Origin of the sequence: Nonomuraea jiangxiensis, assembly GCF_900099965.1 — a bacterium.
In the GTDB taxonomy this organism is placed as follows: Bacteria; Actinomycetota; Actinomycetes; order Streptosporangiales; family Streptosporangiaceae; genus Nonomuraea; species Nonomuraea jiangxiensis.
Genome location: NZ_FNDJ01000031.1, coordinates 1 through 114,538 on the forward strand (window position 1 = coordinate 1; position 114,538 = coordinate 114,538).

Here is a 114,538-nt window from a genome sequence, read left to right on the forward strand (position 1 = left end):
ACCTAAGAGCTGTTTCTTGGATCAGGTTCGGAGCCAGATGACCAACGCGGCCAGGGTGACGGTGCCAAGGAAGATGTAGGCGCGCTTGTCGTAACGCGTGGCCACGGCCCGGAAGTTCTTCAGCCGATTGATCGCCCGTTCGACGACGTTGCGCGCCTTGTAGCGTTCGGCGTCAAAGCCGGTGGGCCGACCCCCTGCCGAGCCGCGTCGGCGGCGGTGGGCGCGTTGATCGCGTGGTTCGGGGATGGTGTGGCGGATCTTGCGGCGGCGCAGGTGGACGCGGTTGGCGCGGGAGGAGTAGGCCTTGTCCGCGGCCAGGCTGTCGGGCCGGGTACGCGGACGTCCCGGCCCCAGCCGAGGCACCCGGATGGCGCCCAGCACTCGCCGGAACTGCGGGCTGTCGCCATACTGGCCCGGCGTCAGCACCAGCGACAACACCCGGCAGCGGCCATCCGCGGACAGATGGATCTTGGTGGTGAACCCGCCACGGGAACGGCCTAAGCACTCCCCAGTCTGACCACCTCCGCCAGCCGGGCGGCCAGCCTGGCCAGCACCGGATCGCCCCGCTTTGTCCCGGCGGCATCCCCCCTTTTGCCGCCCCCGGATGCAGGAGGTGCAGGGGGCGGTGTGCGAGGCGCGCCGGCGGCATGCTGATGCGCCCTCACCGTGGTGGAGTCCACGGAGATATTCCAGTCCACCCGCCCCTCGGCGTCCTGCTCGACCTGGATCGCGGTCAGCAGCATCTGCCAGGTGCCATCGGCCGACCAGCGGCGATGCCGCTTGTAGACCGTGATCCACGGACCGAACCGTTCGGGCAGGTCCCGCCACGGCAGTCCGGTGCGGGCCCGGTACAACACGCCGTCGATCGTTCTGCGGTGGTCATTCCATCGCCCGCCCCGCTGACCGCCCTCGGGTAGCAACGGTTCGAGCCGCTCCCACTCTGCGTTGGTTAAGTCTCCTCGCCCCATACGCCCATCGTGACGATTCAACCACGATCAGTCAGCAGATCTAAGAAACAGCTCTTAGTCCCGCCGTTGATCGCGCATGATGGAGACGGAGTGGTGCTCAGCCACCTCCCTCTCGTTGCCGCCCAACTCTGCTGAAGGGGATTTGCCATGATTGCGAACGAGCACCCGGACCCCATCGTCGTGCGCCAGCTCCGCCTGGTCGTCGAGGCGGAGGACTACGAGGCCGCGCTTGCGTTCTACCGGGACGCCCTGGGGTTGCCCGAGCAAGCCGCCTTCTCCAGTGGAGACGGTGCCAGGGTGGTGATCCTCGAAGCCGGCCGGGCGACCTTGGAAATCGCCAACCCGGCACAGAAGCGGATGATCGACGAGGTGGAGGTCGGCCGCCCGGTGGCGCCCAAGATCCGGGTGGCGTTCGAGGTGGACGACGCCCGCGCCGCCAGCGAACGGCTGGTCTCCGCAGGCGCCGAACAGGTGGCGCCGCCCACCACCACGCCCTGGCAGTCGCTCAACGCCCGCCTGAACGCGCCCGCCGGCCTGCACATCACCGTCTTCCAGGAACTGCTCAGCAAGGAAGACCGCATCGAACTCGACGGTTTCTCGACCGAGCAGCATTCAGAAAACCCATCCTAGGAGCGATCGTCAGGGCTGGGAGAGCGTCTGTAGGCGGTGGCGAGGTGATCGTGAAGCTCGGCGTGCCGGAACTGGTAGATCGGCCCCACGGCGCGGAGCAGTCCCAGCCGATGTGCCTCGTCCAGAAAGCTCATGAGCCGCCACGGCAGCCGTCCTCGGATCGCCAATGCGCCTGTCACGACGCGGCAGGCGAGCCAGGCATGGTGACGCCCGAGCACCAGACCGAGCGCGAGCCCGGCCGTGAGTCCCAGTCCTGACACCAGCACGCCTTCGTCCACCTGGCCCTGCCCGGTCACGAGCACCGCCGCGAGCCAGGTCGCGAAGCCGACCACCAGGCCGAGCACGAGGCCGGCGATGCTCCGGAGCAGGGTGAGCGTCCTGTCGGCCCGCCAACTGGAACGCGGGGTGCTGACCGCGGTCAGGGTGGGCTGCTCCGCCCACTGGATGAGCGCTTGTACGGCTCCCACCCCCAGCCAGTACGTGAGCGCGGCCGTAAGCCCGGCCGCCAGTCGTTCGTTCACCGGCCCACCGGCCAGCCAGATCTGCACCCAGGCGGCGATGCCGATCAGCGCGCCCAGTGCCGGCCTCGTCATGAGCCCCGTACCGACGCTTGCCCTGATGGCACGCCGGAGGACGCCGATCCGGCCGCGCAGACGGAGGTCGGCATGGCCGGGAGTTTCCTGGAACCAGGAGCCCGCCGTGCGCCCGATCGCCAACCCGGCCACCGACCAGAGGAAGAGCGAGGCGGCGATCCAGGGCACCGTCTTGAAATCCAGCTCCAGGCCGAGCAGGCCCACCAGCCCGACCGGCAGCCCCACCACCACGCCGCTCGCGACCCTGGCCAGCAGCCGCAGCCGCGGGCTGGTCGTGCCTGCGATGCGCCACCAGGCCAGGTCACGGGTGGTGGCCGGATGGAAGTGGTAGGCCAGGTAGGCGAGGTAGCGGCGGGTGGTGTGGGTGTCGAGCCGGTGGCGAGGCCGGAAATGCTCGGCCGGGTCGTCGCTGGGGGGACGGGTGGCGATGAGGGCGGGGATGAGGTGGTCGAGGAGATGGGCACGCAGCGCCGGCGCGTCACCACCCAGCTCTCCCGCCAGCGGCGCCGGATCCGCGCCAGGGATGATGTAGACGCTGCGTATCAGCCACAAGCCCAGTGGCGTGGAGGCGACCTCGGCCAGGCCGGGTGCGGTGCTCCGACGCAGGGCCTTCAAGGCCGGGCTCCAGTCGTGACGGGGCCGGGGAGGCAGGCAGGTCTGTAGATACTCGGTCGCGATCTGCGGCTTCAGCGCCTGCGGGGCGATGACGGCGGTGGCGGTCAGCACATCCCCGGCTTCCTTGAGCGCCACGCCCAGTTCCTCTGTGCGAGAGGTGACGATCATCTGGTCACGATCGGCCAATGACCGGTTCAGCGCTGTCACAACGTTGGCGCGGGCCGCGTCCGGTAGCTCGTCCAGGCCGTCCAGCACCGGAAGGACACGACCGCGTCTGACCAGCGCGGCTGCGACTTCGGGCCCCAGTTCGGCGGCGTTGAGGGCTGGGTAGTCCTGTTCGAGCCGCGCCGCCAGCCAGTCATGGAGCCGAGGGTAGGTCCCGGCATCCCAGGCGGCGAGGGGGAACAGCACCGGCACCGGCTCGTCGGAGGCGCGGGTATCGGCGAGCTCCAGCAGCAGTTGTACTGCCAGCGTGGTCTTTCCCGCTCCTGGCCCGCCGGTGATGACCAGACGCCGGCGCCGTAACCGGCGGAACGCCTTGGCCAGATCGGCGGGCTGGTCGCTGCGGCCGGTGAACGACAGTTTCCCTGAGGCGACGAGCTTGGGGTGATCCATCAGCTCCGCTCTGTCGGTCAGGCGCCAGCGGACCGGGATCGGCGCCGGATCCCCCAGGGACCGCAGCACCACCTCAGTTCGCCACTGCTCGGCCACCAGCCCGGTCAGCACGTCCTCAGCCCTGGCGAGGTCGGCGCTCGCGGGGGGTCGCGGTGGATGGCCGGTCCGGCGCCACCAGGCGATGAGCGGGAGGGTGAGAGCGGGAATCGCCAGCAGGACCGATACGAGCTGGGCGACGTTCGCCGCCTCCTGCAGCCCTCTGGCCTGGAAGACGATCGCGACAATCCCCACGCAGACGGCCAGCAGCACAAGTCCGCCGGCCGCCGCCACACCCCGCCACGCTCGCCCCCGCCGCCTCATCACACCGTCATCATCCGATCACGGTGCATCACTGCGAAGCCCTTACACCGAACCGTGATGACAAGGCCGCGGGCGCACCTCCAGCCCTCATGGCGCGAAGCCGATACAACCGCGAACCGGCGGCGTTCCCGGCTGCTTCAGGCTCTTGAAGCGTTATATGTGACGTTGTACTGTCAGGGCACTCATCAGCCGCCATGCCCAGACGAGAAACCTCTTCGGGGGAACGCATGCGATGCCCGGAAACGAGAGGGTGAGTGGTGCACATGTGGCGACCCAGTCGTAGGAGATCGAAGAGCTTAACCGCGTCGGCGGCGGCGTTGGCCGTGGTCATGGCATGTACGACGGCCACGGGCGCCACCGCCGAGCCCGCCGGCCGCGCGTCCGGTACGGCCCTCGCCGACCCCCTGTTCCAGCCCATCGATCCGCAGGTCTGGCAGGACCAGCAGGACATGACGTGGGCCGACTACCGAGCCGTGCCGGGCGCCGACTGGGCCAACCCGGCGCGGCAGCCGACCGTCCAGAAGCTGCGGATCGCCGTGCTCGCGGTCGACTTCCCCGACCAGCCGTTCGTCATCACCCGGCCCAAGGGCAGCGACCCGTTCGGCAACCCGCAGGTCGATCCCGTCAGGCGCCAGGACGTGGCCAGGTTCTATGCCGACTTCTGGGGCAAGCCCAGCGCGCTGAACCACGGGCACACCGTCAACGAGTACTGGATGGAGCAGACCTCCGGCCGGATCGGCGTCGAGTTCGTCCCCTTCGGCCCCTACCAGGCGCCGCGCCCGCTCTACGAGTACGGGATCAACGACATCGGCCAGGAGGGCGCCGGCTGCCCGAGCGGGCACACCTGCAACGGCCGCCTCGAAGCGGACGTCGACGGGCAGTGGCTGCGGCAGGTCGGGCAGGCGGAGACCCAGAAGTACGACATGGTGCTGCGCGTTTACGCGGGCTACGACGAGACGTCCGTGTGGCAGGAGTTCGGCGAGATGAAGTTCCAGAACAAGGAGGACATCCCCGATGAATGGGGTCCGCCGGACCCCGCCCTGCCGAACTGGGTGCGCGGACGCTACACCGAATGGACCTCCTGGAAGGCCGGCGCCATGCTGTGGGGCAACGCCGGCATCCGGCAGGGCGAGAGCTCCGGCACCATCACCCACGAGATCTCGCACAGGTTCGACATCGGCGACAACAACAACAATCCCTACCGCCAGCCCTACCGCCGGGTCGGCACCGGGCCGTTCGACCTGATGGACCGGGGCTCCTTCAACGGCCCCGGCGGGCCGCACAACCGGTGGCAGGTCCCGGCGACCCAGGGCGCCTCCATGCCGGCCGGCCAGACCCTGCGGGCGAAGCTCAAGCTGAACTTCATCGGCGCCAACCAGGTGCTCAACCTGTCCGGCACAGCGCTCCGGTCCGGCGGCGTCGCCGTGTTCGAGGTCAAGGCCCGCAGCGCCTTGCCCACCACGGGCGAGCTGCAGGGCGTCCTGCTCGACCTGGGCCAGGACCGCACCCCGGCGTGCAACATCAACACCAACCCGCTGTGCTCCGGCCCCGGCTTCACGAACTACTCGCTGGAAGTGGTCCAGCGCATCGGCACCGACTCGTTCACCCCTGACAACGGCGTAATGCTGACGAAGAACAAGCCGTTCAGCAACGAGAACGACAGCTGCGGCTACCTCTGCTTCAGCTGGATGATCGACGCCAACCCGCAGGACATCAACATGGTCGACTACAGGAAGCCGAACGGCACCGCCGTCATGCGCTCCATCGGCGACTACCGGCAGCTCAACGACGGCCTCTTCCACGCCGGCACCGACTCGGGCAGCAAGTACGAGTACGTCGACCAGGCCAACCGGCTGCACTTCTACGTCATCGGCAAGCGCACCAACCAGCGCGGCGACCTGTACTACCTGATGGCCGCCCGTTCCCTGGACGGCGCGGGCCCGAGCACCCGCGGTGTCACGCTGTCGGCCGGCACGCTTTCGGGCACGACCTGCCGGTTCGATCTGTCCAACACCGGCCAGTATCGCGCCTCCGGCCAGCCGGCGGCGGTGGCCGCCTACCAGCGCTCGGACGTCTACCGGCTCTCGGCCGTGGTCAGCGGCACCGGCTGGCGCGCCGGGCTGCCGAACGCGCTGGCGACCGCCGCGTTCGGCCAGTCCGTCGCCGTGAACGTGGCCACGGCCGCGGACGCCGGCGCCGCGACGACCGGCACGGTGACGCTGACGGCGAAGTCGGAGAGCGACCCCACCAAGGTGACGACCGCGAGCTGCGCGCTCCGCCGCTGAGCAGTAAGGCGATATCCGCAGGCGCCGCCCGGGATTCCGGGCGGCGCCCGACCGAAAGCCCACGAGGAACCGTTGACAGCCCTGGACCGGCCGGAGGCTCAGGTGGGCGGCACCACCTGGTAGTTCGGAATGCTCGCCGCCTGCTTTTCGCTGAGCCGCTCCCCGTCGTCGGGAATGTCGGTCCGGCAGTGGAAGATCCCCCGGTCGAGAAGCAGGGGCGCCCCTTATCCGGAGAGCCGGCGTCCACCACGAACGCCGGCTGAAGCGAGCGATGACCGCAGCACGCGCATGCCTGCGTGTGGACGGCCGTAGGGTTCTCGGCCTCGGACGTTCCTGTCAAAGGCGATCTTGATCGCTCGCTATGGCTCCTGGGTGCCGGTGACGGTGAAGGTGGGGAACGTCCCGGCGGGCGGGGGCAGCCGGTCGGTCGTGTTGTTCCTGATGAAGCCGAGCCTGAGGCGCGCGCCGGGGGTGAGTCCGAGGCTCGCGAGGGGGATGGCCGCCTCGACGACGGTGTCGTTGCGGGCGAAGGCCGCCTGGCCGAGCGGGGTCCACGACCAGCCCGAGCCGCCGTGGCGGTAGAGGTTGGCGTTCTCCAGCAGGTACTCGGCGCCGGACGGGTTGGTCCAGCCCGTGGCGGCATAACCGGTGGCGGGGTTGGCGTCGGTGTCGAGGAAGAACTGTTCGAGGACGTTGAGGCCGGTGCCGCGGGCGAGGAGGTACAGCTTGACGCCGTCACTGGCGGCAGAGATCGACTGGACGCCGGCGGTTCCGGTCATCAGCGGCGTGATCCCCGCCCAGTCGGCCGCGGAGCCGTCGATGGTGAATCCCGGTACGGGGGTGGGAGTGGGGGTCGGCGTCGGCGTGGGAGTCGGCGTGGGGGTGGGAGTCGGGGGCGGGGTCGGGTTGGCGCCCGGGACGGTGAACTTGACCGACGATCCGCCGAAGTTGGCCACCCTGAACCAGGTCCAGATCTCCCGGCCCGCCGTCGACGCCGGGAACACGTGATCCCTGGCGAACTCCAGCTCCGCCCGTGTCCCCGACTGCACCACCCGTACCGGCCACCCGCGGTTCGCCGGCGAGCCTGGGCTGGAGAATTTGAACGCGTCCCCCTGACCGGCTCCGGCGTGCGGCAGCAGGTACGCCTGGTTGAGCGATTCCAGGTAGACCCGAGCGTCCGGCGAGGTCGGCCACCACGGCTGCCACCCGGAGGGTCCGTCCTGGTCGTAGTCGAAGTAGATCATCTCCTGGGCCAGGCTGAGCGCCTGCTTGGCCTCGACCATCATGAAGAACCGGTCGCCGACGAACCTGGCGAAGACCTTGGTGATGCCCTTGCCGTTGTTCCCGGCCGGGTCGTTGAAGATCGGGGTCTCCGCCGACCACTCGCCGAATGAGCCGTCGGCGACGAAGCCCCCGTACAGGTCGGTCGGGTGCGCCCCCGCCTGGCTCGGCGCGGCGCGGCCCTGGGCGTCCAGCCAGTTCTTGGCGTCGTCGTAGATCGCGGAGTTGAAGTGGTTGGCGCCGCTGACGTCGTATCCGAGGTAGCCGCTGTTCGCCACCACCTCGTTCATCCACTTCTGCGTCCCTGAGGCCGGCACCCGGAAGTCGATGATGACCACGTTGAAGCCGTCGGACGCGTTCGCCTGGGCGTTGACGTAGTCCTTCCAGAAGCCGCCGAAATTGTCCCGGTTGCGGTACGTCGGCGAGCTCCGATTGGTGTTCCAGTTGTCGGCGTATCCGGGGCTGGTGTCGTAGAAGCCCGGGATGTAGGTGTTGTAGTACCAGGACTCGGTGACGAAGACGTTGATCGCGTGCCGGTAGCGGGCGGCGAACTGGGAGGTGCCCTCGTCCGGGTTGAAGTACCAGTAGCCGCGGTTGGCCGCCACCACCTTCGACGGGTCCACCGCCTTGATCTTCTCGACGAGCTCCACCATGCCCTCGGCGGTGAACCCGAAGTTGCCCCGCGGCCCCCACGACACCGACGGCCCCGCGCCGCCGACCGGGTCCGGCGTGTCCACGGTGTCCAGGAACACCCCGTCGTACTCGCCGTCGTGCACGATCTTGTCGACCTGGTACGTGACGAACCGCTGCCACGCCGGGTCGCCGCCGTTGATGTAGCCGCCGCCGTAGGTGCGGTTGACGTCCACGACGCCGTCGCCGTCCTTCCAGTAGCCGCCGTACAGGTAGCGCGTGTCGTTCACCCAGGTGCCCTGCTGGTCGAGGTACCAGGGCATGACGCCCCTGTTCGCCCAGCGCAGCCGCTCACCCCAGGAGGAGTGGTCGGGGGCGATGTCGACGCCCGCGTATCCGGCGTAGTCGTCGCGGTAGCTGCCGTCGGGGGTGGCGCCGCCCTCGACGTTCACGTAGCGTCCGGCGGAGTCGTAGTTCCACGGGTTCGGCCCGTGCAGCGGCCCGGACGGCCCCTGGTATCCGGCGGGCAGCAGGCCGAGCTCGATGCCCTTGGCCACGGTCATGTGCCCGGAGGAGCCGGGGATGATCGTGGGCAGCATCTCGCCCACCGAGAGGTAGCCGAGCACGATCACGTCGTCGGCGCTGCCCAGGACGCCGTCGAGACCGCGCTTGATCTCCTGTACCTGGGAGCTGGTGACGGACTCGAAGAAGAAGTGGTCGGCGGCCACATTGAGCACGCGCAGCGTGGGTTCCAGCACGACCAGGTCGTAGCCCTTGAGCTGGTTGGTCCTGGCCTGGTCGAGCTGGCCGTACCAGAACGCGGTGCGGCTGTTCTGGTTGAGCGTGGGGACCTTGCCGTAGAACGGCGTGCGTCCCAGCTCGAACGGCGCCGCCGCGGTGGCGGCGCCCGCGGGGAGCATGATCATGGCGGCGAGGAGCGCGAGGGTGAGGAGGAGTCTGGACGGGGGCGTGGCATTCATGGCAGCTCGCTTTCGCGGAGCCCGGGTCCGGGTGACTGGGGGGACACGATTAATAATGGAGTCCACGGAAATTAAGTCAAGCCCCCGCCCTGGACCTCCTCCGGCGGCCACTTCCTCCCCTCGCCGATATCAGGGGCTCCGGTGTAAGGCGGGGGGACCCGTTCGCCTCGGCGCGGGCCCGTTGGTTTCACGCCATCCCTATCCCGCGTGACGGCGTGCCGGTGGCCCGTGGGATGGCGACCCGGTTCGCGCTGCCCGACGGCAGCCGCTCACCCGCACCTCACCGAGGCCATCATGCAGCAGCCGCCGTTGCCCGTCAGCTACGGCAGCGCCGCCTACTGGGCGATCCACGCGTTCATCTGGGTCAACGCGGTGCTCACCTTCCGCGCCGACGCCTACGCCGAGTCCTTCCGAAGGCGCAGCGAACACCGTTGACGCCGGCTTCCGTTCTGCGGTCGGCGAGGTCGGCCACCGCACGATCCGCTCACGGCCCGTCGCCGACGCCTGCGGAGAACTCGGCAGCGAACTTCTGTTCACCCAGTGCCGCGAGGACCCTGGCGGTGATGCGATCCACGTCGCCGCGTTCGGCCTCCGGCAGCGGGGCGCCGCAGGCCGAGCGCCCCCGCGCGGCGGCGCCCAGGAGCCGGGCGGCCCGCACCGGTTGCCCCGCGAGGGCGTAAGCGCCGGCGAGGCCCTCCTGAGCGAGGGCGACAGCGCGAGGGTCGCCGCCGTCTCCGGCGACGGCAAGGCCCTGGCGGTGCAGGGCCAGGGCCGCGGAGGCGTCGCCGCGCTGTTCTGCGAGGAAGCCGAGCTCGGTGAGGAGAAGGGCGGGACCGGGGCTGAAGTCGACCTCCCGGTGCCAGGCGAGAGTCCTGCGAAGGTGCTGCTCGGCGAGGTCGAAATCGCCCTCGCGCCGAGCCCCGAGGGCAAGGCCTATCTCGGCATGGATCTCCCCCGCCGCGTAGCCGTGTTCGGAGGCCAGGGCCATCGCCTTCCTGTGGAGATCGGCGGCCCGCGGGAAGTCACCGGCGAGGAGGGCGACCCTGCCCAGCCCGCTGATCCGGTCGGCGGCCTCCGCCCAGAAGCCCAGGTCTTCGGCCAGGTGAAGGCCGTCCTCGTGCAGTTGGGCGGCCCGCGCGTAGTCGCCGGTGATCTCGGCCAGCGCCGCCAGTGGATAGGTGGTCTGCAGTTGTCCCCAGCGGTCCCCGAGCTCCTCCAGAAGCGCGTGTCCTTCCTCGGCGCGCCACTTCAGCGCGGCGAGGTCGCCCCGTAGCAGAGCCTGTACGGCGCGCGTGCTCTGTGCCACCGCGATTCCCCAGCGGTCTCCGGCCGCGCGGAACCCGGTCAGGGCACGGTCCACCAGAGTCTCGCTGCGGACCAGGTCCTCCCCCGCCTTGAGCGAGGCGTAGCCGAGAAACCATTCGGCACGTGCGCGACCTGCCGCGCCGGCCTCCGTCACCTCAGGCGCATGGACCTGACCATCGCCTCCCTTCCCCGCCAGCAGGGCGAATCCCGCCTGCCAGAGCACGGCTTGGGAACGGAGGGCGTGGTGGGTGTCGTCGCTGACGCGCAGGGCTTCCTCCAGCGACCGCAGCGCCTCGGTCAGACGGCCGCGCAGGAACCAGTACCAGGTCGAAGCGAGCACCAGACGCAAGGCCCCCGCCCCGTCCTTCCGTCGTACGGCGCCTTCCAGGGCCGTCCTCAGGTTGGCGCTCTCGTGGTCGAGGCGTGTCAGCCAGTGCCGCTGGTCAGGGCCGTGGAGCCGGGCCGCGGCCCGTTCGGCCAGCTCGGTGTGGTAGTCGTAGTGGCGCTGTTGGAGGACCTCCGCCTCGCCCGCCTCCGCCAGACGTTCCAGCGCGTACGCCGAGATCGACTCAGGCAGCCGATATCGCAGGCCGTCGGCCACGGTGACGACCGAGCGGTCCACCAGCCGGACCAGCGGGTCGAGGACGTCCTGGTCGCCGCCGCACACCGCCTCGGCCGCTTCGAGGGTGCAACCGTCGGTGAAGATCGCCAGCCGGCGCAGGAGCGTCCGCTCGTCATCGCCGAGCAGGTCCCAGCTCCAGTCGATCACGGCCCGGAGCGTTCGGTGGCGCGGTGGCACGCCGCGGTGGCCGCCTGCCAGCAGCCGGAACCTGTCATCCAGCCGGGCGGCCAACTCGTGCACACCCAGCGCGCGGACCCGGGTGGCGGCCAGTTCCAGCGCCAGCGGAATGCGGTCAAGGCGGCGGCAGATCGTCGCGACGGCCTCCGCGTTGTGCCCGGTGACGACGAATCCGGGTGCGGCGGCCGCGGCCCGTACGGCGAACAGGCGCTCGGCGTCGGGTTGCGCCAGCGGTGGCACGGACCACACCGCCTCTCCGGCCAGCCCGAGGGGCTCCCTGCTGGTGGCCAGGACGCTCAGCCCCGGTGCTGCGGCCAGGATCCGGCGTACGACCTCGGCCGCCGCGTCGATGACGTGCTCGCAGTTGTCCAGCAGCAGCAGGAGCCGCCGCGAACGCAACGCGTCCGCCAACCCCGCCGGCGACTCCTCACGGATGCCCAGGGCCGCGCTCAGTTGCTCCCCCACCTCCGTGGATCCGGCGAGCCCGACCATCCGGACACCATCGGCGTACCTGCCGGCCGCCTGACGAGCCGCCTCCTCCGCCAGCCGGGTCTTGCCCACCCCGCCCAGGCCGGTCAGGGTGACCAGCCGGTGGGTGGTGAGCAGGTCGCCTATCTCGGGCACCGCCTCCTTCCTGCCGATCAGCGCGGTGAGCGGAGTCGCGAGGTCACCGCGCCTTCCCTTCCGGGGGCCGGACTCCAGCGCGGCATCGTGGGTGAGGATCGCCTGGTGCAGCGCCGCCAGTTCCGGCCCGGGACTGACGCCGAGCTCCTCGGCCAGCCGGCTCCGTAACTCGGTGTAGGCGGCCAGGGCGTCCGACTGCCGGCCGGCCCGGTAGAGCGCCCGAAGCTGCACGGCGCGCAGTCGCTCTCTCAGCGGATGGCGGGCCACCAGCTCACTCAGCTCCCCGAGCAGTGTGCGGTGCTCACCCAGCTCCAGCCGGGTCTCGGCGAGGGCTTCCAGGGCGGTGAGCCGCTGTTCCGCCAACCGCCCGGCCGCGGTACGCAGCACCTCCATGTCGCCCAGGTCGGCGAAGGCCTCTCCCTTCCACAGGGCCAACGCCTCCGTCAGCAGGTCCGACCTGACGCGCGGGTCCGCGGCTCGGTAGGCGGTGGCGGTCAGGTCGGTGAACCGGCCGGAGTCCACGTCGCCAGGGTCGATCCGCAGCAGATATCCCGGGGGCCTCCACTCCACCAACGTCCCGGCCCCGGGCTCGGCCCGTGCCAGCGCACTACGTAGCCGCGAGACCTTCGTCTGCAGTGCGCCGGCCGGGTTTCCCGGCAGCCTGTCGCCCCACAGCTCGTCCACCAGCCGGTCCGCCGCGACCGTGCGTCCCGCGTGGACGAGCAGGGCGGCCAGCAGATCGCGCACCTTCGCCTCGGGGATCTCGACCTCGTGTCCGGCGGCCGTCCGGGCGGCGAGCGGGCCCAGCACGGAGAAGTACATGACTGGCACGATAACCGGCCGGCCGGCAGCGGCCGTGCGTGACCGACAGCGGGCCGCCGGCGTTCCGACAGCCCCGGACGGCACAGTGCCGATCGCGCCGGAAAATCCGTCCGGCGCGATCGTCCGAAGGAGCAGGAGTCGGCACATGCCGGAGAACGAGAGCCACGAGCGGACCACGGTGTCGGTGATCGGATTGGGACAGCTGGGGACGCGGCTCGCCCAGGCGTTCCTCGCCGCCGGCTACGCCACGACCGTCTGGAACCGCACCGCCGCGAAGACCGACGCGCTCGTCGCCCAGGGCGCCGTCCGTGCGGCGACGGCGGAAGCGGCGCTCTCCGCGAGTCCGCTGATCGTGGTCTGCCTGCCGGACTACACGACCGTGCGGGACCTGCTGGAGCCGATGGCGGAGAGCCTGCGCGGCCAGGTCCTGGCGAACCTCACCTCCGGCACGCCGGAGGAGGCCGTTCAAGCCGCCGGCTGGGTGGCCGGGCACGGCGGGGACTATCTCGACGGCGCCGCCATGAGCGGCACCCGGCTGGTCGGGCGTCCCGAGGCGCTGTTCGTCTTCAGCGGCTCGCAGGAGGCTTTCGCCCTGCACCGGGCGGTGTTGGCCGGCCTGGGCAACTGCGTACATCTCGGCGCTGATCCCGCGCTGGCCCCGATCTATGACACCGCGCTGTTCGGCCTGGCCTGGGGCGCCCTGGCGGGTTTCTACCACGCTGTCGCCCTGGTGGGGGCGGCAGGCGTCGATCCGGGCTCGTTCGCGGCGGTGGCCACGGAGCACATGCCGTTCGTCGCCTCGCTCATGGCCGACCATGCCCGTCAGGTAAAGGACGGCCGCTTCCCTGATGACGACGGCACCGTGGAGGTGCATCGGGCGGCGATGGAGCACCTCGTACGCACCAGCAGGACGCAGGGCATCGGCACCGACGTGCCCGAACTGTTCAAGGCCCTGCTGGAGCGGGCCATGGCCGAGGGCCACGGCCTGAGCGGAATCGCGAGCGTCATCGAGACGATCACGAAGGGCGGCCGGAATGCCTGAGCGGACGAAGCCGGCTGTGGCGGTCCTCGGCCTCGGCCGCATGGGCACGCCGATCGCCTCCGCGTTTCTCGACGCCGGTTACCGGGTGACCGTATGGAACCGCAGCGCCGCGAAGGCCGACCCGCTCGTCGAGCGGGGCGCCGTGCGCGCGGCCGGCGCCGCCGAGGCGGTCGCCGTGGCACCACTGGTGATCACCCCGCTCCTCGACCACGACGCGGTACGGCGAACCCTCGGCCCGGCCGCCACCGCGCTCCCCCGCCGTACGGTCGTCAACCTCGCCAACAGCACCCCCGACCAAGCTCGTGAGCTGGCCGCCTGGGTCACCGGACACGGCGCCGACTATCTCGACGGGGCCATGATGGCCCTCCCCGAGACCGTCGCCACCAAGGCGGCGTTCTTTCTCTACAGTGGCTCCGAACAGGCCTTCACCACCTACCAGGACGAGCTGGACGTGATGGCGTCGGCCCACTACTTCGGCGCCGACCCGGGTTCGGCGGAGATCCACGACCTGGCCCTGCTCGGCACCGGATACGCGGCCCTCACCGGATTCCTGCATGCCGCGGCACTGCTCGCCTCGCTGGGCACCGCCCCCGACGTGTTCGCCCCTCTGGCGGCCCGATGGCTGCACGGGATGGCCGATTTCCTGCCGGAGCTGGCGCGTGAGGCCGGATCGGCGGCGTACGCGGACGGGGTCTCCACGGTCGACCTGAACCGGACCGCCGTCGACAACCTCATCCTCGTCAGCAGGGCCAACGGCGTGGCCGCCGACGTCCATCAACCGCTGAAAGACCTGCTCGACCGGCGGTCGGCCGACGGCCATGGACAGGACAGCTTCTCCAGCGTGTTCGAGCTGCTGATACCACGGGACACCTCCGGAGCCCACTGATCATTCCCTTGGGCACCGGGGATCCGTCACGTGGCGTTCACAAGCTGGAGTGGGAGTAGTGGTTGGTTACGGGCGTTATGTACCGACTTTTCCTTCCTGGGTGCCCCACCGGCGTACCCGGGCGGAGAGGAACCCCACGTGTCCCCCCTCCCGAGCGCCGCTACCGCGGGCAGCGCCATCACCCTCGCCTCACCGACAGCGCCCCATGAGGGCGACCGGCTGACCTTCCACTGGACCACCGACGCCCCCGACCCCACCAACTGGATCGGCATCTACGACGGCGACCGGCAGCCGGGCAACGGCGCCTCGCTGGTGTGGGTCTACACCCCGGGCACCGGCGGCGACACCACCCTCGACACCTCCGGCTTCACCGGCGGCCCCTACACCGCCTACCTGCTGGCGAAGGACGCCTACGGCATCCTCGCCAGGACCGAACCGTTCAGCTTCGTGCCCAGGCCCGTGATCCCGCGCCCGTACGCGGTGGTGGACGCCGTGACCACGGCCGCGCAGACCACCGGCACGGGCTTCACCGTCCGCCTGGGCGGGCTGTGGATCAGGCCGGAGGGCAACCCCGCGGGCAGTGCCACGTTCCGCGCCCTGTCCGGCCCGTCGTGGCTGAAGGTCTCCCCCGACGGCACCGTCACCGGCACCGCCCCGGAGATCCAGCCCCGCGACCCCGGCGTGCTGGTGGTCGACGTGCAGGACAGCGCGGCCGGCCACGACACCATCACCGTTCAGGTGCCGGTACGCAGGACGAAGGACCAGATCCGCTTCAAGGTCGCCACGCTGAACCTGTGGGACGCCGGATCACACGTCGACGACCCCCTGGACAAGCTGCTCCGGCTCGTGCTCACCCAGGGCCTCGACCTGGTCGCGCTCCAGGAGACCGGCGGCACCGCCGCCCGCGCGCTGGCCGAGGCGCTGGGCTGGGAGGTCTACCAGAGCGGCGGCAGCCTGGGCATCGTCAGCCGCTACCGGCTCACCGACCTCGTGGAGCCCACCGCCGACCTGCCCGCCGCGGCCGCCACCGTGCACCTGCCAGGCAACCGGACGGTCCGGGTGTGGACGACCCAGCTCGACGAGGCCGGCTACGGCCCGTACGCGGTGCTGGCCGGCCGTACCCCGGCGCAGGTCGAGGCGGCCGAGCGGCAGACGACACGCTACCGCCAGGCCCAGGCGCTGCTGTCCGCGATGCGCCGCGACCTGGACGGCGAGGTGATCCTGGCGGGCGGCCTCGCCTCCCCCTCTCACCTGGACTGGACGAACCGGACCGCGTCCGCGCACGGCACCACCGGCAGGCTCCGCTGGCCGGTGACCGACGCGCTGGCGGAGGCCGGCCTCACCGACGCCTTCCGCGACGAGCGCCCGAAGCCGGATCGCGACCCTGGCGCCACCTGGTCACCGGTACGGCCCGCGAACGCAGCCGGCGGCCGGGAACCCCAGGACCGCATCGACCAGGTCCAGTACGCCGGCCGGCTGAAGGTCGTGGAGGCCCACAACCTCGCCACCGGCTGGCCGCGTCCCGTGCCGGACACCGCCACGAACGGCTGGCCCTCCGACCACGCCGCGGCCGTCGTCACCTTCTCCCTGTCCGCCCGTAGCTGACCGTCGAAGGAAAAACCCATGACCGAGTTCAGCCGCCGTACCTTCATCGGCGCCACCGCGGCGGCGGGAGCGGCCGCCGCGGTCGTCGGCCTGCCCGACACCGCGCAGGCCGCGAAACGCGGCTCCATCGACGAGGTCAAGCACGTCGTCATCCTCATGCAGGAGAACCGCAGCTTCGACCACTACTTCGGGAACCTGAACGGCGTCCGGGGCTTCGGCGACCGCCAGGCGCTCGTCCTGCCCAACGGCGAGCCGGTGTTCCACCAGCCCGACCGCGGACGCGCCGAGGGCCACCTGCTGCCCTTCCGGATGGACACCACCAAGTACAACGCGCAGAACGCGGGCGGCCTGCCGCACGACTGGAGCTCCGGCCATGTGGCCGTGAACAACGGCGCCATGGACAAGTGGGTCAACGCCAAGGGCGAGCGCACGATGGGGTACTTCACCCGCGAGGACATCCCCTACCAGTACGCGCTGGCCGACGCGTTCACCCTCTGCGACGGCTACTTCTGCTCCTTGAACGGCCCCACCGACCCCAACCGGCTCTACCTGTGGTCGGGCACCGCCGGTCCCGGCCGCGACGGCACGACCGGCCCGTGGACCGACAACACGCCGGTCACCGACAACCCGGTGGCCGACTGGACCACGTACGCCGAGCGCCTGGAGACGGCCGGGGTGAGCTGGCGTGTCTACCACAACCCCAGCAAGGACGAGCGGGAGGGCGACTACGACGACAACGGCCTGTCGTACTTCCGCCAGTTCCACGCCTTCCCCAAGGACGACCCGCGCTACGTCAACGCGATGACGAAGTTCGACCTGACCGCGTTCGACCAGCACTGCAAGGACGGCACCCTGCCCACGGTCTCCTGGCTGGTCGCGCCGTACCTGTTCTGCGAGCACCCCGACGCCAGCCCGGACTACGGCGCGCACTGGGTGAACACGGCCCTGCAGTCGCTGTTCGCCAACCCGGACGTGTGGCGGCACACGGTCTTCCTGGTGATGTACGACGAGAACGACGGCTACTTCGACCACGTGATCCCGCCGATGCCCGAGCCGGGCACGCCGGAGGAGTTCGTCGGGGACAAGCCCATCGGGCTGGGCAGCCGGGTGCCGCTGTTCGTCATCTCGCCCTTCTCCCGCGGCGGCTGGGTCAACTCCCAGGTCTTCGACCACACCTCGGTGCTGCGGTTCCTGGAGCAGGTGACCGGCGTCCAGGAGCCCAACATCTCGGCCTGGCGGCGGGCCGTCTGCGGCGACCTCACGAGCTGCTTCGACTTCGGCAAGCCCGACTACAGCATTCCCGGGCTGCCGGACACGGTGGAGCTGATGGCCAGGGCGGACGCGAACCACTCGCTGCCGCCGGTGCAGGTGCCGAGGTCCGGGGAGCAGCAGATGCCCGTCCCGGAGCAGGGTGACCGGCCGCACCGGCCGCTGCCATACCGGCCGTGGGCCGACGTGACGGTGGACCGCGCCACCGGCGAGGTGACCTGCACCTTCACCAACGACGGCCCGGTCGCCTTCCACTTCACGATGCTGCCCAACATCGTGCTGCCCGCCACCGGTACGCCCTTCACCGTCGCCCCGCGCTCCTCGCGCACATACGTGTGGGACGCCGCGGCCACCGACGGGCGGTACGACTTCAGCGTGTACGGCGCCGACGGGTTCGTACGCCGTTTCGCCGGCACCGTCGTCCGCGATGGCCAGGACGACGTGGCCGTCCCGTCGGTACGGGCGAAGCTGCGCGGCGGCCGTCCGGACAGCGCCTCGATCGAGGTGACCCTGGTCAACGACGGTGAGACGGAGGTCTCCTTCCGGCTCACGCCGAACGACTTCGGCGGCCGGCCGAAGACCGTCTGGGTGAAGCCCGGCGCCCGCGCCGAGGCCACGTGGCCGGTCGAGAACGGCCGCTACGACTTCACCGTCACGGCCGGCACGGGCACCCGCTTCGCCCAGCGCTACGCGGGCACCGTGCACCAGGTCTGAGAGACTGACGGCAAGATTCGGTGTCGGGGTTCGCGTCAGGAGACCGCCGCAGTGCGGTCATCGTTGGGCCGTCCACCCGTGGCCAGGAGCGGGCCCCTGGTCGCTGAGGTGCTGTCTGAGCAGCTCAGCGGCCAGGAGCCCGCACGCCCCCCGCCGAGGATGGCTCCTCGCCTGTCGGGGCTCCCCCGCCCGTCTGCGGCGACCAGGGTGCAGCGCCGCCGCGAGTGACGCGGCGCGGCATCTGGCGCGACTCGGCGGTGCGCAACCTGAGCGCGGTCGCGTGCTCGATCATCTGGTCGCCGTTGAGGCGGCGCTTTTCTCGCGACCGTCCTCACAGGGCCCTCCGACCCTGCAAGACACGTCCTATGCGTTGGCGTAACCCGGAGTCCGGTCTCGGATCTTCTGCATCTCAGCTTCGTCCGAGATGCCCTGGAAGTCGTAGCGGGGCGTGTACGGCCGTTCAAGAGCAGCAAGTTCCTCATCGGTGAGTTCGATTTGCAGCGAGGCGACCGCGTCGTCGATCTGGGCGGTGGTGTTGGCGCCGACGAGTGGCGCGGTGACGACCGGCTTGCCGTGCAGCCACGCCAGGGCGACCTGAGCCCTGGTGATGCCACGTGCGGCTGCGACCTTGCCGACGGCATCGATGATCGCGCGGTTCGAAGTCTCCTCCGCGGGCGTGTAGAGCTGGTCGGCATAGGCGCCATCGGTCGCCGAACGTGCGGTCGACTTCGCCTCATCCCAGGCGCGAGCCAGCCGGCCGCGGGCGAGCGGGCTCCAGACGATCGTGCCGACTCCCTCGTCCAGGCAGAGCGGGATCATCTCGCGCTCCTCTTCACGGGCCAGCAGGTTGTAGTGGTCCTGCATCGACGCGAACCGCGCCCACCCGTGCCGCTTCTGCAGGTGCAGGGCCTTGGCGAACTCCCAGGCGTGCATCGAGGACGCTCCGAGGTAGCGGACCTTACCCGCCTTGACCAGATCGTGCAGGGCTTCGAGAGTCTCCTCCAGCGGGGTCGTCCGGTCGTTGCGGTGAATCTGGTAGAGGTCGATGTAGTCGGTGCCGAGCCGCCGCAGGCTGTGATCGACCTCGGCCATGATCGCCTTGCGCGAGAGGCCCTTGCCGTTGGGGCCCGGACGCATCGGGTGGCGCAGTTTGGTGGCGATGACGACGTCGTCGCGGTTCGCGAAGTCCTTGACCGCACGGCCCAGGATCTCCTCGCTGGAGCCGTAGGAGTACATGTTGGCGGTGTCGAAGAAGTTGATGCCGGACTCAAGGGCGTGCCTGATGAGCGGGCGGCTGGTTTCTTCGTCCAGCGACCAGACCGGGTGGCCGCGGTCGGGGTCGCCATAGGTCATGGCGCCGATGGCGATCGGAGATACCTCGAGGCCGGTGGTGCCGAGTTTGATGTAGCGCATATTGTTCCTCTATCGTTCTGGAGAGGCCTCCACTTACGGTAGTGGAGACCTCTCCGGATAGCAAGGAGGGTGACGGCATGGTTCGTTCAGACGCCCGCGAGAACCGAGCCCGCATCCTGGAGGCGGCTCGCCAAGCCTTCGCCGAGAGCGGCGACACCTCGATGAACCAGATCGCTCAACGCGCCGGCGTGGGTCCCGGCACCTTGTACCGCAACTTCCCCACCCGCGAGGCGCTCGTCCTCGCCATCTACCAACACGAGGTCGACCAGCTCATCGGCTCGGTGCCAGAACTACTCGCCACGCTGCCGCCGCTGAAGGCACTACAACGCTGGACCACCGACCTGGTCAGCGCCATGCGTAAGAAACACGGCCTCGGCGACGCGCTCAGCTCTGGAGCACACCAGGCGATCACCGAACAAACCTACGGGCCAGTGATCGCGGCCATCACCCAGCTACTCGACGCGGGCAAACGCGATGGCACCATCCGCACCGACGCGGACCCCGGTGACTTCCTCCAGCTCACCGGTGCCCTCTGGCGGGCCGCATCCGGGGCGAAAGACCGATCCCAGCCCATGCTCGGGCTGATCCTCGACGGCCTCAAGGCACACCCCCAGCGCTAACCTCCTGTCAGGAAACCTCCTGCCGGCACGTCTGCATGCCTGCCCCGCGAGAGTCGGCAGCCAGTTCCGCGGTGACCAGCTTGCCGCAGTACAGGTAGCCAACGGTCGGCAGGAAGACGTCCCCGCCGAACCGGATCAGGTCGCCGACCTCCGCCTCCACCAGTTCGAGCCCGGCGGCGAGCGTGGTGCGCTTCCCCGGTCCCGTCACCGTCCGCTCGGTCAGCCTGCACATGCGGCGCACCAGCGGCTGCGGGGCCAGACGCAAACACGTCCACGGATTCAGCACTGGCAGGCGGATCGGCCTGCCGCCCGCCACCCGCAACCGGAACGGCCGCGGGCCGCCGTAGGCGCGCTCGGCGTCCCGCATGATCTGCTCGGCCGTCGCGGCGCTGCCCGTCAGCCGCTCGGCCATCCGCCGGGCGTGCGCGGTCACGATCTCTGTATGCCGCCGGTCGTCACCGGTCGCCGACAACCCGACCGGTTCGGCCGGGGCATCCCACCGCAGGCGCTTGAGCACCGACGCCTGATCCTCGTCCAGGACGCAGACGGCCTCCACGCAGTCGGCGAGGCTGTCCGCGTTACAGTCCAGGCCCGCCCTCACCGTGCGGCACGCTGACTAGCCGTGCGTGTCGGCCAGCGGAGGAAATCCATAGGCGCGACCGGGGGTGCGGAACCAGTCGTCGTCGAGGAAGCGGCCTGTCATCCGTCCCACGATGGTCAGAAAGGCGTGCGCCAGCCGTTCTTCGCCGTCGATCGGATATCCGTCCCGGGGAAGCCCTTCGGCATAGGGCTCAAGCAGCTGCGGCGGCAGCAGTTCGCCCGACGGCAACCCCGGAATTTCCGCGACCACGTTTCCATCTCGGTAATAGTCGAGGTCGGAGAGGCCATCGATCTCCCGGTGCCAACTGACCAGCAGCATTCCCCGATTTCCGGAGCTGAGCCACCACCCTCCCGTTTCCGGGCCGCTGGTGCCGATCACAACAGACCAGTCAGGACTGTGGGGTCCGATCCAGAGACTGTCGTTCTCATGGACCGTCATCGTGGCCGCTTCCTCGACCAGGCACACGTCACGCCCGGATCGCGGATCCAGGCGCAACAATCCGGCGAGCTCGTCGAGGTCCCGTTCCACCCAGAGCCCGAAGAAGGCTTCATCGAACCCGTGAGCCGCCAGCAGTTCATACTGGTCATGTTCTGGCGATGCGGTCCGGAGGTCGGCCATGTCATCGTCTCCAGTCGCTCGGGTCACGGCTACGCCCGGCCGGGCCGGTAAGCGGCGATCAGCCGATCCATGACGGCGTCGAGGCGGGGGTCCACCTGCCGCCGCGCGGGATCCTCGTCGTGCCAGGCTACGATCTGCCGGGCGCCCACGTGGAACGGAATGGTCGCGGTGAAGTCGGGCACCAGGCCGCGGAGCTTCGCGTTGTCGAAGATCCTGGAGTGCGCCTTGTCGCCGAGCAGCCCGGCGCCCCACGCCGGATCCACCGCCGCGATGGCCTCCGAGGGCACGTGGACGATCCTCGCCTCCGCACCGGCCGCCGCCGCAAGCGTCTGCGCGATCTGGTTCCAGGTGAGCATCTCGTCGGAGGTGATGTGGAAGCTGTCGCCGACGGCCTGGGGATGCCCGAGCAGGGGCACCAGGCCGCGGGCGAAGTCCTCGTGGTGGGTGAGCGTCCACAGTGACGTTCCGTCACCGTGCACGACGACCTCTCTCCCCTGCCGCATCCGGGTGATGGCCGTCCAGCCGCCGTCGAACGGGACCCTGGTCCGGTCGTACGTGTGCGACGGCCGTACGATCGTGGCCGGGAAGCCGTCGTCGCGGTAGGCCGCCACGAGCAGGTCCTCGCACGCGATCTTGTTGCGCGAATACTCCAGGACGGGGTTGCGCAGGGGCGTCGACTCCACGATGGGCACCCGGCCGGGCGGCGTCTGGTACGCCGACGCGGAGCTGATGAACACGTACTGGCCGGTCCGACCGCTGAACAGGTCGAGGTCGGCCTGAACGTGCTGAGGTGTGTACGCCACCCAGTTCACCACGGCGTCGAACTCCCGATCGCCGAGCGCGGCCAGGACGGAACCGGAGTCCCGGATGTCGGCGCGCAGGATGGTGACCTCCGGCGGCAGGGGGCGGTGCGTGGTGTGGCCACGGTTGAGCACCGACAGGTCGATGCCGCGGGACACGGCCAGCCAGGAGCAGGCGGAGCTGATGATGCCGCTGCCGCCGATGAACAGAACCTTGAGTGAGGTCACGATCTGGCCCTTCGGTCTTCGGGCGCCGGCTCCACCCGGAGCCGATCGCCGTCATGGTGGGGGGTGAACGGCCTGCTCCGGCCGGTCAGGACGGGGACGTGGGGGGCACCGGGACCCGCAGCTCGGCGCCGTCGCCCCCGGGGATCGAGCCCCGGGCGTCGGGCCGGTGCCGTGCCAGCAGATCCAGGCCCAGGCGGGCGCGGCGTACCCGCTCCCGGCTGAGCGCCACCGTGGTGGCCTCCAGGTGGGTCCCGGCCGGGTAGACGTCCGGGGCGTTCCGCAGGCCGAACTTGATGTGCACCGGCGCGGCAACCTGGACCAGGGTGGGCAGCTCGTAGTGACGGACGAATCCGCCGATGTTGTCGGGGGCCTCCACGTACACGTCGAGCGGGATGCCGACGGCGGCGCGGATCGCGGCGACCTGCGCGAGGGTCAGATCGGTCGGGAGGTTGAGGCTGTCGGCGCCCAGGTCCTCCAGGACCCGGGCCGCCTCGGGATTGGCGGCGGGCAGCATCACCGAGACCTTGGCCTGCATGTCCGGTGGCAGGTGCCCGGCCGCCCTGAGCCGGCCGAAGACGGACAGCACGCCGAGGTCGGCGATGAGCACGCTGCGGAACCCGTACTCGGCCGCCCGCAGGATCTCGTCCAGCACCGCCGCGACCTGGTCCTGCCCGCGTGCCGCCGGTGCCAGGATCATGCCCGCGGGGCTGCGGGCCATCGCGGAGGCGTCCCAGCCCGCGCAGGGACGGGCGAACAGGCTGACCTCGACCCCGGCGTCCGCGGCCAGGGCCGCCATCTCGCCCAGCTCGGGGCCCGTGAGCAGGCCGACGCCCGTGCCCTGGGACACGCGGGTGACCGGCACGCCGAGCGTCCGCGCCGCGGCCAGCACCGCCGCCAGGCACGCCGGACCCTCGACGCTGGGGATCTCCACCCGGTATTGAGCGCCGTCGGGGAACCGCCCCGGCGAGTCCGGCAGCTCGCGCAGGTCGCCCGGCGGCAGTCCGAGCGTGGCCAGCAGTTCCGCAGGACGCGGCATACCGGCCGAGCCGGCGGTCATGCCGGCGGCCGTGTCGGCGGCCGTGTCGGCGGCCGAGCCGGCGGTCATGCCGGCGGCCGTGTCGGCGGCCGTGTCGGCGGCCGAGCCGGCGGTCATGCCGGCGGCCGTGTCGGCGGCCGTGTCGGCGGCCGTGCCGGCGGCCGTGCCTCTCGTGCCGGTCACGACTGGCTCGCCGAGGACGCGGCGGCCGCGGCCACCACCGGGTCGCCGTCACGGCGTTCCCAGCCGTCGCGGACGAGGTTGAAGCGCGCGTTGGTGCGAGGATGGCGGGCACACGCCTCGTGGTCGAGCCGCACGCCGAGCTCCGGCGCGGTGGGCAACGCGAAGCAGCCGTCGGCCGGATCGACGGCCGGCGCGCCCTGGACGAGCTCGGTGACCCACGGGTCGGCGAAGTCGTTGAAGTGTTCGAGGATCTTGTGATTCGGGGTCGCGACGGCGAGGTGCACGTTGGCCGCCGTTCCCACCGGACCGCAGACGTTGTGCGGCGCCATGAGCACGTTGTACGACTCCGCCCACCCGGCGAGCTTCCGCGGCCCCGTGAAGCCGCCGATGTGCGTGAGGTCGGCCTGCACGATGTCCACGAGGCCCTGCTCCAGCAGCTCGCGGTACTCGGGTACGGCGTGCACGCGCTCACCGGTCGCGATGGGGATCGACGTCGCCGCGCGTACCTGGCGCAGGCCCGGCGCGTCGTGCGGCGGGACCGGCTCCTCGATCCACGCTGGCTCGAACCGCTCGATGGCCCGGGCGACCCGGGCCGCGGTCGCCGCGGTGAACCGCCCGTGCATCTCCACCATGAGCTCGACGTCGGGGCCGACCGCCTCGCGGACGGCGCCGAGGATGTCGCACGCCGTCCGGAGGCTCGCGCTTGACAACTCGGCGGTGGCCGCGCCGAACGGGTCGATCTTCAGCCCGCGGTAGCCCCGGGACACCACCTCGGCGGCCGGCCGGGCGATCGCGGCGGGCTCCCGGTCCCCCTGGTACCAGCCGTTCGCGTAGGCGGGAGTGCGTTCCCGGAACCGGCCGCCGAGCAGCTGGTGGACCGGCACGCCCAGGTGCTGCCCCATCAGGTCGTGGCACGCCATGTCGATGGTGGCCAGGGCGGTCTGCGTGACCTCACCGGCCCGGCCGTACTCCTCCCAGGTGAACCGCCACGCCAACCGCTGCAGATCGAACGGGTCGCTGCCGATCACGTAGCGCCGCGACATCTCCTCGATGCACGCCGGCAGGGTGTCGGTCTTGTTCAGCATCCTCGCTTCGCCGAGGCCGCGGAGCCCGTCATCGGTGATGAGTTCGACGAACGTCAACTCCCGCCAGGGGGTGCCGACGACAGTAGTGGCGACTTCGGTGATCTTCACAGTGCCTCCATAGGTCCGGGCAGGGGGCCGCGCGGCCCGTCCGCCCGGAGGTAAGCGGTGCAATCGGTACGGCATCGGGGCCGACGCCTGTCTCAGTCGTCGGCGTCGCTCGTGGGCAGGGCCAGGAACGCCCGCAGGTCCATGCGGGTCTGGACGAGATGCTCACGCATGGCCTCGGCGGCGCCCCGGGCGTCCCGGTCGCGGACCGCGGCCAGGATCCGGGCGTGCTCGTCCATGATGTCGTCCATCGTGCGCCCTCGGGCGAGATGCCCGCGGAGGCTGCGCAACCGGCTCTGACGCATGGGCTCATCCATGGCCTCGATCAGGAAGCTGATCATCTGGTTGCCGCCGGCCGCGGCGAGCACGGCATGGAAACCCACGTCCGCCTGGTTGAACGCCTCCTCGTCCTTCGCCTGGCTCATCGTGTCGAAGGCCAGGTCGAGCGAGGTCAGCGCGGTGCGCGTGGCGTGCTGCGCCGCGAGCGTCGCGGCGTGCACCTCCAGGGCGAGCCGCACCTCGACGAGTTCGAGCAGGTTACGCGGGTCCCGGCGCAGGGAGGCGGCGAAGAACTCGCTCAGCGGAGCCGCGTTGGGGTGGGCGACGGCGGGACGACGACCGTGCCGTACTTCGAGCAGGCCACGGGCCTGCAGCGTGCGTACGCCCTCCCGCACGGTCAGCCGGCTGACCCCCATCGTCGTCGCCAGCTCGCCCTCCGACGGCAGGAACTGACCCGGCTCCAGCTCGCCACCGAAGATGAGCTCCTCCAGGTGCCGCACCACGCCCGCGGTCCGCGACTCGGTCCGTGGCGCTTTCCCGTCGTCCATCGCGTCCCCTGCCGGTTCGGCATTACGGAGCCGGTGTCTCCGGTGCCCTGCCATGGGTTGGGCCGTTCCACCCCTAGGACGATCACACATATCAGACAACTTCTCAACTGACCGCTGACAAGATGTGCCTGCCGACCAATGGTTCGGCACAATCACCGCAGCTTACTGGCATGATCCTCCTCGTCAAGGTTGCCGGAGTTCGCCGAACCCTTGTCAAGTTATCCGATGAGTTCCATCGTGGCGAGAGATCAAGCCCTCCCTCTGCCGTCCGCGCCGATGCGCGAGTGTCCGACCCCGTCCGGGACGCGCCCGTGCTCGTCGGCCACGCCGTCCGCGCGCTCCATCTCACCGCGTGGGCGCGATCGACGTCGCGGCGGAGACCGGGGACCAGGCGCTGCTGGAGCACCTGGCGGCCCAGTTCGACCGGACCGTCGAGCGGCGCGACCGGCGAACCGCGCTACGCCGACCTCATCGAGCGCACCCTCTACAACGTCGTCGCGAAGCTGACCTTCGTCCCTTACCACCTCTGGGGCAACAGGGGGCCGTCCACCAGGCGCGTGTGGACGCCCGCGTCGGGCAGGGTCTTGGCGACCTCCGCGAGTGCCACGACGAGCCGGCGCCGCGCCCGACTCCTGGGTGGAGATCAACCCGCTCGACGCCCGCGCGCTGGGACCTCGCCGAGGGCGCTCCCCCACGCCGCGAACGAGGTCACGGCCACCGGCTGGGACCCGGTGTCCGAACAACCCCGCTACAAGGTCACCGCGGTCCGGCTGACCAGGATGGAAGGATGAGCCGTGTTCCTCGCCCACTACCTCGGGCTGCTGCACCGCTCGGAACGCGAACTCGCCGGCGCCCTGCGCGACGTCGCGGCCGACCACCGGGACGAAGCGGACGTGTTCCACATCTGCCGTCGCCTGGCCGAACGGTGCGACGATCACGTGGGCCGGCTGGCGCCGTTCGTCGAACGCTACGCCGAGGACGCCCCCGACGAGCCGCGGAGACTGCACTCGGCCCTCTTCGACGGCACCCGTGCGGGCGGGCTCGGCCTGCTGCGGGACCTGCACGACCTGTATCTCATGGCGGCCGAGTGCGACGTCACGTGGACCCTGATCGGGCAGGCCGCCCAGGGTGCCCGCGACGAGAAGCCGGCCGGGGTGGTCGCCCGTTGTGAGACGGAGACCGCCATCCAGCTCCTGTGGCTGCGCACCCGGATGAAGCAGGCCGCACCACGGGCACTCGTCGTGGCGACCTGACCCGGCTCCGCGGCCGCACCCCGTTCGCCTCCGCCGGCGGGCCGCCGGCCCGGATGGCGGGTCAGGCGTTCCGGGCCTGCCGGCAGAGGTCGCGCAGGGCGGCCGCGAGCCGATCGATGTCCTGCGTCGAGGTGTAGAGGGCCGGTGTGACGCGGACGGCGTCGCCGCCGGTCATGCCCGTGCGGGCGACGGTGAAGATCCGGTGCTCGTTCATGAGGCGGTCGGCGATGGCGGTGTTGTCGGCCTCCGTGGTCCGCCCGCGGATCCGGAAGGCGGTGATGGCGCCGTACATGCCGGGCTCGTCCGGCGTGAGGACCTCCAGGTTCGGTACGTCGCGCAACTGGTGGACCCAGCGGTCGCGCAGGTGTCGCAGGCGGGCCTGCTTTGCACCGGCGGTGAGCGCCTCGTGGAAGTCCAGGGCGGCCTCCACGGTGAGGAAGGGGGCGACGTTCGTGGTGCCGGAGTGGACGCGGGAGCGGATGTCGGTGGCGGGATAGGTCTCGTCGGCGTAGCGGAGGTCGACGTCGGCCAGGCGGTGTCTGCGGACGTAGAGGAACCCGGCTCCCAGCGGCACGCCCATCCATTTGTGCAGGGAGAAGACGGCGAAGTCGGCGTCGAGGTCGGGGAGGGTGAAGTCGAGCTGCCCCCAGGAGTGGGCGGCGTCCACGATCACGTCGACGCCCCGCGCGCGGGCCATGGACACGATCGGGCGCACGGGGACGACCAGGCCGGTGCGGTTGTTCATGTGGCTGAGCAGGAGCAGCTTCACCTTGGGGTGCTCGCGCAGCGCGCGCTCGTAGGTGTCCAGCACCGCCTGGCGGGTGGCGGGCTCGGGGATGACGATGCGCACGACCTGTACGCCGCGCCGGGATTTCAGCCAGTTCATGGCGTACTGGCCGCTGTGATAGTCGAGATCGGCGTACATGACGTGGTCGCCGGGACGCAGGCGGGCGTATCCGGTGACGAGGTTCTGCAGGGCCTCCGTGCCGCCGCGCGTGAGGGCGATCTCGTCCCTGGCGACGCCGAGCACGCCGGCGATGCGGTCACGGACCTGGTCGGCCTCGGCCTTGTACGTGGTGCGCAGCAGGTGGGAGCTGTACTCGTTGAGGCGGTCGACATTGCGGTGGTAGGCCCGCCGCACCGGCTCCGGCATGACCCCGTAGTAGCCGTTCTCCAGGTTGACGAAGTCCGGGCTCACCCGGAACTGCCGGGCGACGGCGGCCCAGTGACTCTCGTCCCGCGCCAACCCCTCGGCGGTGACCCCGCCGGGCACAGCCGGTACGGCCTCGGCCACCGCGGGACCGGCGGCCAGCGCGCCGAAGCCGGCGACGACCTGGCGTCGGGAAAGGGTCATAAAAGGACACCGCCTGAAATCATTCGGAACGCGCGAATGCCAGTGTGGCCCACATCGGCATTCCGCGCGGCGTTCATTTCCCGTGTGTCGGACGGCCCGGCCCGCAGGATATGCGCGGGCCCCCAGGTCCCCATGGGAAACGGCGACACGAGCTTTGCCGGAACCTTGGATTTCGCCGGGCGCGTCCGGCGGCGTTGCGGGCATTATCGCCAGTGATGCTCACGACGCGAACCATCCGGTCACGCCGTCCGGCCGCCTCCGTTGCCGGCCGGCTGCTGGCGCACGTGGCGCTGGCGCTGTTCGCGGTGGTCGGGGTGGTGTTCGCGCACGGCGGCGCATGCGCGGCCGTGGAGTTGTCGGAGTCGGCGGCGCACGGCGTCCACCTGGAGCACGGCGGTCTCGAACCGGCCGTTCACGGCGCGTACTGCCCGCATCGCAACCTGCCCGAACGGCACCATCACGGGACCGAGCAGGACTGCGGGGCGATCACTCCGACCGGTACGTCGTCGGCCGTGGCCATGCCGGCGCCGGTGCTCGGCTCCGCACCGGCGATGGCCGCCGGGACCCCGTCCGAGCTGACGGGCAGCGCCCGGCTTGACGCGCCCTGCCCGAAAAATCTCTGTGTGATGCGCATATAGGACGCGCGACGTCTATTCGTCGTCCCATGTCCGCTCAGTTTCGCGGCTGTTCCGTCATGCCGGAAATTGCGTCCTTCACTTCGGGGATTCATCAAATGTCATCACCAGTAACTTTCGCGCGCCCGAACGAGGCGCCATCCATCGGATATTCCGCGCTTTCCCTCACGGTCGGCAACACGCCGCTGGCCTTCGTTTCCGAACCGCTCGTACCGGGAGGAGGAGGGTTCTGGGCCAAGCTCGAAGGCTTCAACCCCGGCGGCATCAAGGACCGGCCCGCCCTGCACATGGTGCGCCAGGCCCGCGCCCGGGGCGAGCTGGCGCCGGGCGCGACCATCGTCGAGTCCACCAGCGGCACTCTCGGGCTCGGCCTGGCCCTGGCCGGCATCGTGTTCGGCCACCCGGTCGTGCTGGTGGGCGACCCGGGGATGGAGCCGCTCATGCGCCGGCTGCTCGCCGCCTACGGCGTCCGCCTGGAGATCGTCGCCGAGCCGCATCCGGTCGGCGGCTGGCAGCAGGCCCGCCGTGAACGTGTGCGGCGGCTGCTGGCCGAGATCCCCGGCTCGTACTGCCCCGACCAGTACAACAACCCCGACAACGTCGACGCCTACGCCGGGCTGGCCCACGAACTGCTGAGCCGGCTCCCCCACATCGACACCCTCGTGTGCTCGGTCGGCACCGGCGGGCACAGCGCGGGCATCCACGGCGTGCTGCGCCGCCACTTCCCCGATCTGCAACTGGTCGGCGTGGACACCGTGGGCTCGACCATCTTCGGCCAGCCGGCCCGGACCCGGCTGATGCGCGGCCTCGGCTCCAGCATCCATCCGCGCAACGTCGCCTACGACGCCTTCAGCGAGGTGCACTGGGTCGGCGCCGCCGAAGCGGTCTGGGCCTGCCGCGCACTCGCCACCCGCCACTACGTCTCGGGGGGCTGGAGCACCGGCGCCGTCGCCCTGGTGGCCCGCTGGCTGGCCCGTACCGACCCGGGCCGGACCATCGTCGCGATCTTTCCCGACGGGCCGTGGCGCTACTGGAACACCATCTTCGACGACGACTACTGCCACGCCAACGGCCTGCTCGGCACGGTCCCGGCCGACGAACCGGACCGGCTGTACGTACCGGCGGAGCGCGAGGTGCACCGCTGGACGCGCTGTACCGACGTGATGGACCCGCTGGCAGGTGCGCGGTGAGGGGTACGCTGCGGCAGTTCCGCTCCTTCGACCGGCCGATCCGGCTCCTGCAGGTCAACCAGGCGGGCATCAACCTCGGCTTCTACATGCTCATGCCCTACCTCGCCCAGCAGTTGTCGGCCGGCGCGGGCCTGGCCGCCTGGACCATCGGACTGGTCCTGGGCCTGCGGAACATGAGCCAGCAGGGCATGTTCCTGATCGGCGGCACCCTGGCGGACCGGCTCGGCTACAAGCCGATGATCATGCTCGGGTGCGCGCTGCGGACGGCCGGGTTCGCCCTGTTCGGCCTGACCTCCTCGCTGCCGCTGCTGGTCGTGGCCGCGGTCGTGACAGGGTTCGCGGGGGCGCTGTTCAATCCGGCGGCGCGCGCCTATCTGGCCGTCGCGGCGGGCGAGCGCAAGGTGGCGGCGTTCGCCGTGTTCAACGTGTTCTACCAGGGCGGCATCCTGCTCGGCCCGCTGCTCGGCATCGTCCTGCTGAAGGCCGGGTTCACCGCCGTGTGCCTGTCCGCCGCGGCGATCTTCGCGGTGCTCACCGTCCTACAGGGCCTGTGCCTGCCGGCGCGGCGCGGTCCCGTGCCGGCCGATCGGCCGGTGCTGCGCGATTGGCGGCAGGCGTTCGGCGACCGGGCGTTCGTCTCCTTCGCCGCGGCGATGATCGCCTCCTACGCGCTGTCCTTCCAGATGTACCTGGCCCTGCCGCTCGACGTGCAACGCCTCGGCGGCGGCGAGGCGGAGGTGGCGGCCCTGTACGCGATCTCGGCGCTGCTCGGCATCGCCGGCCAGGTGAGGCTGACCGCCTGGTGCTCCTCCCGGTGGAGCCGGGGTCAGGCGATCAGCCGCGGCCTCGCCCTGATGGGGGTGGCCTTCCTGCCACCGGCCGTGGTCGCCCACCTGCCCGTGGCCGCGCCGTGGGGAATCCTGTCCGTGGCCGCCTGCGTCTTCCTGCTCACCGTGGGGACGCTGGTCGCGTTCCCGTTCGAGATGGCGACCATCGCCGACATGGCGGGAGACCGGCTGATCGGCACCTACTACGGGTTGTACAACCTGCTGTCGGGCCTGGGCATCCTGGCCGCGAACCTGCTGTCGGGCGCCCTGGTCGACGTGGCCCGCTCCGCCGGCGCCGCCGGTCTGCCGTGGGTGCTGCTGGCCGTGGCGGGGCTGGCCTCCGCGGCGGCCGTCAGGCGGCTGGACCGGCGTGGCCGGCTGCCCGCCGGCGGTCAGGTGGCCGCGGCCACCTGACGGGAGGGCTTCCCCTGGTACGGCTCGCGCCGGCCGCACCAGGGGGAGCGGTCGCCACCCGCGGACTGGATGCCGCGGCTACGCGCCGCCGGGGTCGCGGCTCCTGCGCCGGCCGCCGACGAAGATGGCCACGCCCCCGAGCACGAGCGCTCCGACGGCGATCCAGATCCAGCCGGGCACGCTGGCCCCTTCCTCGCTCGCAACCGGCGCCGCCGCGGCCGGGGAGGGAGGTGTCTCGGCGGAGGCCGGGGCGGTCGGTGATGGGGAGGCCGGTGTCTCGGAGGTCGTGGGGGCGGCCTCAGCCGTACTGGGGGATGACGTCACCTTGGGTTCGGTGACGGTGAAACGCAGCTCGCCCTGGATGGGATGGCCGTCGGAGGACACCACCCGCCAGGCGATCCGGTAGCGGCCCGGCTCCAGCTCCTCCTCCGGATCGGCGAACACCTTGACGCCCTTCAGGCGCGGCTCGCCGACCGGAACGGGCTCGCCGTCCGAATCCTCCAGCAGGACGGTGGGCCTGGTCATGCGGGCGGTGAACTCGAGCTCGATGGTCTCCAATCGCTCGATCTTGGCTTTGTCGGCGGGTGAGCTCGACTTGAGCCGGTCATGCGCCAGTGCCGCCGGAGCGGTCAGGAGCAGGACCAGCGCGGTGACGGCCGTCGTCGCCGCGGCGCGGCGTATGAGAGTGGGCACGTGAGTCAATGCGGGACTCCGAAGAATGTCGGACCCGGTGGCGTACCGGGTGAAAGGTGCGGCACCCGCTGGGTCGCCAGCACGGCGATGAGCACGTCCGGCGTGGAGAACGCGGGCAGGTGCGACGGGGAAGAGGTTCTGTCCGTGGCGCGATCAGCCGCGGAACCGCCGCCGCGCGGGCGGGCCGCGGCGCGGCGCCGTCCGGGTCAGCAGGGCCGGGACACGCCGCGCCGTCTCCGGCGGGCCCGGCGCCGGGCCGGGGTGCGCGGTGACCGGTACGCAGGCCACCAGTACGGACAGCGCGGTCGCCAGCAGGCGCCACCAGCGGCCCATGCGTACGGCGCCCAGGTGGAGCAGCGCGGCCAGTGCCAGCTCGCCCCGCGCCAACCACCAGCTCGAACCCAGCGCCACCATGACATGGATGAGCAGCATGCCCGGCCCGGTGCCGTGTCCGTGGCCCACCGGCACGAAGGGTGGTTCGTCGGCGGCGAACAGCTGGTGCAGGCCGTACTGGGAGACTCCGCACAGGGCCAGCAGCTCGGGCCAGCCGCACTGGCGGTAGCCGAGCGCGTAGGCGCCCGCCCAGGTCGTCGCCGCTGCCAGGACGAGCGACCCCGGCCCGATCGCGGCACCGCCGACGAACAGGTGGAGGGCAGCCGAGGCCAGGAGGCAGACGGCCGTGAAGACCGCGGCGCGCAGTGCGCGGACCACCGGACGGCCGACATGCATGCCGTCATCCTGCCAGAGCACGGAACCGGCCGGGCGCCGCCCGGGTCAACGCCGCCACGCGGCGGCTCTCATCCCCGCGGGGTGAACTGGGCCAGGTCGTAGATGCCCAGGGCCTTCTCGATGTCGGCGACCTGGTTGACCACGCCGGTGAAGCCTGCCTGGCCGAAGCGGCGGTGCTCCTCGTCCTCGAAGATCTCGGCCATCTCCAGGAACCGCCTGGGCGGCACGACGTCGCGCAGGGCCGGGAAGACGACGGTGTCCTCGCGGGCCTCGTGCGGCTCGTACATGCGGATGAACGCCGTCATGTCGGCGACCAGGCGCTGCCGCCCCGGGGCGGGCGACCCGGTGCCGGTGGGGCCGGCCGCCGGGGTGCCGGTGGCGTCGATGATGCGGCCGGTCACGACGCGACCGCGCTGGTGCTGCCGCACCAGTACGGGCACCACGTCGGTCAGCTTGCCGGCCTGGACGAGGGGCGGGAAGACGTACCGCTCCTCCAGCCGCTCGTGGTACTCCTCGATGAAGCTGCGGATGAGGCGCGCCCCGGCGTTCAGCTCCCGGGCCGGCACCGGCTCCCCTGCCTCGATCCGCCGGATGCCCTCGCGGTAGATGAGCAGGATCCGCTTGAGCACCCCGTGCTCCCGCATCAGGTCCTCCGGCGGAGTGACGGGAACCTCCTCCTCCGTCCTGCCCTCAGTAGGTGAACCCGTCGGCGTTCCCGTCGGCGTTCCCGTCGGTGACATGGGCCCGGTCATCGCTCCTATGCCGCCGGCGCAGCCGGCCACCGCCAGCCCGCCCGCCAACGCCGCGGGCAGCGCCAGCACGTCACGCCGCCGCACCCGCGGCACCCGGCAGGCATCCAGCTCGCGATCCTTCACCGTCCACCGCCCCGCAGTCCCCAGAGCCGACCATGCCTTCGGAGTCCTTCCCCCGGATGGCGGCCCGCAGGTCATGTCCCGGGCAAGGCTTGTCCCGCACCCGCAGAACTTCCCCTGCCGACGCCCGCCGGGCCGGCGCCGTCAGCGTGAGCGCCATGCCCTGCGGGTCCTCGTACAGGCCATCGGCCCGCGCGCCCGGCCGGCCCTCGCCTCGAAGCGGCGGCGGAGCAGGGGGTCAGCTCTGCCGAGCGGCTCGGCGTCGGCGGATGATCAGGGTCAGTCCGGCGATCAGGATCAACGCGACGAGTGCCGCGCCCGTGGCGGTCCAGCGCCAGTCGAGGCTCGTCGCGGTCGCCCGCGCGGGTTGGGCCTGGACGCCTTGTGGTGACATCGCGCTCACCCTCGTGGGGCTGCCCAGGGCGGCGACGAGTGCGGCGTCGACCGGGCCCGCCGGACCGGCCTGGCCGGGTGGCCCCTCCTCGGTGGGCCGCAGCGGGCCGGTGCCCGGCGCGACCGGCCGGTTGCCGGCGCAGGAGCCCGAGGACAGGCCGGCTTCCGGGACGATCCCGGTGCCGGAGGTGGCGAACACGAGGTAGCGCGTGCCCTTGGTAAAGGAATATCCGCAGGCAGCGCTATCGACGTTGGTGGTGACGGTGTACCGGGCGGCCGGGGTGCCCTTGTAGACGTTGTCCGCGCGGAAGGTGTAGACGGCCCGCGCGCCGACCGGGCCGGACTCGGTCACCCGGGCTGCCGTGGCGGTGCCCGTGAAGACCGCCTTGGCGTTGGCCACCGCCGCCGCCGGCGTCATTTCCGCGCACTTACAGGCATGTGCCGCGGTGGACGTGACCGTCACGAGGGCGGCGACGAGCGCGAGGAGAGCGAGCAGTCGGAGCGTCACGCTGCTGGAGCGTGCGGCGGTTCGCGGGTGGCGGTGGTGCATCCCTCCATGATGCTGCAGACCGGTCCCTCGACTGTCGTAGGCCCTGCTCTCCGGCATTTCGCCCACGACGGCATTGATCAAGTGTTCCGCGTCCCGCCGATCACCGTTCACACAGCGTTAGTCGATCTCTTTGAAGCTTGCCGGTTGGCACCCCAACTTGAAGTAGGAAAGGCATCACCGTGAGGAACAAGAAGGCCGAAGAGTCTGAGCTCTCCGGGCTTTCCCGGCGTCGGCTGGTCAAGTACGCCGGTGTCGGCGCGACGCTGGCCGCCGCGGCCCCCTTGGTGGGCGGCACCCCGGCGCAGGCCGATGACGACCGCAAGTTCGGCGGCAACGGCGGTAACAACGGCCGGATGTGGCGCGCGGGCGACCACCACATCCACTCCGAATACAGCGGCGAGTTCGACACCAAGACCAACCCGCCGACCTTCCACAAGGGCGCCGACGCGGTCTACCCGATCGTCACCAACGCGATCATGGCCAAGTATTTCGGTCTGACCTGGGCGATGTGCACCGACCACGGCGGCCCGACACACTCGAAGGTCAACCTGGAGCAGGCCTACCCCGACCTGCTGCGCTCGCGCGTACTCGTGCCCGAGGTGCTGCAGTTCTGGGGCATGGAGTTCGACGCGCCGAAGCTGGACCACCACACCCTGATGATCCCGCACCACAGCGACGAGGCGCAGCAGCTGTTCGAGCTGGAGAGCCGCTTCGCCAAGCTGGACGCCTTCCCCAGCGACCCGGGCCGCGACACCGAGGCCAAGATGGTGGAGTTCCTCAGGACCGCCCGCGACATGCCGCGCAAGCCGCTGGTCATCGCCCACCACGCGGCGCGGTCGGCGACCGGGCTGGGTGTGTGGGGCCAGGACACCCCACGCGAGTTCCGCAACGGCAACAACGCGGCCCCCGACGTCTACGTCGGCTTCGAGGGCGCGCCGGGTCACCAGGCGGGCCCGCTGAACGGCGGCGCGCGCGGCGGCTACGGCAACCACCCCACCTACGGCGGCTTCGACCAGATGACCGCCCGGGTCGGCGGCCTGTGGGACTCCCTGCTCGGCGAGGGCCGGCACTGGTGGATCACCGCGACCTCCGACTCGCACGTGCACTGGACCCGCGGCGGCTCGGACTTCTGGCCGGGCGAGTACAGCAAGACGTACGTGGCGGCGCGCCAGGACTACGACGACATCATGGACGCCCTGCGCAACGGCCGGATCTTCGTCACCACCGGTGACCTGATCACCGCCCTCGACGTCACCGCCAGCAGCCAGGGCCGCAAGGCCACGGTCAGCGAGACGCTCGTGGTCAGCAGCCGCAACCGCAACGACGTCGACGTGGAGATCCGTTTCCGGCCGCTGGAGGGCGAGAACGGCAACGGCGACCGTCCGGAGGTGCGGCGCGTCGACCTGATCGTCGGCCAGGTCACCGGTGTCAGCGCCAACCTGGACGCCGACACCAACCCCACCACCAAGGTCGTCGCCCGCTTCGGCGAGCGCGACTGGCGCCGCCAGGGCCAGGACTACGTCATCAAGTACACCCTGCGCGACGTGGGCGCCGACAGCTACCTGCGGGTGCGCGGCACCTCCACCGACGAGATGGAGCCGCAGGCCGACGGCCTGGAGAGCCCGTGGGAGGACCTCTGGTTCTACTCCAACCCGGTCTTCATCCGCGTCCGCTGATGACGCGTCTCGCGGTCCCCGAGTCCTGGGGGCCGCGGCCGTGAGCAGGGGCTGGTGATCGGCGACGGCACGCCGTAGCCGATCAGCAGCCCACCTCGTCGCGGCCAGGGTTAGCGCTTGATCACCGCTCCTCGGCGGTATATCTCAAGCCGAGCTTAAGAAGGAGCGGCAGCCGTGGTCGCCACGGCCGGCGCCCGGCACGCTGGAAGTGCTGGCGTTCAGGCCGAGACGACGAGGGGGAGCCCGCCGTGGCGTTGACACCCGATCACGAGGACCGATGGGCGGGCGGGCCCGGTGCCGGGCAGTCCGTGGAAGAGCTGCCCGAGCGCGTCGAGGCGCGCGTCCTGATGCTGTACGGCACGCAGGCCGAGGTCGTCACGGCCCACCATCCCGCCGATGACCCCGTATGTGTGCCCGCGGCCGCCCTCGCCCTGCAACTCGGGGTGGACCTGCGGTCGTTGCCCGGTAGGCGTTTCTCCGCGGCCGTCCTGGACGACCGGGTGGTCGATGCTGAGCTGATCAGCTGATACACCGACCGAGTCGTTCATGGACGCCACCGGATCACCCGGCGACGAGCAGGCGGTCGGCTTCGGCGACCAGCTTGTTCGCGCGGTAGGGCTGCCAGGCAGCGCGCAGTTCGCGGAGCTGGTTGCGCACTCGCGCCGATGAGATGGCCCCGATATCGCCTCCGAGGTTCAGGACGGTGACGGCGGCCTGTTCGATGTCCTTGGCAAGGACATAAGCGTGGGCCGCCCGCAGGCCGATCAGCGCGCGGGTCCGTCCCTCGACCGGGCGTCGCGCGTCCATGGAGGCGGCGTAGTGACGTGCGGCGGTGGCATGGTCGCCGAGCTGGGTGAGGGCCAGCCCGGTCTGGTGCTCGAAGCTCTCGCGCCGGTAGTTGCCGGTCCACTCCGACTCCGGCAGCGAATCGGCACGTTCCAGCTGCTTCTCCGTATGGCGGAGCAGCGTGAACGCGTCCCACCGGCTGCCGTTGGCCGCCTGCGCCTCGGCCTGCATACCGGTGACCCAGGCCAGCGTGCGGAGGGGGCCGTAGCCCCGCAGCGAGGACGCGGCGGCCTCGGAGAGCGCGAGCGCCTCGCGATCGTGACCGAGCTCCGTCGCCTGCACCGCCATGCTGCGCAGGCCGGTCGCGCGCAACGTGAGATCGCCCGCCTCTTCGGCCAGGCGCACGGAGCTGATGTAGTAGCGCTGGGCCAGCGCGTGCTGCCCGGCGTCCATCGCCATGTACGCGGCGAGGTAGGTCAGTTCGGCGGCGGCACGGAACAGGTCCGGGCGGGCTCGACCGCTGGTGCCGTGTAACAACGGGGTGACGTCGCGTACCAGGTAGGCGGCCACGGCAGGGCGCGCGTGACCGCCGCCGTACTGATCGTCCAGATCGGCGAACGCCCGCGTGGTGGAGCGGATGCGGCCGACGTCGGCGGCGCCCCCTCGCCGGGTCCGCGGCGGGGGCTCCTCTCCCCCGGCCGACAAGCCGGTCAGCGCCGCGAGGGTGAACGCGCTCGCGGTCAGCACTGCCCGGCGATTGAGCATGTCGTCCTCCCCCAGCGCGGCCAGCCGAGCGACCGGATCGCCCTGCCAGGGGTCATCGGTGGACCAGGTGATGGAGGTGTCCGGCCATCCCAGGTCTCCTGGAGTCAGGTCCGGTCGGTTGAGGCGGCGGCGAAACGCCTCAACAGCCGCGTTTATACCCTCCGTACGCGGGATGGTCCCGTTCAACCAATGTCCGATCGCTGAGCGGTCGTAGTACACGGGATCGGGCGTCTCGGCGGCGACCGCGTTGACGTGCTCCGCAGTAGCGGCGTGTGTCCAACCAGCCTGCTCGATCACCGTAGCGAGAGCCCGGTTGGCGATCGGGCGCGTGCGTCGGGGGGCCATCTTCACATCGCTTCACATCGCGTTCCCCTCGACGATGCGCCGCGCCCCAGCGCACCGTCAATAGCACAAACCGTAACCATATGGCTCAAGCCACAAGCCGAGTACGCGGAGGGAACCATGCGCATTCCGGTCGATGGAGTCGGTCTGCCTGGCAAGATCATGCTGGTCGGGGAGCTCGCCCACCTCCTCGACGAGCGGGGCCAGCCCACCCCATCCCCCACCTGGACGCCGCCGCGCCGGCGACGCCCGTTGGCCCCGTTCGAGATCGCGCCCACCGTCCCGGCGCCGTCCCGGCGGGCCGCATGATGAGCTCTCCCGACATGGACGCGGGACGCCTGGACGCGGCGGCCAAGGAACTGCAACGGCTGCTGGCCGGCCGCCCGCTCGTCACCGCCGAACCGTTCACCACCTCGCTGCGGACCGGCTACACCGGACCGGCCGCCATCGAGCCGCTGCGCCCCACGCTGAGCATCGGCTGCTACCCGGCCTGGACCCCGGCCATGCCCGGTGCGAGCCTCGCGGCCGAGAACCGTACCCAGGTGAGATCGCGGGCCGAGCGGCACGGATGGCTGGCGAGGGTACGGCACGACGCGGAACGCCGGCTGGTCACGCTGGATCAACCGCCCGTCATCACAGCCTGGGACACGACCGCCCACCTGCGGCAACTCGCGGGCGCGCACAGCACCATCGCGGCCATCGACGGCGCCTTGGGGAACGCGATCGAGGCCAAGCACGTCTTCGACGAGCTGCTGCGCGCGGCGGGCGTCCCCGCCGCCGTACGCATTCCCTGCGTGCACGTCGAGCGCCTGCCCGCACTGGCCGAACTGCGCAGCGCCGTCGGCACCACCACGGTGGTGGTCCAGGCCGGGGTGACCTCGGGCGGACGCGGAACGGTGATCGTCTCCGGCGAGGAGGACCTGCCCCGGGCCGCCCAGCTGCTCGGCCCCTATCGAGTGGCCGCGTTCGTCGACGGCTGGTCATCGAACATCACCGTGCTCAGCATCCCGGCCGGCGACGGCGTCCGCGTCTACGTGGACCGGCCCTCTCACAGGTCGGTGGGGGTCACCGAGCTGGGCACCGGTCCGGCCAGGTGCGCGGGTGACGACTGGTCGCGGCCGTGGCCCGCCGACGCCGTCGCGCTGATCATCGAGTGCGCCGAACGCATCGCGGACTGGGCATGGCGGCGCTACCGCATAGCCGGACTGTTCAACCTGGACGCCATCCTGACCCCCGACCAGCGGGTCTACCTGAACGAGATCAACTGGCGCGACCAGGGCACCACCGAAGTGTCCGCCGTCAACCAGCAGCTACGCGGCCTGCCGCCCTTCATCGTCGCCCACCTGGCCGTGATGCTCGGCGGGCAGGTGACCTGGCTGGGCGATCCGGAGGAGTTCAACCAGGACACCATCGCGCAGTCCGGCAGGGCGGGCGGCCCGTACTCCGTCAAGGCCCGTCTCACCCACCAGGCTCCGTCCCGCATCGGCCCCGGCCACCCCTCGGGCGTCTACCGGCTCGACCTGAGCAACCGACTCCACCGGGTCCGCCCCGGCGCGCATCCGGCCGATGCCGACACCGACAGCGACGAGATCCTGCTCGCCAACCTTCCCGGCCCGGACGTGCTGTGCCACCCGGGCGCCGAGATCGCCACCATCGAGGGTCTCACCAGCGGTGGCCGCCGCCCCTTCATCGGCCCCCACAGCGCCGCCGCCTTCACCTTGCGGGTCCACACCGCCCTGCACCGCCTGTTCCGCCCCTGTCCCCCGGCCGAAGGGGAGCGCTGAGGTTTCGCCGTCAGGATTGGTCCGGGCTCGTGGGGACGCGGAGGCGGGTGAGCAGATGGCGGCGTAGGGCTCCGAAGCCGGGGTCGTCCTGCGCCCGTGGGTGAGGAAGCGTGACAGGGTTGTCCTCGGCGATGCGCCCGTCCTCCAGTACGAGGGTGCGGTCGGCCAGCAGCAGCGCCTCGTTCACGTCGTGCGTGACCAGGAGGGCGGCGAAGTCGTGTTCGCCGCGTAGGCGGAAGAAGAGCGCCTGCATCCTGAGCCGGTTGAGCGCGTCGAGGGCGGCGAAGGGCTCGTCGAGCAGCAGGAAGTCGGGCTCGCGGACGAGCGCGCGGGCCAGCGCCACCCGCTGGGCCTGGCCGCCGGAAAGCTCCGAGGGCCAGGCGCGCCCCCGGTCCGCGAGGCCGACCTCCGCCAGGGCCGCGGCCGTACGCTGGGGCACGCCGGGTCCGCGCAGGCCGAGTGCGATGTTGCCGGCGACCCGCTTCCACGGCAGCAGGCGGTGTTCCTGGAACACCACCGCGGTACGCCCGTTGGTGCTCACCTCGCCGTCCGCCTCGGAGTCGAGCCCCGCCAGGACGCGCAGCAGCGTGCTCTTGCCCGAGCCGCTGGCGCCGAGCAGCGCGACCACCTCACCCCGGCGGATCCGCAGATCGACGCCGTCGAGGACGACCGCGTCCCCGAACCGCCGCACGATTCCCACGGCGCTGACCACCGCATCCGCCGCCGTGTCCGCCGCCGTGTCCGCCGCCGTGTCCGCCGCCGTGGGGTGACTCAGCTCGCCTTGAGGCCGCGCCGCCATGCCAGGGCCCTCCCTTCCGCCGTACGCAGGGCCAGGTCGGACAGCAGGCCGAGCATGGCGTAGATGAGCAGTCCCAGGACGACGACGTCGGTCTGAGCGAACTCGCGGGCCTCCATCATCATGAACCCGAGCCCGCTCTGGGCGTTGACCTGCTCGCCGACCACCAGGCTGAGCCATCCCGCGCCGAACGCGAGGCGCAGGCCGAGGAACAGCGACGGCAGCGCGCCCGGCAGGACGACGTGGAACAGCCGGGCGGGAGCGGAGAGGCCGCAGGTCCGCGCGGCCTCCACCAGCCGCTCGTCGATGTTGCGGATGCCGCTGTAGGTGTTGAGGTAGATCGGGAAGAAGGCCCCCAGCGCGACCAGCGAGATCTTCAGCGGCTCCCCGATGCCGACCCAGATGAGCAGCAGCGGGACCAGGCCGAGGTGCGGCAGCATCCGTGCCATCTGGACCGGAGGGTCGACGAGGTCGTCGCCGAGCCGCAGGAGCCCGGCGACCGACCCGAGTGCGAGCCCGAGGCCGCCGCCGATGGCCAGGCCGATGACGGCCCGGGTCAGCGAGTCGAGCAGATGCCGCCAGAGCGTGCCGTCGGCCGCCAGCCGCCAGCCCGCGGCCAGCACGTCGCTGGGCGCCGACAACTTCTCCGGCGGCAGTATCCCGGCCCGCGACGCCCCCTCCCACAGGGCGACGATGAGCAGCGGCGTGATGATCCGGCGCCAGCGGGTGGAGCCCGGCCGCCGGGAGCCCCGCGGCGGCCGGGTCCGGCCGGCCTCCGCCTGCGGGGCCCGTACCTGCGTCGATGTCACCGCAGGACCTCGCTGAACCTGTCGTCGATGCGCGCGGCGATGTCGACCTTGCCGGGGATGAGCGCCAGCGAGGCGAAGCCGTCGGCGATGTGCTGCAACTCCGCGCCGATCGCGGGCGTCACCGGGGCGACGGGTTTGGCGCTGCGGGCCAGGGCTCGCTTGGCGACGTCCTCGGGGATGTTCAGCTCCGGGGCGAGGGCGCGGGCCCGGTCGTCGGGGTGGGCGATGCCCCAGTCGGTCACCTCGCGGTATTTCTGCAGGAACTGCTTGATCTGCGCGGACTTCTCCGTCAGCGCGGCCGGCGAGGCGAGCACGTACTCCCGGTTGCCCGCGAGGCCGGTCGCGTCGGCGAGCACCTTGACGCCCGGCTGCTCGGCCAGCGCGAAGTACGGATCCCAGATGATCCACGCGTCGACCTGGCCGTTGTCGAACGCCGGGCGCCCTTCCGCCGGCTTGAGATACTTGACGCTCACGTCGTCGATCGACATCCCGTTCGTCTCCAGCAGGCGTACGAGCAGCCAGTTGACGTTCGACCCCTTGTTGAGCGCGATCGACCTGCCCTTCAGGTCCTTGAACGTCTTGATGCCGCTGCTCTCCTTGACCAGTACGGCCTCGCCCTGCGGCACCTCGGCGGACGTGCTGATGATCCTGAAGTCGGTCTTCCCCGCCGCCGCGAAGATCGGCGGCGCCTCACCGGTGATCCCGATGTCGATCGCCCCGGCCTTGAGCGCCTCGGTCACCGCCGGCCCGCTCTCGAACAGCGACCACGCCACCTGCGGGGCCGCGCCGCGCGCCTTGACCAGGGCCAGCCCGCCGAAGCGCTGGTATCCCACCCGCAGCGCCTGGTCGCCCCCGGCGGCCTGCGACGCTTCGCCGCCGCAGGCGACGCCGCCCAGCAGCAGGGCGAGGACACCCACAAGACTCATGAGAAACCGCGGGACCCCTACGCCCATGCCGCCCTCCCTTGATCCGATCAGCCATCTTACCCATTTAACCTACCAATTGAATAGGTATTGACAGCCGGCGCCGGGCGGTCCAGGGACGGGCGTTACGCCTTGACCTCCCGCAGGCGGCCGGTTTCGACTTCGTAGATGAACCCGCGGACGGCGTCGCGGTGGGGGATGAACGGATCGGCCTTGATGCGGGCCACCGACTGCACAACGTCCTCCTCCAGGTCGGCGAACGCCTCGGCGGACCAGTCCGGCTTGATGCCGGTCTCCGCGCGGATGCCCTCCTTGAAGGCGTCGTCGGTGAAGGTGAGCATGCCGCAGTCGGTGTGGTGGATGAGAATGATCTCCCGGGTGCCCAGCAGTCTCTGGCTGATGGCCAGGCTGCGCCGCTCGTCGGCGGTGACGACGCCGCCGGCGTTGCGGATGACGTGGGCGTCGCCCTCGCGGAGCCCCAGCAGGCCGTAGACGTTGAGCCGGGCGTCCATGCAGGCGAGGACGGCCACGCCCTTGGCGGGCGGCAGCGGCAGGTGGCCCTGGTCGAAGGAGGCGGCGTAGCGCTCGGCGTTGACCAGCAGTTCGTCGGTGACACTCATCGGATCTCCTCGGTCACGGGGTGGTCACTCCACGATTACCCATAATCCCTACACAATCAATAGGGTATCTAGGGTCCCGCCGTCGTCACCCCTTCCGGTACGCGGCCCCGGGGTGAGTGGGCGGGAGGCGGTGGATGCCGGGGCCGAGCAGCCGCTCGCGCAGGGTCGAGTCGGCGTACCGTGTGCGGTAGCGGCCCCGGCGCTGCAGTTCGGGCACCACCAGCTCGACGAAGTCCTCCACCGTCCCCGGGGACAGGTACTGCATGAGATTGAAGCCGCTGGCGCCGGTCTCGTCCGTCCAGCGCTCGATCTCGTCGGCCACCCGCTCCGGCGTGCCGGCCGCGAAGAGCGCGCCCCCGCCGATCCTGCCGACCGACGCCAGCACGTCGCGTACTCGCAACCCGCGCCCGACCAGCGGGCGCACGGCCCGCTCGGTGAAGTCGCCGCCGCGGGCCACGATGTCGTCGATCAGCTCCTCCGGATCGTAGGCCGCCAGGTCGATGCCGCTCCCCCGCTGCGCCAGGAACCCCTCCGGCCTGATGTGCCGCTGCAGGTCGGCCACCTTGGCCTCGGCCTCCGCCTGGGTCCTGCCCACGATGACCGACGCCCCCGGGAATACCTTCACGTGGTCCGGATCGCGGCCCTGCGCGGCCGCGCGCCGCCGCAGGTCGGCGATCTCGTCGCGGAGCGCCTCCAGGGAGGGCGCGCCGGTGAAGACGGCCTCGGCGTGCCGGGCGGCGAAGTCCTTGCCGCGCTCGGAGTTCCCGGCCTGGTAGATGACCGGGGTACGTTGCGGCGACGGCTCCGACAGGTGCGGCCCGGCCACCCTGAAGTGCTTGCCGTCGTGGTCGATGGCGTGCACCTTGGCCGGGTCGGCGTAGACGGCGCGTTCCCGGTCGCGCACCACGGCGTCGTCCTCCCAGCTGCCCTCCCACAACTTGTAGAGGACCTCCAGGTACTCCTCGGCGATCTCGTACCGCAGGTCGTGCTCGATCTCGTCGTCCAGCCCGAAGTTGCGGGCGGCGCTGCGCAGATAGGAGGTGACGACGTTCCACGCCACCCGGCCCTTGGTGAGGTGGTCGAGGGTGGACATGCGGCGGGCGTGCGCGAACGGCGGCTCGTACGTGGTGGAGAACGTCACCGCGAACCCCAGATGCCGCGTCACCGCCGCCATCGCCGGCACCACCAGCAGCGGGTCGTTGGCCGGGATCTGCACGGCCTCCCGGATCGCGGTCTCCGGCCCGCCGCGGTAGCGGTCGTAGGCGCCGACCACGTCGGCCAGGAAGACGGCGTCGAACAGGCCGCGTTCGAGGAGTCGGGCCAGGTCGGTCCAGTAGTCGAGGTCGGTGTAGCGGTGGCGGTTGTTGGCGGGGTGGGTCCACAGGCCGTGCTGGATGTGGCCCACGCAGTTCATCTCGAACAGGTTGAAGTGGATGAGGCGGCTCATCGGGGATGGCTCCTGGGGGCGATGCCGTTGAGGTGGTAGTCGCCGACGTCGTGCACCTTGGCGCGGCGGGGATCGTGGACGGTGTGCGTGCGGGCGTTGCGCCAGTGGCGGTCGAGGTTGAGCGAGCGCAGGGCGGCGCTGGCCCCGGCGAGCTCGTACCATTCGCTCGTCACCCGGAGCGCCGCCCGGTCGGCCTGGGCGCGGGCGGCGGCCATCGCGACGGCGGCCTCGTCGATCAGCTCCTCGGTGGGGGTGGCGCGGGCCCGGTCGATGGCGTCGCCCGCGCTCTCCAGCAGCGCCCTGGCGGCCCGGGTGAGCACGGCCAGCTCGCCGAAGCGCTGGACGACCACGGGGTCCTCGACCACCCGGGCGGCCTCGTTGCCCGGCCACCCGCCCTTGGTGTAACCGCGCAGGAAGGCGGCGGCCTCGGCGAGCGCCCCTTCGGCGATGCCGGTGTCGATGGCGGCGTGGATGAGCAGGCCGAAGCTGCGGAACGTGCCGAGCCCGTCCCGCCGGCCCGGCATCACCCGGTCGGCGGGCACGTACACGTCCTCCAGCAGCACCGTCCCGCTGGCCGTCGTGCGCTGGCCGATGCCGTCCCAGTCGTCCACGACCGTCAGGCCGGGCGCGTCGCGCGGCACGAACGCGGTGTGGTGCAGGTCGTCGGCGTCCAGCGCGATCACCGGAATCCAGTGGGCGAACAGCGCCCCGGTCGAATAGATCTTGTGTCCCGAGATGAGGAAGCCCCCGTCGTGCGGCCGGAGCCGGGCGCGCTCGCGGGCGCCGCCGGGGCCGCGGGCGTCCACGGCGGCGTTGCCGAGCCGGCGGCCGCGGAGCACCTCGGCGTAGAAGAACGCCTGCTGCTCGGGGGTGCCGTGCTCCCTTATGGAGTCGACGTACCAGAAGTGGTTCTGCGGGATCTGCCCGATACTGCCGTCGGCCGCGGACAGCTCCCTGATGACGGCGCCGAGCGTCGCCGTGCGCACGCCCGCGCCGCCGTGCCCGGCCGGCACGGTGATGCCGAGCAGACCGCTCTCCGACAGCGCCTCGATCTCGGCCACCGGCAGGATCCGCTCGGCATCGCGCCGCGCCGCCCCGCGGGCGAAGTCGCGGGCCAGCTCGCGCGCCACCTCGACGGCCTCGTCGTCGCTCTTGATCACATGTGCCATGTCACACCGCCGTCAGTCGAGGGATGGCCGCGACGAGCTCCCGGGTGTACGGGTGCGCGGGCGTGCGGAAGACCTCCTCGACGGGGCCCTCCTCCACCACCCGGCCGTCCTTCATCACCAGGACCCGGTCGCAGGCGTGGTGGACCACGCCGAGGTCGTGCGAGATGAACAGGTAGGCCACTCCCGTCTCCCGCTGCACGTCCTCCAGCAGGTCGAGCACCTGCGCCTGGACGGACACGTCGAGTGCGGACACCGGCTCGTCGCACACGATCACGGCAGGCTCGGGGGCCAGCGCGCGGGCGATGGCGACGCGCTGCCGCTGCCCGCCGGAGAGCTGGAGGGGCCGCCGGGAAAGGTGCTCGGGGCTGAGCCCGACGAGTTCGAGCAGTTCGACGGAGCGCTCGCGGCGGCTCCGGCGCGGCACGCCCGCCACCGACAGGGCCTCGGCCAGCACCTTCGCGACCGTGTAACGCGGGTCGAAGGCGGCCAGGGTGTCCTGGTAGACGGTCTGGATGTCCCGGCGCAGGCGGCGTCGGGCGGCCCGGTCGAGCCCCGCCCAGCTCTGCCCGTGCACCTCGACGCTGCCGGTGTCCGGGGCGGACAGGCCGAGCGCGATCCTGGCCGTGGTGGTCTTGCCGGACCCCGACTCGCCGACGATCCCGACCGTCTCGGCCGCCCGCAGCGTGAACGACACGTCCTGTACGGCGATCCGCCCGCCGAACGACTTGCCGATGCCCTGCGCGCGTACCACCACCTCACCCGGAGGACGGCGGGGCGGGGCGGGCGCCGTGGCGGACAGCCGGGTGCCCTTGGTGTGCTCGGCCGGGATCGCGCGCAGCAGTTGCTTCGTGTAGTCGTGCTCCGGCGCGCCGAGCACCCGCCCGGTGGGCCCCTGCTCGACAATGACGCCGTCCTTCATGACCGCCACCCGATCGGCCAGCCTGGCCACCACGGCCAGGTCGTGGCTGATCACCAGCAGGGACCTGTCCCGGCTCTTGAGCTCGGCCAGCAGGTCGAGCACCTGTGCCTGGACGGTGACGTCCAGCGCGGTGGTGGGCTCGTCGGCGATGACCAGCTCGGGGTCGGCCGCGATGGCGGCGGCGATCAGCGCCCGCTGCCTGAGCCCGCCGGACAGCTCGTGCGGGAGTTGCCCGGCACGCAGCTCCGGCTCGGGCACGCCGACCGAGGCGAGCAGTTCGGCCACGCGGGCCCGCCGGGCGGCGCCGGTCAGGCCGGTGTGCGTGGCGAGGACCTCGGCGATCTCCTTGCCGACCGGGCGCAGCGGATCGAGGGACACCAGGGCGTCCTGGAGCACGAACCCGATCCGGCCGCCGCGCACCTTCCGCCAGCCGCGCTCGCGCAGCGCGGTCAGGTCCTGTCCGTCGAAGGCCAGCTCGCCGGCGGCGATCCGGGCGCCGCCGCCGGTGAGACCCACGAGGGTGCGGGCGGTGACGCTCTTGCCCGAGCCCGACTCGCCGACCAGCGCCAGGCACTCGCCACGCGCGATCTCGAACGAGATCCCGCGCACGACCTCGGCCGCGCCGAACGCGACCCGCAGGTTCTCCACCGTGACCATCGGCTTCACCACGAGGTCCTCCCCTCTGATCGCAATCTGAGCGCCCGGCCGACGACGGTCACGCTGATCACCGTGAGCGTGATCGCCGCGCCCGGGAACACGCCGTACCACCAGGCGCGCGAGATGAAGTTGCGGGCGGTCGACAACATCGAGCCCCATTCGGGCTCGGGCGGCGGCGTGCCGAGCCCGAGGAAGCTCAGCGCCGAGCCCGCCACCAGGGCCGTGCCGACGCCGATCGTGGCGAGCACCAGCACCGGTTTGACGGCGTTCGGCAGGACGTGCCGCAGTATCACCCGCCGTCCCGGCAGGCCGAGCGCGTGCGCCGCCTCCACGTAGCTCGACCTGCGGACGGCCAGCGTCTGGGCGCGGACGAGACGGGCGTAGCCGGGGATGTTGGCCACGCCGATCGCGAGCACCGCGTTGGCCGTCCCGCCGCCCGCCACGGTGATGACGACCAGGGCCAGCAGCAGCTCGGGGAAGGCCAGACCGATGTCCGACAGGCGCATGATGACGTTCTCGACGACGCGGTTGCCGAGCCCGGCGGCGAGGCCGAGCAGGCCGCCGAACACCAGGGCGATGGCGATCGCGCCGAAGCCCAGCAGCAGCGACGTACGGGTGCCGTACACGATCCTGGCCAGCACGTCCCTGCCGTTCTCGTCGGTGCCGAGCGGGTGGGCCGCGCTGGGCGGCCGCAGCGTCTGGGCGCTGTCCACGGCCAGCGGATCCTGGGCGGACAGGAGATGGGGGGCGACGGCGGCCAGTACGAGCACCGCCAGCACGGCCACCGCGAGCCAGAGGCCGGGTCCCGGGCGTTTCACGCGGCCTCCTTCAGCCGGGGGTCGACGACGCGGTAGAGCAGGTCCACGACGAGGTTGACCAGCACGTACACGAGGGCCGACAGCAGCACGACGCCGAGCACGACGGGCAGGTCCTTGGCGTTGACGGCGGCGACCAGCAGACGGCCGATGCCCTGCCGGGTGAACAGCGTCTCGGTGATGACCGCGCCGCCGAGCAGCGCGCCCACCCAGTAGCCGCTCATGGTGACCAGCGGCAGCAGGGCGTGCCTGAGCGCGTGCCGCACCCGTACGGTCGTGTCGGCCAGCCCGCGGCTGCGGGCGCTGACGATGAACGGCTCGTCCAGCACCTCCTCCAGCGCCTCGCGCAGCACGTGGCCGAGCACGCCCGCGATCGGCAGGGCCAGCGCCAACGCGGGCAGCACCAGCGAGGCGAGCCCGTGGCTGCCGGTCGCGGGCAGCAGCCGCAGCCCGAAGGAGAACACGGTCAGCAGCACGATCCCCAGCCAGAACGCCGGGGTCGAGGCCACCAGCAGCTCCGCGCCCGCGGCCAGGCCGCGGATCCAGCGGCGGCGCCCGGCCGTGGCCAGCGCGACGGCCACGGCCAGCACCAGCCCGGTGACGGCGGCGGCCAGCGCCAGCTCCATCGTGGCCCACGCCTGCTCGCCGATGGCCTGGGTGACCGGCGTGTGCAGGCGGTAGGAGGTGCCGAAGTCGCCGCGTACGATCCGCCACAGGTGGCCGGCGTACTGCTCGTACCAGGGCCGGTCCAGGCCGTACTCGGCGGTGATCTGGGCCAGGACCTCGGGGGTGGGGGCGGCGCCCTCGCCGCCGACGACGGCCTCGGCGGGGTCGCCGGGCGTGAAGTGCAGCACGAGGAACGTCAGCGTGGCCGCGCCCCACAGCACACCGGCCCCCGCCAGCAGCCGCCACGCGATGAACCTGATCATTGCTCCAGCCACGTGTCGTAGAAGTACGGCGAGGGGTAGGCCGGGGTGAAGGTCAGGTCGCGCACCTTCTTCTGGTAGGCCACCGGCCGAGGGTCGTCGTAGAACGGGATGGCGGGGGCGAGTTCGAGCAGCCTGGCCTGCGCCTGGTTGTAGAGCTTGGCCGGGTTCTCCCCCTGCCGGGCTCGTTCCAGCAGGTCGTCCAGCTGGGCGTCGCGCAGGCGGGCGACGTTCTGGCCGCGGCGCTTGTCGGTGGTGATGTTCTCGGAGGAATACTGGATCCACAGCACGTCGGCCGTGTTGGTGGCCCACAGGCCGGAGCTCATGTCGTAGTCGCCCTTGTTCGAGCGGTCGGTGAGCTCCTGCTCGGGCGGCGTCTGGAGCTGGATGTCCAGGCCGATCTTCCGGGCCGCGGCCTGGGTCTGGACGGCGATCTGCATGCGCTGGGCGGGGAAGTTCGCGGCGATCGGGAAGTACGCGACCAGCCGCTTACCGTCCTTGGTCCGGATGCCGTCCTTGTCGCGGCCGGTCCAGCCCGCCTCGTCGAGCAGCCCGCCGGCCTTGGCCGGGTCGTAGGCGATGCTGCCTTCGAGCGCGGCGGCGTAGCCGGGGGTGGAGGAGGTGACGAAACCCTGGGCGACGTCGTACTGGCCGAACGAGACGCCCTTGATGATGGACTCGCGGTCCACGGCGGCCAGCAGCGCCTGGCGCACCTTGACGTCGTCGAACGGCGGGCGCGAGGTGTTCAGCCAGAACGACATCGGGTGGCCCGGCCTGATCGCGCTGAGGAAGCCCAGCTCCGGGTTGGCCTTGACGTCCTCCACGTTCTGCGGCGGGGTGAAGTCGATGGCGTCCACCTCGCCGGAGGCCAGCGCGTTGTAGCGGGTGGCGTCCTCGGCGAGGAAGCGGATCTCCAGCTTGTCGAGGTAGGCGGGGCCGGTGTGCTTGGCGCCCTTCGGGCCCCAGTTGTAGTCGGGGTTGCGGTGGTAGGTGATGCTCTGCCCCTTGGTCCACTTGTCGAAGATGAACGGGCCCGAGCCGATCGGGTGCTCGCAGATGGTCTGCGGCGCCTCCTTGATCTGCTTCGGGGAGATCATCCCGAGGTAGCCCTGGGAGAGGATGTCCAGGAACGGCTTGTACGGCGACGACAGCCGCACTTCGAGCGTGTACTCGTCGACGACCTTGCTGTCCTCGTAGGGCGCGATGTACGCGGCGGCCAGCGGTGACTTGGTCGCCGGGTCCTTCATGTGCTCGAAGTTGAGCTTCAGTGCCTCGGCGTTCCAGACCGCTCCATCATGAAATTTCACTCCATGGCGGAGCTTGAACGTATATGTCAGACCGTCGTCGGAAACGTTCCAGCTGTCGGCGAGCCAGGGCTCGATCGTCCCGTCGGCGTCGAACCACACCAGCGAATCGGCCACCGGCACGGTCGCCACGGGACCGTCGGAGCTGGCGTTGCCGTGCGGGTCGAGGCAGGGCGGCTCCTGCCCGTTCTCGCCCAGCACCAGCGTGCCTCCGGCCTTGGGGGCGCCGCCGCCCGGTGAGGACGCGCCGGTCGAGCCGCAGCCGGCCAGCAGGGTCGCGGCGGTGAGGAGGAGGGCCAGGGTCTTCTTGGTCATGGCGTGCCCATCCGGGGGTCGTGGAATCACAGAAACACGTCCTCGCAAACCAGATATTGCCTACCTGCATTGCAGGGATTACGGTAAACCATAACGTAACACGCAGAACGGACGAAACCTATGACCGATGTGATCGCGGACGACGCCGAGGCGCCGGCCCGCGAGCCACGCCACGGCCTGCTCTGAAGGGAAGCTCACCCATGACCTTGACCTTCCACTGGTTTCTGCCCACCTACGGTGACAGCCGCGATGTCGTGGGCGGCGGCCACGGGCTGCCCCCGGGCTCGGCGGGCGGCGCCCGGCCGGCCACGCTGCCGTACCTGCGGCAGATCGTGCACGCGGCCGAGCAGCTCGGTTTCGTCGGCGCGCTCACGCCCACCGGCGCGTGGTGCGAGGACGCCTGGCTGACGACCGCGATGCTGGCGGACACGACGGAGCGGCTGAAGTTCCTGGTGGCGTTCCGGCCCGGGCTGGTCTCCCCCACGCTGGCGGCGCAGATGGCGGCCACGTACCAGCGGCATTCGCGCGGGCGGCTGCTGCTCAACGTGGTGACCGGCGGGGAGAGCCACGAGCAGCGGGCGTACGGGGACTTCCTGGACAAGGACCAGCGCTACGCCCGTACCGACGAGTTCCTGCACATCGTGCGCGCGCTGTGGCGCGGGGAGACGGTTTCCTTCACCGGGGAGCACCTCCAGGTGGAGGACGCGCGGCTCAACCGGGTGCCGGACCCGGTGCCGGACGTCTACTTCGGCGGCTCCTCACCGGCGGCCGGGCGGGTGGCTGCGCGGCACGTGGACGCGTACCTGACCTGGGGCGAGCCGCCCGCCGCGGTCGCCGAGAAGCTCGCCTGGGTGAACGGCCTGGCCGCCGCGGAGGGGCGCACCCTCCGGCAGGGGATCCGGCTGCACGTCATCTCCAGGGACACCGCCGAGCAGGCGTGGGCCCAGGCCCGCAGGCTGCTGGACGGGATCGACCCGGACACGGTGGCCAAGGTGCAGGCAGGGCTGGCCCGCAGCGAGTCGGAGGGCCAGAAACGCATGCTCGCCCTGCACGGCGGGCGCCGCGACGACCTGGAGATCTATCCCAACCTCTGGGCCGGCGTGGGGCTGGTGCGCGGCGGGGCCGGCACGGCGCTGGTGGGCAGCCACGCCGAGGTGGCCGACCGCATCGAGGAGTATCACGGGCTCGGGATCACGGAGTTCATCCTGTCCGGGCATCCGCACGTGGAGGAGGCGTACTGGTTCGGCGAGGGGGTGCTGCCCATCCTGCGCGAGCGCGGCCTGTGGCGGCACCCCGCGGAGCCCGCCGACTCGGGGCCGGCGGGAATCCCGTTCGCCACGTCGGGAGCCCGCTGACCGGCCGCTCCAGGTCGTACGGCGGCGCGCCGGGACGCGACCCCTCGATCCCGGCCCGCCGCCTCTCCGGCAGCACCGCGACCCGGGCCAGGCTGCCGGGTGCCGGCCCTCGCCGTCCGGCGCCACGGCGAGGGTGCGAGGTCATGTGAGCTCCAGATGCTCCCGCAGCGTGGAGCCGGTGTAGTCGGTACGGAAGACGCCGCGCTCGCGCAGCAACGGCACCACCCGGTCCACGAACTCGTCCAGCCCACCGGGCGTCAGGTGCGGCACCAGGATGAACCCGTCAGCGGCCTCCGCCTGCACGTGCTCGTCGATGAGCCGGGCCACGGTCGCCGGGGTGCCGATGAACGTCTGCCGACCGGTCACCTCGATGACCAGCTCGCGGATCGTCAGCCCCTTCTCCTCGGCCAGCGCCCGCCACTTGGCCGCCACCGCCGCCCGATCCTTGATCGGCACCCGGCCCTGGGAGACACCTTCGGACAGGTCAGGCTCGATCTCCGGCAACGGACCTTCCGGATCGTAGGCCGACATGTCACGACCCCACACCTGCTCCAGGAACGCGATCGCGGTCTGCGGCCCGACCTGCTGGCGGCGGATGACGGCGGCGTTCTCGGCGGCCTCCGCCTCGGTGTCGCCCAGCGCGAACGTCACCCCAGGCATGATCTTGAGCTGGTGCGGCTCGCGGCCGTACCTGGCCAGGCGGCGCTTGACGTCGGCGTAGAACCGCCGGCCCTCCTCCAGCCGGCCGTGCGGCGTGAAGATCACATCAGCGTTGGCGGCGGCGAACTCGCGCCCCTCCTCGGAGTCGCCGGCCTGGATGATCACCGGGTGGCCCTGCGGGCTGCGCGGCACCGTGAACCGGCCCTCGATCGAGAAGTGCCTGCCGTGGTGCTCGACCGTGCCGATGCCGCCTTCCCTGACGAATGTGCCGGTGACAGGATCGGCGGCGATCGCGTCCGGCCGCCAGGAGTCCCACAACTCGCGGGACAGGCGGACGAACTCCTCCGCCCGCTCGTACCGGTCGGCCCGGTCGAGGAAGCCGCCCCGGCGGAAGTTCTCGCCGGTGAAGGCGTCGGAGGTGGTCACCACGTTCCACCCGGCCCGGCCCTGGCTCAGGTGGTCGAGCGTGGCCAGGCGCCGGGCCAGCTCGTACGGCTCGTTGAAGGTCGCGTTCACGGTGCCGGCGAGCCCGATCCGGTCCATCACCGCCGCCAGGGCGCTCAGCACGGTGAGCGACTCCGGCCGGCCCACCACGTCGAGATCGTGGATGCGGCCCTTGAGCTCTCGCAACCGTAGCCCCTCGGCCAGGAAGAAGAAGTCGAACGTGCCACGCTCGGCCGTCCTGGCCAGGTGGACGAACGAGGCGAAGTCGATCTGGCTGCCGGAGCGGGGGTCGGCCCAGACGGTGGTGTTGTTCACGCCGGGGAAGTGAGCCGCCAGGTGGACCCGCCTGCGCGTCATCGGCCCCGCCCGGCCGGTGCGTCCCAGGTGGTGGGCAGGCCCTGGGTCGTCTCCCGGAAGGCCGGGTCCTGGTAGAGGTCGCGGGCGTACGGCCACAGGTACTCGAAGTCGGTCAGCTCCCGCTCGCTGATCAGGTGGCCGCGGTTGTACTCGGTGTCGAACCGGGCCAGCGTCACCCACAGGCGCACGTCCGCCTCGGTGATCGTGTCACCAGTCAGGAAACGCTGCTCGGCCAGGCGCTCGTCCAGGCGTTCCAGGGTGGCGACGACCTGGTGGCGCGTCCGCTCGCGGTCGTCCTCGGTGGTGGCGCGGGCCACGCGGAGGACGCCGGTGTTGACGTCGTGGTAGATCCACGCGTTCAGCTTGTTGATCTCCGGGCGCAGCGCGTCCGGGTAGAGGTCGACGGAGGCGCCGGCCCACTGGTCGAACTGCTTGGCCAGGTCGAGCGTGATGTCGGGGAAGTTGTTGCTGACGATCGTGCCGGTCTGCCTGTCCCACAGCACGGGGACGGAGATGTGGCCGCCGTACCCCTTCTCGGTGGCGTCGTAGGCCTGCTCCAGGAGGGTGAAGCCGTTGACCGGGTCGGGGCCCCGGCGCTCCCTGAACGCCCAGCCCCGGCCGTCGCGCTCGTCGTCCACGTAGGACAGCGAGACCACGTCCTCCAGCCCCTTGAGCTTGCGGACGATCGTGGCGCGGTGGGCAAAGGGGCAGACCCAGGCGGCGTAGAGGTGGTAGCGGCCGGGCTCGGCGCGGAAGCCGCTGGAGCCGTCGGCCGTGATCCGGGCCTGGAACGGGTAGATGGGGCGGTTCCAGCCCGGTGACAGGTGCAGGCGGCCCGTCCCGTAGTGGCCGTACGCGGTGTGGTCGACGGGGCTCGCGTAAGCCCTGGTCTGTGTGGGTGTGGGCATGAGGCGCTTCCTGATTCAGGAGTCGGGATGGGCCAGGAACCTGCCGAAGCGGCCCTGGTGATAGAGGAGCGGCCGGCCGGGGTGGCGTACGTGAGCCTCGGCAACCAGGCCGACGACCAGGAGGTGGTCGCCGACCTCGGCGCGCTCGTACGGCAGGCACACCAGGTGCGCGGAGACGTCGTGCAGCAGCGGGGCGCCCAGCGGTCCCGGCCGCCAGCCGGTGGGTGGCGCGAACCGGTCGATGCCCTTGCGGGCGAAGCGGGCCGCCAGCTCCGCCTGGTCGCTGGTCAGGATGTTGACCGCGAAGTGGTCGGCGGCGCCGAGTCGCGGCCAGGTGGTGGAGGAACGGTCCACGTAGAAGGAGACCAGGGGCGGTTCGAGGCTGACCGAGGAGAACGACGTGGCGGTCAGCCCGACGGGGACACCGTCGCTCTGCGCGGTGATCACCACGACCCCGCTGGCGTGTACGGCGAGCGCCTGCCGGAAGGAGTCGGCGCCGACGGCTCGGTCGGGAAGCGTGTCGGTCACGCGGTCACTCCCGTCCTGTCGGGGTGGCCGGAGGTCACTGATGGCACGAACACGAGAAGGTTCCTCACGAGAGAAGGGCACGTTCACGCGGCGCCCCGGCGGCTTTCCGGGTCGCGAAGCGGGGGTGGGGGGCGTGGACGGCGTCGGCCACGCCCGGGAACGTGAAGGGAAGGCGGGCGGTGGAGGCCCGCGGCCGCTAGTCCGTGATCAACGACATTGAGCGCTGGCGACGTGGCCGAAGTCCACGTGGGAGCGCCTGGTCAGCAGAAGATCCTGCCTCATATGTCCGACGCTAGGCCCGGATTCCCGATAAGTCAATATTTCCTACTGGCTTTACCGGGAAATGGCCTCAGGCCGCGATGCGCTCCCTCGTCGCCGTGACCCTTACCGGCCGGCGGGCGGATCTTGCCCGAACACATACCTTGAGCTTCCCACACTTCTGGTAGGAAAATACGGTATAACCTCTGCCCAGGAGGAATGACGTGTCCCTGCCAGATTTCCTGATCGCGGGCGCGCCCAAAGCGGGGACCACGGCCCTGCATGCCGCGCTGCAGCAGCACCCGGACCTGTTCCTGTCCAGGATCAAAGAACCGAAGTTCTTCCTCACCGACGGCCCGCCGCCCGACCGCGGCGGCCCCGGCGACGCGAGGACCTTCCGGGAGCACGTCTGGCGCCGCGCGGACTACGAGGCGCTGTTCGCCGAGGCGCCCGACGGCGCGCTCACCGGCGAGTCGACCCCCTTCTACCTCTACGACCTGGCCGCCCAGCGACGCATCCATACTGCCATCCCGCACGCCAGGCTCATCGTGACACTCCGGGACCCGGTCGAACGGGCGCATTCCAACTGGACCCACCTGTGGTCGGCCGGGCTGGAGCCGATCGGCGACCTGGTCCGCGCGTGCGAGGCCGAGCAGGAGCGCATCGCCGCCGGATGGGCGCACTTCTGGCACTACACGGCACTGGGCCGGTACGGCGAGCAGCTCACCCACCTGTTCGGCCTGTTCCCCCGCGAGCAGGTGCTGATCTTCCGCTACCGGGACCTCGTGGACCGGCCCGCCGCGACGCTGGACCGGATCTGCGCCTTCCTCGGCGTACGCCAAGGGCTGCTCACCGAGCTGCCCCGGGAGAACGTGACCGCGCACCCGGACGCGAGCACCCGGCACGTCCTGCTGTCCTCCCTGCGCCGGCGTCTCCCGTCAGCCCTGGCCGGGCCGGTCGAAACGCTGCTCCAGCGCCGCGGAGCCGCCCGCCGCCCGCTGTCCTGGGAGCAGCGGCAGCGGCTCGTCCCGTACTTCGCCGACGACATCCGGCTGCTCCAGCGCGTCACCGGGGAGGACTACAGTGACTGGCTGCAGCCCAGGGAGCGCTCCGGCGGTCTCGTCGGCACCCGGCCGCAGGGGCAGCGGCAGGCACGCAACGGCCGCCGAACCTGATCGGCCCGCGTCAGCGCAGCTCCGTGCGCAACTCGTGGGCGCCGTCCGCGCGGGTGTACTCGTAGTACAGCCGGACCCCGCCGCCTGGCAGGTCCACGATCTCCAGATAACGCAGGCCCCCGCCGCCATGCGGCGACAGCGCCGCGGGCTTGTCGCCCACCGGGGTCAGCACGTCCGGCTCCGGGCCGACGGCGATGCCGGTGCGCTCCTCGTAGTTCTCCGCCGCGCTGGCCCGGCCGTCGTAGAACGCCACCACCCGGTCACCATCGAAACGCACCGCGCTGACCCGGACGCCGCGCTCGTCCCACAGTCCCGGCCGGCCGCTCAGCGCCGTGCCCTGCCAGGTCCACTCCAGGCCGTCGGTGCTGGTGGCGTAGTCGGTGACCATCTGGTCGGCCTCGTCGGGATCGGCGAGCGGATGGCAGGAGGCCCACAGATGCCACACGCCGTCCCGCCGTACGATCACCGTGTCCTTCACCCCGGTCTTCGGATCGCCGGGCAGGACGGTGACGCGCGAGCGCGAATCGAACGCGGCGGGATCGCCGGCTTCCAGGACCTCCACCCGCCAGTGCTTGGTGCCCTCGGTGGCGCAGCTCAGGTAGAGCCGCCAGCGCCCGTCCGGCAGGCGCACCAGCGAGGGCCGCTCCAGCGACTCGCAGTCCATCTCCTCGCGTGTCACGGTGGTCAGCGTCTCGAAGCGCTCGCCGTCCGCGGAGCGGGCGACCACGACCGCGTAACCGCGGCCCTGACCGATCGGGCGGCGCAGCCGGTAGGCGAGATAGATCAGCCCGTCCGCCGCGACCGCGCTGGGCGCACCCGCCCAGTATCCCTCCGCCGCGGCCGGCGGGGCGATCGCGACCACGGCGCGATCGTCGTCAGGGAGGAAGGCGTTCTCATCGATCGACATGGGCGCGAGCTTAGGCGACGGCACGGAGCTGGGCACTGATGCTTGCCTTTCCTTGGTGCTGAGGTTCCTTCAGGGGTTCGTGCTGCGGTCAGGGGGTTCGGTCGTGAAACGGTTGGGGCGGCTCGCCGGTGCGCGCCGTTCTCGTGCGCCGGCGAGCCGCCCCCGGTGCCGGCGGGGCCCTCCCTCGGAGGAGCCGTCACGCCTTGGCGGCATCCGCGGGCGCCCTCCGCACCTGGGGAGCCATCGCGGCGTTCCAGTCCTCCAGCACCGCCGGCAGGGTCACCACGCCGCCGCTCACGACGACCACCATCGCCACCTGGGCCGTCGCGGCGCGGAGGCGGGCTCGTCCAACTCCGGGTCGAGGTCGTCGTCGGGGAGGTCGTACCAGTGCGTGTCGCCGGGAAGTGAGGTCGGCGACACGCCGGAGAAGTCCGTGCGGACGGCAGTGTCGCGGTCCTCGGTCATGCGGGTACTGTACGGTCCTCCATCTCCAGAAGTCAATTTTCCCTACTGGCTTTACATAGATTTGGCGGTTCGGAGGTCACCGGCCTCGGTGAGCTCGAAGTCGCCGAAGCCCGCCCGGGCGGGCGGATGACCAGCGATCCGAGGAAACTCGTCCCCTTTGCCTCCGCCGAGCGGCCCTGCCGGGGAGGACCGAAGGAGGTTGGGCGATGGATCAGCGGACGGTGTTGACCAGCAGGGCGGCTGCCAGGGCCCCGTAGACGGTCGCCGCGAACCGTTCCAGGAGCCGCCGGACCCCGGTGCGATGCAGCACCCGGTCGCGGACCGCGCCTGCGGCGTACCCGATCGCGAGATCCGCGAGAAGGCCCAGGACCTGCAGGATCAGGCCCAGCATGAGGAGTTGCAGGACGGGGTTCCCGTTGGCGTCGCCGAGGAACTGCGGCAGGAACGCCGTGAAGAAGAGCACGATCTTCGGGTTGAAGATGTTCACCACGAACCCGCGCCGGAACACGTCCGCGGACTTGACGATGGACGCCTCCAGCGGCAACCCGCTGGACCTCCAGGTCACCCACGCGAGATACGCGAGATACGCGGCACCGGCGAGCTGAATCGTGGCGGCGACACCCGGCGCGGCGGCGAGGAACGCGCCGAGGCCGAGGGCCGTGAGGACAACGTAGACACTGACTCCCGCGGTGATGCCCAGGGCGGCCCGAGTCGCGCCTCCCCGGCCGTGCTTCAACCCCGCCGCGACCATGAAGGCCATGTCGGGGCCCGGCGCCAGCAAGAGAACGAGGACGGCGGCGATGAAAGCGGGCAGGACGCTGAGGTCCACCCATGCGTAACCTGTAGACACGGCTCATTAGGTTACACATCTGATGTAACCAGAACAACAGCATCACGGGGTTACACTGTGCTCGTGCTTACCGTTCCCGCGCTTGACATGAGCCGCATGGTCGAGTTCGTCAACGAGTACGCCGACCGCCCGCGCGCGACCGCGGGCGAGCAGGAGCTCCCGTACCCCGATGCGGCCAAGGTCCTGGGGTGGCCCGCCGAGCCGCCCTTGCCCGCGGCCGCCGACCTCGTCGCGGCGGCGAACGCGGCCTTCCGGGTGTTCTCCGCGGCCCGCGACGGCCGGGCCTACGAGGAACTGAACACCCTCCTGCGATCCGTCCGTCCCTTGCCCGTCGCGACCGAATCGGGCCTGCGCTGGACGGTGGACACGCAGGCCGAGGTGCTCCCCGCGGCCCTGGGCACGTGCCTGCTGGAGTGGCTCATGCACCATGGCCGGCCCCGCCTCGGGACCTGTCACGCCTCCAAGTGCGCCGACGTGTACGTCGACACCTCTCCGGCCGGTCAAAGGCGGTTCTGCTCATCGACCTGCCTCAACCGTCACAAGGTCGCCGCATACCGTCGGCGCTCGTCCCAGGACCGGACCGGTGAGCCGGAGACCACCACGTGACGATGCGGGGGCTTCCGGGCGGCGTGATCACCCTGCGCGGGCCGCGTTCGTCACATCCAGCGGCGGATCGCGTCGATCGTCGTCTCCGGAGAGGTGTTGAAACAGAACCGGATGCCGGGCGCCGCCTCTGCCAGTACGTTGACCAGCCGCTCGAACAGCACGGTGTGCTCCGGCAGCGTCCGCACCCCCGCCCCGATCATGGCCAGGCCGAAGGGCCCTTCCGGCAGCCGATCGCGTACGGCCCTCTCCGCGGCGTCAGGATCGGTCCCGATCAGGCACGACACCGTGTCCAGCCCCGCTGCGCGCAGCGCCGCCTGGCCCTGCTCGATACGGGCGGCCAGCGTCGCCTCGTCGAGGTGAGGGTGATCGGAGAAGTCGATGGCGCTCGGGTGCAGGCCGATCGTCAGGATCTTGGTCATGTGAGCTCCTACCAGGGGACGGGGCCGTTGGCGTCGAAGAAGCCGCCCGATGGCCCTTCCCGGTCCAACGTAGCCAGCCGGACGACCGACTCGGCGGCCTCCTCGACGGTGTGCATGCCCGTGTGGTGGTTCATGTCGGTGGCCGGGTTGCCGGGATCGGCGGCGTTGACCTTGAAACCGGGCAACGCGCGGGCGTACTGGGAGACGATCATGTTGAGCGCGGTCTTGGACGAGGCGTAGTCCAGGGCCAGGAAGCCCGACTCCGGGCGCGCGGGGTCGGAGGCGCGGCTCAGGGAGGCGAGACCGCTGGAGACCATGACGATGCGGGGATGGTCCGACTCGCGCAGGAGTGGCAGGAAAGCGTGCGTGACCCGTACCGGGCCGAACACGTTGACCTCGTACAGGACCCGTAGCAGGTCCGCGCCCATGTCGGCGGGATGGGACGGCGGCCCGCCGACTCCGGCGTTGTTGACCAGCACGTCCAGCCGGCCCGCCCGATCGCCGACCGTCCGGGCCGCGGCGGCCACGGAGTCGTCCGAGGTCACGTCGAGCTGTACGAACTCGACGCCGAGATCGTCCGCGGCCCGTGTGCCGCGTTCCCGGTCACGGGCGGTCAGGAACACCCGCCACCCTCGCTTCGCCAGGCAGCGAACCGTCTCCCTGCCCAGTCCCTTGTTCGCTCCGGTGACCAGCGCCACCGTGTTCGCGTCTGTCGTCATGAGCGAGATCGTCCGCCAACGCACCCAGCCCCCACCAGGACCGTCTTGGCCTGGGACTGGCCGTACCACCCGGCGTACGTGACCGGTGCGGCATCATCGAAGGGTGAATCGCGCCGAACTCGCCGCCGTGCTCCGCCAGGCCCGCGCCCGCCTGCGACCGCAGGACGTCGGCCTGCCGTCAGGCACCCGCCGCCAGGTGCCCGGACTGCGCCGCGAGGAGGTGGCCATGCTCGCGGGTCTGAGCGTCGATTACGTCGTGCGGCTGGAGCAGGGGCGCGGCGCGCGGCCGTCCGCCCAGGTCATCACGGCGCTGGCGCAGGCCCTACGGCTCGATGACGACGACCGTGACCTGCTGTTCCGCCTGGCCGGTCACGAGCCGCCGCAGCCTGGACGGATGGGAATGGCCGTACGCCCGAGCGTGCTGCGGCTGCTGGACCGCATGGCGGACCTACCGGTGCTGGTGCTGTCGGCCAAGGGCGACGTACTGGCCTGGAATCCCCTGGCCGCCGCGCTTCAGGGTGACATGTCGGCCTGGCCGCGGCACCGGCGCAACCTCATCTGGCAACGTTTCCTGGGGAGCAGTCGCTGCCAGGTCGCCGCGGACCCGGGTGAGGACGAGGCCGCCGCCCGCGCCGCGGTCGGCACCCTGCGCGCCGCCCAGGCCCGCTACCCGCGCGACTCCGACCTCGCGCGGATGATCAGTGAGCTGCGCCGTGGCAGTCCCCGGTTCGAGGAACTCTGGCGACAGGGACGTTCCGCGGCCTGGCGCACGGCGACCAAGAGCATCCGCCATCCCCAGATCGGCACGATCACGCTCGACTGCGATACCCTCCTGCTCCCCGACACCGACCAGACCGTGCTGGTGTACTCGGCCGCACCGGGCAGCCCCGAGGCCACGGCGCTCGACGTGCTCAGGGTGACCGGGCTGCAGCGGCTGTGAGCGCCCCCGGCCGGCATCACGTGACGGCGCCAGGTGGCTGGTCCAGGCAGCGGATCGTCAGGTCCCGCGCGAGCAGGATGCTGGGCGGAAGACCGAACATCGCGTGGAACGCGGTGCTCAGGTGGGACGGGCTGGCGAAGCCCCCGTCGGCCGCCGCCCGGGTGAGGTTGTGACCGGCCGCCACCGCCCGCGCGGCCCGGTGCATCCGCGTCCACAGGCGGAAGCGGCGGTACGACGTGCCCGTGCCGTCCCTGAACAGCCGCAGAAAGCGTGACTCCGACAATCCCAGCTCGGCGGCCAGCGCGGCGGCCGGCAGCGGCTCGCCGGCGTCCATGAGCCGGCCGGTGGCGGCCGTGATCCGCGGATCGGCGGACGACGTCGTGACGTGGCCGGTGGCCTTGGCGATCCAGGCGGTGACCTGCGGGACGGGCGTGTGCTCCGACAACCCGGCCGCCAAGGCGAGGAGGTCACCCTCGTGCCGGTGTCCGGCCAGGACGGCCTCCCCGCCGGCGGCGAAGCAGGTGCGGCACCCCCGGTCGTCCGCCGAACCGGGATCGAGGTAGAGGAACGCCATGCGGTCGCCGTACGCCGTGAGCTGGTGGCGTACCCGGGGAGGAACGAGCGCGATGCGCGCCCGCAACTCGCCGCCGGGCATCGCCTGGACGGCGAAGGCCGCGTCCACGCCCACGGCCAGGCACGCGACCGCGCCGGAGTGCGGTCCCAGGCGCAGGGACGGCCCGGCGTACAGAGCACGGCCCGGCCACAACCACACTGTGGCCCCCGCGGCGGCGCGACGGGTTCGTGGAAGCGCCGGCAACACGGCCTCCTCCAGGCTGATGGGAAATCCGTGAACGTTCAAGGAGGATACGGTGCGCTCCGCCGCCCGCATCACGGGGACACTGCTGTTCGTCGCCGTGGGACTGCTCAACCTCGCGCCCGGACTCATCGCGCTGGCACCGTCCCAACTCGCCACCGCCTACGGAGTCGTGCACACCGACGTGACCGGCGAGCTGCTGCTGCGGCATCGCGCGGTCATGCTGGCGCTGCTCGGCCTCGCGCTCCTGGCGGCGGCCGCCGTGCCGGACTGGCGCAGGCCGGTGCTGGTCGTCGCCGTGATCGGCAAGGTGTCCTTCATCGTCCTGGTGGCGACGACCGTGGGCGCGCAGCCGAAACTGACCTCGGTAGCGCTGGCCGATGTAGCGGCACTGGCCGCACTGGCGACGGCCGCCACCCTCACCCGCGCCCGCCCTCACCCTGTTCATACAAGTTGACGACCTTCAGCCAGCGCACCCGCCCCGCCTCGAGTACGCGCCATCGCCACCGACGGTTCCACCGCCACCGCCCGCAGTCTGGGGGCGTCCCGGACGGCCTTGGCTGCGATGCCGTCGTGCCGCAGGAGGAGGCCCTCCACCCGGTCCAGCACCTCACCGACGGGCTCGGCCGTGCCCGCGGAACCGTACGGACCCGGCCGCGGCGGTCACGGCGTCGGGCGCGGGAGGAAGTCCTGGGCGTGGTCGCGGGCCCATTCCGCGAACGTCCGGGCCGGCCGGCCGGTGACCTGCTCGGAGGTGGGCATCGGCCCGAAGGACGCCGGGTCGGGCGCGACGGCCTCGGAGGGGTCGGGCTCCGCCCCCGAGTAGTCCTCGAACCCGGTGAGGAAGTCGGCGTTCGCCGCCGCGAAGCCGCCCTGGGCCAGGTAGCGCTCCCGCGCCTCCGCAGCGCTGACGACCTCCAGGCCGATGTCCCGTCCGATGGCGCCGGCGATGGCCCGCACCTGGGCCCGCCGGGTGACGAACTCCGGCCCGTTGAGCGTGTACGCGGCCCCGTGGTGGCCGTCCTCCAGCAGGGCGAGGGTGGCGACGTCGGCGACGTCCCGCTCGTGCACCGGGCACCAGGCCGCGTCGGGGAACGGCTCGCGCACGACGCGCTCGGCCCGGATCGACGGCCCCCACAACCACAGCTTGTTCAGCATGAACTCGCCGGGCCGTACGTGCGTCCATTCCAGACCGGAGTCCTCCACCGCCCGCTCGACCGGCAGATGGAAGTCCGTGTCGTAGCCGGCGGTGACCGCCCCGGACGACAGCACGACGATGCGGCGTATCCCTGCCTCCCGTGCCAGTGCGACGACCGCCGGCGCGGTGGCCGCCACCGGGAACAGGTACATCCGCTCCATACCGGCCATCGCCGCCCGCAGGCTCGCCGGTCGCTCCAGATCGCCGCCCACCACCTCGACGCCCGCCGGCAGCGACGCCGATCCCGGCCTTCTGGTCAGGGCGCGTACGTCGGCTCCCGCTTTCACGAGTCGCTCCGTCACGAGCCGGCCGACGTTTCCGGTCGCTCCGGTCATCAGAATCCGCATTCACCTACCTATAGCCGCAGGTCTTTTCCCCGGCAAACGCGAACAGCGCGTTCACATATGGCCTCTGACCTGCTGAAACAGCGCATTTCGCGGTCCGCAAGAATGCTCCATCGCCTCACCCGCCGAGCCGGTCGGCGTAGTCGCGGGCGAACTCGGCGAACGTCCTGCCCGGACGGCCGGTCACGGCGGTGTACGTGGGCGTGGTGTAGTCGCCCCAGCCCGCGTCGTAGGCCACCAGGTATTCCTTGGTGACCTCCGCGTCCCACTCCTTCATCCCGGCCTTGAGCAGCACGGGGTAGGCGTCGTCCGGGCTCACCGGCTGATAGCCGATCGGCCTGCCGTACACCTCCGACAGCGTGTCCGCCATGTCGCGCAGCCTGATCCGCTCCGGCCCCGTGAGAGTGTAGGTTTCGCCCTGGTGGGGCGCGGGGTCACGGAGCACGACGGCGGCGAAGTCGGCGATGTCCCGCACGTCGATCATGCCGAGCCGCCCCTCCCCCGGAGCACCGTAGAAGGTGTCGCCGTTGACCGAGCCGAGAAGGTTCTGCATGAAGTTCCCCGGGCGGATGACGGTCCAGCCGAGGCCCGAGGCCGCGAGCTCGATGTCCGACAGAGCGTGCAGCCGGCCGTTGCGCGTCGGTGCGTCGTGCCCCGCGCCGATGGCCGACATGCGGACGACGTGCCGCACGCCCGCCTTCTTGGCCGCCCAGAGCGCGTTGCTGCTGGCGTGCGTGGAGTCCGGACCCATGGCGACCAGCAGCCACACCGTGTCCACGCCCTCGAACGCCTTGTCCAGCGTCTGCGGGTGGTGGAGGTCGCCGACCGCCACCTCGACCCCCGACGGCGCCTTGGCCCTGTCGCGAACCAGCACCCGCAGGTCCGCCGTGCCCTCCAGCGAGCGCAGCACTTCCCTGGAGACGGTGCCGTTGGCACCGGTGATCAGGATGGTCATCGCAATATCCCCTCTTCCGTGGAAACGAGTTCGTCGATCAGGGCGAAGAATGCCTGGATGCCGGGCAGATTGCCGCCCTTGGCGCGGGAGGCCGCGAAGTCGGCGGGCGAGCGCCACTCCACGAGGTCCAGCCATTCGCCGCCGGGCAGTTGGATCAGCCTGGCGCCCAGGAACCCGTCCCGGTCGGCCTGGAAGTCCGCGATCATCCCGCTACGGGCGGCCAGGAGGTCCGCCGCGCGCTCGGGAGAGACGCGGAACCTGGTGATTTCCACTGTCGTCGTCACACCACGACGATATAGTAAAGATTAGTGACCGTCAAAATTAGTGACTAAATCGGAGGCGTGCGATGCGTAGGAGCGAGCGCAAGCGGGAGGCGCCCGACCTGGGGATCCTGTCCAGCAGGACCCTGTTCAGCCTGCAGAAGGAGCTGTACTCCCGGCTGTCGGAGTTAGGGCATCCACAGGTCAGGCCGCGGCACGGGGCCGTACTGGCCTACCTCGACGTGGAGGGCAGCCGGGCCTCCGACCTGGCCGTGCAGTCGGGCCAGCACAAGCAGGTGATCGGCACCCTGGTGGACGAGCTGGTGGCGCTCGGCTACGTGGAGCGCCGGCCGGACCCCGCCGACCGCCGGGCCAAGCTCATCGTGCCCACCGAACTGGGCCGCGATCACATGGTGAAGTCGGACGCCGTCCTCGTGGAGATGGAGGCCGAGCACGCGCGGGCGGTCGGCGAGGAGGCGTACGCGGAGTTCAAGCGGGTCTTCACCCTGGTCACCGAGCGCCAGACCAGGACGAAGTAGCCGGCGGCCGGACGTGCCGCTCCCCCGCCTGGCGGTACGTCCGGCCGGCGCTCCACGCCTGGACGCGGCGGCCCGTCAGACGTTGAAGCCACCGTCCACGTTCAGCGTGGTGCCGGTCACGAAGCCGGCCTCGGGCCCGGCGAGAAACGCGATTGCGGCGGCCGGCTCCTCGGGCCTGCCGTAGCGTCCCAGGGCGTTCATCGAGCGCCGCACATCGGCGAACGGCCCGACGTCGGGGGGTCGCCCGCAGCGTGCGCGGCATCCTGTCCGTCGTGGAGGACTGCTTCCCGCAAGGGCTGCGAGCCGCCGCCCGGCAGCGGGAGATCTCCGGCAAGCTAGATCTCCCCGCGAGCGCACCGCGCAGCCGCTGATGTGAGGGCAGCGTTACCGCCGGGGAACTGCCGGGACACGTAGGGGCAACAGAACGAAGTTACTTATCTGTCAATCGACAGAAATTGCCCCCGGGGAGAGCCCATGACGCCTTCACCCTCCACCGACGAGAGCGTTCTGCAGAAGTTCGGCTACCGGCAGGAACTGCACCGCAGCATGGGCCGCTACGCCTCGTTCGCGGCCGGATTCTCCTTCATCTCGGTCCTCACCACGGTCTTCCAGTTCTTCGGCCTCGGCTTCTCCTTCGGCGGCCCGGCGTTCTTCTGGACCTGGCCGCTGGTGCTGGCGGGCCAGCTCATGGTCGCGCTCTGCTTCGCCGAGCTGGCCGCGCGCTACCCGATCTCCGGGGCCATCTACCAGTGGTCCAGCCGCGTGGGCAATGCGACGTTCGGCTGGTTCGCCGGCTGGATCATGGTGCTCGGCCAGGTCGTGGTGATCGCCGCAGCGGCGCTGGCGCTGCAGGTCGTGCTCCCGGCCATCTGGCCGGGCTTCCAGCTGATCGGCACCGACCCCTCGCCCGTGTCGGCGGACGGCGCGGCCAACGCCGCGCTGTACGGCGTGCTCCTGCTCGCCGCCACCACCGTGGTCAACCTGCTCGACATCAAGATCATGGCCAGGATCAACGTCATCGGGGTCACCGCCGAGATCGTCGGCGCGATCCTCATCGTCGTCCTGCTGCTCACCCACGCCGACCGCGAGCCCACCATCACCTTCGAGACGGGTCTGCCCGGCGGCGCCTTCGCGGCCCTGCTGGTGGCCGCCTTCGCCGCGTCGTACGTGTTCATCGGCTTCGACAGCGCGGGCGAGCTGAGCGAGGAGACCCGCAGGGCCTCGGCCGTCGCGCCGCGTACGATCATCACCGCGCTCGGCGCGGCCGGGCTGCTCGCCTGCCTGATCGTCTTCGCCGCGCTGCTGGCCGCGCCCAGCCTTACCGACGGCCGCCTGGCCACCGAGGGCCTGTCGTACGTGCTGACCAGCACCCTCGGCGACGGCGTGGGCAGGTTGCTGCTGGCCGACGTGGTCGTGGCGATCTGCGTGGCGACGCTGGCGATCCAGACCTCCGCGACCCGGATGCTCTTCTCGATGGCCCGCGACGGCGTCGTCCCCTTCGCCGCCCGGCTGGGACGGGTCTCGCCCCGCACCGGCATGCCGACCGGTCCCGCCCTGGTCACCGGCGTCCTGGCGGCCCTCATCGTGGCGATCAACTTCGTCTCGCCCGACGCCTTCCTGGCGATCGGCACCACCTGCATCGTGGCCCTGTACCTCGCCTACGCGATGGTGACCGGACCGCTGCTGTGGCAGCGGCTGCGCGGGTCGTGGCAGGGCGGGGCCCCGAAGGGGGTGGACGAGAGCGGCAGGCCGCTGTTCTCCCTGGGCCGCTGGGGCCTGCCGGTCAACGTGCTGGCCGTGGTCTACGGCGTCGGCATGGCCGTCAACCTGGCCTGGCCGCGGGCCGAGGTGTACGCCCCCGCCAGTGGAGAGTGGTATTTCCAGTGGTTCACGGCGCTGTTCCTGGCCGCGGCGGTGGGCGCGGGCGTGCTGTATCGCCGGTCAGCGGCCGGGAAGCAGCGCGCGGCCCAGCTCCCGCAGGTGGGCGAGGTCGGCCTCACCGACACCGCCAACGCGTAGCGCGGCGTCGGCCACCGCCTCCCCCATCCCCTCGACCGCGCGGGCGGAGGTGTTCCTGCGGATCAGGATGACGCTCTCCACCACGGAGTAGACCAGGTCCGCGCGCAGGTCGCGCTCGTGTTGCGGAAGCGCGGCGGTGATCGGCGCGAGCAGGTGTGCGTATGCCTGCTTGAGCGCGGTCCGCAGCTCCTGGAAGCCGAGGAACCGGTCGGCTTCTGGCAGCAGGTAGAGCGCGCCCAGGTTGTGCTCACCCGTGCACAGCAGCGTCGCGTCGCGGTGTGCCAGGGCCCAGAGCCGCGCCCCCGCAGGGGCGTCGGAGGCGGCGAGCAGGCGCGCGGCCTCCAGCGACGGCCGCACCGTGCTCTCCAGCAGCTCGGCGAGCAGCTCCTCCTTGCCCCTGAAGTAGTGGTAGAGAGTCGCCTGCCGGATCCCGGCCCGCTCGGCGACCTCCCGGGTGGTGGTGGCGCTGTAACCGTTGACGGTGAACAGCTCCGCCGCCGCCGCGAGCAGCTCCTCGCGCGGGGACAGGCCGGTCGCGGGACGCGCGACGGCACGCGGCCGTCCCACCCCTCGCCTGCCCACGCACCGATCTTTACACAGGTACGGCACCCCCCGAGCACGCCCGCGCGCCGGCCGCCCCCGGACTCAGCGGGCGCACATGGCGGCGTCGAAGGCATCGATCAGGTGCTGCCGCTTGGCGGGGGTGTCGGCCAGGCCGGTGACGTAGACGGTGGCCGCGCGCCCGGCCCGGTCCCGCCCGCTGAGCACCGAGGCTCCCGGCATGTCGCCACCGTGGAAGTAGGCGTAGCCGCAGCTCGACCTCATCCGGGCCACCCCGAGGCCGTAGCGGGCGCCCGCGGGCCAGCCGTCCTGCTCGACCGCCACCGTCGTGGCGGTCATCCTGCCCAGCGGGGCCTCGCGCCAGAACCGGTTCAGGTCCTCGGGGGTGGAGACGAGGCCGCCGCTGGGCCCGAACTCGTAGGTGGGCAGCTGGTCGGTCAGGTCCACCTCGCCGTCCTGCGGGTGGCCGGGATGCACCCCGTAGGTGTACGCGTGCGGGCCGCGGATGCCATAGTCCCCCTTGGCCGGCCAGTACGTGTCCCGCATCCCGTACGGCCCCAGGATCAGGTCCCGGCTCGCCTGCCGGAAGTCCTTGCCCGTCACCTCGGTCACGATCATGCCGAGGACCAGGTAGTTGGTGTTGGCATAGGCGAAAGAGCCGCGGGGCGTGGGCTTGAGCGCCAGCGCCACCCGCAGGTAGTCCGGGAACGGCTCCTTCCACTCGATCGCGTCGGCGAACTCGGGCAGGCCGCTGGTCTGCTGGAGCAGCATCCGGACGGTGATCTTCCGCCCGTCTATCGCCGCGCCGTCGCCGCTGCCGCGCAGCACGCCGGGCAGGTAACGCTCCACCGGCGCGTCCAGAGCGATCTTCTTCTGGTCCACCAGCCGCAGCACGGTGGCGGCGATGATCGGCTTGCTCATGCTGGCGATCCGGAACCGTCCCTCGGGACCGATCATCGGCTGCCCGGTGCCCCGCTCCGCGGTGCCGGAGCGCCAGGTCACGCGCGTGCCTCCCCGGCTCCGCACCTGGCTCAACCCGCCCGCCAGGCCGTCCTCGGTGGTCAGGCGGTCAAGGCTGGACTGGGGCGAGGGTCTTGCGGCGGCGGCGAAGGCGGGGGCGACAGGGGCGATGATCAGGCAGGCGGCGACAGCGGCGGCGAGCAATTTCGTCATGCCCTCACTGTGTCGGGAAGCCCGCTGCCGATCAGTCACGTGTGCCCGCCTGTTGGGGGTGGGGTCCTCCCTACCTTGTCCGCCTTGGCGGGCCGGCGTCTTCCACCGCCCAGGCGCAGATCGCCGAGAGCGGCTCCTGCAGCGTTTCGCCGAGCGGGGTCAGGGCGTACTCGACGTGCTGGGGAGCCGTGTCCTTGAGCACCCGTCGTTCGACCAGCCCGTCGCTCTCCATCCCCCGCAGTGTCTCCGTCAGGACCTTCTGCGTGATGCCGGGCAGCCGGCGGCGCAGCTCGGCATGTCGTTGCGGCCCGGCCAGCAGCGCGTAGATCAGCAGGACCCGCCACTTGGCGGCAAGGCGTTCCAGCGCCTGCCGGGTCGTACAGCTTTCCTCCAGGACGTCGGGTATCACCAGTGCCATGGGGCTCCCGCTCGTAGGGCACCGCGAAGTGCCTTCTGGTCACGACCGAAACCGGCCTCCTAATGTCCCGATCATGACAGAGCTCATGGTTCACAGGTACACGGCGGCGCAGCCCGGACTCTTCGTCAACAGCTACCTGCTGGAGACGGAGGAGGCCGTGGTGCTCGTCGATGCCGGGTTGCTGGTGTCGGACGCGCGGGCGCTGGCCGCCCGGCTCAAGGCGTTGCGCAAGCCACTGGTGGCGGCGTTCGTGACGCATCCTCATCCGGATCACTTCAACGGCCTGCCGTACGTGGCCGGCGACGAGGTGCCGGTCCACGCCACCGCGCCGGTCGCCAAGGTGATCGAGGAGACCGCGGTCGCCAAGCGGGAACAGTGGCGGCCCGTCTACGGCGAGGAATGGCCGGACCGGTTCCGGGTGCCGGATCGTACGCTGGACGACGGCGAGGCGGTGGAGGTCGCCGGCCTGCGCATTCAGGCGCATGATGTCGGTCCCGCCGAGAGCCATGCCGATTCCTACTTCCTCGTCGAGTCCGGCGACCGGCGGATCGCCTTCATCGGGGACCTGGCCTTCGACGGCGTGCACTCCTACACCACGGACGGCCACTCCGGCGCGTGGCTGGCCGTACTCGATCGCCTGACGCGCGCGCTGGCCAGGGTCCCGCTGTACCAGGGTCACGGCGCGCCCGGCGATGCCGGCCTGCTCACCCGGCAGCGGCAGTATCTGCTCATGTACCGCGAGACGGTCCGGCGCCTGGCCGCGGGGGCGCCGAGCCTGAGCGAGGCGCAGAAGCTGGAGCTGGAGCAGATCATGGCCGGCTTCGTGCCCGACGCCCCGCTCGGCTGGCTGGTCGGCCTGGGCGCGGACGCCGTCGCCGCGGAGCTCGCCTCATGACGACGACCGCGATCCCGGCGGACGGAGGGGCCGTGCCGGCGGTCAGGACCGAGCGGATCACGTTCGACAGCGAAGGCATCGAGCTGGTCGGCGAGCTCCGCGTTCCGGAAGGAAGTGGCCGCGCGCGGCCGGCCGTGGCGCTCACGGGACCCTTCACCGGGGTGAAGGAACAGGTCACCGGCACCTACGCCACGCTGCTCGCCCGGGCCGGGCTGGTGACCCTCGCCTTCGACCATCGGGGATTCGGCGAGAGCGGCGGACGCCGCCGGCACGAGGACAGCCAGGGGAAGCTGGCCGACCTGAGGGCCGCGGTCGGCGTGCTGGCCGACCGGCCCGAGGTGGACACCGACCGGATCGGCGTCGTCGGGGTGTGCCTCGGCGGCGGCTACGCGGTGCGCGCCGCCGCCGCCGACCCCCGGGTCAGGGCGGTGGCCGGCATCGCGGCGGCCTACAACAGCCCGGTCGCCGTGGTCCGGAACATGGGCATCGGCGCGTACCGGTCCGCGCTCGGGGGTTTCCTGGACCGTTACGACGAGCGCATTCCCGCGGTGGCGCCGGACGGCGGTGAGGCCGCCATGGGAGGCGACGAGCCGTACGCCTACTACGGCACCGCCCGGTCCGCCTCGCCGCGCTGGCACAACGACGTCACCAGGGGATCACTCCACTCGCTGATGACCTTCGACGCCCTCGGCGCGGCCGACCTCCTGGCCGCGACCCCGCTCCTGGTCGTCCACGGCAGAACCGACCGCTACTGCTCCCCCGACCTCGCCCGGGAGCTGTACGAGCGCGCGCCCGGCCCCAAGGAGATACTCTGGCTGGACGCCGGCCGGCACATCGACCTGTACGACGTGGAGCCGTACGTCACCCAGGCCGCCGAGGCCACCGCCGCCTTCCTCCACCGCGCCCTCGGCTCCTGAGGGCCGGTCGCCGTTCGCTTCAGAAACTCAACCACCCGGTTGACCTTAACGCGGTCTCCGCCTAAGCTCAACCAGGTGGTTGAGCGAACTGCCGAGCAACTGGACGACGTGTTCCGCGCGCTGGCACATCCCGCGCGCCGCCAGATGCTGCGGACCCTGGCCCGCGAGCCGACGTCCATCAGCGACCTGGCGCGCCCGCATCGCATGTCGCTGGCGGCGGCGGCCAAGCATGTTCACGTGCTGGAAAGCGCCGGTCTGGTGCGGCTGACCCTGTCCGGCCGCACCAGGATGTGCCGGATCGACGCCGAGCCGCTCTCCGAGGCGTACGAGTGGATCCGCACCTACGAACGGCTCTGGAGCCGGCGACTCGACGCCCTGGAGGCGCTTTTCGCGAACGATGACGACGAGGAAGAAGACTCATGAACCAGACACGAACCGGGGCCCTCGCGGTGCGCATGAAGCGGGTCATCTCCGGCCCGGCCGAGGCGGTGTACGCCGCGTTCCTCGACCCCGACCTCCTCATGCGGTGGTACGCCCCGGCCGGGTCCCGGCTGGCCGAGGTCGAGGTCGATCCGCGGGTGGGCGGCCGGCACCACACCGTGGTGATCGACCAGGACGGCGGCCGCCACGAGAACCACTGCGAGATCCTCGAGCTGATACCGGCCGAGAAGATCGTGATGACCTGGATCTACCGGGGGCCGCAACCGCTCGCCGACCCGTCCGAGCAACTGCTGACGGTCGAATTCCGCGCCCTCGGTGACAGGTCCACCGAGCTGACCCTCCTGCACGAGCGGCTGGACACCGTGGCGGACCGTGACGGCGTCCGCGCGGGCTGGAGTTCGCTGCTCGACCGGCTGGAGGAGGTCATCGCCGATGCCTGACGACCGGGCCGCCGCCGTCGTCGACCGGTGCACCGAAGCGGCCGCGACCTGGCTGCCGCTCGCCGGGCCGATCGAAGCCCAGCTCGCGCCGCTCAACGACGTCCTGTTCCCCGCCGCCGGCCTGCGACCGGGCGAGAGCGTCATCGACGTCGGCTGCGGCACCGGCGACACCACCCGGCGGGCCGCGAGCCTCGTCGGCGGGACCGGCCAGGTCCTCGGGATCGACGCCGCCCGCAACGCCATCGAGCACGCCCGCCACCACCCGGCCGGTACGCACGATCCGGACACGGCACCCATCACCTGGGCCGTGGCCGACGCCCAGCGCCATGCCTTCCCCGCCGCGGCGGCCGACGCCGTGATCTCCCGGCTCGGCGTCATGTTCTTCGACGAGCCCGTCGAGGCGTTCGCCAACCTCGCCGCCGCCACCCGCCCCGGCGGCCGGTTCTGCGCCGTGGTGTGGACCTTCAGGGACGAGTCGCCCTTCCTGCAGCTCAACCTCACCGTGGCCGTCGAGACGGCGGCGTCGTACGGGTGGACGCTCGACGCCGGGCCACCCGACGCCGCGCCGTTCGGTTTCGCCACCGACGAGACCCTGGGCATCCTGGCCAAGGCGGCATGGGAGGACCCCGGCCTGCGCCGGCACCGGGTTCCGCTGTACGCGCGCGGCCCCGGCACCCCGCCCGAGACGATCGCCGACGAGTTCGTCGCGAGCGGGCCGCTGGCGAGCCAACTCCAGGGCGCACCGCCGGAGGTCGTCGAGGCCGTGCGCCGCGCCGTACGCGAGGAGCTGACCACGTGCTGGGACGGCAGAGGAGTACGCCTCGACGCGAGCGTCGCCGTCCTGACCGCGACACGCGCATAGCCGTGGGGAGAAGCCGGCGACCCCGGGCGGACCTCCTTGAGGCCGCCCGGGGTCGCCGGTGACATCAGGTGGGCCGCATGACGAAGACGTAGTCCTTCACGAGGGGTCCGAAGAAGTCCTCCTTGGTGACCCTGACGACGGCCTGGCCGGGAACGCCGTCGGCCTGGGAGAGGATCTCGTACCGCGCCGCCCGGTCGGCCGGGATGACCTTGGTGATCTTCGGTGAGGCGCCGCGGCGCACGGGAATCGAATACGACGGAGCCGACAGGTCGAAGGCGCCGATCCTCCGCCCGCCGACCACGATCGCGATCGACAGGGGCCCGTCGTCCACGGGGTCGTCCCTGCCGCTGAACGACTTCCAGTAGGTCACACAGGTGTCCCGCCAGTCACCGGCGTCGGCTTCGTGGATGGCGAGCTTGGCCCTGACCTCGGCGAAGCGGCGGGCGTCGATGGAGGGTCGCAGGGCCTCCCAGGTCAGCCGCATCCAGGTGACGTACTGGACGCCCATCTGGTAGCGGTAGACCAGGTCGTCCCAGAAGATCCGGCCGCTCCGCATCCGGCGGTCCCAGGGCACGTGGTGGAACCACATCAGCAGGTTCTCGGGGACGGTGTCGATGTCGCCGTATCTCGCCGCCAGCGTGGGGAAGTACTGGGCGGTGAAGTCGCTGCCGGTGGGAGAGCGGTCGTAGCCGAGGCCGGCGCTGTCCGCCCTGTTGTAGTACACGGGGCTCCAGTCGTCCCGTGCGAGCCTTTCCGCGGGGTTGGGGCCGTAGTGGTCGCTGGACCGGAACTGGTGGGCCATGCCGAACGGGGTCTGATAGCTCACCAGCGCTTCCCAGGAGCCCATCATCATCTTCACGATGGTGCCCACCACGTTCGTACGGTTGCTCCAGGTCATCCGGACCCAGTCGGCCGCGATGTCCGCGGAGTCCAGCGTCCAGTCCCAGGACTGGCGGCCGAAGGCGAACAGGTTCGCCTGGGCGAAGTGGTGGCCGGTCAGGTTGTCCGCGTTGCCCAGGTTGGCCACGCCGATGATGGCGGTGTCCGCGTGGCCCTGCGCGGTTCCGTCCACGATGTGGCCCATCAGCCGCTTGCCGAGCAGCCGGCCGCGCTCGTCGGTGGCGTAGGTGTCGGTCTTCAGGGCCTCCTCCCACATGGGGCCCAGGTAGCACAGCATCTCGTCCTGGCCGGTGTACTCCTGGGTGACCTGCAGTTCGAGTGCCTGGTTGGTGTTCTCCATCCGGCCGAACATCGGGTGGATGGGCTCGCGGGCCTGGAAGTCCAGGGGGCCGTTCTTGGTCTGAAGGAACACGTTGTCCAGGAAGCGGCCTCGCGTCCCGTCGGACTGGCGCTCGTCGTCGATGTACCCGAACTCCAGGTACGCCCTCTTGAGCCGGTCCTCGTCCACCTCGGCGTTGTAGACGAAGGTGCGCCAGTAGATCTTCATGCCGAGCGGCGCCACCGCCGCCGCGATGGCGTTGGCGCCGTCCCCGTGGTCGTCGCCGAAGTCCTGGGGTCCCGGCTGGCCTTCGGAGTTGGCCTTCACGGTGAAGCCCGTGAAGTCCGGGATGGCCGCCCGCAACAGCCCCGCCCGCCGGTTCCACCATCCCCTGAAGTCCTCGCCGTGCGGGTCCAGCTGCTCGTTCGTCAGCGTGTCCGGCGCGAACCGGGGGTCGGTGGGGGCCGTGTAGTTGATGGCCAGGGCGATCTTGATTCCGTACGGTCGCAGCGCGTCGGCCAGCGCCGCCTCCTGCGCGATGTACCGCGGCGTGAGATAGACGTTGTCGGCGTTGACGAGGTTGATCGTGATGCCGTTGATCCCCACGGACGCCATCGCCCGCGCCACCACGATGTAGCGGTCGAGGATGACCGGCAGGTTCCGGCCGGCGCTCTCCCCCCTGGCGGCGAAGTTGAAGATCGTCCCGTTCTCGCCGTTCAGGCCGCCCGTTCCCGAGGCGTTGTTGCCGGCGTAGAGGCGTACGGTCTCCCAGTTGTTCAGGTGGCGGTTCCTGATCCTGGGGGACTCGGAGATGTCCAGCCTGGTGATGGTCTTGTGCGTCTGCAGGCGGCGCAGGAAGGCGAACGTCCCGTACAGGGCCCCGGTCTCCGTGTTGCCGGCGATGACGGTGAACCCCTGCGTCCCCCTGGTGAACGAGCGGATGAGGTAGCCGGCGTCGCCGAGGGGGGTCAGATCGCCGGCCGGGATGTGCTGCCGTACGACCTTCGAGCTGTCACGGGTCCCCACGATCACGGCGCCGTCGGGGGGCCGGTCACCCGGCTCCGTCGTCACCGGCACCGCCCGGTCCAGCAGGCCCTTGAGACCCCTGACCAGTTCGTCCCTGGCCGCCTCCAGGGTGGTCTCCACGAGTCGCTCGGTCGATCCGGGTGCCATGCTGAGGTCCGGGGTGTGGCGGTGCACCTTGTTCCGTCCGGCGTTCTCCACGATGACGGTGGTGACCGTTTCCCGATATTTCCGGAGAAGGCCCGGGTCTTCGACCGGCACATACCGTAACCACAGGTCGGAGCCGTCGTACTCGCTGTCCGCCGTCGTCCTCAGCGCGGCGGCCACCGCCTCCTTACCCACTGTCCCGGCGGCCGCACCGGTGCCCGCGACCAGCCCCGTGGCCGCTGTGACCGGCACGACCGCGCCTAAAAGTGCGCGGCGACTAATATTCATGATTCGGTCTTAACACGCCGGCTTGACTTCGTTAACAACGAGAACACGGTGGCAGTGAGCCCGTCACCGTGGGCGTGGCCCGGGCGGCGTGGCGTGTTCGCGCCCGCAGGCCGCGGTGGACCGGCCCTCGCGGCCTGCGGGCGGAAGGAACGGATCAGACGTCGGCGATCTTGAACACGCCGATGTCATCGGCGCTGGTGCCCTGCGACGGCACGGAGTGGTTGATCGACGCCTCGACGCCGACCCAGCCGTGGAACACCCCGTCCTCGTCGATGATCTGCAGGAGCGGCTTGACGTGGGAGTTGCCCGTGTAGCAGTACTCGCCGCGGCCGTCCGCGTTCGCGGCGAACCAGTGCCAGAGGGCGTCACGGCGGTCGTTGGAGGTGGTGTTGGGGAACGACACGTAATACTGGGCGGTACTGGTCCGGCCGGCCATGCAGCGGGCTCCGGTGCACACCGTGAAGGTCCGGTACCAGAAGGGGCTCCCGTCACCATGGTCGACGTACGGCACCTGGCGGGAGTCGGTCTTCCACAGGTAATAGGTGTGGACGAAGCTGCCGTGGTCGGCGGAGGCGAGCTGGGACATCGAGGCGCGCGTGCTCCAGGCGGCGTTGCTGCCGTAACCGAAGCCGTGCGTCGCTCCGAACGACGTCGCGCGGAAGGTGAGCTTCGCCAGCTTGCCGGAAGCCGCCTGGCTGACGTCCCATTCTTCCCAGATGCCGCTGTCCCAGGTGATGCGGAGCACCGTTCCGGTCACCACGTACGTGCCGTGGAGCCGGTCGGGGGCGCTGGTGCTCTGGAAGCCGTTGCCGGTCTGCACGACGCAGTCGCGAGCGGCGCAGTTGGCCGCCCGTACACCGGTGTAGCTGTAGCCGACCCGCTCGCGCTGCGTCCAGTGCCAGTGGGATTCGGTGACCTCGTTGGTCGCGGTGAACGAATAGGTGCCCAGCCGTATCCAGTTGGTTCGTACGGCGGGATCGACCCGGCCGATGGAGACCACGAACCGGTGCATGCCGCCGGGCGCGTTCGTCGCCTGGGCTGACGCGGGCACGGTCAAACAGATGGATAACAGGGTGAGAATTGCTGCTGTGGCGGTGAGCCGCCGGACGAGCGGCAGATTCACTGCGTCCCTCCACCTCGCTGGTGAAAATTAGCGCCACAAGCGTAAACGCAAAGGCATAAACCTTCCATGGTGCCGGGCCACCGTCCTCACGGCACGACCGCGGTCAGGCTTCGCCGAAGGCGGGCAGTGAGCGGGCGCTCGCCGGCGAGCGCGAGGTGCTCGGTGATCCCGGCGGCGAAGCGCGCGGCGATCTCGACCCGCGGCTCCCAGTCCACGTGATCCGCGCCGTCCACGTAGGCGCGTCGCAGCTCGCGGTAGTCGCCCTCCCACGGCTTCGCGCGGGGGACCTCGTTGAACCGGTGATCGCGCGTGACTGGGTCGTCGCCGCCCAGCGTCTGCCGGGCCTTCGGCTCGTCGCTGGAGACGAGGCAGGCGTCCTCGGGGAGGCGGGTCATCAGTCGCCGGGCCGCCTGTCGGCCGTCAGCGCTGAGCGTCGGCTGGGAGCAGGCATGGGACCGGGTCTTCTTCGCCGGGGGCAACGCCGCCATGGAGGCGATCGCGCTGAAGAGGGACCTGCACGATCAGCTGCGCGCCGCCGTACCCGCAGGTGGCGCGCGATGCGGTCGCCGGGCGGGGGCGGCGCCGGGACATGGGGCTGGAGGGGAAGTCGGCTGAGCCCGCCGGCTGGGCGCCGGCGGGCTCGCCGTTGACACCGTTAGCCGAGCGGGATGACCGGCTCCGGCGAAAGGCTGACGTAGGAGCAGCCCGTGGTGGGCAGGCTGCTCGCCGCCGGCGGCGTGGCGCCGTCATAGACGGCCAGCAGGAAGTTCTGCGGGCACCGCCGGACGCTGCCGGTGCGGATGCCGAAGTGCAGATGCGGACCGGTCGAGTTGCCGGTGTTGCCGGTCAGCCCGATCTGCTGCCCGGCGCCGACCGACGCGCCGTTGGAGACCGACCACGACGAGAAGTGGCAGTACGTGTAGATGGCCCCGTCGGTTCCGGTCAGGTTGATGCCGCGCCCGCACGAGCTGTCGTCGATGACCGTCACCGTGCCGGCGCGCACCGCGTACGCCGGGGTGCCGGTGCCGACCGGGAGGTCGATGGCGGGATAGTCGTGGTGCGGGTCGTCGTACTCACTGCGCGGCAGCGCAGTCCGCGGAAGGGGCAGCGAGAACGAGACCGCCCCGGTCGACGAGGTGATCCGGACCGCGTCGGCGACGACGTAGCCGGGCTGGCTGGTCCAGCGGCTGACGCCGACCACGTTGTAGTCGCCGGCGGCCAGGGGGAACGTGCCGAGGCTGACCCAGCGACCGCCGTTGGCGCGCTGGTCGACGACGACACTGCGGGTGCCCTCGGTGGTGGCCACCATGAACGGGGTGGCGCTGTTGTAGCCGGCGTCCGCCGGATACCAGACCTCGACCAGGTGAGCTCCGGCCGCGGCGATCGACGCCTTGAACCAGGCGGCGTCGCTCGCGACGGTGTTCGGCGTCGCGAAGCGGTAGTCGGCGCCGTACCGCTGCGTGGACCATGCCGACGTGCCCCAGTCGGCGCTGGCGATGAACCGTCCGGCGGTGGCGTTGTCGACCGTGGTGGTCGCGGCCGCCGCGGGGGCGGCGGAGCCGAGCAGAACCAGGGAGGCCGCGACAACGGCGGCCGATAAGCGGGTGATGATTTTCACGAGCTGTTCCCTCCGGGGGGATTGAGGGGTGCGCAGGTGAAGATATTCAACCAATTTGGGAACGCTAATGAAAGATATCTACATGTATCAGTTTTTGGCCTATGCTCAATGCTTTGAGTCGCCAACCGACGCCGCGGCCGCCCGGAACGTACGGGCTACGCCGTGAGAACCTTGTCGAGCTTCGGCTCGACCGGTGATGCCGAGCCGTTGACCACCCGCCACCCGGGGAGCTGGTGCCAGTGAGTGCGGCGGCGCCGCGGATCCTGGGCGAAGTCCCGCTCGGCCACGTCGGCGAGGCGCTCGGCCGGCCAACTCCCGGACCAAGACGGTGCCGACGCCGGTGCCCCGGACGGACCACTCTCCGGGCAGCTCGGGCCGCAGCTCGGACAGGATCCGCCGCCACCGTCGCGCCTTGTCAGCAGATGACATACGAACCTTACGTAGCGGGCGGAGCCGCGACCGGTCAAGCCACGCCGACCACCCGTTCGACCGTGCCCCCGTTCACGGGGCGAGGCCGCGCACGATGGTGCCGTCCGCCTGGTCCCCGGGTTGGAGGACCTTGCGCACCATCCGCGCGTACAGGAGCTGGTCGTTGACGTACAAGGCGAGATGGTCCACCGACCAGGGCCCGCTGAACCAGTAGTACGGAACCAGCCACTCGCTCCAGCTCGCCGGAACCGCCTGACGGCGCAGGGACCAGGCGGTGCCGAGCAGGTCACTCAGCCGGGGCCCGCCGGGGTGCGCGCGGTAGAGCTCGGGCGTCAGGTCGTAGACGTTGATGTCGTTGGGACGGTTACGGCCGCCGAACAGGTGGGTGGCCCCGCGCTCCCACAGCGTGGCCAGGTCGTAGTCGTGGCCGTCGATGGCGAACACCGCGTTGTCGAGGGTCGGCCCCGTGGAGCCGGTCTTGATGACGAGCTGGAGCTTGCAGACGCGGTCGTTGTCGGCGACGGGACGCCGCCAGCGGTCGGCCGCCGCGAGGGCCGGCCGAGTGAGCCGCCGGAAGAGGATGTAGCTGAAGTCGTACGACAGGTCGAAGCCCGCCACGATCGTGCCCTCGAAGTAGCCGAGATGGGAGACGATGCCGACGGCCCGGTGGGCGCCGCTGGGGAGGGGGACGTAGATGGGGCCGCCGCTGGCGCCCTGGCGCATGTCGGTCTCCGTCGAGCCCCGGGCCTCGTCGTAGGGCGACAGCGTGATGTCGGCGGCGTACATCTGGGGAGGGCCGGACGTCGGATACGGCGGCCGGCGCGGATAGCCGGTGATGCGGGCGGCCTGGTTGCTCATCTGCTTGTCGTCCAGCGCCGAGAGCCTGAACCCGCCGGGGTCCCAGCCGGCCGGCGGATTCGGCACCCTGATCAGGGCGTAGTCGTCCACGCTCTGCCCGAACAGGTAGTCACGCTCGATGCCGCGGATGCTGGCCTGGGTGTCGGCCAGCCAGTCGAGCGGCACGTCCATGTCCTCCAGGTTGACCGTGTGCGCGGCGAACGGCTTGGTGGTCCCGTTGGCTCCGGGAACGATGGTGATCGACCGCGTCCAGCCGAGTTCGCTGCACAGATTGTGCGCGGCCGTCATCACGTAGAAGCGGGAGCCCTCCGCGGGGATCAGCCAGCCGGTCCCCACCCCCGAGCCGCCGCCGGCCAGGGTGACCTGCAGCAGGCACACCCACTTGTACGGCGCGACGGTCGTGTCCGGCACGGCCGTCGGCGGCGCGGCGGCGGCCCGCCGGAGGAGGGGCGTGGGCTCGGGATCGGGCTGCTGGACGAGGATCCGGACCGACGTACCGGTGATCTTGGCGGGGTTCCTGCCGGTGACGGGCCGCTCGGGCTCCGCCGAGTGCTCGACGTCGATGGTCCGCAGGCCCGCGCCGTACCCGGAGATCGTGGCCCAGTAGGGCAGGAACGCGGGGCCGGGCAGGCTCGCGGGGTTCAGGACGGTGGGACCGGAGTCAACGGTGGCCAACGCGTCGCCCGCGCCGTTCCTCAGAACGACCTTGAAGGTGTAGGTGCAGATCACCTCGGGGTCGGTGGCCATCCACTGGCCGACCTGGATGAGCGGCGCGGTGTCGAGGAAGTCGGGCCGGTAGCCGGCGTCGGCCAGGTCGATGCGCTGCCGCTTGACGGCCGGTCCCGAGGCGACCGCGAACGCCGTCGCGCCCGCGGACTGCGGGCAGGCGACGCCCGGGCCGGTCTCGGTGGTCCAGGCGCCGGTGCCGGTCCACCCGGTCTGGCCGTCGGCCCCGCTCGGATTGGCCACCAGTTCTGCCGGGCGGAAGCCGGGGCTGAGCAGGACACGCACGCTGGAGCCGCTGATCCGGAATCCCTTCGCCGCGTCCACGGCCGGGTCGCTCGCGGTGTGCTCGAACTGGACGTACCGCACGCCGGGGCCGTAGTCGCGGAACGACACCAGCACCTGCCGCCAGTCGGTCCGGCCGGGCAGTCCGTCGCCGGCGGCGGGCGGCACCGGCATCGTGGTCGTGCGCACCTCCTTGAGCACGTCGCGGGCGGTGCCGAGGAGCCGGGCCGTCAGCGCGTACGTGCTGCCGGATGGGCCGATCGCGCACACCCAGTCGCGTACCTCGATCTCGGGCGAGGTGTCGAGGTAGCCGTCGGTGAGACCGGCGGCGACCAGGTCGACCGTGGCCGACTTGCGGCACGGGCCGCTCACCTTGTCGGCGGCGAACGCGGACGTCCAGCCGAGCGCGTCGGCCGTGCCGGTGGTCGTCCGCCAGCTTCCCGCGCCCACGCTCCACCCGTTCAGGCCGCTCTCGCCCGAACCGTTGGCCAGCACCTCCATCAGGAGGTTCTGGCCGGTGGCGCCGAACCGCTGGGCCAGCGCGATGAGCACGTTCTCGGCGTTGCCGCCGCGCACCAGGCCGAGCAGGGCGGTGGCGGCGTCGGCGGGGATGCCGAACACCGCCGCCGTGGCGGCGGCCAGGCTCATCGCCGGTGCCGCCGGCGCGGCGGCCAGCACGGTGGCGAACGGCCGGAACGTCGCGCGGAACAGCTCGAACTGGTCCGGAGGCCCGCCACCGGTCCCGGGCGCCAGGTGCGGGCCGAGTGCCCGCAGCGCGGCCGGGGCTGGGTCGGCCCGCGGCGCGGTCGTCAGGGTCGCGCAACCGGCGGCGTTCGCGGTGGTGGTGCAGCCCAGTGTCCACGGGCCGGGTTCGGGCGCGTTCACCAGGACCGCCAGCGGGCCGTCGGCGCCGGTCACGACGAGCGTGTCCGCGGTGTCGGTGGCGGTCGCGTAGGTGGCCCCGCCGGGTCCGGTGAGGACGATCCCGACCCCGGCGGGCGGTCCGGTCACGGCCGCGTACAGCAGCGGCGTCCCGGCCGGTACCTGGATCCGCCCGGTCAGCGTGCCGGCCGTGCCGTCGGCGTCGATGCGGCAGCAGGCGAACCCCGCCTCGCCGGTGAGGGTGAAGCCGTTCATCGATTGCCTCCGCGCAGCTCCGGTCGCAGACGCACATAGGCGGCCATCTGCGTCTTGAGGTCGACCCGGTTGAAATCGCAGGTCGGGATGCTCCAGTCGGCGTATCCCGCGTCGATCAGGGCGGGCCGGGCCCACTCCTCCAGCGACTTGACGCTCGGCTGGTAGTGGCCGGAGGAGTTGGTGAGCATGATCTCCCGCTGGGCGGAGTCGACCCGCATCATGCCCGCGGTTCTGGCGCAGCCGCCGCTGTTCAGCATGCTGTGCCGCACGTAGAGCTCGTGGCCCCCGGCTCGGTCGTACATCTCGCAGTAGCGGAACACCTTCGACTCGTCCACGACGAAGATGTAGTAGCCGTCGGGGATCTGGTGCACCGCCCTCGGCTGCAGCGCCTTGCCGCCGATCGCCTCCATCGGGCCGTAGAACTGCAGGTGGTAGATGTCCTCGGCGAGCGGGTCCATGGCGATCCTGTACATGCCCTCCGGACACTTGTTCCACCACCAGTGGTGGAGCGCGAAGCGGCTCATCCCGTAGCCGAGCGGGAGCGCGGTGGCCGCCGCGCTGAGCACGCCGTATCCGGCGAGCACCAGGCTCACCGGCAGCCGGGAGAGGGCGGCGTGGGCGACCAGCGGCGTGAAGGGGTGCGTGTCGTACCCCGGGTAGCCGGGGTAGACGTGCTCAAGGTACTGCCACGACTTCTTCAGGTGCAGGCGCGCCAGGAACCGGGCGGCGTCGACCTTGTTCCGCACCCAGCCGAACAGGCCCTCGCCGTAGGCCGGGCCCGGCGGGCCGGGCGGCGCGGGGGGCGGCGTCGGGCCGCATGGATCCACCGCCGGGGCGACGGTCCGGCCCAGCACGGGATCGTACGTTCCGCGCCTGGTCAGCACCAGCCCCGTCAGCGGATCGACGAGCCCCGGATCGAACACCGACCGGTCGTACAGCGGCAGGTCCTCCTCCGACAGGAGCATGCCCTCCGGGGCGCCGAAGGCGTCGCGGTCGATGTACTGCACGAGCCGGCCCTTGTCGTTCACCACCGCCTTGATCGTGCCGCCGACGCCGGGGATGGGGTACAGAACGCTGTCGCGCTCGCTGACCGCGACGACGCCGCCGGGGCCGGGCACGAAGTAGAGGCGCCGCATGGTGGTCGCGCCGGTGCCGTCGGTCACCGATTCCAGGCGGGCCAGCGGCAGCCCGCCCGGCGAGCGCAGGTCGAGTGTGCGGTTCGTGGCGCCGTCCCCCGCGGGCGTGGCCAGCGTGCAGACCGTGCTGTCCCCCCAGGTGAACTCGCTGTCGTAAGGGCACACGCCGTCGCTGTGAACGGAGGCGAGGTCCCCCTCGGGGGTATAGGCGATGGAGTCCAGGCCGCGCGTGGGCAGGGCGGTGATCCGGCCGGCGGCGTCGTAGCCGATCGGGCCGCTCGCGCCGACGCCGGCGATGCTGACGTTGTCCACGCGCAGCGCCGAGGCCCGGCCGTTGACGAGTGTCAGCGCGATGTCGGCGATGTTCCACCCTGGGGCGAGGTCGGCCAGCGTGCTCAGGTCGAGGGTGAACGTGTGGGAGGTCCAGGTGGCGGACGGGTTGTCCAGGGCGTGGACCAGCCGCGTGCCGATCGGGCCCAGCGGGCCGTGGACGTTGACGTACCAGCCGGCCTCACCCGTCCGGCCGTCGGGCGCGGGGTCGGCGGCGACGTAGTACGTGACGGTGTAGGTGCCGCGCAGGTCGAACCGCGAGCGGTACTCCAGGTAGGAGGAGCCGCCCGGGACGGCGCCCGGCAGGCGCAGGCACCTGGTGCTCGACGGAGGCCCACCGGTCACGGCCTCGACGGAGGGGCCGTCAGGGCCGAGGTTGGTCCGGCCCCAGGACCAGCCGGGCGGCGGGTCGTCCTCCTCGAAGCCGAATCCCGTGCCGAGGGCGGTCTCGATGGACAGCACCCGCTCCGCCGGGGGCGTCGAGGCCAGGAGCCGCTCGCCCGGCTGGTAGCGGTAGGTGGCGACGGCGTCGTCGCGTCCCACGGTCGTCAGGTTCCCGTCCGGGTCGTAGCCGACCGGGTGGGCGCCGCCCAGGTACGGCACGGCCGCGATCATCCGCCCCGCCGTGTCGTATCCGTACCGGGTCGTCGTCTCGCGCAGCGGGTACGGCGCGTCCGGCCCGGCCGACCAGCGTGAGCGGGTGGAGGCCACCTTGCCGTCGTGGAAGCCGCCGGGCCCGGGATGGCCGCCCTGGGTGTAGGTCGCCTCTTCCTCGTACGCCGGGGCGGTGATCTTGGATGGCCAGCCGGCCGCGGTGTACTCCAGGGTGACGGGCACGTTCCCGTCGGCGTACACGATCGACGACGGCGTGCCGTCGGGGTTGTAGGTGTAGCGGGCGAACGTCGCGCTGGTGTCGGGGACCGCGCCGAGCGGCCGGTACACGCCGTCGTCCGGCGGGGTGCCGATCGCGGCCACCCGGCCCGAGCGGTCGTAGGAGTAGGTCACGCGCAGCGGCGGCTCCCCGTCCGTGACCGCCTTGGGCAGGTCGATGCCGGTCAACCGGCCCCGGCTGTCGTAGGAGTAGGCCGACTCCCACACGTGGTCGTCGAACCCGGGCACGGCCACCCGGTACCGCACGACCGAGCCGCGGGCGTCGTAGGTGTAGTGCTCGGTGACGGCCGTCGCGCCGGCGCCGGTCACGACCTGGGCCAGGCGGCCCTCCCCCGCCGTGTCGAAGGTGAAGGCCCGGTGCGCCTGGAACGTCACTCCGGTCCCCGGCCAGGCCGGGTCGTCGGCGTGCCCGGCCGCGGTCTCCCAGGTGAGCGCCGGGTCGGTGATGACGCCGGCCTCGACGATCCGGCCCAGCCGGTCGAGCTTGCGGTAGCCGATCCGGGCGGGCGTGGCCGCCGCGTCGGCCGCGTCCTGGGTGAAGCGCAGGCGTCCCGACCGGTCGTAGGCGTACCGAGTGGTGCCGCTCTGCGGGGAGTCGGTGGAGGTCACCCGGCCCAGGAAGTCGTAGGTGTAGGTCGTCGTGCCCCCCGTCCCGCCGCCCGCGGAACCGGGTGGCCGGATCGCGCACAGGCGGCCCGCGCCGTCGTAGTCGTAGCAGGTGGTCAGCTTGGTGCCGTCGTTCAGCGTTCGGCGTTCGGCGTGCACCCGGCCGTCGGCCGTGGTCAGCGTCAGCGCCGTGGCGCCGTCGGCCTCGGTGAGGGTGACCAGGCGGTAGCCGTCGGCCTGCGCGTCGGGCACCGCTCCGGCCATGGCGCCGGTCGCGCTGTTGCGGGCGACGGTCAGGGAGGTCGACCGGCCGCCGTTCACGGCGAGCTCGTCGCCGGGCAGGCCGAGCGCCACCGGCCGCTCCAGAGGCGACTTCTCGTAGCCGACCTGGACGAAGGGCGCGCCGTGGCCGGGGGCCTTGTACTCGGCGACGCTGCTCACGCCGCCGGGCAGGTAGCCCGCCACGCCGCCGCCGATGACGTCGCCGGTGTCGTGCACCGGCGCCAGGACCGGGTTCTTGTCGTACGAGGGGCGGCCGACGTCGTCGTACAGCAGCCCGTGGGCCTCGACGTTCTGGGCGTCGCGGACGTCGAGCGACTGCTGCGGCAGCCCGCGCGCGTCGCAGAGCGTGAACCGCAGCTCCGGCTCGGCCAGCGCGACCAGGTCGGCGAACGCGCCGGGCCCCGACAGGTACAGGCCGAGCGTGCCGTCGGGCACGACCCCGCCCAGCCGGTGCGACAGGATCTGTCGGCCCCCGGCGAAGCAGGAGACCCGGCCGTCGAGGATGGAGAACACCAGGTCACCGTGGGTGAACGCGCCCTGCCGGGTGACAGCCGTCCGCCACGTGCCGCCGTCGTCGTAGGCGAGCGACCACTGCCCGGTCGCATCGTCGTGGGAGACGAGCACGTTGCCGCAGCCGATGCCGACCTTGCGCCGCTCCGGCTGGGCCTGCGGCAGCACCCGCACGTACGCCGCGACGTCGGCGGCGGCGAAGTCCTTCAGCACGGCGCGGCTGCCGTACGTCCCGCCGCCGGTCCCGTCGAACGCCAACCGCCCGCCGCCCATCGTCCACCCGGACGGCAGCGTCCAGAGCCCGGCGTCGGAGGACTCGAAGTCGTGGTATTCGACGTCGCCGCCGGAGGTGACCTCCAGCAGCGTGTTCGGGAGGTTCTCGGCGTAGGAGCCGTCGGGGGTCAGCAGCCGGGCGAATCCGGGCACGCGCAGCCGCGCCGACCCGCGGTCCGGGCCGATCGTGGCCGTCACGACCCGGTTGCCGTCGCGTACGAGGCGGGTGGTGGCGCCGTTCGGGCCGAGCGTGCCGCGCGGCAGCCCGGTCGCCGGGTCGTGGACCTCGGCGTGGAAGGCGGCGTCGAGCGGCTGCAGGCGCAGCCCGTCGACCATGACCTGCGGCCCGGTGGGCGTGTCCGCCGCCGTGTTGACCACGCGCACCCGCAGGCTCGCCGTCGTGCCCGGATGCCCGTCCAGCAGGGTGGCCAGCGGGATCGTCGCCGAGACGTACTGCCACGTGCCCCCGGTGACGGGCAGGTCGGCCCTGATCGGGTCGCCGAGCGGCGTCGGCGGGTCGCCGAGCGCGGTGACGTCGATCTCGACGCGGGCGTTCCCTTCGACGTAGCCGGGCCCGGTCTGCGCCCAGCAGGAGAACAGGTAGGCGCGGTCCTGCCCGGCCGGGACGAATGTGGCGTAAGGCCCCGCCGCACCCGCCGGGTCCGCCACCACGGCCAGCGAACCGGACCCCAGCTGGCTCTCCCCGGCCACAAGGTGCGGCTGAACCGGCCCGCTCGCGCCGCCGGCCTCCCGGTAGCGCCAAGGGCCCGGGTCCTCGCCGGGCTCGCAGCCGTAGAAATGCGCCTCGCCCGCGGCGCAGTCGGCGGCGGCGAAGGCGGCCGAGCCCGCGGGGCCGTAGAGCGTGCTGCCCGGCAGGCCGATGGCGTCGCGGGTGCCGGTGACCCGGCCGTCGGGCGTGCGGGTGGCGACGAGGTGGGCCGGCTCCCACCCGGCGGGCACGACCGAGCCCTCCCGCCAGGCCGTGAAGTCGGCGGCCTCGGCCGTGGTGGCCCGGTAGGTCGCGCGCTGGGCCCACCGGCCGGGGCCCTCGCCCCAGTCGTCGCTCCACGTCGTCGCCTCGCCGCCGGTGCGCACGCCGTCGGCGGAGGTGAGCGTCAGGACGACCGGGCTGAGCAGGTTGAGCGTGCGGTCCGGGTCGTAGGCGCGCCACCAGTGGGTGAAGTCGGCCCGGACGAGCCGGCCGTCGGCCTCGGCGCGCGCCGTGCTGAGCATCAGGCCGGTCAGCTCGTCGTAGGTGTGGGTGCTGCGCAGCGGCGCGCCGTCGACCTCGGCGAGGTCCTCGCGGCAGCGCGCCCAGCCGCCCACGTCGCGGGGGCCGCTCCGGGTCGTGGTCACCCACCACCACATCGTGGTCCTGGACACCGGTGTGGCGGAGTCCTGCCGGTAGACGGCCTGGGCGTACGGTGTGCCGGGCAGCCTGGACAGGTGCGCGGCGGCGTTGGTCGCCGAGCCGGTGGGACGGTCCAGGCCGGCGGCCTCCGCGGCGGACAGCCCGTTGAAGAAGTCCACGACCGTGCGCCCGCTGACCGGGGCGGCCGCGTCGGCCGTGCCCGGCGCGATGGTCACCCTCGCGGCGGCCACCCGCTGCCCGTCGGGTGAGACCGTGGCCGTGGCCGGGTCCACCAGGTAGCCCACCGGCACCCGGTTGTAGGCGCTGTCCGGTCCGGTGTCCGTGCTCCGACCGGAGCCGTACAGCGTCACGGACGTGACCTGGGCCGGCGTGATCGTGCCGCGTACGTCGCCGGCGACCACCCGGTGCAGGCGCAGCACGGCGTCCGTGCCCCAGGTGCCGGTGCTGGTGGCGAACGCGGCCGGGCCCGCGGCGGCGAGGCGGGCGCCCGCCAGGTTGATCGCGGTGCCGGGCTCGCCGGGTTCGAGGGGGATCGCGGTGACGCCCGCGGAGGTCTCGTAGAGCACGTGGGACTCGCCGAACAGCCCGGGCGTCGCCTGCCGGGCGAGCGCCTGGCTCAGGTCGAGCGCCAGGGCCCACACCCCGTTCGCCCCGCGCAGGTACAGGCCGGTGCCGACGAGCGCGTACCGGCCGGTGCCGGCGGCGAGCGCGCCGGAGGCCGCCGTCATGCCGCTCACCTCCGGCACGTACGACCAGGTGGCGGTGGCGGGGTCGTAGGCGATCAGGTCGTAGACGGTCCCGCCCGAGCCGGTCGTGGCCCGGCACACCACGTCGGCGCCCAGGACAGGCCGGGCGGTGCCCTGACGGGTCAGGAGCGACAGGTCGGAGCGACGCCAGCCGGTACCGTCGTAGCGATACGCGACCTGCCCGATCAGCACGGCGTCGCCGCGCGTGCTCACCGCGGGAGCGGCCGCCCCGCCGGTGACCTCGCCGAGCACGGCCGTCGTCACGGTGGTCCGGGCGGGCCCGTCCTGCCGCACCGCGAGCCACGTCGCCGTACGGTCGGGGCCCGACCAGCCTTCGCAGGTCAGCACGGCGAAGCCGGCGCCCTGGACGACCGCCGCGCGGACCGGCGCGACGGCCCACGACCGGATCCGCGTCGTGGTGGCCGCCCACCCGGCGGCCGGGTCCCGCCGGACCGTGGTGACGCTCTGCTCGGCCGCGGACGTGGCCGCGCACAGCCGGGTGATCGTGCCGTCGCGGCCGTCCAGCGCGGCGAGCGTGGTGCCCGCCGGGGCCGGGCAGGGCAGCCTCTGCCAGGCCGCGCCGTCGAACCAGCGCACCGTCATCGTCCCCGCCCTGGTGCCCAGCAGCGCGATCGCGCCGTCGGCCGCCGCGGCGGCGACCGGCTCGCCCTGGGGCAGCCCGGTCGGCTCAGCCGCCGCCGACCCGATCCACCCGTCGGGCGTCTCCGGGTCGGCGTGGAACAGCGTGTACGCCGCCGCGCCGACGACGGCGAAGCAGCGCGGCCCGGTCACGACGGTCAGCGTCGCGAGCGTTCCCTGCGGCACCGGCACGTCATGCGGCACCCAGCGGCCCTGCCAGCGGTAGGCCGTCGCGCTGACCGTGGAGTCGGCGCGCGGCCACAACACCACGGCGAACTCCTCGCCGAAGGCCACCTTCGGCTCGGCCGCGCCCGTGCCCGCCGGCGGGGTGAGCGCGAGGTCCCGCGTGGCCCGCGTCACGGCCGGCGCGGCGTACGCGAACTCGGCCACGCCGCCCGCCGGGGTGGTCACCCGCAGCAGCAGGCCGTACGACGGCGACACCGGCGAGGTGTCGTAGCCGAAGTCCACCCCGGGCGTCGCGTAACCGCCGGGCACGGACCTGGTCAGCGAGACGAGCAGGCGCTTCTCCCGGTCGCGCGCCCCGATGACGGCCAGGTCGCCGGTGGGTGGTGCCGTGTAGCCGAGCGTGGTCGTGGTGAGCGTCGTCCCGCCGGGGGAGACCTCGTCGAGCGTGACGAGCGCGCGCGTGCCGTACCTGGACTGGCGGGCGCGTGAGCCGTCGCCCGGGTCGGCGTACTCGGTGGGGTTCTTGTCGGCGTAGCCGAAGTCGATCCGGCCGCCGTCCGGCCCGGTGATCCGCAGCGGGTACGTCGCGCGCACGTACGTCGCGCCGTCGGCGAGGGTGGCCGTGTCCTGGCGGTAGGTGTAGGCCGTCGTGTTGCCCCACACGTCGGTGCGCGAGACCAGCCACCAGGCGTCGGCGACCCGGGTACGGCCCGCGGTCTGGACGCTCGCGCCCGCCCAGCCGTTGAACGTGTACCCCCAGTCCACCGCCCCGTCGCCGCCGAACAGCAGGCGGACGCCGTCCTCGCGGACGATGGTCCACGTCTCCGCCGCGGCGTCGTAGGAGACGCGCCAGAAGGTGTGCGGATCGGCGGCGTACCCGGAGGCCGACGGGATGAGGCGGTAGTCCGCGCCGTCCAGCCGCAGCCGGTGTCCGGTGGCGTCCCGGGTGATCGCGGAGGTCTCCAGCGTCCAGCCGAGCCCGGCCAGGCCGGTGGGGCGCTCCAGGTTCCAGCCGTCGCGGACGGCGGCGACCCGGGTGCTGTCGTAGGTGAGGACCACGCGCCCGCCCTCGGCCGCCACGTCGCCGGGCACCTGTGCGAGGGGGACGGCGAAACGGACGGCCGCGTGGTGGGCGTCGACGGCTTCGCGCAGGTCATCCAGGCTGATCATGGGACGTTCCTCCTACCCGTTTTCCCAGCCGACGGGCGACGGGGTGCCTCGCTGGATGCCGGGACCTGACCGCCGCACCAGCGTGCGGCCGGCGTACTCCACTTCCTCGCGGATGAGGGAGGTGGGCGAGCTGCTCCGGAAGGATCTTCCGAGGTAGGTCTGAGGGCGGGGACCGGCGGACTCCCCTTCGGCAGGGTTCTGCTCGCCCTCGGAGGAGGTCTCCTCCCCCGAGGCCTCGCCCTCTGACAGTTCGGCCTCGCCGCTCTCTTCGAGCAGCCCACCGCCCTCGCTGCTGGAGGCGGTGAACCGGCTGAGCTCGATCGCCGTGTCGACGGCGGGGACGGCGGCGCCCGCCGTCGAGCCGAAGTACAAGGTGAGCCCGCCGACGACGGCGATCCCGCCGGCCACGATGACCCCGAAGACCACCGGGCCCCAGGACGACGACGGATCCAGGCCCAGCGGGTCACCACGCAGCAGCGGGTCGCCCAGCGCGTAGGCGTACCGGTTGGTCGCCACTCCCGAGACGGGCCGCCCGAGCAGGAAGTCCTGGCCGGTGAAGCCGCCGGTCGCGGGCGCGTACGCGCGGGCCCGCATGTTGAGCAGCTCCGGCGCGTCGGTCATCACCCCGAACCGCCCGGCGTACCCGAACGGCTGGTCCAGCGGGTCACCGCCGGCGCGCCGGCCGTGCAGGTCGTAGGCGTGCCGGGCGACGACCGCGCCGTTCCTCACCAGCGCCACCGTGCTGCCCTGACCGTCGAAGACGTACGTGGTGAACGTGCCGTCCGCGGCCTCCGAGCCGATCAGGCCCAGCCCGTGCACGTACCGGACGGGACTCGTGCCCTCGGAGATCAGCAGCCGGTCCGCCCCCGCCATGGCGTCCGGCCGCCTGGTGATCGCCCGGACGGGGTCGGCCTGCTCGCGCCAGGGGTCGACGTAGCCGACGGCGTCGTTGCGGTGGGTCACGCCGTCGATCCGCGTGCGCAGGCCGTCGGCGTCGTAGGCCGCCGTACGCCCCGCGAACGCGACCGGCGCGCCGAACACGTCGTAGGCGAGCGGCCCGGCCAGCCCGGGGACCGTCGTCATGTTGCCGTCGTCGTCGTAGGCCGCGGGCACCCCGTCGGCCCTGGCCAGGCGGCCCCGGTCGTAGGTGAGGTGCCGGGTGGCGGGATCGCGTTCGGGCACGGCGGTCAGGATCTCCCGCACGTCCACGACCTCGTCGCACGCGTTGTACGCGTAGTCCGCCCTGGTCAGCAGCGCGGGGCCGAGCCAGGTGGACAGCCGCCCGAGCCGGCCGTCGTCGTCGAGCTCCGTGCTCGTGCGCACCCCGCCGGGCGCGTCGATCTGGGCGGGTTCCCCGGTCGGGTGATAGCCGTACGTCGTGGTCCGGCCGGACCAGTCCGTGACCGTGGCCAGCCGCCCGAGGCCGTCGTAGTGGTAGGTGACCTGCGTGCCCGGGCTCTGCAGCGGGTAGTCGAGGGTGGCGACGCCGCCGAGCGCGGCGTAGGTGTAGCCGACGGCGCGGCCGTCCACCGTGCGCTTGGTCAGCCTCCCGAGTTTGTCGAACTCGCGGGTGATCTGCGCCGTGCCGCCCACTTCCGTGCTCGTGCGGTTGCCGTCGAGGTCGAGTACGTGCCGGACGGGCGGCCCGTCCGGCGGGGCGAGGTCGGTCAGCCGGCCGGCCCGGTCGTAGCCGTGGGTCACGACCTGGCCGCGGCCGTTGCGGTAGGTGGCGATCGCGCCGCCGGGGGCGTACCCGTAGGTCTCGGTGCGGCCGGCCGGGCCGGTGCAGGTCACCAGGCGGCCCTCCCCGTCGTAGGCGAGCACGGGCCCGCCCGCGCCGTCGGTGTCGATCGCGACGGTGATCCGCCCGTCCGCGTAGCCGTACGTCGAGGTCGTGGTGGAGCGCAGGCCGTCCGCCCCCGACGTGGTCACCGTCGTGGTGCGGCCCAGCGCGTCGTAGCCGATCCTGACGGTCCTGGCCTCGGCGTCCTGGCCGCGGCGCAGTTCGACCAGGCGGCCGGCGCAGTCGAGCAGGCGCACCTCGGCGCCGCCGCCGGGCCGCGTGACGGTCACCGCCAGGGCCGCGGCCCCCGGGTCCCGCACGGTGCTCGCGGGCGCGTACGCCCAGGTCGTGCGCTTGCCGCGTTCGTTGACACGTTCGACGACCCGGCCGAGCGGGTCCGTGGTGACGCTGCGCGTCCACGGCACGGCCTGGCCGGGGCCGGTGCGGGGCAGCACGGTGGTGACCTTCAGGCCGGTGCCCGCGCCGGGCAGCGCGACGTGCTCGTACCGGTACGTGGTCTCGCCCCCGGCCTCGTCCACCCGGGCGACCGTCCGGCCCAGCGCGTCGGTCACCACCTGCCGGCTCAGCGGCGTACGCCGGTCGGGCCCCGGCTCGGGCAGCGTGAGGGTGAGGGTGAACCGTGACCCGGCCGCCGTGGCGGCGAAGGCGCGGTCGCGGCGGGTGACGTGGCCGAGGGGCGAGGTCGTCGTCAGCACCCGGCCGAGCGCGTCGTACGAGGCCAGCTCCACGACCCCGGCCCCGAAGTCGAGCGAGCGACGCCGTTCCTCCCTGTCGTACCGCGGCGTGAGGGTGTCGCCGTTGGCGAGGGTGACCAGGTCCACCAGGCCCGACCTGCCGAGCTGGAACCGGGTGATGTCGTGCACGGCGTTCGTCAGCCGGGTCAGGCGGCCCTCGTCGTCGTACTCGTACTCGTATGCGAAGGCCTCCGGCTCGGGCTGGCCGGCGTACGTCACGCGCCGCCGCAGCCGCCGGCCCATCGCGTCGTTCTCGCGCCTCTCGACCCGGGCGACCGTGCCCGCGGGGTCCCTGCGGGTGATCGTCTCGGCCCATCCCCAGCGGTCGTAGCCGTACTCGGTGGAACCGGTCGGGTCGGTGACGGTCCGCAGCCGGTCGTGGTCGTCGTAGTCGTAGCGGGTGACGACGCCGCAGAAGTCGGTCACGGTCTCCACCAGGCCGTTCGGCGGGCCGGGCCGGTAGGTGACGTGGTAGACCTGCCCGAGCGGGTCGGTGATCGTGGCGAGCGACGGGCCGTCGTAGGCGTACCTCGTGGTGTTGCCCAGCCGGTCGGTGCGCTCCACGGGCCGGTTGCGCGCGTCGAACACGCCGCGCTCCACCCCGCCGAGCGGGTCGGTGACGGTGACGAGGTTGCCGGCGCCGTCGTAGTCGTAGGTCCACACGTCCTCGGCGGGCAGCGCCTGCGGCGGCCCCTCGGTGACCGCGCGGCGGCGCAGCCTGCCGTTGCCGTCGTGGGCGAACCTGGTCCGCCTGACCAGGTTCGGGCCGAGCCGGACGGTCTGCTCGACGGGCAGTTGGGTCGCCACGTCGAGGACGTGCGTGGTGACCTGGCCCTCGCGGTCGGTGATCGTGGTCGTCGTGGTGGTCCCCGAGGTGACGTACGCGAACGTGGTGCCCCAGTTCTCCCCGGCCGCCACCGCGCGGGCGTCGCGCTGGAAGGTGACCCGGCCGTCGGTGTAGGTGTTCTCGGCCAGCGTCGCGCCGGTGGCGTCGATCATCTCGGTCATCCTGGAGCGGCCGTCGTAGCGGAAACGCCGGGTGCCGTCGAGCGGGTCGGTGAAGGTGGTCAGATCGGCGCCGGCATAGTCGTACGACACGTTCGCGCCCGTGTCGGCCGTCACGTGGGCCACCCGTCCGTCGGGGTGGTAGTCGAGCCGCAGCCAGTGCCCGGACGGTTCGCTGACCCGGGTGAGCAGGCCGTCGGTGTACTCCAGCCGGGTCACGTTGCCCGCCGGGTCGGTGACCGACCGCAGCGCGCCGGCGCGGTCGAAGGAATAGACGGACTGGTCGCGGGTGGTCAGCGTGTACGTGAGGTCCGCGGCGACGTACAGCGTGGACCCGGTGGGCACGCCGCGCTCCGGCTGCCTGCCGGTCACGGACGCCGGCACGTCGTAGGTGACGACCGACAGGTCGCCCCAGATGACGGCCACGAGCTTGCCGTCGGAGCTCCGCCGGATCCGGGTGTTGTGGTTGTGGTTCCAGCGGGCGCCCATCGGGGTGCTCGGCAGCGGGTATTCGTCGTCGGGCAGGGCGCTGTCGCTGCGGTAGGTCACCTGGAAGGCCAGCGGCACCGGGCCGGGCACCAGGAGGTCGGTGTTGGCGTAGCCGTAGGAGCCGGTGGCGACGTTGACGGGGTCGCCGTGGTGGGGCGTGTCGGGCACCGCCGGCAGTTCCGGTTTGCCCGCCGTCACCTTGCAGGTCCTCTCCTCGCCGACGACCGGGCCCGATCCGTTCGCGGGCACCACGGCCCGCACGCCGACCTCGTACTCCGTGCCGCGCACGACCTCGGTGACGCTCGCCAGGAGGGTGTCCCCTGTGCCTCTCACATCTTGCCTGGTGTAGATCGAGCCCACCCGGATGGTGAACGTCGCGCCCGTGACCGGCTGGGCCATGCTCCAGTTCACCGTGAGGTCGCCCTCGTTGTTCGAGGTGGCGGTGAGTGAGCTGAGCCCGAGGCGGCCGACGCCGAAGGTGATGCCGGCCGGCTGGCTCCACGCCCCCGACTGCACGGTGCCGTCGGGCCGCCGCACCCGCGCCCGCACGCGGGCGGTGTACGTCGTGTTGATGGCCAGGCCGGAGTCGGCGAACTCGGTGCCGCGGGCCTCGGGGTCGTCGATCGGGCGGGTGTTCACGGTGCCGCCCGGTCCGGTGAGCGTGACGGTGAACCCGAGCAGCGTGCCCGGACCCGCCTGCGCCGCGTCGAAATCCCAGGTCACGCCGATCTTCCGCTCGGGTGAGAGCGTGTCGGTGAGCGGTTGGAGCACGGGTCCCGGGACCGGCGCGAGCGTGGTCGTGGCGGTGGTGAAGGGCGACAGCGCCGCGCCCTGGACCGACCGGACCCGGACCGTGACGCCGCGCCGCGCGGTCGCGGCATCGAGCGCGAGCTGCTTCCGGCCGGCCGTGCCGTCCAGCCACTCGCGGTAGGTGGGTTCGTCGTCCCCGGCCACGGTCATCTCGAGGTAGCAGTGCTCTGCGCCGGTGGCCGTCCAGCCGGCGTCGAGCCGGCCGCTGTCCTCGTCGTAGGCGAGGGTGAGCCCGGTGGGCGCGGCGACCGCGGGCGCGGCGCTCCAGGCGCCCACGTTGCCGGGTGTGGTGGCCCGTACGGACACGCCGATCGCGCCGGGCGCGCCGAGTTGGCCGCTGACGTCGGCGCTCAGCCCCGTCGCGTCCGTCACCGCCCCCGGCGTGCCGTCGACCGTGACCCGCACCTGGTAGAGGACGGTGAGGCCCGGGTTGACGGCCGGCCATCGCGCGGTGAGCACGGCCCGTGGCGAGCGTGTGGCAGGCACCGTGCATTCCAGGACGGGCACCGGCGTGGCGAGCTGCTGGACCGTGAGCGAGGCCGTCTCCACCGCTCCCAGGAACCCCGGTGTGAGCGCCCGGATCGCACAGGTCACGTTCGTGCCGTCGGGGAAGCCGGCCGCCGGCGCGGCGACGCTCACGCCGCCCGTGACCGAGCGCTGGGCGTTGAATACCGTGCCGGCCTTGCTGAGCCGCACGTACGCCTCCGGCTGCTCGGCCGCCCAGGACACCTCGATCGTGTGCGTCTCCACCAGGTGGCGCAGCACGGGCGTGAGCGGCACCGGCGTGACCGGCACGTTCTCCGGCCCCACCACGCCGTCCTCCACGGCGGCCACCAGGACCTTGTACGCCTTGGCGTCGCCGAGCAGGGAGGTCACGTCGTAGCGCGGTTCGAGCGAGGTGCGGCCGACGACCTCCGTGCCGCCCTGCAGCAGCCGTACCTCGTAGACCGCGCCCGCCGGCACCGGCTGCCACGTGGCGGCCAGCGTGTCGGCCCCGGGCGTGTACGTCCAGGCCAGTACGGGCACGGCCACGTCGTGCGGGGCGACGGCCACGGCGGCCCACGGGCCGATCGTGCCGCCGCCGAAGGCCCGGACGCGGACGTCGTAGACGGTCCCTGCGGTGAGCGGGTAGTCGGTCCGGGCGAGGTCGAGGTGGTCGGCCCCGGCCGCCAGCGTCGCGGCGTGGCGGGCTCCTCCGCCGCGCGGCGTCACCACCAGCCGTAGCCCGTCGGCCCCCGCCGGAGGACTCCACGAGCACGTCAGGGTGCCGTCGGCGAGCCGGTAGCGGGCGGCGAGCGCGGTGGGCGCGGGCGCGGCGTAGCGGGGCTGGGCCGGTCCCAGCGAGCCGAGCGCGAAGGTGCGCACGTCCAGCCGGGTGGTGGTGTCCTGGTCCAGCCTGCCGGTCAGGTCGTAGGTCAGGGCCCGCACGTCCGCCACGGACACGGGCGTTTCGGCGTCGCCCTCGTACAGCTCCAGTGTGAAGGACGCGCGCTGCGCCAGGTCGGCCCAGCGCGCGGCGAGCTGTCCGGCGGCGGCGTCCCAGGTGAGCCGGACGTCGGGGATCTGCGGCTCGAACGCCTTGATCTCCACGGGGTTGCTCCACGCCCCCGTCCCGGCGTCCGAGTACGCGGCCACCGTCACCCCGACGGGGGCCGGCACCGGGTTGGCGGTCGTCGTGTACGAAAGGTCCGTCGTGTCGCCGGGCTCGTCCCAGGATCCGTCGGTCGCCCCCAGCCTCACGTGGTAACCGGCCGGCGCGCCGGCCACGGCCGCCCAGGTCGCGGTGAGCCGCCCGCTCCGGAACCGCAGCGGCGACGTGGTGATCGCGGCCGACGGGTTCCCCGGCGGCGGCACGTCCAGCGGCCAGTGCACCACCAGCCCGTCCGTGCCGGGAACGGCCCGCCGGAACTGCCCCGTCCGCACCGCGTCCGCCGTCAGCGCCCTGTCCCATACCTGGACCTCACTGACCCGCCCGGCCAGCCCGCCGCCCACGGCGAAGTCGCCGCCCGCCATGGGCCGCCGGGCCGTGGCCAGCCCGGCTGGAGAGCGGAACACCAGGTTCTCGTCGAGGTACACGCAGACCGCGAAGTGCCCGGCCGGGCCCGCCACCTCGTACGTGACCGCCACTCGGTGCCAGGCGCCGTCGTTGACCACCACTCCGGTCGGCCCGGTGGTCACCGAGCCCAGGCGGACCTCCACATTGCCGGCATTGCGCACGGTGAGCGGGCCGACCCCGGCCCGCTCAGGCGAGGTGTAGGAGAAGAGGGTCTCCGTGCCGGTGGCGCTCGTCGTCGAGAGCCACATCGCGAACGTGCCCGCCGCCGGCTGGAAACCGGACAGGCAGGTGGCCTGCAGCGAGTCGGCGGCCCGCAGTTCGCAGACGGGCTGCGGGTCGCCGGCGGAGCTCTCGTAACGCAGCGTGGGCACGGGTTGCCCCAGCGGCATGCTCATGGGATCTCCCGGTGGGGTCAGGAAGCAGGAGTCGTCGTGATCGACGTGACGTTGCCGAACGGGTCGTACTCGTAGGCGGTGCGCGTGTGCTCGTCGCTCACCTGCCGGATCCGGCCGAGCCCGTCACGGGTGACGACCTGGTGGCGCGCGTACGGCCCGGCGGCGGGCGGGCTCCATGGGCCCTGGCTCACGCCGTTCCGCCCGCGTACCTGGGCCTCGTAGGTGACGCCCGGGGCGAGCGCCATGTGCGTGGTGGGGCCGGCGGGCGCGTCGACCGGGTCGCCGGGCACACCGTCCGCGATGACCTCGACGGAGTACCGGGCCGCGCCGGTGAGGGGTTGCCACGCGACGGTGATGCCGGTGCCGTCGCAGGCCACGAGCAGGCCCTGTGGCACGGCCGCGATGACCGGCACGGCGGCCGTCCACGGGCCGGCGGCGATGCCCGCGGTCGCGCGCAGGCGTACTTCCGCGTGCTCGGTGGCCGTGATCGTCTTCCTGAGCTCCAGCGGGCCGGTCGTGCCGCTCGCCGTCGCGGCCGGTTTCCCGTCCACCACCAGCTCGGCGGTGACGCCCGACGTGGCGGTGAAGGCGACTTTCACCGTCGTCCCGTCGTACTCGACCGCGGTGACCTCCGGCACGGCGGAGACGAGCGGTACGGCCGCCGACCACGGTCCCGCGACGAACGCGCCGACGGCCCGCACCCGGGTCCGGTAACGGACGGCCGGGTCGAGGGTGACGGGAACGTCCGTGGAGATGGTCCTGGATTGCGCGGTGGCCACCGGCCGGTTGTCCGCGTCGAGGACCTCGACGGCGTACGCGCCGCCCGCCGGCGGTGAGGCGACCGCCCGCCACTCCAGGTGCAGCGTGCCCGCGTCGTAGGCGAGCTGCGTGGGCACCGGCGCGTCGGCGATGACCTGACCGTACGGCGGGCCTGGGGAGACGTACGTGACGGTGCCGGTCGGCGTCATGGTGTTGTGGGCGGGCGACAGGTCGGAGCCGTCCCGCAGGCCGAAGTCCCAGTAGCCTGCCAGGCCGGGTTCGTCGCCTTTGAGCGGCGACAGGTCGGCGGCCGGGCGGGCGCTCCGCCACAGCGCCACCGCGCCGACGGACCCGCTGAAGGCGCGGTACGGCTCCTGGGCCTGGTCGACGCCGCCGATGGTCAGCCGCAGCCCGTTGTCGACGTTGAGCGGGGTACGCCCCGAGCCGTTGGCGGTGACGGGAACGTTCCGACCGTCGATGTGGATCTCCAGCAGGCCGGAGCGGCGGATGCCGGCCAGGTGGTGCCAGTAGCCGTCGTTGACGGTGACGTCGGACAGCGCCGCCGGGGCCGTGTCGGCCACCCAGAAACTCATGCCGTCGTCCGTGGCGAACGAGACCATGCCGTCCGGCTTGACCGTGAGCAGGAATCCGCCCTTGCCGGGACCGCCTTCGGTGCCCTTACGCCCGACGACCGTGCCCGAACCGCCGGCGGGCGCGCGGATCCACGCCTCGACGGTGAAGTCGCCTGTCCCGATCGTGTACGCCGGATGCGCGGGCGCCGACAGGAAGGCGCCCCCAGTCAACGACAGCGTGTGGTCTCCCCTCGCGCCCGGAGTCTGGAACGTGACATTTCCGGTGATGGCGGCGGCGTTCGCGACGGCCGACAGGTCGTGCCCGCTCTGGTACGAGAACGGCCAGTAGCCCGCCAGCCCCGGCTCGTCCGCCCGCGGCTCGGCGCCCATGTCCGCCGCCACCTGCGCCACCGTCCGCGCGACGCGCCACAGCTTGACCTCGTCCACCGCCCCGGTGAAGGGGCGGTACCGCTCCTGCGCCTGATCGACCGTGCCGATCGTGAGCCGCCGGACGGAGGTGATCGGCAGCGGCCCCGCCCCCGGCCCGCCCATCGCGCCGGCCACCTCCCGCCCGTCGAGGCAGACGACCAGGACGGCCTGCCGGCGCACGGCGGCGACGTGGTGCCAGCGCGTGTCGTTGACGGCCGTCGGCACCGTGACGACCTCACGGAACGTCGTGCCGTCGTCCGTGGCGAACTTGATCGTCCCGTCGGGCCTGACGACGAGCAGGTATCCGCCCTGTTGCGGCCCGCCCTCCGTGCCCTTGTAGCCCACGACCGTTCCCGAGCCCCCCGGGACCGCCGTGCGGACCCACGCCTCGATCGTGAAGTCGTTCGCCTGCATCACGTACGCGTTGTTGGGCGGTGCGGCGAGGTGGCCGCCCGCGTTGAGCACCGCCGCGAAGTCGCCCTTGGTAACGGGTGCGCCGGGACTGGTGAACGTCACGCCGCCGCCGACGGCCGCCATCGGGTTGTTCTGCCGGGAACGGTCCGAGCCGTCACCGAGATCGAAGCCCCAGTAGCCGAGCGGCTCCGCGCCCTCCGGCACCGTCCGCATGTCGGCGGCCACCTGCTGCGCCGTCCGCGCCCCCGCCCAGAAGGCGACCGCGCCGACCGTACCGGTGAGGAAGCGGTAGCGCTCCTGCGTCTGGTCGACGCAGCCGACCGTGAGGCGCCGCCCGTTGGACACGTTCAACGGCGACGTGCCGGTCCCTCGCGTCACCACCTGCTGCCGCACGCCGTCGACGTAGATCTCCAGCGCGCCGGCCCGCCGGACCGCCGCCAGGTGATGCCAGTAACCGTCACCGGCCACCGTCCGCGTGGCCGTCACAGCCTCCCAGAAGCCGGTGCCGTTGTCGGTGGCGAACTTGACGAACCCCTCCGGCTGGATCACCACCAGGAACCCGCCCTGGCCGGCTCCCCCCTCGGTTCCCTTGCGCCCGATCACCGTCCCCGTCCCGCCCGGCGCCGCGGTACGGACCCACGCGGCGACGGTGAAGTCGCCGGTTCCGACCTCGTAAGCGCGGTGAGGGTTCGCCGCCATGAAGGCGGTGCCTGGGAGCGACGCGGCGTACGTCATCGGAACCACACCCCTCTGGGAACAGCGGCGCCCGCTCGGCAACCCCCGAGGCGCCCCCTGGCCAAGCTCCCTCTCCCCGGGGCGACTGTCAATAAGGGCAGCACGTTCTGTCACACATCGGTCTCGATCCGGTGAGGGGAGGGGCGCGGCCGACCGGAACCGGCGGTTCCCAGCGCGCGGTGGCCGCTGTCACCCTTGATCCTGTGACCTCCTTCGGCAACCGCTCCACGCCACTGGCGCGCCGCGTGACGGCCGCCGCGCTCGTCGGGCTCGCGCTCCCACTGCTCACCTGGGTGATCGCCCAGGCGGGCCTGGCGTTCGTCCCCTACACCACTTCAGGCTATGGCTGGGGCCGTTTCGGTGAGGGGATGGTCCTCTTCGCTGGAACCGTGCTGTTCCTGCTGATGGCGTCCTGGCCGGCGCTGTGGATGCTGCGGGTGCGGCCCGCCTGGCACGTCGCACTCCCGGCCCCGATCGCGGCCGTCATCCTCTGGCTGCTCCTCGACGGGGTGATCTCACGGCTCATCCCGAACGTCCTGGCCGTCATCTGCGTCATCACGACGCTCGCCTACGGGCTGACCGCGCTGCTCACCACGCCGGGACAGCCCTGGTGGTGGTGGCAGCAGGTGCCGCTGATGGCCGTCGGCGGTCCTCCGCCCACGGCGCCGGCACCGGCGGCCGCCCCGCGCCCGCGTCTCTCCGAGCTCGGCATCCCCCTCATCGCTCCTCACCTGCCCGGCTACACGATCGACCACCTCGCCACCCGTTCCGGCGGGCTGCGCTACGTGCTTCGCCCGTCGGCACCCGACCCCGCCGCCGATCCGGCCGAACGCGACGCCTCCGCCATCGCCGCGATCGTCAGATCCCGGGTGGAGCCGCCCGGTGAGGACTCGGAGTACGAACGGACCGGCCCTCGAACCTGGCGGCGGGCCACGGACACGGGCACCGTCTACGTGATCGACCGGGACGACGCCACGATCACCCTGAGGGCCGGCCCGCGTGTCCCGGCCGAGGACGTACTCCAGGCCACCACCACGCTCGCGCCTCGCCCACCCACCCATTTCCCGGCACCATGACGCGGTCATGGCGCCGGGTGGTCAGCGACAGCGCTGCCGGCTGGATGCCCCTCGGCGGCACTCCGCCGAGGGGCACCTCAGGGCTACGGGCAGGACGTGACGATCTCGGCCTCGCACTTGTCGGTGCCGTCACCGCCGTTGGCGCTGTCCTGGCCGGCGTCGCCGAGCAGAACGTCGTCCCCCGCGATCCCGGCGAGCCGGTCATCGCCGTTCCCGCCGCTCACCTGGTCCGTGTCGAGCCCGCCGATGAACCGGTCGTCGCCGTCGCCGAGGCTCACCCGCGACGGCAGCGTGGTCCGGTTGCGCACGACGTCGTCACCGGGCCGCGTGATGGCCGCGATGTGGGTGACGCCCTCGGCCTCGCAGACCACCTCGTTCTTGGTGACCGACGCGCACGCGGCGCCGGCAATCAGCAGGTCGCCGTTGTTCCTGACGACCAGCTGGCCGTTCACCTGACTGATCAGGACGTCGTCCGGAACGTCGTTCGTGGTGATCTCCAGCAGGCTGCCCGTCACCCTCACGTTGCCCGCGGCGTGCGCCGGCCCCGCCAGGACGGCCAGCGAGGCGGCCAGTGCCACGCCCGCCGTCGCCGCGCGCCCCCCGTGCCGGCGCAGCGAGGTGAACGTCGATCGCCGCTCGGTTCCCCGTGTACTCATCTCTTCCCCTCTGTCGGTGACCGGCCGCCGGAGAATCGGCGGCCGAGGACGAGTACAACCCGGGAGAGCAGCCGCCGCGGTGACGGAACGGACACACGTTCTGTGGCTTTTTCCCTGGCCTCAAAGCCAGGCGTCTGAAAGTGCCGATCAAGCCGCCACGAAACCTCGGCGCCGGCGGGTGGTGGGTTCACGCGGGTCCTGGCTGGGCCGGGAGGAGGTAGGGCGCGAGGCGTTCGAGCTGGTCCACGGTCGCGGTCAGGTCGCCCGCCAGGGGATGCAGCAGTACGTGGTCGGCGCCCGCGTCCAGGTGGTCGCGTAGCCGGCGGGCCACCGCGTCCTCCTCGCCCCAGGCCAGCGTGGCGTCGATGAGCCGGTCACTGCGGTCGTCGGCCAGGTCGGCGTCGCCGTACCCGAGCCTGCGGTAGTTGGCGGTGTAGGGGGTCTCCACGTTGCGCTGCCCGATCCTCAGGATCGCGCGCATCCGCCCCCTGGCCGTGCCGGGGTCGGTGTCGAGGACCAGCGCCTGGTGCGGGATCACCAGCGGGCCGGGGCCGAGCGTCTTGCGGGCGATCCCGGTGTGCTCCACGGGCTGGAGGAAGGGGTGGACGCCGTCGGCCCGCCCGGCGGCGAGCTCGTGCGCCTTGGGGCCGAGCGCGGCCAGCACCCGCGGGTAGCGGATGTCCGGCAGCACGCGGGCGGCGGCCTCGTCCATGGCGTCGAGGTATTCCCGCAACCGGGTGATCGGGCGTTCGGAGGGCTGCCCGCCGAGGCCGAGCACCAGCCGCCCCGGGTGGGCCTCGGCCAGCGTGGCCGCGCCGGCGTGCATCGTCAGAGGCAGACGGCTGCGGACGTTGGCGATACCGGCGCCCGCCACCAGCCGCCGGGTCGCGCCCAGGACGACGGAGAGCTGGGCGAAGATCTCCCGCCCGCTCACCGGGGAGGTCGCCGGCGGCTCCCCCGTCCACAACGACCCGTACCCCAATCGCTCGATGCGGGCGAACTGCTCGCGCTGCACCGCCACCGGCGTCTTGAGCAGCGTCATCGGCGCGATCCACACGCCGAAGGCGCCCAGCCTGTCGCGCGTCTCTCCCAGGTCCATGGTCCTCACCTCTCGCCGGAGCTATTCGGAGGCATCCTCCGATTTATCGGATGCTAAGATACGGAGGCAGGCTCCGATTGGCAAGGACGGGTGAGGAGAGCGTTCATGGACGGCGAGGCGAGCGCACGGCCGCTGCGGGCCGACGCCCGGCGCAACCGCGCCCGGCTGCTCGCCGAGGCGCACGCCGTCTTCGACCAGGACGGCGTCACCGCCTCGCTGGAAGACGTCGCGGCCCGCGCCGGCGTCGGGATCGGTACGCTCTACCGGCACTTCCCGACCCGCGAGGCCCTGCTGGAGGCGGTGCTGCGCGAGCGGTTCGACGCGCTCACCGCCGAGGCCCGCGCCCTGCGGGACCGTGGCCGTCCCATCGACGCGCTCAGGGGGTGGACGCGGCGCCTCGCGGCGGCCGGCACCACCTACCGGGGCCTGACCGCCGCGCTGTCGGCCACGCTGCGGGACGAGACCTCCGCCCTGTACGCCTCGTGCGCGGCGATGCGCGAGGCCGGCGGGTCCCTGCTGGCCGACGCCCAGCGCGGCGGCGAGATCCGTGCCGACCTCGTCCCGGTCGAGCTGTTCAAGCTGATACTCGCCGTGGCCTGGGCGCACGACCAGACCGCACCGGCGGACCCCGATGACCTCGACCGCCTGCTCGACCTGCTCTTCGACGGCCTGTCCCGCGATCAGGCGTCTCCCCGCTGAGTCGATCACCCGCGGGGGATGGCGACCTGAGCGTGGCACCGCCGTTCATGAAGCCCTGGGCGTGATAGCCGGGCGTGGTGCCCTGCGTCCCGTCGCAGGACCACACCCGGATGGTGTCCTGGTTGGCGCTCGCCACCTTCACCGAACTGCAGTGGGTGACCGCCCGCGACCAGGACCGCGACTTCCCCTTCTGAGGCCATCGCGGTTGCCGTGGCCGTCGATCGGCGCGGGGCAGGGCGAGCGGCCGCTGGACGGGCGTCGCCGGCGCCGGTGCGGGCCGAAACCGGCGCGCAAACGTAGCAACCTGGCACTCGGCGACAAGGCCACCCAACGGCCGCCATGTGACCTTCGTGGTGCTGATCACAACACCACGAAGGGAATCCTGCCCTGCTGATCCGCGAAGTCCTGGCCACGGCGACCATCGCCGCGGCCGCTTCCATGACCGTGCTCACGCCGTCCGCGGCGCAGGCGTCGTCCGCATCGTCCCTGGCGTACGAGCTGTGGGGCGTCTACCACTCGAGGACCGCCTGCGAGACCGCGGGCGCCAACCTGACGCGCAGCGGCAGGGCCTCCTCCTGGTACTGCATTCCGCCCCATGCCCAGGTTCGTGGATGGAAGCTCTGGATCGGCTAGACCTGGTTCGCGCCTCGGCTCCGGCGAGCGTGGCCGGGCCGCATGACACGACACCGGACGGCCCGGCATGCGCCCGCAGCGATGCCGGGCCGTCACTCGGTCCCGTTCGAGTCGCCGTCCTGCCGGCGGTCGCCGGGACGCCTGCCCGCTTCGTGGTCGCCCTTGCGGTGGGCGGCCCGCCGCCGGTCCTGGCGGGGGTGCGTTAACCGGTCCGTTCCCGGCCGGTGCACGAAGTCGTTGATCGAGCGAAGGTTGAGCTGCCTGCCGGTGTTCTGCCCGGCCTGGTTGGCGGTGGCCTCCTTGGGCGCGTGACCGTCGAACGCGATCTCCAGGCGCCAGCCGTCACGTTGCAGGATGACCACAGGGCCGGAGGATCGCGGGATGGTCTGCACGTCCCAGCCATGTCGGTGTGCCCGGTGGGCAAGTGCGTGCGGATTCACCGATTCGTACTCCTTGTGTCGAATGGGGGAATTTCAGCGGGAACTGGCCTGCGGGTTGTCACGGGACGGGTGCGGTAGGTAGGCGGTCGGTCGATCCCTTCTATCAAAAGGGACGGTCGGAAGTCCGGTTCGGGTTCCATCGCGAGCTTTACGGCAGTCTCGTGGACGGGCGGCGCCGGACTGTTTCAGGGCTTGCTGCCCGGCAGGCGACGTCTCAGTCACGCGGCTCCGTGCGCCGCCGGGTCGCAGACGCAGCAGCGGTCGAAGCTGAACGGCCGCTGGCAGGACTCCTCCCAGAGGCCGGTGCCGTGCCCGTCCCTGGACGCCGGATTGATCAGCCGCGCGATCACGAGCGCCACCACCGCCTCCGCCCCCATCTCGATCAGGGCGGAGGCCGCGCTCTGTACGTGGGCGCCGGAGACGAACAGGTCGTCCACCAGCAGGACGCGCGCCGCACTCAGCCTGTCGGCGCGGGGAATCAGGAAGGCGTCCCGATGGGAGCGGCGACCGGCCAGCACCGGCGCGAACGCGGTGTCGGGCTCCAGTAGCAGCGGTCGCCACAGCCGGGCCAGCGCCGGCACCTTCTCGACGACCTGCCACATGAGGTGGAAGGCCGTGGCCGGGGTCTCGGGGTCGTTGCCGGGGACCGTGGCCACCAGCGTGAACGGCCCGCCCGCCAGCCCTTCCAGGCAGCGGGAGTGCCGATCGTAGAAGTGAGCCACCGTCGCGGCCAGGAAGTCCGCCCGCCGACGCCGCCCGCCGGCACCGACGGGGTCCCTCCTCCGGACGAGAACGTCGTGGAGTTGCGCGTTCGTGGTCGTCAGCGAGATCGGGATGACGTGCCGGGCGTGGCCGTACAGGTTCTTCGTGGTGCGCTCGCAGCTCCCGCAGATGCCCCGGGGCCCGCCTGTGTCGCCGGCGTTGTCGGGGCCGGAACGGCAGATCCGGCACACACCGGGTCGCGCCGGTGGAACCGGGCGGAACAGCGGCAGGAAGTCACGGGTGAACGCCTCGGCGTCACCCGTGATCCACCCTGTTCCAGAGGTCATGTCACGAGATTGACCGCCTGCTTCGACGGCCCGTCAGTGTCCTGAACGGCAGTCATGCCTCCCCGCCGGCCCGGCCAGGGTGCGGCCTGGTGGACGGCCGCGCCCCGAAGATCTCGGGCTTGGCAACGTATCGGGAAGGATGAAAACAACGGCATGAAAGCCGGGGCGCGCCTTCGGCGCTGGTCAACCGACTCGAAGATAGCGTCGGAGCGCTTGATTCGAGCGAGGCAGCGCGGCGCAATCCAGCCGATCCGCAGCGGCTGCAGAATCCGGGGTCAGACCATGCCGTTCTCGAAGCCGACCAATGGTTTCCGCCTGCATTATCTGCGATCTGGAGAAGGCCCGCCGGTAGTCCCGCCGTACGTGGTCGTGGCGGGTGATGAGCCAGGCGCGCCGCCCGCCGGGCAGAGCCACCTGGGTGGGCGGCCCGGCGGCCCGGAGGCGGGCGTAACCGGGCGGCGGGGCCATCGGATCGGTACGGCGCAGCGGGAACGCCGGCAGGCCGGAGTCGGGCCGGTGGTCGGTCATGGATTCTCCTCACAGGTCAGGTGCGTGGTCCTTCAAGGCCGCCGTTCAGGAGTCGCAGGAACGGACGCGCGTTCGGCGGCCGGGGTTGCGCGGAAGGGAGCCAGCAGGGTGGGCAGGAGGTGGCGGCGGTTGCGGATGAGCGCGGCGAGCGCGATCACCAGGTAGATCCCGCACAGCACGTAGCGGGCGGTCTGGCCGGGCAGGGCGAACTGGACGGCGAACAGGCCCAGCAGTGTCCAGGCGGCCCAGCGGGGGAATCGCAGGGCGAGCAGCGCCGCGACGCCGAGCAGCGTCTGGGTGGCGGTGAGCAGGAACTCCTCGACCTGGCGGGCGTCCAGTGCGAGGCCGCCGGCGCCCCCGCCGCCGAGCAGGTAGGCGATGGGCAGGCAGCCGACAAGCAGGGTCCACTGGTTGACCTTGCTGGAGATCAGGGTGCCGATCGCGTCGTCGCCCTTGCCCCGTACCGCGAAGAGGATGGCGACGATGAACTCCGGCGACTCGGACGCGAGGGGCGCGAGCCACTGCACCAGCAGGAACTCGTCCACGCCGAGCTGCCTGCCGGTGGCGATCAGGCCCTGCGCGAACGGTTCGGCGCTGGCGAGGATGACCACGGCGGCGAACAGGAACAGGGCGACCACCAGGGCGCGGCGCGACCGCCGGGGCAGGGCCCCGATGATGGCCGCCGGCCCGACCAGGTGCGGCTCGCCGGCCTCGGCGCGGGACATCTTCCACAGGTAGAACACGAAGAGCCCGAGCAGCGCGAACCCGAGCACCAGGCAGATCTGGCCGGTCACGGGGATGACGAACGCCACGACCGACGCGATCGCGAGAAACCCGAGCTCGACGCGGTATCCGGAGTCGAGCACCAGCTCGCGGACGGTCCGGCCGGTACGGCGCTTCGCGATCGCCAGGCCGAGCAGGACGACCACCGACCAGCCCAGGCCGAGCAGCAGCCGGTTGGAGCCGGTCATGTTCGCCGCGGCGTAGGCGACGTAGGCCGGGTCGGAGCCCGCGGTGTAGGCGAAGTACAGGTCGACCGCGTACTCCGGTAACACGGCGATGACCGCCAGGATGGCGATCGCGAGCCCGCCGGAGATGTCGACCTGCGCCGCCTCCGCGGCCCAGGCGAGCACGAACGAGGCGGCCACCACCGCCGCCCCGAACAACAGCAACGCGACCAGCGGCGACGGATGGATCCCGGCCAGCCGGACGGCCAGCGCGGGCACCGTGAAAACGGCGCACAGGGCCAGTGGCCCCAGCAACTTGGACTGCACGAGGCGAGTTCCCCTTCCCGGACGGCGGACAGCCGGACCGGGCATCCAGGGAAGCTCGGCCAGGCGTGACGGCTTGGCCGAAGGTCTCGTCCACCGACGTCACGGTGACGTGACCTCGGTCGCCACCGCCGGAGAACCCGAGGGCTCTCAGCATGTCGACGTGTGGTGTTGCGGGCTACTCCCCTCCGGAGCACCTTCAGCGTGCCATCGTTTCGATACTTGCGCAAGTAACGAAATGTCGAGCGAGGCTCGCGACCCGCCCGCCCTCAGCGGGACAATGGCCTGATCATGCAGTCCTCACCAGCGGCGGAGCCGCCACCACCAGCCGGACCGCCCCCTGCCGAACCGACCCCGGCGCAGCTGCGGTCGGCGGCGGAGACGTTCACGCTGCTGTCCAGCCCGGTTCGCCTGCACCTCGTGTGGCTGATCACGCACGGCTCCTACGACGTCGGCACCCTCGCGCATCACGTCGGGATGAGCATCGCCACCGTGTCGCAGCACCTGTCGAAGCTGCGGCTGGCCGGGGTGATCGCCGCCCACCGTGCGGGGCGGCGCCAGCTCTACACCGTCGACGACCCGCACGTCCTGGCCCTCATCCAGCAGATCTTCGACCACATCGCACCGGACGGATCACTCGCGCCCGACCCTCCGGCCACCCGCTGACGGGTCATGGCCCGTGCCACACCCCCAGGCCGTGGACATATCCGCCGATATATGCGCAAACTAACAGTTGTTACATCCACCGGCGAACGAACCGGAGGGAAGTGGGCCGATGAACGCGGCGGCGTGGGGCCTGGGCGCGGCGGTGCTGCCGGCCGCGATCGTCGAGGCGGTGGAGGCCCTGACGATCGTCCTGGCGATGGGCATGACGCGGAGCTGGCGTTCCGCGCTGCTGGGCGTGGCGGCGGCCCTCGTCACCCTGGCCGCGTTCACCGCCGCGGCCGGCTACGCACTGGCCACCTGGCTGCCCGAGGCCGCACTGCAGCTCGCCGTCGGCGGCCTGCTGCTGATCTTCGGCCTGCAGTGGCTGCGCAAGGCGATCCTGCGCTCGTCCGGGCGCAAGGCCGTGCACGACGAGGACCAGATCTTCGCCGCCGAGGTGGCGGCGGCCAGGCAGGCGGGCGCGCTCAAGCGGAGCGGCCTCGACTGGTTCTCCTTCATGGTCAGCTTCAAGGGCGTCTTCCTCGAAGGCGTCGAGGTGGTCTTCATCGTCATCACGTTCGGCCTGAGCGCGGGCAACCTGCCGGTGGCCATCGGCGCGGCCGTCCTCGGCGTGCTGCTCGTCCTGGTCGCCGGCATCGCCGTCAGAGGACCGCTGTCGAAGGTGCCGGAGAACACCCTCAAGTACGGCGTCGGCCTCCTGCTCGCCGGCTTCGGCACCTACTGGGCGATCGAAGGGCTCGGCATCTTCACCGAGAGCCGCCGGAGCCTGGACTGGCCGGGCGCCGACCTGGCCATTCTGGTCCTCGTCGCCGCCTGGTTCGGGCTGTCGCGGCTGCTGGTCCGCATGCTCAGACAGCCCACGCCGTCGCCGAGCGCTCCTGGAGGCCGGCCGTGAAGTTCGTCAGGGGATTCGGGCGGTTCTGGTACGACCTGATCATCGGCGACGACTGGAAGATCGCCGTGGCCGTCGTCGTCACGCTCGCGCTCGGCACGGGGGCGCTGCTGGCGTTCGGGGTGACGGCGCTGGTGCTCACGCCGCTGCTGGGGGCCGCCCTCATGGTGGCCTTCGCGATCGCCGTGGTGATCGACGTACGCGGGCGCTGACACCGTCCCCGGCCCACCGGCCCGTCAGGAGACCGCGCTGTCCTCCGCCTCGTAAACCGCGGCGGCGAAGTCCTCCAGCGTCTTCGCGCAGTCGTCGAGCGCCTTGACGACCTCCTTGCCCCGGGCCGCGCCGAGCACGTCACGCGCCTTCACCTTCGCGTACCAGCCCTTGAGCTTGGTGAGGTCCTCCTCGTTCTCCTCCAGCTCGCCGTAGGTGTAGTGCCGCGCCCGCACCTCCTTGGCGACGCCCTCGTGGAAGTCGGCGCACTTGTCGAGGATCTCTTCGTACTCGTCGTCCCGGGCGGCGTTGTAGAGGGCCACCAGGTCGCTCTCGCCGACCACCGACGAGGTGCTGGCCAGGAACGCCTGCCCGGACATCGACTCGACGATCTCGTTGCGCAGCGCCCGCAGCATCCGCTCGCTCTGCGGCGTGCGCGGCGCGGCCGCCACGGAGTTTTGCAGGTAGACGGCGCCGAGGTTTTTCAGCCTGCGCCAGACGGCGGCCCGCAACCTGGTCGGCTCGCTCGGCACGCGGTAGACCAGCATGAGCCAGGTGACCGGCTTGGGCTCCGCCACCGCGCCTCCTCCGCAGGTTCTCGACCATCCGATCGTATCCGCCTCCGCCTTCGGCGGCGGTCGCCCGGCCGGGCCGGGCTTCGGGGAGGGTGCTATGCCCGGGTGAGCCAGGTGACCTGGGCGCCGTTGCCGAACGACTCGCGCCGGGTGGGTGTGAACAGGGTGGGCCGGAACTCGCCGGAGAACATCGGGATGCCCGCGCCCGCCACCACGGGGTAACCCTTGAGGATGATCTCGTCGATCTCGGGGAGGAGGGCGGCGGCGAGTTTGCCGCCGCCGCAGAGGTAGATGTCCAGGCCGGTGTCCTCCGCCTTGAGCCGCCGGACGAGCTCGATCGCGTCGCCGGTCTCCACCGTCACCGTCGGGTCGTCGATCCGCAGTGTGCTGGACAGCACGTACTGGCGCAGGTGGGCGTAGGGGCTGGTGGTGGGGACGTCCAGGGCGGGCTCATAGGTGCCGCGGCCCATCACCAGCGTGTCGAAGGCCTTGTTGGGAACGCCGTCGAGGCCGACGAGCCTGCGGACATGGGTGGGGAGCGTCTCGGGATAGCGGGCGTTGATCCAGGCGGCCATGTCGTCGGACAGCGGGTAGAAGTCGAACTCGGCGTTGGGGCCCGCGATGTAGCCGTCGAGCGAGACGGCGATGTAGTACACGAGCTTTCGCATATCAACTCCGAATGAAGTACTATGAATGAAGTGGTTTGAAGGTAGTACTACACATGGAGTGGTGTCAAGTGCGGACGAATCCCGAGCGGCGGCAGGCGCTGATCGACGCGGCCATCGAGTTGCTGGCCAGGGAGGGCGCGCGCGGCCTGACCTTCCGGGCCGTGGATGCCGAGGCGGGCGTGCCCACGGGCACGGCCTCCAACTATTTCGCCAACCGCGACGACCTGTTCACCCAGGTCGGCGGGCGCATCTACGAGCGGCTGCTGCCCGACGAGGCTACGATCGCGCGCACCCGGGAGGGCGTGCAGGACCAGGCCCGCTATGCCGAGCTCATGCACGAGGTGGTCGATCGGGTCTCCGCCTTCAACTCCGGCTACCTGGCCCTGCTGGAGCTCCGCCTGGAGTCCACCCGGCGCCCCGAACTGCGCGCCGTGCTGACCAAGCGCATCCGCGAGGACATCGACGCCAACATCGGCCACCACGCCGCCTCCGGCCTGCCCGGCGACTCGACCTCGGTGGTGCTCCTCTACCTCGCGCTCAACTGGCTCATCCTGGAGCGGCTGACGCTGCCCGACATCTTCACCGAGCAGGAGATCCACGACCTGGTGGACACCGCCGTACGGAGATCACTGGCCGAGGGCTGAGCGCGGGGCGATCTTCGGGCTGGCACGCATGCTGACCAGCACGTACGGTGTGCCGCCGGGCAGCGTCGCGAAGATCACCGGCCAGAACTCCTCCCCGAACGGGATGCCCGAGGCGGCGAACACCGTGCCGGCCGCCGCCCGCGACACCGGCACCAGGTCGGCCTCCAGCGGCGGTGACAGGTGTCTCATGCCGTCGACGAACTCGTAACGCATGTGCCCAGCGCCGTCCGCGTCCTGGCTGATGGTGATGGCCACCCCCTCCCGCCGGTACGTCCCCGCCAGCGGCGCCAGGTCCACCTCGGGCGGGGACGGCGGCGGGGCGAAGGGCGGCGGCATGCGAACCCCGGCCAGTTCGTCCAGCAGCTCCCGGAACAGGTCGGCGTACAGGCGGGAGACCGCGCCGCCGTTGGCCAGCAGGGCGACGGCCACGCCCGCGTGCGGGATCACGCGCAGGTAGGAGTGCTGGGAGACGGCGCTGCCGTCGTGGCCGAAGCCGAAGACCCCGTTCCAGTCGTGCAGGGTCCAGCCCAGGCCCCAGCCATCGGCCCAGAACGTCCACTTGTCCAGGCTGTCCGCCTGGCGGCGCCGCATGGCCGCGACGGCGTCGGCGGGCAGCACGCGGGCGCCGTCAGGAGCGAGCCCGCCGTCCAGGTGCATCTTGGCGAAGCGGACGACGTCCCCCGCCGAGACGATGACCCTGCCGTACGGGCCCGCCGAGCGCGGCATCACGTCCCAGACCGGGGCCGGTTCGGGGTCCCGCTCGTTCAGGTGGCCCATGGCCGTGCGGAACCGCAGTGCTTCCTCCGGCAACGTCATCGAGTGCCGCAGCCCGAGCGGCTCGAACAGCCGCTCCTTCAGCGCCTGGTCCCAGGTCAGGCCGGTCAGCACCTCCACGATGCGGCCCAGCACCACGTAGCCGGAGCTGCCGTAGGACAGCGCCGTGCCTGGCGGGCAGTCCAGCGGCACGTTCCGCAGGGCCTGGACGTAGGTGGCCAGGCAGTCGTCTCCACGTCCGGAGTCGTAGGTGAAGTCACAGGTCATGCCGCCGGTGTGGGACAGCAGCTGCCGGATGGTGATGGCCCTGGTCGCGTCCGGGTCCGGGGTGGCGAACTCGGGCAGCACGCTCAGCACGGGCGCGTCCAGGTCCAGCTCGCCCGAGCCCACCAGTTGCATCACCAGCGTGGCGGTGTAGACCTTGGCCAACGAGCCGGCCAGGAACAGCGAGTCGGTCGTGGCCGTCACACCCGTGCCACGGTGCAGCACGCCGCTCGCCAGCTCGTGAACCGTGCCGCCGGTCAGCACCGCCAGGGCCGCTCCCGGCACGTGGTGCGCGGTGCGCAGCTCGTCGAACCGGGCCTGCCAGCGGCCGGCATCGAAAGATGTCATGGAGACCTCCGTACAGTGTGCGCTGTCCGCACACTGTACGGAGCGCCGCACGCTGTTCGCAAGGCGTACGCTGTGCGGAGGCGAGATGCGAGACGAGGAGGGCGCATGCCCGGCGACAACGAACCGTTCCCCTCGGTGTGGGCCCGTCCACGGCCCCGGCGGCGGGAGCAGCCGGCGCTGAGCCGCGAGCAGATCGTGGCCGCGGCGCTCGAACTGCTGGACACCGAGGGCATCGACGCCCTGAGCATGCGCAGGCTCGGCACCCGGCTCAACGCCGGCGCCACCTCCATGTACACGCACGTGGCCGGCAAGGAGGAACTGCTCGAACTGGTCGTGGACGAGGTCTACGGCGAGGTCGAGCCGCCGGTCGCGGGCGCGGGCTGGCGGGTGGCCGTCACCCGGTGCGCGCACGGCATGCGCTCGGCGTTCCTGCGCCATCCCTGGATCGGGTCCGTGCAGGGCGAAGCCGGGGTGGCCTACCTGGGGCCGAACGTGTTGCGGCTGTCGGAGGCCGTGCTCGCCGTGTTCGAGGAGGGCGGCTTCTCCCTGGAAGCGGCCGACCAGGCGCTGAACGTGGTCATGGCCTACGTCATCGGCAGGTCGACCAGCGAGGCCGCGTGGCTGACCAAGCTGGCCCGCGGCGGCCAGGACGAGCAGGAATGGGCCGCCCGCCTGTGGCCCGCCGCCGAGCAGGCCGTGCGGGACTACCCGCGGCTCCGCAGGCTGTACGCGGCACAGCGCGGCCAGAACCTGCGCGGTGCCCGTGACCAGGAGTTCGACGACGGGCTCGCATGCGTCCTCGACGGCCTCGCGACACGCCTGAAGCCGAAGCCCGAGCCGAAGTCTGAGCCCGCGCCTGGGCCGAAGTCCGAGCCTGCGGGGCGGGTCGAGGAGGGCGGGGGTCTCGGCTCGGAGAGGGCGGGCTAGGGTCGAGCATGTCCGGTGACGCCTCGGACAAACCGGGCGTCTCCGGCTGTCTCGTCGGTCCCACTCAGAGAGGAGCCGCGGCCGTGACGGACCCGGACGCCGTGACAGCAGCCGTACCCGACCCCGCGGCCACGGCGGAAACCCGGCGGGTCGCCGTCGTGCAGGCCGCGCCCCGTCTGTTCGACCTGCCCGAGACCCTGCGCCGCTTCCGCGACCTCCTCGGCCGGGCAGCGGCGCGCGGGGCGCAGCTCGTGGTCTTTCCCGAGGCGTTCGTCGGCGGCTATCCCAAGGGCGCCACCTTCGGCGCGACCGTGGGCCGCCGCGACGACGAGGGACGGGCGCTGTTCGCCCGCTACCGCAGGTCCGCCGTCGTGATCCCCGGCGAGGCGTTCGAGGAGATCACCGCCGCGGTGGCCGCCCACCGGGTGCACGTGGTGGTCGGGGTGATCGAGCGTGACGGCGGCACCTTGTACTGCACGGCTCTGCTGCTCGCCCCCGACGGCACGCCGCTGGCCAAGCACCGCAAGCTGGTCCCCACCGGGACCGAGCGGGTGATCTGGGGACGCGGCGACGCCGGGGACGTCGTCGTCGCCGACAGCGACGTCGGCCGCGTCGGCATGGCGATCTGCTGGGAGAGCTACATGCCGCTCTACCGCACCGCCCTCTACCAGCGGAACGTGCAGATCTACTGCGCTCCCACGGTGGACGAGCGCGACGTGTGGACGTCGAGCATGCGCCACATCGCCGTCGAGGGCCGCTGCTTCGTGCTGTCGGCCAACCAGTACGCCACCCGCGCCGACTACCCGCCCGGCTTCTTCCCGCCCGGCTTCTTCACCTCCGACGACGACCACGACGTCATCCGGGGAGGCAGCTGCATCGTGGACCCCTTCGGCAACCTGCTGGCGGGACCGTCGTTCGGCGGCCCCGACCTGCTCGTCGCCGACCTGGACCTCGGTCTGCTCGACGGCGCGTATCTCGACCTCGACGTCGTGGGCCA

The 114,538-nt window shown here is 71.8% G+C and carries 98 protein-coding genes and 1 pseudogene (1 of these 99 cut by a window edge); 38 read left to right on the plus strand and 61 right to left on the minus strand.

The genetic code is table 11. From position 1 onward, the window contains the following. Window positions 1-21 precede the first annotated feature (21 nt). A pseudogene (locus BLS95_RS44075) lies at window positions 22-968 on the minus strand (IS5 family transposase). Between the two features lie 147 nt (window positions 969-1,115). On the opposite strand from BLS95_RS44075, the gene BLS95_RS44080 reads away from it, so the two are divergent. Then, complete coding sequence (locus BLS95_RS44080; RefSeq protein ID WP_090945578.1) at window positions 1,116-1,598, plus strand: VOC family protein; 483 nt, start codon at window positions 1,116-1,118, stop codon at window positions 1,596-1,598. Here BLS95_RS44080 and BLS95_RS44085 read toward each other — a convergent pair. After that, complete coding sequence (locus tag BLS95_RS44085) at window positions 1,595-3,751, minus strand: NACHT domain-containing protein (RefSeq protein ID WP_176993710.1); 2,157 nt, start codon at window positions 3,749-3,751, stop codon at window positions 1,595-1,597. The two genes, BLS95_RS44080 and BLS95_RS44085, sit on opposite strands and share 4 nt — an antisense overlap. Before the next feature lie 359 nt (window positions 3,752-4,110). Between BLS95_RS44085 and BLS95_RS44090 the strand changes: the two genes are divergently transcribed. Then, window positions 4,111-6,066 (plus strand): peptidase M6, encoded by a 1,956-nt coding sequence (locus BLS95_RS44090; RefSeq protein ID WP_245765665.1) that lies wholly within the window; start codon window positions 4,111-4,113, stop codon window positions 6,064-6,066. A 359-nt stretch (window positions 6,067-6,425) separates the two neighbouring features. Here the strand turns inward: BLS95_RS44090 and BLS95_RS44095 are convergent, their stop codons facing one another. Continuing rightward, on the minus strand, window positions 6,426-8,957 hold the full coding sequence (locus tag BLS95_RS44095; protein ID WP_090945580.1) for a hypothetical protein: 2,532 nt from the start codon (window positions 8,955-8,957) through the stop codon (window positions 6,426-6,428). A gap of 294 nt (window positions 8,958-9,251) precedes the next feature. On the opposite strand from BLS95_RS44095, the gene BLS95_RS56300 reads away from it, so the two are divergent. Continuing rightward, entirely contained in the window at window positions 9,252-9,392 is a 141-nt protein-coding gene (locus BLS95_RS56300) for a hypothetical protein (RefSeq protein WP_176993711.1), read from the plus strand. A gap of 49 nt (window positions 9,393-9,441) precedes the next feature. Here BLS95_RS56300 and BLS95_RS44100 read toward each other — a convergent pair whose 3' ends face one another. Further along, window positions 9,442-12,507: an AfsR/SARP family transcriptional regulator gene (locus BLS95_RS44100; protein WP_090945581.1), complete on the minus strand. Its 3,066-nt coding sequence runs from the start codon at window positions 12,505-12,507 to the stop codon at window positions 9,442-9,444. Between the two features lie 145 nt (window positions 12,508-12,652). On the opposite strand from BLS95_RS44100, the gene BLS95_RS44105 reads away from it, so the two are divergent. The 4 genes from BLS95_RS44105 (at window position 12,653) to BLS95_RS44120 (ending at window position 18,023) form a co-directional block, all read left to right on the plus strand. Beyond that, on the plus strand, window positions 12,653-13,549 hold the full coding sequence (locus tag BLS95_RS44105; protein WP_090945582.1) for an NAD(P)-dependent oxidoreductase: 897 nt from the start codon (window positions 12,653-12,655) through the stop codon (window positions 13,547-13,549). Further along, complete coding sequence (locus BLS95_RS44110) at window positions 13,542-14,435, plus strand: NAD(P)-dependent oxidoreductase (RefSeq protein ID WP_090945583.1); 894 nt, start codon at window positions 13,542-13,544, stop codon at window positions 14,433-14,435. Before BLS95_RS44105 ends, BLS95_RS44110 begins: the two co-directional genes overlap by 8 nt. A gap of 138 nt (window positions 14,436-14,573) precedes the next feature. Beyond that, window positions 14,574-16,040, plus strand: a complete 1,467-nt coding sequence (locus tag BLS95_RS44115) for an endonuclease/exonuclease/phosphatase family protein (protein ID WP_090945584.1) — start codon at window positions 14,574-14,576, stop codon at window positions 16,038-16,040. An 18-nt stretch (window positions 16,041-16,058) separates the two neighbouring features. Further along, a complete protein-coding gene (locus BLS95_RS44120; RefSeq protein ID WP_090945585.1) occupies window positions 16,059-18,023 on the plus strand; it encodes a phosphocholine-specific phospholipase C in 1,965 nt (654 codons plus the stop codon). A gap of 363 nt (window positions 18,024-18,386) precedes the next feature. Here BLS95_RS44120 and BLS95_RS44125 read toward each other — a convergent pair whose 3' ends face one another. Beyond that, a complete protein-coding gene (locus BLS95_RS44125) occupies window positions 18,387-19,436 on the minus strand; it encodes an aldo/keto reductase (RefSeq protein WP_090945586.1) in 1,050 nt (349 codons plus the stop codon). 77 nt (window positions 19,437-19,513) lie between these two features. Here BLS95_RS44125 and BLS95_RS44130 point away from each other — a divergent pair, with 77 nt between their 5' ends. Continuing rightward, window positions 19,514-20,056 carry a TetR/AcrR family transcriptional regulator gene (locus BLS95_RS44130; protein ID WP_090945587.1) on the plus strand — a complete coding sequence of 181 codons (543 nt, stop codon included), beginning with the start codon at window positions 19,514-19,516 and terminating at the stop codon, window positions 20,054-20,056. Between the two features lie 7 nt (window positions 20,057-20,063). Here the strand turns inward: BLS95_RS44130 and BLS95_RS44135 are convergent, their stop codons facing one another. From BLS95_RS44135 to BLS95_RS44165, 6 genes are all read right to left on the minus strand, one after another. Beyond that, window positions 20,064-20,657, minus strand: a complete 594-nt coding sequence (locus tag BLS95_RS44135) for a hypothetical protein (protein WP_090945588.1) — start codon at window positions 20,655-20,657, stop codon at window positions 20,064-20,066. Window positions 20,658-20,672: 15 nt separating this feature from the next. Beyond that, window positions 20,673-21,275: a hypothetical protein gene (locus BLS95_RS54925; protein ID WP_143044138.1), complete on the minus strand. Its 603-nt coding sequence runs from the start codon at window positions 21,273-21,275 to the stop codon at window positions 20,673-20,675. 29 nt (window positions 21,276-21,304) lie between these two features. Next, window positions 21,305-22,303, minus strand: a complete 999-nt coding sequence (locus BLS95_RS44150; protein WP_090945591.1) for an NAD-dependent epimerase/dehydratase family protein — start codon at window positions 22,301-22,303, stop codon at window positions 21,305-21,307. A gap of 85 nt (window positions 22,304-22,388) precedes the next feature. Next, entirely contained in the window at window positions 22,389-23,522 is a 1,134-nt protein-coding gene (locus BLS95_RS44155) for a U32 family peptidase (protein ID WP_218136277.1), read from the minus strand. After that, window positions 23,519-24,715 (minus strand): mandelate racemase/muconate lactonizing enzyme family protein, encoded by a 1,197-nt coding sequence (locus BLS95_RS44160; protein WP_090945592.1) that lies wholly within the window; start codon window positions 24,713-24,715, stop codon window positions 23,519-23,521. The genes BLS95_RS44155 and BLS95_RS44160 overlap by 4 nt, the downstream gene beginning before the upstream one ends. Before the next feature lie 92 nt (window positions 24,716-24,807). Further along, window positions 24,808-25,539 carry a FadR/GntR family transcriptional regulator gene (locus tag BLS95_RS44165; protein ID WP_176993712.1) on the minus strand — a complete coding sequence of 244 codons (732 nt, stop codon included), beginning with the start codon at window positions 25,537-25,539 and terminating at the stop codon, window positions 24,808-24,810. Between the two features lie 284 nt (window positions 25,540-25,823). On the opposite strand from BLS95_RS44165, the gene BLS95_RS44170 reads away from it, so the two are divergent. Together BLS95_RS44170 and BLS95_RS44175 are read left to right on the plus strand one after the other, a co-directional pair. After that, entirely contained in the window at window positions 25,824-26,330 is a 507-nt protein-coding gene (locus BLS95_RS44170) for a hypothetical protein (protein ID WP_090945594.1), read from the plus strand. A gap of 3 nt (window positions 26,331-26,333) precedes the next feature. Beyond that, window positions 26,334-26,792 (plus strand): hypothetical protein, encoded by a 459-nt coding sequence (locus BLS95_RS44175; RefSeq protein ID WP_090945595.1) that lies wholly within the window; start codon window positions 26,334-26,336, stop codon window positions 26,790-26,792. A gap of 61 nt (window positions 26,793-26,853) precedes the next feature. Here the strand turns inward: BLS95_RS44175 and BLS95_RS44180 are convergent, their stop codons facing one another. Continuing rightward, entirely contained in the window at window positions 26,854-28,146 is a 1,293-nt protein-coding gene (locus tag BLS95_RS44180) for an aminotransferase class V-fold PLP-dependent enzyme (RefSeq protein WP_090945596.1), read from the minus strand. Window positions 28,147-28,361: 215 nt separating this feature from the next. On the opposite strand from BLS95_RS44180, the gene BLS95_RS44185 reads away from it, so the two are divergent. From BLS95_RS44185 to BLS95_RS44195, 3 genes are all read left to right on the plus strand, one after another. Next, entirely contained in the window at window positions 28,362-28,784 is a 423-nt protein-coding gene (locus BLS95_RS44185) for a hypothetical protein (protein WP_090945597.1), read from the plus strand. A gap of 95 nt (window positions 28,785-28,879) precedes the next feature. After that, window positions 28,880-29,971, plus strand: coding sequence for a PLP-dependent cysteine synthase family protein (locus BLS95_RS44190; protein WP_090945598.1), 1,092 nt, complete (start codon window positions 28,880-28,882; stop codon window positions 29,969-29,971). Beyond that, window positions 29,968-31,212, plus strand: coding sequence for an MFS transporter (locus BLS95_RS44195; RefSeq protein WP_090945599.1), 1,245 nt, complete (start codon window positions 29,968-29,970; stop codon window positions 31,210-31,212). The genes BLS95_RS44190 and BLS95_RS44195 overlap by 4 nt, the downstream gene beginning before the upstream one ends. A gap of 78 nt (window positions 31,213-31,290) precedes the next feature. Here BLS95_RS44195 and BLS95_RS44200 read toward each other — a convergent pair whose 3' ends face one another. From BLS95_RS44200 to BLS95_RS44215, 4 genes are all read right to left on the minus strand, one after another. After that, the gene (locus BLS95_RS44200; RefSeq protein WP_143044139.1) at window positions 31,291-31,905 is read right to left on the minus strand and encodes a copper resistance CopC family protein; all 615 of its coding nucleotides are present in this window, start codon (window positions 31,903-31,905) and stop codon (window positions 31,291-31,293) included. Window positions 31,906-32,058: 153 nt separating this feature from the next. Beyond that, complete coding sequence (locus BLS95_RS44205) at window positions 32,059-32,634, minus strand: hypothetical protein (protein ID WP_090945601.1); 576 nt, start codon at window positions 32,632-32,634, stop codon at window positions 32,059-32,061. A 68-nt stretch (window positions 32,635-32,702) separates the two neighbouring features. Next, window positions 32,703-33,509, minus strand: coding sequence for a hemerythrin domain-containing protein (locus tag BLS95_RS44210; protein WP_245765666.1), 807 nt, complete (start codon window positions 33,507-33,509; stop codon window positions 32,703-32,705). A 235-nt stretch (window positions 33,510-33,744) separates the two neighbouring features. Further along, window positions 33,745-34,407, minus strand: a complete 663-nt coding sequence (locus tag BLS95_RS44215) for a hypothetical protein (RefSeq protein ID WP_143044140.1) — start codon at window positions 34,405-34,407, stop codon at window positions 33,745-33,747. Window positions 34,408-34,628: 221 nt separating this feature from the next. On the opposite strand from BLS95_RS44215, the gene BLS95_RS44220 reads away from it, so the two are divergent. Together BLS95_RS44220 and BLS95_RS44225 are read left to right on the plus strand one after the other, a co-directional pair. Beyond that, a complete protein-coding gene (locus BLS95_RS44220) occupies window positions 34,629-36,125 on the plus strand; it encodes a CehA/McbA family metallohydrolase domain-containing protein (RefSeq protein WP_090945604.1) in 1,497 nt (498 codons plus the stop codon). Between the two features lie 248 nt (window positions 36,126-36,373). Further along, window positions 36,374-36,652, plus strand: a complete 279-nt coding sequence (locus BLS95_RS44225; RefSeq protein WP_090945605.1) for a hypothetical protein — start codon at window positions 36,374-36,376, stop codon at window positions 36,650-36,652. A gap of 34 nt (window positions 36,653-36,686) precedes the next feature. On the opposite strand, the gene BLS95_RS44230 is transcribed toward BLS95_RS44225, so the two are convergent. Next, entirely contained in the window at window positions 36,687-37,973 is a 1,287-nt protein-coding gene (locus tag BLS95_RS44230) for an NsdA family TPR-like regulatory protein (RefSeq protein WP_245765667.1), read from the minus strand. A gap of 165 nt (window positions 37,974-38,138) precedes the next feature. On the opposite strand from BLS95_RS44230, the gene BLS95_RS56305 reads away from it, so the two are divergent. Then, the gene (locus BLS95_RS56305) at window positions 38,139-38,327 is read left to right on the plus strand and encodes a hypothetical protein (protein WP_176993713.1); all 189 of its coding nucleotides are present in this window, start codon (window positions 38,139-38,141) and stop codon (window positions 38,325-38,327) included. A 14-nt stretch (window positions 38,328-38,341) separates the two neighbouring features. Beyond that, the gene (locus BLS95_RS44235; protein WP_090945606.1) at window positions 38,342-39,802 is read left to right on the plus strand and encodes an ATP-grasp domain-containing protein; all 1,461 of its coding nucleotides are present in this window, start codon (window positions 38,342-38,344) and stop codon (window positions 39,800-39,802) included. 10 nt (window positions 39,803-39,812) lie between these two features. Here the strand turns inward: BLS95_RS44235 and BLS95_RS44240 are convergent, their stop codons facing one another. The 10 genes from BLS95_RS44240 to BLS95_RS44285 form a co-directional block, all read right to left on the minus strand. Further along, on the minus strand, window positions 39,813-40,601 hold the full coding sequence (locus tag BLS95_RS44240) for an ABC transporter ATP-binding protein (RefSeq protein WP_090945607.1): 789 nt from the start codon (window positions 40,599-40,601) through the stop codon (window positions 39,813-39,815). After that, complete coding sequence (locus BLS95_RS44245) at window positions 40,574-41,407, minus strand: ABC transporter permease (RefSeq protein ID WP_090945608.1); 834 nt, start codon at window positions 41,405-41,407, stop codon at window positions 40,574-40,576. Before BLS95_RS44245 ends, BLS95_RS44240 begins: the two co-directional genes overlap by 28 nt. Continuing rightward, a complete protein-coding gene (locus BLS95_RS44250; RefSeq protein ID WP_218136278.1) occupies window positions 41,404-42,324 on the minus strand; it encodes an aliphatic sulfonate ABC transporter substrate-binding protein in 921 nt (306 codons plus the stop codon). Before BLS95_RS44250 ends, BLS95_RS44245 begins: the two co-directional genes overlap by 4 nt. A gap of 131 nt (window positions 42,325-42,455) precedes the next feature. Then, entirely contained in the window at window positions 42,456-42,950 is a 495-nt protein-coding gene (locus BLS95_RS44255) for a beta-class carbonic anhydrase (protein ID WP_090945610.1), read from the minus strand. A gap of 85 nt (window positions 42,951-43,035) precedes the next feature. Continuing rightward, a complete protein-coding gene (locus tag BLS95_RS44260; protein WP_090945611.1) occupies window positions 43,036-44,397 on the minus strand; it encodes an LLM class flavin-dependent oxidoreductase in 1,362 nt (453 codons plus the stop codon). Next, complete coding sequence (locus BLS95_RS44265; protein WP_090945612.1) at window positions 44,394-45,566, minus strand: SfnB family sulfur acquisition oxidoreductase; 1,173 nt, start codon at window positions 45,564-45,566, stop codon at window positions 44,394-44,396. Before BLS95_RS44265 ends, BLS95_RS44260 begins: the two co-directional genes overlap by 4 nt. A 1-nt stretch (window position 45,567) precedes the next feature. Next, complete coding sequence (locus BLS95_RS44270) at window positions 45,568-47,154, minus strand: dipeptide ABC transporter ATP-binding protein (protein ID WP_342742824.1); 1,587 nt, start codon at window positions 47,152-47,154, stop codon at window positions 45,568-45,570. Continuing rightward, window positions 47,148-47,960 (minus strand): ABC transporter permease, encoded by an 813-nt coding sequence (locus BLS95_RS44275; RefSeq protein ID WP_090945613.1) that lies wholly within the window; start codon window positions 47,958-47,960, stop codon window positions 47,148-47,150. The genes BLS95_RS44270 and BLS95_RS44275 overlap by 7 nt, the downstream gene beginning before the upstream one ends. Then, on the minus strand, window positions 47,957-48,886 hold the full coding sequence (locus tag BLS95_RS44280; RefSeq protein ID WP_090945614.1) for an ABC transporter permease: 930 nt from the start codon (window positions 48,884-48,886) through the stop codon (window positions 47,957-47,959). Before BLS95_RS44280 ends, BLS95_RS44275 begins: the two co-directional genes overlap by 4 nt. After that, window positions 48,883-50,502 (minus strand): ABC transporter substrate-binding protein, encoded by a 1,620-nt coding sequence (locus BLS95_RS44285; RefSeq protein WP_090945615.1) that lies wholly within the window; start codon window positions 50,500-50,502, stop codon window positions 48,883-48,885. The genes BLS95_RS44280 and BLS95_RS44285 overlap by 4 nt, the downstream gene beginning before the upstream one ends. 200 nt (window positions 50,503-50,702) lie before the next feature. Here BLS95_RS44285 and BLS95_RS44290 point away from each other — a divergent pair, with 200 nt between their 5' ends. Next, entirely contained in the window at window positions 50,703-51,857 is a 1,155-nt protein-coding gene (locus BLS95_RS44290) for an LLM class flavin-dependent oxidoreductase (protein WP_090945616.1), read from the plus strand. Between the two features lie 141 nt (window positions 51,858-51,998). On the opposite strand, the gene BLS95_RS44295 is transcribed toward BLS95_RS44290, so the two are convergent. Genes BLS95_RS44295 through BLS95_RS44305 form a run of 3 tightly spaced genes read right to left on the minus strand, consistent with a single transcriptional unit; the run spans window position 51,999 to window position 54,754 of the window. Next, window positions 51,999-53,318 carry an NtaA/DmoA family FMN-dependent monooxygenase gene (locus tag BLS95_RS44295; protein ID WP_090945617.1) on the minus strand — a complete coding sequence of 440 codons (1,320 nt, stop codon included), beginning with the start codon at window positions 53,316-53,318 and terminating at the stop codon, window positions 51,999-52,001. Then, the gene (locus BLS95_RS44300) at window positions 53,315-54,226 is read right to left on the minus strand and encodes a glutathione S-transferase C-terminal domain-containing protein (protein ID WP_090945618.1); all 912 of its coding nucleotides are present in this window, start codon (window positions 54,224-54,226) and stop codon (window positions 53,315-53,317) included. The genes BLS95_RS44295 and BLS95_RS44300 overlap by 4 nt, the downstream gene beginning before the upstream one ends. 15 nt (window positions 54,227-54,241) lie before the next feature. After that, a complete protein-coding gene (locus BLS95_RS44305) occupies window positions 54,242-54,754 on the minus strand; it encodes a flavin reductase family protein (RefSeq protein ID WP_090945619.1) in 513 nt (170 codons plus the stop codon). Window positions 54,755-55,236: 482 nt separating this feature from the next. Here BLS95_RS44305 and BLS95_RS44310 point away from each other — a divergent pair, with 482 nt between their 5' ends. Beyond that, entirely contained in the window at window positions 55,237-56,187 is a 951-nt protein-coding gene (locus BLS95_RS44310; RefSeq protein WP_090945620.1) for a sulfotransferase family protein, read from the plus strand. Between the two features lie 10 nt (window positions 56,188-56,197). Here BLS95_RS44310 and BLS95_RS44315 read toward each other — a convergent pair whose 3' ends face one another. From BLS95_RS44315 to BLS95_RS44320, 3 genes are all read right to left on the minus strand, one after another. After that, window positions 56,198-57,094, minus strand: a complete 897-nt coding sequence (locus BLS95_RS44315; RefSeq protein ID WP_090945676.1) for a glycoside hydrolase family protein — start codon at window positions 57,092-57,094, stop codon at window positions 56,198-56,200. A 294-nt stretch (window positions 57,095-57,388) separates the two neighbouring features. After that, entirely contained in the window at window positions 57,389-57,559 is a 171-nt protein-coding gene (locus BLS95_RS56310; RefSeq protein WP_176993714.1) for a hypothetical protein, read from the minus strand. Window positions 57,560-57,770: 211 nt separating this feature from the next. After that, window positions 57,771-58,409 carry a LysE family translocator gene (locus BLS95_RS44320; protein WP_143044142.1) on the minus strand — a complete coding sequence of 213 codons (639 nt, stop codon included), beginning with the start codon at window positions 58,407-58,409 and terminating at the stop codon, window positions 57,771-57,773. Window positions 58,410-58,472: 63 nt separating this feature from the next. Between BLS95_RS44320 and BLS95_RS44325 the strand changes: the two genes are divergently transcribed. Beyond that, window positions 58,473-59,015, plus strand: coding sequence for a CGNR zinc finger domain-containing protein (locus BLS95_RS44325; RefSeq protein ID WP_143044143.1), 543 nt, complete (start codon window positions 58,473-58,475; stop codon window positions 59,013-59,015). 50 nt (window positions 59,016-59,065) lie between these two features. On the opposite strand, the gene BLS95_RS44330 is transcribed toward BLS95_RS44325, so the two are convergent. Continuing rightward, window positions 59,066-59,434 (minus strand): hypothetical protein, encoded by a 369-nt coding sequence (locus BLS95_RS44330; RefSeq protein WP_090945622.1) that lies wholly within the window; start codon window positions 59,432-59,434, stop codon window positions 59,066-59,068. Between the two features lie 8 nt (window positions 59,435-59,442). Next, window positions 59,443-60,153 carry an SDR family oxidoreductase gene (locus tag BLS95_RS44335; RefSeq protein WP_090945623.1) on the minus strand — a complete coding sequence of 237 codons (711 nt, stop codon included), beginning with the start codon at window positions 60,151-60,153 and terminating at the stop codon, window positions 59,443-59,445. Between the two features lie 103 nt (window positions 60,154-60,256). On the opposite strand from BLS95_RS44335, the gene BLS95_RS44340 reads away from it, so the two are divergent. Then, window positions 60,257-61,093: a helix-turn-helix domain-containing protein gene (locus BLS95_RS44340; protein ID WP_090945624.1), complete on the plus strand. Its 837-nt coding sequence runs from the start codon at window positions 60,257-60,259 to the stop codon at window positions 61,091-61,093. Window positions 61,094-61,109: 16 nt separating this feature from the next. On the opposite strand, the gene BLS95_RS44345 is transcribed toward BLS95_RS44340, so the two are convergent. Next, a complete protein-coding gene (locus BLS95_RS44345; protein ID WP_218136279.1) occupies window positions 61,110-61,952 on the minus strand; it encodes a helix-turn-helix domain-containing protein in 843 nt (280 codons plus the stop codon). A 10-nt stretch (window positions 61,953-61,962) separates the two neighbouring features. Between BLS95_RS44345 and BLS95_RS44350 the strand changes: the two genes are divergently transcribed. Next, window positions 61,963-62,364, plus strand: a complete 402-nt coding sequence (locus BLS95_RS44350; protein WP_090945626.1) for a hypothetical protein — start codon at window positions 61,963-61,965, stop codon at window positions 62,362-62,364. A 206-nt stretch (window positions 62,365-62,570) separates the two neighbouring features. Here BLS95_RS44350 and BLS95_RS44355 read toward each other — a convergent pair whose 3' ends face one another. From BLS95_RS44355 to BLS95_RS44365, 3 genes are all read right to left on the minus strand, one after another. Continuing rightward, window positions 62,571-63,452, minus strand: coding sequence for an SDR family oxidoreductase (locus tag BLS95_RS44355; protein ID WP_090945627.1), 882 nt, complete (start codon window positions 63,450-63,452; stop codon window positions 62,571-62,573). 115 nt (window positions 63,453-63,567) lie between these two features. Next, window positions 63,568-64,404 (minus strand): SDR family oxidoreductase, encoded by an 837-nt coding sequence (locus BLS95_RS44360; protein ID WP_245765668.1) that lies wholly within the window; start codon window positions 64,402-64,404, stop codon window positions 63,568-63,570. Continuing rightward, a complete protein-coding gene (locus BLS95_RS44365; RefSeq protein WP_090945628.1) occupies window positions 64,401-64,688 on the minus strand; it encodes an antibiotic biosynthesis monooxygenase family protein in 288 nt (95 codons plus the stop codon). The genes BLS95_RS44360 and BLS95_RS44365 overlap by 4 nt, the downstream gene beginning before the upstream one ends. A gap of 62 nt (window positions 64,689-64,750) precedes the next feature. Here BLS95_RS44365 and BLS95_RS44370 point away from each other — a divergent pair, with 62 nt between their 5' ends. Beyond that, window positions 64,751-65,203, plus strand: a complete 453-nt coding sequence (locus tag BLS95_RS44370; protein ID WP_090945629.1) for a MarR family winged helix-turn-helix transcriptional regulator — start codon at window positions 64,751-64,753, stop codon at window positions 65,201-65,203. 75 nt (window positions 65,204-65,278) lie between these two features. On the opposite strand, the gene BLS95_RS59660 is transcribed toward BLS95_RS44370, so the two are convergent. Continuing rightward, window positions 65,279-65,560, minus strand: a complete 282-nt coding sequence (locus BLS95_RS59660) for an SDR family oxidoreductase (RefSeq protein ID WP_342742825.1) — start codon at window positions 65,558-65,560, stop codon at window positions 65,279-65,281. A gap of 117 nt (window positions 65,561-65,677) precedes the next feature. Between BLS95_RS59660 and BLS95_RS44380 the strand changes: the two genes are divergently transcribed. Continuing rightward, window positions 65,678-67,222: an amino acid permease gene (locus BLS95_RS44380; protein ID WP_090945631.1), complete on the plus strand. Its 1,545-nt coding sequence runs from the start codon at window positions 65,678-65,680 to the stop codon at window positions 67,220-67,222. Here BLS95_RS44380 and BLS95_RS44385 read toward each other — a convergent pair. The 3 genes from BLS95_RS44385 to BLS95_RS44395 all read right to left on the minus strand — a co-directional run bounded on the left by BLS95_RS44385 (window position 67,145) and on the right by BLS95_RS44395 (window position 69,374). After that, window positions 67,145-67,804 carry a TetR/AcrR family transcriptional regulator gene (locus tag BLS95_RS44385; RefSeq protein ID WP_218136280.1) on the minus strand — a complete coding sequence of 220 codons (660 nt, stop codon included), beginning with the start codon at window positions 67,802-67,804 and terminating at the stop codon, window positions 67,145-67,147. The genes BLS95_RS44380 and BLS95_RS44385 overlap by 78 nt on opposite strands. 63 nt (window positions 67,805-67,867) lie before the next feature. Beyond that, on the minus strand, window positions 67,868-68,956 hold the full coding sequence (locus BLS95_RS44390) for a serine hydrolase domain-containing protein (protein ID WP_090945633.1): 1,089 nt from the start codon (window positions 68,954-68,956) through the stop codon (window positions 67,868-67,870). A 70-nt stretch (window positions 68,957-69,026) separates the two neighbouring features. Beyond that, on the minus strand, window positions 69,027-69,374 hold the full coding sequence (locus BLS95_RS44395; protein ID WP_090945634.1) for a winged helix-turn-helix transcriptional regulator: 348 nt from the start codon (window positions 69,372-69,374) through the stop codon (window positions 69,027-69,029). Between the two features lie 73 nt (window positions 69,375-69,447). Between BLS95_RS44395 and BLS95_RS44400 the strand changes: the two genes are divergently transcribed. From BLS95_RS44400 to BLS95_RS44420, 5 genes are all read left to right on the plus strand, one after another. Beyond that, window positions 69,448-70,269, plus strand: coding sequence for an MBL fold metallo-hydrolase (locus tag BLS95_RS44400; RefSeq protein ID WP_176993715.1), 822 nt, complete (start codon window positions 69,448-69,450; stop codon window positions 70,267-70,269). Beyond that, window positions 70,266-71,186, plus strand: a complete 921-nt coding sequence (locus BLS95_RS44405; RefSeq protein ID WP_090945636.1) for an alpha/beta hydrolase — start codon at window positions 70,266-70,268, stop codon at window positions 71,184-71,186. The genes BLS95_RS44400 and BLS95_RS44405 overlap by 4 nt, the downstream gene beginning before the upstream one ends. Before the next feature lie 75 nt (window positions 71,187-71,261). Beyond that, complete coding sequence (locus BLS95_RS44410) at window positions 71,262-71,609, plus strand: ArsR/SmtB family transcription factor (RefSeq protein ID WP_090945637.1); 348 nt, start codon at window positions 71,262-71,264, stop codon at window positions 71,607-71,609. Next, the gene (locus BLS95_RS44415) at window positions 71,606-72,067 is read left to right on the plus strand and encodes an SRPBCC family protein (RefSeq protein ID WP_090945638.1); all 462 of its coding nucleotides are present in this window, start codon (window positions 71,606-71,608) and stop codon (window positions 72,065-72,067) included. The genes BLS95_RS44410 and BLS95_RS44415 overlap by 4 nt, the downstream gene beginning before the upstream one ends. Beyond that, the gene (locus BLS95_RS44420) at window positions 72,060-72,929 is read left to right on the plus strand and encodes a class I SAM-dependent methyltransferase (protein ID WP_090945639.1); all 870 of its coding nucleotides are present in this window, start codon (window positions 72,060-72,062) and stop codon (window positions 72,927-72,929) included. The genes BLS95_RS44415 and BLS95_RS44420 overlap by 8 nt, the downstream gene beginning before the upstream one ends. A gap of 64 nt (window positions 72,930-72,993) precedes the next feature. Here the strand turns inward: BLS95_RS44420 and BLS95_RS44425 are convergent, their stop codons facing one another. The 9 genes from BLS95_RS44425 to BLS95_RS44460 all read right to left on the minus strand — a co-directional run bounded on the left by BLS95_RS44425 (window position 72,994) and on the right by BLS95_RS44460 (window position 100,122). Beyond that, entirely contained in the window at window positions 72,994-75,570 is a 2,577-nt protein-coding gene (locus tag BLS95_RS44425; RefSeq protein WP_218136281.1) for an alpha-glucuronidase family glycosyl hydrolase, read from the minus strand. A gap of 190 nt (window positions 75,571-75,760) precedes the next feature. Beyond that, window positions 75,761-76,729 (minus strand): hypothetical protein, encoded by a 969-nt coding sequence (locus BLS95_RS44430; RefSeq protein WP_143044144.1) that lies wholly within the window; start codon window positions 76,727-76,729, stop codon window positions 75,761-75,763. An 86-nt stretch (window positions 76,730-76,815) separates the two neighbouring features. Next, window positions 76,816-77,217: a histidine phosphatase family protein gene (locus BLS95_RS44435; protein ID WP_143044145.1), complete on the minus strand. Its 402-nt coding sequence runs from the start codon at window positions 77,215-77,217 to the stop codon at window positions 76,816-76,818. A 167-nt stretch (window positions 77,218-77,384) separates the two neighbouring features. Continuing rightward, a complete protein-coding gene (locus BLS95_RS59360; RefSeq protein ID WP_143044146.1) occupies window positions 77,385-78,347 on the minus strand; it encodes a golvesin C-terminal-like domain-containing protein in 963 nt (320 codons plus the stop codon). Between the two features lie 155 nt (window positions 78,348-78,502). Continuing rightward, window positions 78,503-78,634, minus strand: a complete 132-nt coding sequence (locus BLS95_RS59365) for a hypothetical protein (RefSeq protein ID WP_281250110.1) — start codon at window positions 78,632-78,634, stop codon at window positions 78,503-78,505. A gap of 214 nt (window positions 78,635-78,848) precedes the next feature. Then, window positions 78,849-81,779: a hypothetical protein gene (locus BLS95_RS44445; protein ID WP_090945643.1), complete on the minus strand. Its 2,931-nt coding sequence runs from the start codon at window positions 81,777-81,779 to the stop codon at window positions 78,849-78,851. After that, window positions 81,776-89,920 (minus strand): RHS repeat domain-containing protein, encoded by an 8,145-nt coding sequence (locus tag BLS95_RS44450; RefSeq protein WP_090945644.1) that lies wholly within the window; start codon window positions 89,918-89,920, stop codon window positions 81,776-81,778. Before BLS95_RS44450 ends, BLS95_RS44445 begins: the two co-directional genes overlap by 4 nt. A 12-nt stretch (window positions 89,921-89,932) precedes the next feature. Beyond that, entirely contained in the window at window positions 89,933-97,213 is a 7,281-nt protein-coding gene (locus BLS95_RS44455; RefSeq protein ID WP_090945645.1) for a DUF6531 domain-containing protein, read from the minus strand. Window positions 97,214-97,230: 17 nt separating this feature from the next. Next, the gene (locus BLS95_RS44460) at window positions 97,231-100,122 is read right to left on the minus strand and encodes a LamG-like jellyroll fold domain-containing protein (protein ID WP_090945646.1); all 2,892 of its coding nucleotides are present in this window, start codon (window positions 100,120-100,122) and stop codon (window positions 97,231-97,233) included. Between the two features lie 203 nt (window positions 100,123-100,325). Here BLS95_RS44460 and BLS95_RS44465 point away from each other — a divergent pair, with 203 nt between their 5' ends. Next, the gene (locus BLS95_RS44465) at window positions 100,326-101,198 is read left to right on the plus strand and encodes a hypothetical protein (protein WP_090945647.1); all 873 of its coding nucleotides are present in this window, start codon (window positions 100,326-100,328) and stop codon (window positions 101,196-101,198) included. 83 nt (window positions 101,199-101,281) lie between these two features. Here BLS95_RS44465 and BLS95_RS44470 read toward each other — a convergent pair whose 3' ends face one another. Beyond that, complete coding sequence (locus BLS95_RS44470) at window positions 101,282-101,854, minus strand: calcium-binding protein (RefSeq protein WP_090945648.1); 573 nt, start codon at window positions 101,852-101,854, stop codon at window positions 101,282-101,284. A 187-nt stretch (window positions 101,855-102,041) separates the two neighbouring features. Then, entirely contained in the window at window positions 102,042-102,953 is a 912-nt protein-coding gene (locus tag BLS95_RS44475) for a TIGR03620 family F420-dependent LLM class oxidoreductase (RefSeq protein ID WP_090945649.1), read from the minus strand. Between the two features lie 105 nt (window positions 102,954-103,058). On the opposite strand from BLS95_RS44475, the gene BLS95_RS44480 reads away from it, so the two are divergent. Then, entirely contained in the window at window positions 103,059-103,652 is a 594-nt protein-coding gene (locus tag BLS95_RS44480; RefSeq protein WP_090945650.1) for a TetR/AcrR family transcriptional regulator, read from the plus strand. A gap of 438 nt (window positions 103,653-104,090) precedes the next feature. Beyond that, window positions 104,091-104,285 carry a hypothetical protein gene (locus BLS95_RS56315; protein WP_090945651.1) on the plus strand — a complete coding sequence of 65 codons (195 nt, stop codon included), beginning with the start codon at window positions 104,091-104,093 and terminating at the stop codon, window positions 104,283-104,285. A gap of 92 nt (window positions 104,286-104,377) precedes the next feature. Here the strand turns inward: BLS95_RS56315 and BLS95_RS56320 are convergent, their stop codons facing one another. The 4 genes from BLS95_RS56320 to BLS95_RS44500 form a co-directional block, all read right to left on the minus strand. Continuing rightward, window positions 104,378-104,725, minus strand: a complete 348-nt coding sequence (locus BLS95_RS56320) for a hypothetical protein (protein WP_176993716.1) — start codon at window positions 104,723-104,725, stop codon at window positions 104,378-104,380. A 218-nt stretch (window positions 104,726-104,943) separates the two neighbouring features. Continuing rightward, window positions 104,944-105,774, minus strand: a complete 831-nt coding sequence (locus BLS95_RS44495; protein WP_090945653.1) for a hypothetical protein — start codon at window positions 105,772-105,774, stop codon at window positions 104,944-104,946. A 183-nt stretch (window positions 105,775-105,957) separates the two neighbouring features. Beyond that, the gene (locus tag BLS95_RS54935) at window positions 105,958-106,302 is read right to left on the minus strand and encodes a hypothetical protein (RefSeq protein WP_143044147.1); all 345 of its coding nucleotides are present in this window, start codon (window positions 106,300-106,302) and stop codon (window positions 105,958-105,960) included. Between the two features lie 32 nt (window positions 106,303-106,334). Beyond that, window positions 106,335-107,576: a sodium:proton exchanger gene (locus BLS95_RS44500; protein ID WP_218136282.1), complete on the minus strand. Its 1,242-nt coding sequence runs from the start codon at window positions 107,574-107,576 to the stop codon at window positions 106,335-106,337. Between the two features lie 288 nt (window positions 107,577-107,864). On the opposite strand from BLS95_RS44500, the gene BLS95_RS44505 reads away from it, so the two are divergent. The 3 genes from BLS95_RS44505 to BLS95_RS44515 all read left to right on the plus strand — a co-directional run bounded on the left by BLS95_RS44505 (window position 107,865) and on the right by BLS95_RS44515 (window position 109,343). Next, window positions 107,865-108,239, plus strand: coding sequence for an ArsR/SmtB family transcription factor (locus tag BLS95_RS44505; RefSeq protein ID WP_090945655.1), 375 nt, complete (start codon window positions 107,865-107,867; stop codon window positions 108,237-108,239). Window positions 108,240-108,348: 109 nt separating this feature from the next. Beyond that, window positions 108,349-109,134 carry a COG4280 domain-containing protein gene (locus BLS95_RS44510; RefSeq protein ID WP_090945656.1) on the plus strand — a complete coding sequence of 262 codons (786 nt, stop codon included), beginning with the start codon at window positions 108,349-108,351 and terminating at the stop codon, window positions 109,132-109,134. Then, complete coding sequence (locus tag BLS95_RS44515; protein WP_090945657.1) at window positions 109,131-109,343, plus strand: hypothetical protein; 213 nt, start codon at window positions 109,131-109,133, stop codon at window positions 109,341-109,343. Before BLS95_RS44510 ends, BLS95_RS44515 begins: the two co-directional genes overlap by 4 nt. Before the next feature lie 24 nt (window positions 109,344-109,367). Here the strand turns inward: BLS95_RS44515 and BLS95_RS44520 are convergent, their stop codons facing one another. Together BLS95_RS44520 and BLS95_RS44525 are read right to left on the minus strand one after the other, a co-directional pair. Continuing rightward, on the minus strand, window positions 109,368-109,919 hold the full coding sequence (locus BLS95_RS44520; protein ID WP_245765669.1) for a Chromate resistance protein ChrB: 552 nt from the start codon (window positions 109,917-109,919) through the stop codon (window positions 109,368-109,370). Between the two features lie 92 nt (window positions 109,920-110,011). Continuing rightward, entirely contained in the window at window positions 110,012-110,584 is a 573-nt protein-coding gene (locus tag BLS95_RS44525; RefSeq protein WP_090945658.1) for a dihydrofolate reductase family protein, read from the minus strand. Between the two features lie 68 nt (window positions 110,585-110,652). Here BLS95_RS44525 and BLS95_RS44530 point away from each other — a divergent pair, with 68 nt between their 5' ends. Continuing rightward, entirely contained in the window at window positions 110,653-111,228 is a 576-nt protein-coding gene (locus BLS95_RS44530; protein ID WP_090945659.1) for a TetR/AcrR family transcriptional regulator, read from the plus strand. Here BLS95_RS44530 and BLS95_RS44535 read toward each other — a convergent pair. Further along, window positions 111,211-112,614, minus strand: a complete 1,404-nt coding sequence (locus tag BLS95_RS44535) for a serine hydrolase domain-containing protein (RefSeq protein WP_090945660.1) — start codon at window positions 112,612-112,614, stop codon at window positions 111,211-111,213. The genes BLS95_RS44530 and BLS95_RS44535 overlap by 18 nt on opposite strands. 105 nt (window positions 112,615-112,719) lie before the next feature. On the opposite strand from BLS95_RS44535, the gene BLS95_RS44540 reads away from it, so the two are divergent. Together BLS95_RS44540 and BLS95_RS44545 are read left to right on the plus strand one after the other, a co-directional pair. Then, on the plus strand, window positions 112,720-113,541 hold the full coding sequence (locus BLS95_RS44540; RefSeq protein ID WP_090945661.1) for a TetR/AcrR family transcriptional regulator: 822 nt from the start codon (window positions 112,720-112,722) through the stop codon (window positions 113,539-113,541). An 83-nt stretch (window positions 113,542-113,624) separates the two neighbouring features. Beyond that, on the plus strand, window positions 113,625-114,538 hold the 5' portion of the coding sequence (locus BLS95_RS44545) for a carbon-nitrogen hydrolase family protein (RefSeq protein WP_218136283.1). The gene runs 40 nt beyond the window's last position; the window shows 914 of its 954 coding nt (coding positions 1-914); its start codon is at window positions 113,625-113,627; its stop codon lies off the right edge, out of view.

Excerpts from the sequence above, each read along its gene's own strand:
- BLS95_RS44540 (WP_090945661.1), top strand. The coding sequence starts at position 112,720 with ATGCCCGGCGACAACGAACCGTTCCCCTCGGTGTGGGCCCGTCCACGG.
- BLS95_RS44455 (WP_090945645.1), bottom strand. The coding sequence starts at position 97,213 with ATGAGCATGCCGCTGGGGCAACCCGTGCCCACGCTGCGTTACGAGAGC.
- BLS95_RS44095 (WP_090945580.1), bottom strand. The coding sequence starts at position 8,957 with ATGAATGCCACGCCCCCGTCCAGACTCCTCCTCACCCTCGCGCTCCTC.
- BLS95_RS44525 (WP_090945658.1), bottom strand. The coding sequence starts at position 110,584 with ATGCGAAAGCTCGTGTACTACATCGCCGTCTCGCTCGACGGCTACATC.
- BLS95_RS44125 (WP_090945586.1), bottom strand. The coding sequence starts at position 19,436 with ATGCGCTACATCAAACTCGGCACCACCGGCCTCGAGGTATCTCCGATC.
- BLS95_RS44505 (WP_090945655.1), top strand. The coding sequence starts at position 107,865 with ATGCAGTCCTCACCAGCGGCGGAGCCGCCACCACCAGCCGGACCGCCC.
- BLS95_RS44360 (WP_245765668.1), bottom strand. The coding sequence starts at position 64,404 with ATGACCATCCTGATCACCGGTGCCAACGGCACCGTCTCCAGGGAAGTG.
- BLS95_RS44495 (WP_090945653.1), bottom strand. The coding sequence starts at position 105,774 with ATGACCTCTGGAACAGGGTGGATCACGGGTGACGCCGAGGCGTTCACC.
- BLS95_RS44535 (WP_090945660.1), bottom strand. The coding sequence starts at position 112,614 with ATGACATCTTTCGATGCCGGCCGCTGGCAGGCCCGGTTCGACGAGCTG.
- BLS95_RS44405 (WP_090945636.1), top strand. The coding sequence starts at position 70,266 with ATGACGACGACCGCGATCCCGGCGGACGGAGGGGCCGTGCCGGCGGTC.
- BLS95_RS44285 (WP_090945615.1), bottom strand. The coding sequence starts at position 50,502 with ATGACCAAGAAGACCCTGGCCCTCCTCCTCACCGCCGCGACCCTGCTG.
- BLS95_RS44370 (WP_090945629.1), top strand. The coding sequence starts at position 64,751 with ATGCGTAGGAGCGAGCGCAAGCGGGAGGCGCCCGACCTGGGGATCCTG.
- BLS95_RS44460 (WP_090945646.1), bottom strand. The coding sequence starts at position 100,122 with ATGACGTACGCCGCGTCGCTCCCAGGCACCGCCTTCATGGCGGCGAAC.
- BLS95_RS44510 (WP_090945656.1), top strand. The coding sequence starts at position 108,349 with ATGAACGCGGCGGCGTGGGGCCTGGGCGCGGCGGTGCTGCCGGCCGCG.
- BLS95_RS44420 (WP_090945639.1), top strand. The coding sequence starts at position 72,060 with ATGCCTGACGACCGGGCCGCCGCCGTCGTCGACCGGTGCACCGAAGCG.
- BLS95_RS44470 (WP_090945648.1), bottom strand. The coding sequence starts at position 101,854 with ATGAGTACACGGGGAACCGAGCGGCGATCGACGTTCACCTCGCTGCGC.
- BLS95_RS44290 (WP_090945616.1), top strand. The coding sequence starts at position 50,703 with ATGACCTTGACCTTCCACTGGTTTCTGCCCACCTACGGTGACAGCCGC.
- BLS95_RS44265 (WP_090945612.1), bottom strand. The coding sequence starts at position 45,566 with ATGGCACATGTGATCAAGAGCGACGACGAGGCCGTCGAGGTGGCGCGC.
- BLS95_RS44180 (WP_090945596.1), bottom strand. The coding sequence starts at position 28,146 with ATGACCCTTTCCCGACGCCAGGTCGTCGCCGGCTTCGGCGCGCTGGCC.
- BLS95_RS44100 (WP_090945581.1), bottom strand. The coding sequence starts at position 12,507 with ATGTACTTCTCCGTGCTGGGCCCGCTCGCCGCCCGGACGGCCGCCGGA.
- BLS95_RS44355 (WP_090945627.1), bottom strand. The coding sequence starts at position 63,452 with ATGCGGATTCTGATGACCGGAGCGACCGGAAACGTCGGCCGGCTCGTG.
- BLS95_RS44475 (WP_090945649.1), bottom strand. The coding sequence starts at position 102,953 with ATGGACCTGGGAGAGACGCGCGACAGGCTGGGCGCCTTCGGCGTGTGG.
- BLS95_RS44090 (WP_245765665.1), top strand. The coding sequence starts at position 4,111 with ATGGCATGTACGACGGCCACGGGCGCCACCGCCGAGCCCGCCGGCCGC.
- BLS95_RS44330 (WP_090945622.1), bottom strand. The coding sequence starts at position 59,434 with ATGACCAAGATCCTGACGATCGGCCTGCACCCGAGCGCCATCGACTTC.
- BLS95_RS44400 (WP_176993715.1), top strand. The coding sequence starts at position 69,448 with ATGACAGAGCTCATGGTTCACAGGTACACGGCGGCGCAGCCCGGACTC.
- BLS95_RS44165 (WP_176993712.1), bottom strand. The coding sequence starts at position 25,539 with ATGGACGACGGGAAAGCGCCACGGACCGAGTCGCGGACCGCGGGCGTG.
- BLS95_RS44415 (WP_090945638.1), top strand. The coding sequence starts at position 71,606 with ATGAACCAGACACGAACCGGGGCCCTCGCGGTGCGCATGAAGCGGGTC.
- BLS95_RS44450 (WP_090945644.1), bottom strand. The coding sequence starts at position 89,920 with ATGATCAGCCTGGATGACCTGCGCGAAGCCGTCGACGCCCACCACGCG.
- BLS95_RS44390 (WP_090945633.1), bottom strand. The coding sequence starts at position 68,956 with ATGACGAAATTGCTCGCCGCCGCTGTCGCCGCCTGCCTGATCATCGCC.
- BLS95_RS56305 (WP_176993713.1), top strand. The coding sequence starts at position 38,139 with ATGCGCATTCCGGTCGATGGAGTCGGTCTGCCTGGCAAGATCATGCTG.
- BLS95_RS44395 (WP_090945634.1), bottom strand. The coding sequence starts at position 69,374 with ATGGCACTGGTGATACCCGACGTCCTGGAGGAAAGCTGTACGACCCGG.
- BLS95_RS54925 (WP_143044138.1), bottom strand. The coding sequence starts at position 21,275 with ATGGCCGACCTCCGGACCGCATCGCCAGAACATGACCAGTATGAACTG.
- BLS95_RS56300 (WP_176993711.1), top strand. The coding sequence starts at position 9,252 with ATGCAGCAGCCGCCGTTGCCCGTCAGCTACGGCAGCGCCGCCTACTGG.
- BLS95_RS44110 (WP_090945583.1), top strand. The coding sequence starts at position 13,542 with ATGCCTGAGCGGACGAAGCCGGCTGTGGCGGTCCTCGGCCTCGGCCGC.
- BLS95_RS44480 (WP_090945650.1), top strand. The coding sequence starts at position 103,059 with ATGGACGGCGAGGCGAGCGCACGGCCGCTGCGGGCCGACGCCCGGCGC.
- BLS95_RS44380 (WP_090945631.1), top strand. The coding sequence starts at position 65,678 with ATGACGCCTTCACCCTCCACCGACGAGAGCGTTCTGCAGAAGTTCGGC.
- BLS95_RS44335 (WP_090945623.1), bottom strand. The coding sequence starts at position 60,153 with ATGACGACAGACGCGAACACGGTGGCGCTGGTCACCGGAGCGAACAAG.
- BLS95_RS56310 (WP_176993714.1), bottom strand. The coding sequence starts at position 57,559 with ATGACCGAGGACCGCGACACTGCCGTCCGCACGGACTTCTCCGGCGTG.
- BLS95_RS44315 (WP_090945676.1), bottom strand. The coding sequence starts at position 57,094 with ATGTCGATCGATGAGAACGCCTTCCTCCCTGACGACGATCGCGCCGTG.
- BLS95_RS44080 (WP_090945578.1), top strand. The coding sequence starts at position 1,116 with ATGATTGCGAACGAGCACCCGGACCCCATCGTCGTGCGCCAGCTCCGC.
- BLS95_RS44205 (WP_090945601.1), bottom strand. The coding sequence starts at position 32,634 with ATGCATGTCGGCCGTCCGGTGGTCCGCGCACTGCGCGCCGCGGTCTTC.
- BLS95_RS44260 (WP_090945611.1), bottom strand. The coding sequence starts at position 44,397 with ATGAGCCGCCTCATCCACTTCAACCTGTTCGAGATGAACTGCGTGGGC.
- BLS95_RS44445 (WP_090945643.1), bottom strand. The coding sequence starts at position 81,779 with ATGAACGGCTTCACCCTCACCGGCGAGGCGGGGTTCGCCTGCTGCCGC.
- BLS95_RS44185 (WP_090945597.1), top strand. The coding sequence starts at position 28,362 with ATGCTCACGACGCGAACCATCCGGTCACGCCGTCCGGCCGCCTCCGTT.
- BLS95_RS44120 (WP_090945585.1), top strand. The coding sequence starts at position 16,059 with ATGACCGAGTTCAGCCGCCGTACCTTCATCGGCGCCACCGCGGCGGCG.
- BLS95_RS44280 (WP_090945614.1), bottom strand. The coding sequence starts at position 48,886 with ATGATCAGGTTCATCGCGTGGCGGCTGCTGGCGGGGGCCGGTGTGCTG.
- BLS95_RS44105 (WP_090945582.1), top strand. The coding sequence starts at position 12,653 with ATGCCGGAGAACGAGAGCCACGAGCGGACCACGGTGTCGGTGATCGGA.
- BLS95_RS44190 (WP_090945598.1), top strand. The coding sequence starts at position 28,880 with ATGTCATCACCAGTAACTTTCGCGCGCCCGAACGAGGCGCCATCCATC.
- BLS95_RS44235 (WP_090945606.1), top strand. The coding sequence starts at position 38,342 with ATGGACGCGGGACGCCTGGACGCGGCGGCCAAGGAACTGCAACGGCTG.
- BLS95_RS44255 (WP_090945610.1), bottom strand. The coding sequence starts at position 42,950 with ATGAGTGTCACCGACGAACTGCTGGTCAACGCCGAGCGCTACGCCGCC.
- BLS95_RS44295 (WP_090945617.1), bottom strand. The coding sequence starts at position 53,318 with ATGACGCGCAGGCGGGTCCACCTGGCGGCTCACTTCCCCGGCGTGAAC.
- BLS95_RS54935 (WP_143044147.1), bottom strand. The coding sequence starts at position 106,302 with ATGACCGACCACCGGCCCGACTCCGGCCTGCCGGCGTTCCCGCTGCGC.
- BLS95_RS44240 (WP_090945607.1), bottom strand. The coding sequence starts at position 40,601 with ATGGCGGCGCGGCCTCAAGGCGAGCTGAGTCACCCCACGGCGGCGGAC.
- BLS95_RS44130 (WP_090945587.1), top strand. The coding sequence starts at position 19,514 with ATGGTTCGTTCAGACGCCCGCGAGAACCGAGCCCGCATCCTGGAGGCG.
- BLS95_RS44300 (WP_090945618.1), bottom strand. The coding sequence starts at position 54,226 with ATGCCCACACCCACACAGACCAGGGCTTACGCGAGCCCCGTCGACCAC.
- BLS95_RS44435 (WP_143044145.1), bottom strand. The coding sequence starts at position 77,217 with ATGGCGGCGTTGCCCCCGGCGAAGAAGACCCGGTCCCATGCCTGCTCC.
- BLS95_RS56315 (WP_090945651.1), top strand. The coding sequence starts at position 104,091 with ATGACCGTGCTCACGCCGTCCGCGGCGCAGGCGTCGTCCGCATCGTCC.